The sequence below is a fragment of the Ensifer sp. 22521 genome (genome assembly GCF_052044795.1).
In the GTDB taxonomy this organism is placed as follows: Bacteria; Pseudomonadota; Alphaproteobacteria; order Rhizobiales; family Rhizobiaceae; genus Ensifer.
In genome coordinates, this window is record NZ_JBQENM010000006.1 from 225378 (window position 1) to 337139 (window position 111762).

The following is a 111762-nucleotide window of genomic DNA, read 5'->3' on the forward strand; positions in this document are numbered from 1 at the left end:
CTTCCCGAGCTCGGGCACAATCCGCAACAGGACTTGCTGGACGCCTTGGGCCTCAAGCATCACCTCGTCTCCCACGCGGCCCTCGCCGCGGACCGGGCGAGAGCCGCAGCCCAGGAAGCCCTCGCCGACATGGCCAGCACGCTCAAGCTTGCGCTGGCGCAGAAGCAGTCATTCAAGACCGAACTCGATCATTTCGCCGGTCGGTTGGCAGCTGACCCTGTCGTCGGCCTGTCGGAGTTCGCGGACGACGCCGCGCGGCTGCGCGAAGCGGCAGGCCGTTTGATGAACGAAGAGAATGCTCTGCAGCACGCCTTGGAAACCAGTGCGCAGCGCATGGCCGAACTCGAGGGAGATCTCGCCGAAAGCCGCCGGTCGCTCACCCGCGACCCCGCTACCGGCTTGCCGAACCGTCTGGCGCTGACCGCGAAGCTCGACTCCATTCTCGAAACGGAGCGAACCGACCAGCCGGTTGCCATGCTTCTCGTCTCTGTCGAAGGGCTTCGCGAGATGGCCGAGCACCACGGCGGCACGGTTGCGAGCAAGGCGCTTACCAAGCTGTCGGCGCTGTTTCGCAAGTCGATCAAGAAGAACGACTTCGTCGCCCGCGTGGGTCAGCAGGACTTTGCCTTCGTCTGCCGGGACGTCAGCGTCGAAAACGCCGAAGCCATTGTTCGGCGCCTGTGCCAATCCGTGGAGGAACTGAAGGTCACCCTTCCCGGGCGCGCGCACACCGCCGAGACGCTCTCGCTTGCGGCCGGCATCACCATAGCGCAGCCGGCATCGACGAGCGCCGATCTCCTGACCCAGGCCGAGCTGGCACTGGCCGGCGTGCGCGATGGCGCCGGCATCCTCTCTTATTCGGCGGCACTCGGCCGCGACCGCGGCAGGACCTACGGTCAGAACGCCGCCTGAGTGTCGCGCGTCAGGCGGCGACCGGCTGGCGGTTTTCGTCGATCTCCGTCGCCTTCTCCCGGAGACAGCCAAGCAGGCGAAAGAGTTCGGTGCGCTCGCAATCATCGAGCGCCGAGAACAATTCGTCGATCGTGCGATGACGTGGCTGTAGCGCCGCTTCCAGTGCCAACCGGCCGCGATCGGTGATCGAAATGATCTTCGCGCGGCGATCCTCCGGGTCCGCTTCGCGGACGACCATGCCGTCCCGCTCCAACCCGTCGATCGCTTCGGTGACGGTTCTCGCCGCAAAGCCGAGCGCTGAAGCGATATCCGCGCAGCGACAGGGCCCCAGCGTGCTGAGATAGAACAGGAATTTGCTGCGCGCGAGCGAAACGCCTTCCTCCGACATCGATGTGTTCACCAGGCGATGAACGCACTGATAGAGATCGAAGAGCCGCTCGGCGACTTCGATTTTTTCTGTCATGGCAATGTACCTCATTTGGCAACGCCAAAACGAAACAACCCGGCCCCGCGTGGCGGGACCGGGTTGTTCGGTCAACCGTTTGGCGTGACTTACTGCTTGTTTTCGTCGGCCTGGCCGAGAGCCTTGGCGCCGCTGTCGGCGATCGCGCCGGTTGCCGTCGCATCGACGGATCTGTCTTCGACGCCCGCATAATAGTCGCCGCGGCTGGTCGTGCTCGCGGAGGCACCGGTGCCGGCGGACGCTTCGGCGCGGCCGGTGAAGAGCGGCGTGGAGCTCACACCCTCATAGTAGCTGCCGCCGGCCACAGCGGCCGACGCGCCGCCAAGCATGGCGGCCGCAACGAGGATCGCGGCAATGGACTTCTTCATAGATCGGTTCCTTGGTGGAGATAGACGGTGGGGCTATGCCCCTCCTGGGCGCTTGGGAGGTCGCCTCATAGGATCATGGCAATGATCAATCAAATCCCTTGAAAGAGGGTGCGGGGAGAAACCCGCACCCCTTCTTCGTCGCGGTTAGCGCGAAATACCCTGATAGTATTCACCTTCGCCGCCGATCACGCTCTTCGGCGCAACGCCGTAGTTGACGACCGAGCCGGTCCGGGTGCTGTCAACATAGCCAGCTTCCGAATTGCCGATGGTGAATGAGGTCTTGCCCGTCACCGCAGGCGTGCGCTCGGTGTAGAGCGGCGTCGGGCTGACGCCTTCGTAGTAGCTGCCGCCGGCGAAGGCAGCGGAGGCGCCACCGAGGATAGCGGTTGCAACGAGAGCGGCGGAAAGAGCGGTCTGGATTGCAGTTTTCATGGTCTTCACTCCTGGGAGGCTCGTTCACATGAACGAGGTTTCAGCTAAATTGTCCGTGGCCGGATCGGTCGTCTCTCTAAACGCGGGGCCCTTGCCGATGGCGTTCAGTCGATCGAGGCGGTCAGGAAGAGCGTTCCCCGCCCTTCCGTTATTGAGATGGTCCCTCACGATGAGGATGTGTAGTATCGATTGTCGGAACGCCTTGTTCAAAAATCGATAACAATGACCCCTTGAAATCGCGAACGGTCACAAGAGGGTAGCCAAGGCGGATGCGGTCGAGGCCGCGCCTCTTGCCTTCCCGGCCAAGTCCGGGCAAAAGGCCGCAATGATCCAGATTTCCGGCCTTTCCGCCCGCATCGCGGGCCGTCTCCTCATCGAAAACGCATCCGTGACGCTTCCGGCGGGCACGAAGGCCGGGCTCGTGGGCCGCAACGGTGCCGGCAAGTCGACGCTGTTTCGCATCATCACCGGTGAATTTGCCTCCGAGGCCGGCAGCGTCTCCTTGCCGAAGAACGCCCGCATCGGTCAGGTGGCCCAGGAAGCGCCCGGCACCGAGGAACCGCTGATCGAGATCGTGCTGAAGGCCGACAAGGAACGCTCGGCCCTGATCGCCGAAGCCGAGACCGCAACCGATCCGCACCGCATCGCCGAGATCCAGACCCGGCTTGCCGATATCGGCGCCCACTCGGCCGAAGCGCGGGCCGCGAGCATTCTCGCCGGCCTCGGCTTCGATCACGAAGCGCAATTGCGCCCGGCCTCCTCCTTCTCCGGCGGCTGGCGCATGCGCGTCGCGCTCGCCGGCGTGCTCTTCTCCGAGCCGGACCTGTTGCTGCTCGACGAGCCGACCAACTATCTCGACCTCGAAGGCACGCTCTGGCTTGAGGACTACATTCGCCGCTATCCGCACACGGTCATCATCATCAGCCACGACCGCGATCTGCTGAACACTGCGGTCAACGCCATCGTGCATCTCGACCAGAAGAAGCTTACCTTCTATCGCGGACCCTATGACCAGTTCGAGCGGCAGAAGGCCGAGGCCGACGAGCTGCAGATGAAGGCGAAAGCCAAGAACGATGCGGCGCGCAAGCACCTGCAGAGCTTCATCGACCGCTTCAAGGCCAAGGCCACCAAGGCCCGCCAGGCGCAAAGCCGCGTGAAGGCACTTGAGCGCATGGGCACGATTGCGGCGGTGATCGAGGATCACGTCCAGGGCTTCTCCTTCCCGGACCCGGAGAAGGAAGCCGCCTCGCCGATCATTGCCGTCACCGGCGGTACCGTTGGCTACGAGCCCAGCAAGCCGATCCTCAAGCGGCTGAACCTCAGGATCGATACCGACGACCGCATCGCGCTGCTCGGTTCGAACGGCAACGGCAAGTCGACCTTCGCCAAATTCATCTCCGGCCGACTGGCGCCGGAGGCGGGCGAACTGAAGATCGCGCCGAACCTCAAGGTCGGTTTCTTCGCCCAGCACCAGCTCGACGACCTCATCCCCACGCAGAGCGCCGTCGAGCATGTGCGCCGGCGCATGCCGGACGCCCCCGAAGCCAAGGTGCGTTCGCGCGTAGCGCAGATGGGGCTGGCGACGGAAAAAATGGAAACGCCTGCCAAGGATCTCTCGGGTGGCGAGAAAGCACGGCTGCTGATGGGCCTTGCCGCCTTCGACGCACCGAACCTCCTGATCCTCGACGAGCCGACCAACCACCTCGACATCGACAGCCGCAACGCGCTGATCACCGCCCTCAACGACTATTCCGGCGCTGTCATCCTGATCTCGCACGATCGCCATCTGATCGAGGCAACGGCCGACCGGCTGTGGCTGGTGCGCGACGGAACGGTGACGAGCTACGACGGCGACCTCGAGGATTATCGCAGCCTGATCGTCGGCGGACCCAAGCCCAAGGACGACAAGGCCAAGCCGAACGGAGCCGATGACAGCCTCTCGAAGGCGGACCAGCGCAAGGTCAATGCCGACAAGCGCGCTTCGCTGGCGCCGCTCCGCAAGAAGATCAATGAAATCGAATCCTTGACCGGAAAACTGGAGAAACTGATTCAGGCACTTGATGTGGAACTGGCCAATCCGGTGCTCTACGAAAAGTCGCCTGCGAAAGCCGCCCAGAAGGCCAAGGAACGCTCCGACGCGGCAGTGAAACTCGCTCACGCCGAAGAGCAATGGCTTGAGCTTTCCGCCGAGTATGAAGAGGCAATGGCCGGCTGACAGAAGCCTGCCCGACCGGTCAGCCCAGTTCGAACGTGGTGATGCCGTAGATCCGTGCCAACGGCAGCCCGGGGTCGGGCCCGCGATACATGCGCGCCGTCTCGAACACCGGCCGCAGATTGTAGCGATCGCAAAGCGCCTTGGCCGAGGCGTTCGGTTCGGGGATGTCGAGGTAAATTTCGCTGCCATTGACACCGGCGGCGAGCTTGCGAAAGACCAGATCGGCGCCGGTCTCGGTGTCGGAGAAGAGCGGTCCAATCTTGAACCCGTTTCGGCAAGCCCGGATCGTTCCATAGGCCGCCACCGCGCCGTCGCGCAGCAGCAGGATACTGCGCCGTCCATCGCTCGACTTCAGCCATTCGCGAAGGAACGCCTCGCGACGCGCCGGGACGAAGCGGCGGTCATACTCGGTGAGGAGCGACATATGGATCGGCGCGACCTCCAGGAGATCGGCGCCGGGCGGCTCGATGACATCGATGACTCCGCCGTAGCGGATGTTCGCATGGGCATAGGTGAAGCCGGACCGCCGATAATTCTCTTGCTGCGCGACCACGCCGTCGAGGCCGACGATGCGGTTCCCGGCGACGGCCATCGCCTGTTGCCACAGTTGCCGACCGATCCCCTTGCCGCGGTGTTCCGGTCGCGTGATGTAGAAGCCGAGAAAGGCGTAGCTTTCGTTGTATCGCACCAGCGAGATGGCGCCGACCGGCCCGTCCTCTCCATCGGCTATCCAGTAGCCGTCCGGATCGGCCGCCCAGAAGGGGCCGACATCACCGAGCCCGGGATTCCACCCCTCCTCGGCCGCCCACTCGATCATGACGTCGAGTTCAGCGCGGCTGGCCCGACGGATTTGCTGCTGCATGGTTCACTCCTCTTGGGCGGTCAGATCGCCCTATCGTCAGCCCGTTGACGGGACGAAACGGCACGTCCGGTGGTAGAGCTAGCGCGGTGGCGTTCAGAGGGAATGATAATCTGTCGATTTCCCCGACATTGATGGCATATGCTGGCGACGGACCGGCGGCGCTTGTCCGCCCTGCGCAATCTGCTACAAGAGCCGACAATAAGTCATACAAATCGAGCGGAACACCATGGCCCCCATCAAAATTGCCGTTGTCGGCGTCGGCAAAATCGTTCGCGACCAGCACCTGCCGGCGATCGCCAAGAACAGCGACTATCACCTGATCGCCGCCGCAAGCCGGCATGGCACGGTCGACGGGATAGACAACTTCAAATCGATCGAGGCGATGCTCGAAGCCGTGCCTGCGATCGAGGCCGTATCGCTCTGCATGCCGCCGCAGTATCGCTACGAGGCCGCCCGCGCAGCACTCGACGCCGGCAAGCATGTGTTCCTGGAAAAGCCTCCGGGCGCCACCCTCAGCGAGGTCGCAGACCTCGAGGCGCTGGCGGCATCGAAGAGGCTGTCGCTGTTTGCGAGCTGGCACTCCCGCTACGCGCCGGCCGTGGAAGCGGCAAAATCCTTCCTGGCGGCAACGACGATCAATGATGTCCAGGTCATCTGGAAGGAAGACGTGCGCCACTGGCACCCGAACCAGGAATGGATCTGGGCGGCGGGTGGCCTCGGCGTCTTCGATCCCGGCATCAACGCGCTTTCCATCGTCACCCACATTCTGCCGCGCCCGCTGTTCGTGACCTCGGCCGTGCTCGAATTCCCCGAGAATCGCGACGCGCCGATTGCTGCCACCATCACCTTCACGGATGGGAAGAAACTGCCGGTTTCCGCCGAATTCGACTGGCGCCAGACCGGCAAGCAAAGCTGGGATATCGTCGCCCGGACGGCGGCGGGCGAGATGGTGCTGTCCGAAGGCGGCGCCAAGCTCGCCGTCGACGGCAAGCTCGTGCATCAGGAGCCGGAACAGGAATACCCAATGCTCTATCGGCGTTTCGCCGAGATCGTCAAAGCCGGACGGTCGGACGTCGATCTCGCGCCGCTGCGTCACGTCGCCGACGCCTTCATGCTCGGCAAGCGCAAGTTCGTCGAAGCGTTCCACGACTGATTTTCCAGACAGGCAGAAACGCAAAGCCCGCGGTATCGGCCGCGGGCTTTGTTCGTCGCAATGCGCTGTAAACTCAGGCCTTCTTTTCCCACCGGCCGTCGCGGTTCTGCTGCCAGTAGGTGAGGTTATGCCCCTCCCCCTTCAGCCGCTTCCAATGGGCGCGCGCGCCTTCAAGCTGATTCTGATCGTAGCCGTCGAACATGAACACGATGCGCTCATAGGTCGAAACATCGGGCGGGCTGGCGCCATCGATGACGAAACGCACCGTCGCCGCATTCGCATTGCCTTCGTCGGCCACCAGCAACACCGGCTGGTCGGCAGCGAAATCGCCGACATCCGTGCCATGCGGCAGGAAGCTCTCGTCGCGATAGACCCAGAGATGCGTGTCCAGCGCGTCGCGCCGCTCGGCGTCGATCGTCTGCACGGCCACCCGCCAGCCGCGCTCGACACTCTTGTCGAGCAACGGCGGCAGCGCGTCTTCGAGCTTCGATTCCGTCAGGTGATAGAACAGGATTTCGGTCATGCCGATTGCTTCCCGCCTTTCGTCACGTCCAGCACGGCGGGTCAGGACTCGTAGCTCGCCCGCACCAGCTCGTCGAGCAGCCGTACGCCGAAGCCAGAGCCCCAGGACTGGTTAACCTCATCCGTCGGCGCGCCCATGGCGGTGCCGGCGATATCGAGATGCGCCCAGGGCGTGTCCTTGACGAAACGCTTCAGGAATTGCGCCGCCGTCACCGCACCGCCGTGACGGCCGCCGGTGTTCTTCATGTCGGCGAACTTGCTGTCGATCATCTTGTCGTATTCCTTGCCGAGCGGCATGCGCCACAGGCGTTCCTGCGTCGCCATGCCGGCGGCAAGGAGCTGCCCGGCCAGACGGTCGTCGTTGGAGAACAGGCCGGCGTGATGGGTCGCAAGCGCAACCATGATGGCGCCGGTCAGCGTCGCAAGGTCGATGATTGCCTGCGGCTTGAAGCGGTCGTTGCAATACCAGAGCGCATCGCAGAGCACGAGACGGCCTTCGGCGTCCGTGTTGATCACTTCGATCGTCTGGCCGGACATCGAGGTTACGATGTCGCCGGGGCGCTGGGCGCTGCCGTCGGGCATGTTTTCCACAAGGCCGATGATGCCGATGGCGTTGACCTTCGCTTCACGCGCGGCCAGCACATGCATGAGGCCGGTGACGGCGGCCGCACCGCCCATGTCGCCCTTCATTTCCTCCATGCCGGCGGCCGGCTTGATCGAGATGCCGCCGCTGTCGAAGACGACGCCCTTGCCGACAAACGCGAGCGGCCGTTCCTTGGCCTTGCCGCCCTTCCACTGCATGATCACGAGGCGCGGCGGTCGGGTAGACCCCTGGGCGACGCCGAGCAGCGCGCCCATGCCGAGCTTTTTCATTTCCTTTTCCGTGAGGATCTCGACCTCGACGCCGAGCTTCTCCAGTTCCTTCGCCTTGGCGGCAAACTCGACCGGCCCCAGTACGTTCGCCGGCTCGTTCACCAGGTCGCGCGCCAGGAACACGCCTTCGGCCACTGCCTCTGCTGTGCCGAAAGCCTTCTTCGCGGCAACGACGGTACCGGTGACGATCGTGACCTTGGTCGGCTTGCCGGAGGACTTGGCGTCGTCATCGGCCTTCTTGGTCTTGTAGCCGTCGAAGCTATAGGCGTTCATCTCCATGCCGAGCGCGAAATCTGCGGCCGCCCTGCCGGTCACGTCGACCCCAGGCGCATCGACGAATACGGTCACCTTGTCGACTGAGCCGAGTTTCGCCGCAACGGCGCCGCCGGCCTTCAGCCAATCGTGATCCGAAAGCGCATCCGCCTCTCCGAGCCCAAACACAATGATTCGGTCAGCCGGCGAGCCATGCGGCGCAACGATATCGAGGCTGGAGAACACCTTGCCGGTGAACTTCTTCACCTTGGCTGCCTTTGTCACGACGTCTTCCGGATCGGCGACATCCGCGCCGGCCGCGGCTCCGCCACCCGACGTCTTGAGGAGCACGGCAACGCCGCCGCTCGGCCGGTGGGACTTGGCAAAGGTGAACTCGAACTTCATCGGCATTGAAAAACTCCGGGATATTTCCTGTTTCGGTGCGCAGCCGGAGAATCGAAAGTAGCTTCCGAGAGCCGGGCGCCAGGGCAAGGTGATCTGGCCGCGACGCATCTGGATGACACGGCGAGGCTTATGGCGATCCGCCCTGTTACCGGGCGGTTACAGTGGAAAATATTCGCAACATTCGCCACCGTCAAAGCTGTGGCCGGCACCCTTCTCGCTTTTCAACCGCTTGGCAAGATGCCCCTGGATGTTTACATGCGGTTAACCGAGGTTCTTCGCCTTAAATTATCCCTGTTGCTTCACAGTTTGAGCGACACGAAATAGCGGGTAAGAACCGGGCTTCGGTTTGGACCCGGGCAATGCCCGGTCCGACGCCGCCGCCGGACAGAAACATGAGCAGGATTTTGGACCGGACACGGGCATGAAGCTGATCGAACGCTACATCTTCCGGCGTGCCTTGGTCATGTTCCTCGCGACACTCCTGCCATTGCTCGGCATTGTGTGGACAACGCAGGCGCTTGCCAACGTCAACCTGGTCACCGACAGCGGCCAGTCGGTTCTGGCCTTCGCCAAACTGGCAACCCTCATCCTGCCTTCGGTCATCCCGATCATCCTGCCCTTCGCACTGGTCATCGGCGTCACCCAGACCCTGACCACGATGAACACCGATTCGGAACTGACCGTGCTCAACGCCGCTGGCAGTTCGCGCATGGCCATCATCCGGCCGGTCATCTATCTGGCGGCGGCCCTGAGCGTCCTGTCCTTCGCGGTCGACAACTTCGTCGAGCCCTATTCGCGCGTTTCGGTACGCAAGATGCTGGCGACGGCCAACGCCGACCTTCTGTCGTCGGTCGTTCAGGAGAATTCGTTCCGCAAGGTTGCCGACGGGCTCTACGTTCAGGTCGGAGCGCGGCGCAGCGGCGGCGTGTTGCAGGGCATCTTCGTTGCCGATTCGCGCAATCCCGCCTTCGAGCTCGTCTATTACGCCCGCGAAGGCGCGGTGGATGAAAAGAGCTCCGCGCTGGTGATGAAGGACGGCGAGGTGCAACGCAAACTGCCCGACGGCAGCGTCTCGATCATCAAGTTCGATTCCTATGCCTTCGACCTCGCCGACATGACCAAGACCACGCGCGAGGCGACGATCCGGGCGAAGGACCGCGACCTGGCCGGGCTTCTCAATCCCGATCCGGACGATCAGGTCTACAAGAACAATCCGCTTGCCTTCACAGCCGAGATCAACCGCCGCCTGACGGAGTGGACCTTTCCGCTGCTCTTCGGCCTGATCGCACTGGTATTCAGCAGCGATGCGCGCTCTCATCGGGAAGCACGCGTCCATCCAATGGTGAGCGCGCTCGGAACGGCGCTGCTCATCCGCTGGATGACCTTCTATGCCGGCAACAGCGCCGAGGATTCCATCTGGTTCGTGCCGCTGATGTATATCGTGCCGCTCGCAGCCGGCGGGCTCTGCATTCACCAGCTGGTGAGCAACAAACGTCTGGATATCCCGATGACCGGGCAGGAAAAGCTGCAGGATCTCCTGGTTCGCCTGCGCCTGGTGCGGCGTGACGCCGAGGGAGGGCAGCCGTCATGATGGGCACGCTCGGACGCTATTTCTTCATCCGCTATGTGATCACCACTTTCTGGTTCCTCGTCGGTATCTTCTCGCTGATCTTCATCATCGACTTCAGCGAGCAGGCGAGCCGCCTGGCGAACCTGCCGCACTATTCGATCACCGGCGCTCTGCTGATGACCGCCCTCCGCATCCCGCTGATCCTGCAGCAGACGATTCCGTTTGTGGCACTGTTTTCGGCAATGGCCGCGCTGATCTCCCTCAACCGGCGCTACGAACTGGTCGTGACCCGCGCCGCCGGTATTTCCGTCTGGCAGTTCCTGCGCCCCTTCGTCCTTGGCGCCTTCCTCTTCGGCGTGCTCGCTGTCGTTGCGCTCAACCCACTGGCGGCCTGGGGAACGAAGCGTGGGGAGGCATTGCTGGCGGAATGGGGCGCCTCGCGATCCTCGGATTCCGGATCGATTCCGTGGCTGCGACAGATCTACAACGGTACCGATACAATCATCGGCGCGCGCTCGGTCCAGGACAATGGCACGACGCTCCTCAACGTCACCGTTATCCACTTCGATCCACAGGGAACGATCATTCTGAGACAGGATGCGACGTCCGCGAAACTCGAAGATGGTTACTGGCTTCTTAACGAAGTAACTGAAACGCGCAACGGGCAGCTGCCGCGGCGTTTGAAAACAGCACAACTCAGCACCAATCTGAAAGCCGAGTTTGTTCAGGAACGTCTTGCAAAGGCTGATTCCATTCAGTTTTTTGACCTTCCGGCAAAGATCGAGGTGGCTCGCTCCTTCGGTTTTTCAACCAATGGCATGGAAACCCAATTTCACTCGATGCTCTCGCTGCCGCTCCTTCTCGTCGCCATGACGCTGATAGCCGCCTGCGTGTCGCTCAAGTTTAGCCGGTTCAACCAATCTAGCTCCGTAATTCTCGGTGGCATCCTTTCAGGCTTCGTGCTTTATGTCGTCACCGTGCTTGTCAAAGCATTCGGGAGCAGCGGCATTGTGCCTCCTTTCGTTGCAGCCTGGTTGCCAGTTGTTGTAGCGATGGCGCTGGGCTCGACGATTCTTTTAAATCAGGAGGATGGCTAGTGGCGGTAGTGAACCGCAAACGCATGACGCTGATCAACGCTACCCTGCTTGCAGGCGTGGCGCTGCAGACACTTGCCATGGGAATGAGTGCGCCTGCGATGGCGCAGCAGACTTCGGACCGCCTCGATTCGCTGCGGCCGAACATGCCAGAAGACGTCAAGCTGCTTCTGTCCGCCAATGAGCTCGTCTACAACAAGGACGCCGAGAAGGTGATCGTGCGCGGCAACGTGCAGATCGACTACGGCGGCTATAAGATGGTGGCCCGTCAGGTCGAATACGACCAGAAGAATGGCCGCATCTATGCATCCGGGGAAGTCCAGTTCGTCGAGCCGGGCGGCAATGTCGTCTACGCCGACAAGATGGACGTCACCGACGATTTCGGCGACGGTTTCCTTGAGCAGATGCGAATCGAAACCACCGATCTGACCCGTCTTGCCGCAACGAGCGGCGAGCGCCGGAACGGTGAAGAGTTCATCCTGAATGAGGCCGTCTACACGGCCTGCACGCCCTGCTCGACCAAGCCGGAGCATCGCTCGCTGTGGCATATCAAGGCGCAACGCGTCGTTCAGAACGGTCGCACGCGGACGATTCGCCTCGAGAATGCCCGCTTCGAACTCTTCGGCAAGCCGATCGCCTATATTCCGGTCATGGAGCTGCCCGACCATACGGTCAAGCGTAAGAGCGGCTTCCTGTTCCCGACGTTCCGCTCGGCCCAGAAGCTCGGCGTCGGCGTCGGCGTCCCCTACTATTGGGCGATCTCGCCCTATATGGATGCAACGGCAACCGTGACGGGCCTGACCCGGCAAGGCTTCCTGCTGGAGGGCGAGTTCCGTCAGCGGTTCCACAACGGCTTCCATACGCTGAACGTTGCCGGCATCAGCCAGCTCGACAAGAGCAAGTTCACGCCGGGCACGGTCGACGCGATGAAGACCAATCGCGGCATGATCGCGTCGAGGGCTGAATTCGAGATCAACCCGCGCTGGACGTTCGGCTGGAACGTCCTCGTCCAGTCGGATGCCAACTTCGCCAAGACCTACGAACTGTCGAACTTCGATAACACGACCTATGTCAACCAGGCCTATCTGACTGGCCTCGGCAAGCGAAACTTCTTCGATCTGCGCGCCTTCTACTTCGACATTCAGGACGCGGACCCGAATAGCATCAATGAAAACCAGCAACCCGTTACGCAGGTCCTTGACTACTCCTACAAGGCGCCAAAGCCCGTGCTGGGCGGCGAGCTTTCGGCAACCGTCAACTTCACGAACGTCAAACGAAACCGGCTGGACCTCGAAACCGTCCCCGGTGTCGTCAATCGTTTCCGAGGCCTTGAGGGCACGACCCACCGCCTGACCGGCGAGCTTGAATGGAAGCGCATGTTCATCGCTCCCGGCGGTCTCGTCGTCACGCCGCTCCTTGCGGCGCGCGGCGATGCCCTCGGCCTCAACATGGACGCGCCGGGACCGCTCTACACCGGCGACTACGACACCAGCGACGCGGCGACGCGGCACATGTTGACCGCCGGTCTCGAAGCCCGTTACCCGATCCTGTTCGTCGGCGAAAACAGCAGCCATGTGCTTGAGCCGATCGCTCAGCTCTACGCACGCCCTGACGAACAGGACGCCGGTGGCCTGCCGAACGAAGACGCCCAGAGCTTTGTGTTCGATGCGACCAACCTTTTCGACCGCGACAAGTTCTCTGGCTTCGACCGGGTCGAAGGTGGTACGCGCGCCAACGTCGGCTTCCGCTATACCGGTACCTTCGACAGTGGCTACGGCCTGCGCAGCATCGTCGGCCAATCCTTCCATCTCGGAGGCCTGAACTCCTTCGCAACCGACGACCTGGTGAAGGCCGGCGCGAATTCCGGTCTGGAAACCAAGCGCTCGGACTATGTCGCGATGTTCGGCATCGACGCACCGTCCGGCCTGATGGCGAGCCTCTCGGGCCGCCTCGACGAAAAGGATCTGGCACTGCGCCGTGCCGATGCGACCGTCGGGTATCTCGGCACGACGTGGCAGGCGGCGATGACCTATACACGCATCGAAGCGCAGCCGCTTTATGGCTCGCAGGTGAACCAGGACGAAATCCAGACGGCGGCCGCCTACAAGTTCCATGACTACTGGTCGGTCTTTGGTGCCATCACTTACGACATCAACCAGGACGTCATCACGCGCAACGGCTTCGGCATCACCTACGACGATCAGGACACCCTGTTCTCGCTTGTCTACAAGCAGGAACGCGATACCGGCAGCACGCTGGCGAACGATTGGTCGATCGGCGCCAGAATCAGCTTCCGTACGCTCGGTGACGTGAATGTCGGCGACACCAAGTTCGAAGAGCTGGATTACTATTAAGATCATTGAAACGAGGGGGCGGAACGCGAAGTTCGCCCCCTCGCGCAATTTTGGGCTGCTCAAACGGTCTTGTCATCGTTTGGCCGCATGTATTATGCATTTCCTCCGACAAGATAAGGCAACGGCGCAAAGCCGGTAGGCGGACAAGGCCCGACGGCGGTGATCGTCCGGCAAACAGGAAAAGGTAATGGGCGGGAAAATGTCGATCTTGAGGACGCTTTCGGTATTGGCTGTGGCCGGAGCCCTGAGCATCGCGGCATGTGCCGGTGCGCAGGCTGCAAGCCAGGTCAAGGTAACGGTCAACAACACCGTGATCACCTCGGGCGATATTGCCAAGCGGGTTGCATTCCTGCGTCTTCAGCGCCAGAAGGGCGGCCCCGAGGAAGCGAAGAAGCAACTGGTGGACGAGGTCCTGAAGCGCGCCGAAATCGTTCGCATCGGACAATCCGTCAGCACGCAGGACGTCGATGCCGCCTATGCCCGTTTTGCTGCGGGCAACAAGCTTTCGGCGGAACAGCTCGGCAAGATCCTCGACCAGGCCGGTGTCGGCGCCGATCACTTCAAGCAATTCATCGCCGTACAGATGAGCTGGCCCCGCGCGGTCAACTTCCGCTATGGCAATTCGAGCCGCCTCCAGGGCGCCGATCTCGTCAAACGGATGATGGAAGGCGGCGGCAACAAGCCGGTGACCACCGAATACTTCCTGCAGCAGGTGATCTTCGTCATTCCCGAGAAGAAGCGCGGCGCCATCACGGCAAAGCGGCAGGCCGAGGCGAACGCCTCCCGTTCACAGTTCCCGGGCTGCGAGACGTCGAAGACCTTTGCCGCCAACTATCGCGACGTTTCGATCCGCAGTCTCGGCCGGATGCTTGCCCAGCAGCTGCCGGACGAGTGGAAGCCGTTGGTCGAGAAGGCCGGGGAGAACGGCACGACCGGAACCCGCGTGACCGAAAAGGGCGTCGAGTACCTGGCAATCTGCAAGAAGCGTGAAGTCAACGACGACACGGCCGCAGAAATCGTCTTCCGTGCCGAGGACATCGGCAAGAAGAAGGCCGGCGGGGAAGATCCGAACAGCGAAAAATACCTCGAGGAACTGCGCAAGAAAGCGCAGATCGTCAACAAGTAAGCACAACGGCAACATGCGCGAACCAACCGGCGGACCACTCGCCCTGACCATGGGCGACCCGGCCGGTATCGGGCCGGACATCAGCCTTTCGGCTTGGCTTGGCCGCCGCGAACACGCGACGGCACCCTTCCTGTTCATCGGGGATCCTTCGGTGCTTGCCGCGCGTGCGGCGACGCTTGGCTATTTGGTTCCCCTTCGGGAGACGGATTGTGCGGGCGCCATGTCCGCGTTCGATGCGGCGCTGCCGGTGCTGCCGCTTGCCTGCCCTCACCCGGTCACTGCAGGCGATCCCGACACTGCCAATGCCAGCGCCGTCATCGGCGCGATCGACACGGCAGTACGGCTCGTGACCGCCGGCGAAGCCTCCGCGGTCGTGACCAACCCGATCGCCAAGGCAGTCCTTTACGATGCCGGCTTCCGCTTTCCGGGCCATACCGAGTACCTGGCGGATCTCGCCGAGAAAGCAACGGGGCAACCTGTTCTGCCTGTCATGATGCTTGCCGGGCCGAAGCTGCGCGCCGTCCCCGTCACGATCCACATCCCGCTGAAGGATGTGCCGCACCAGCTGACGCCGGATCTCATCTATCGCACCTGCGTGATAACGGCGGCGGATCTGCGCAACCGCTTCGGGCTTGAGCGCCCGCGCCTCGCGATCGCCGGACTGAATCCACACGCCGGCGAAAACGGCGCGCTCGGCCTTGAGGATGACGCGATCATCCGCCCCGTCATCGACCGGCTGCGCGCTGAAGGCATCGATGCCGTGGGGCCGCTGCCCGCGGATACCATGTTCCACGATCGGGCGCGCGCGACCTACGACGTTGCGATCTGCATGTACCACGATCAGGCGCTGATCCCGGCAAAGGCGCTCGGCTTCGACGACAGCGTCAACGTCACGCTCGGCCTTCCCTTCATCCGCACATCGCCCGACCACGGTACTGCCTTCAGTCTGGCCGGCAAGGGCGTTGCCCGCGACGACAGCTTGAGAGCTGCGCTCGACCTTGCCGCAACGCTCGCGGCCAATATGCCAGGAGATACCCGCTGATGGCCGCGCTCGACGGTCTCCCCCCCTTGCGCGACGTGATCCAGCGCCACGGCCTCGACGCCAAGAAGGCGCTCGGCCAGAATTTCCTGCTCGACCTCAACCTGACACAGAAGATCGCGCGGACTGCCGGTTCGCTCGAAGGCGTGACGGTCATCGAGGTCGGCCCTGGTCCCGGTGGCCTGACGCGCGCCATCCTGGCTCTCGGCGCCAAGAAGGTCATCGCGATCGAACGCGACTCCCGCTGCCTGCCGGCGCTTGCCGAAATCGGCGCGCATTATCCCGGCCGGTTGCAGGTGATCGAAGGCGACGCCCTGAAGACGCGGTTCGAGACGCTTGCCGACGGCGGGCCGGTCAAGATCATCGCCAACCTGCCTTACAATGTCGGCACGCAATTGCTGGTCAACTGGCTGCTGCCCGAACGCTGGCCGCCTTTCTGGCAATCGCTGACGCTGATGTTCCAGCGTGAAGTGGGCCTCAGGATCGTCGCCGAGGCGGATGACGATCACTACGGGCGCCTCGGTGTGCTCTGCGGCTGGCGTACAGAGGCACGGATGGCCTTCGACGTGCCGCCGCAAGCTTTCACGCCGCCACCCAAGGTGACGTCATCGGTGGTCCATCTGGAGCCCGTGGAAAATCCGATCCCCTGCTCCGTTTCATCTCTGGAGAAGGTAACGCACGCTGCCTTCGGCCAACGCCGCAAAATGTTGCGGCAAAGCCTGAAGCCGCTTGGCGGCGAGGCCCTGTTGGCAAAGGTCGATATCGACCCGCAGCGACGGGCCGAGACGCTTTCGGTGGAAGAGTTCTGCCGGTTGGCAAACTGCCTCTAAGCGAGAGACCAATCGCGACCGGTCAGCCGCCAGTCGGGCGAGATATGGCGCGATTCGAAAATGGCTCCCGAAGGAGCCATACTTTTGCAGTTGTCAGAACGGGTTCTCCGTCAGGAGCCCGTTGACGAAGTCAAACAGACCCGGGCGCCGGTCGCGGCGCAGACGCTCCGCCTCGACAATCGCCCGCACCGCAGAAAACGCGCGGTCGAGGTCGTCGTTGAGGACGATGTAGTCGTATTCCCGCCAGTGCTCGATCTCGGCGCGCGAATTGGCAAGCCGCGTGGCAATCACCTCTTCGCTGTCCTCCGCCCGGCGATGCAGGCGTGACTGCAGCTCGGCCATCGACGGCGGCAGAATGAAGATCGACACGACGTCGCCGGCCATCTTTTCCTGAAGCTGCTGAGCGCCCTGCCAATCGATGTCGAAGAGCATGTCGCGGCCGGCGGCCATCGCCGCTTCGACGGCGTCGCGCGGCGTTCCGTAGAAGTTGCCGTGCACCTCGGCCCATTCGAGCAGCGAGTCGGTTGCCCTGAGCGCCTCGAATTCACGGATCGTCTTGAAATGATAATGCCGTCCGTCGATTTCGCTCGGGCGGCGCTGGCGCGTCGTCACGCTGACGGAAATGCTCATCTCCGGATCAGCTTCCAGGAGGTTGCGCGCGATCGTCGATTTTCCAGCACCGGACGGCGAGGAAATGACGAGCATCAGCCCACGACGGGCAATCTTGATGGGCGAAGGGGTCGCCGGGGTCATGCTTTACTCCAGATTCTGGACCTGTTCGCGGAACTGGTCGATGACGACCTTGAGTTCGATGCCGGCGGCCGATACGGCGGCCGCATTCGACTTGGAACAGATCGTATTCGATTCTCGGTTAAATTCCTGTGCCAGGAAGTCGAGCTTGCGGCCAACGGGACCGCCCTTCGACAACAGATCGCGCGCCGCAACGATGTGCGAGCCGAGCCGGTCGATTTCTTCCCGAAGATCCGCCTTGGTGGCAAGCAGCGCCACTTCGGCGTAGAGGCGTTCCCGGTCGAGCGAGGAGCCATTGTCCATGACCAGGGCCACCTGCTGCGCGAGCCGATCGGCGATCGCCGCGGCGCTGCGCGATGGATCCGCCTCTACCGTCGCCGTGAGTGTCTCGATGCCTTCAACCTGCGCCAGCAGGATCTGACAGAGCGTGGCCCCCTCGTCTTCGCGCATGACACGGAGGTCGGAAAGCGCCAGCCTCAGTCCTTCGAGGATGTCCGTATCAAGCGCGGCGCGCTCCTCTTCGCTTTCTTCCGGTTCGCGAAAATCGACAATGCCGCGGATGGAAAGCAACGTGTCGAACTTCAGCGGCGCCGGGTCGACGAGATCGCCGAGCTGTTCGCGCAAGTTCAAGACCGCCGTCAGCGCACCCTGATTGACCACCGCCTCGACGGTCGCTTCCGCGCCGCTGACGGAAAGTCCGATCTGGAGATTGCCGCGCGAAAAATAATCGGCCGCGAGCCTGCGCACTTCGGGCTCGAAGCGCTCGAGCCCCTGCGGCAGGCGTAACCTGAGATCAAGACCCTTGCCGTTGACGGAGCGCAGTTCCCAGGCCCAACGGCGGCGGCCACTGCTGCCTTCCCTCCGGGCAAAGCCGGTCATCGATTGGAGCGGCATCGTCACCTCCGTTGTGTTTCAGCAGAAGCAATAAGTCGACGGCGCGGCATCCCGCAAGGGATATCCGCGCCGTGATCTATCCGTCCACAATGCAGGCGTTTATTGCGGCTGCGCTGCTGTCGCTGCCGGTGCGGCCGTTCCAGCGTCGGCGGCCGCCTTTGCGGCTTCCGCAGCCTTCTCGGCTTCCACCTTGCGCCAACGCCTTACATTCGCGTTGTGTTCGTCCAGGGTCTCGGCAAAGACATGGCCGCCCGTACCGTCGGCCACGAAGTAGAGCTCCGGCGTGCGCGAAGGATTGGCGACCGCCTCCAGCGCTGCACGGCCCGGATTGGCGATCGGCGTCGGCGGCAGCCCCTTGATGATATAGGTGTTGTAGGGCGTCTGCTTGTCGATGTCGGACTTCAGGATCGGTCGGTCCGCCGGCTTTCCGTCACCGCCGAAAATGCCATAGATGATCGTCGGGTCGGACTGCAGCCGCATGCCCTTGTCGAGCCGGTTGATGAAGACGGAGGCGACCCGTGGCCGTTCGTCGGCGCGGCCGGTTTCCTTCTCCACGATCGAAGCCAGCGTGACGAGTTCCTCGACCGTCGAGACCGGCAGGTTCGGATCACGCTTCTCCCAGATCTGATCGACCAGAACCTTCTGGGCGGCAACCATCTGCTGAACGATCTCGCCGCGCTTGGTACCGCGTGTGAACTTGTAGGTATCGGGCATCAGCGAACCTTCCGGCGGAAGCTCGGTCGGCAGATTGCCAACCAGGACCGGATCGTCGGAAAGCTTGTGGAACATTTGCTTGACGGTCAGGCCTTCGGGCAGAGAAACCGAATAGAGGATCGACTTGCCCGACTTCAGAAGCTGCATCACGTCCTGCATCGACGAGCCGGCTTTGATCTCGTATTCGCCGGCCTTCAGCGTCTCGTTGTCGAGATAGGCCTCCGAGACGAAACGGAAGACGCGCGCATCGGTGATGATGTTGCTGCGCTCGAGACCGCTGGCGATCTCGCTCATGCCGGCGCCGCCCCTGACGATGAAGTTCTGGTTTGCCTGCAGCGGACCCGGCTTCTCGTACTGATGCATGGCATAGTAGACCGTGCCGGCCGCAGCGAGTGCCGCAAAGACGATGATGGTCATCACGAAATTCAGGAAAATCACCACCTGGCTGCGCGCCTTGCGCGACCGCTTCGGGGGCTGTGGCACTTTTTCCGGGCGCAGTGCCTCGTTTGCCGATTTCGGAATGATCGGCCCGTTGCTCGCGTTTTCATTGCGGCCGAATTGCGCCGCGCCGTTATCGTTTGAGTCGCTCACGATTATCCCGAACCCGAAATTCGCAGCCTCATTCTCTATCCTGCCCCCGGTGCGAATTTCGGACTGGACCATGGCAGGCTTAAGTCAATTTCATAAACGGCGCCGACCTGGCGGGCGGCATTCCGCAGTCTTCAACACAATAGACCTGCGGCGCGGTGCATTGGCACCCAAGAACCACAGAAATGTGTCGGTTCACCGTCCATTCAAGAGAACGCGACGGGGACCTGACACTTTACAGAACCGCACGTCTTATAGGACGCGTTAAGGTCGCTGTAACACTCTAAATGGCTGCCTGCTTCATCCTTAAACCAGACAGGAGACATGCAGTCGTTCGGAACGCGCCGCCTTCGGTTATCCCTGGGGCGAACGACATGTTCCCGGCAATAGCTAAATGGCAAACTGACAGATATGCCTTGCGCGAACATAGCGGTCGGCAACGCCGCCGCGATGGCGGCGCATCCTCCCAAAACATGCTTGTAGCGAGCAATGCGGCAAAAGCAGGATCATCGGACCGACTTGTTGGATCGATCCGATGATTGCCAGGGCCCCGATCAGGCGCCCGTGTAACGGCGCAGGACCAGAGAGGCGTTCGTGCCGCCGAAGCCGAAGGAGTTCGACAGCGCCACGTTGATCTCGCGCTTGCGCGCGACGTGCGGCACGAGGTCGATCTTGGTTTCCACGGACGGATTGTCGAGGTTGAGCGTCGGCGGCGCAATGTTGTCGCGAATCGCGAGCACCGAAAAGATCGCTTCGACAGCACCGGCAGCGCCAAGCAGGTGACCGATCGCCGACTTGGTCGAGGACATGGAGATCTTCGACGCATGCTCGCCGACCAGGCGCTCGACCGCGCCGAGCTCGATCGTGTCCGCCATGGTCGAGGTGCCGTGGGCGTTGATGTAGTCGATATCGGCCGCCGTCAGGCCGGCACGCTTCAGCGCCATCTGCATGCAGCGATAGGCGCCGTCGCCATCTTCCGACGGCGCGGTGATGTGGAAGGCATCGCCGGAAAGGCCGTAACCGACCACTTCCGCATAGATCTTCGCGCCGCGCGCCTTGGCGTGCTCGAGCTCTTCGAGGATGACGACGCCGGCGCCCTCGCCCATGACGAAGCCGTCACGATCGACATCGTAGGGGCGCGATGCCTTCTGCGGGTCGTCATTGTGCTGGGTGGACAGCGCCTTACAGGCGGCAAAGCCCGCGAGCGAGATCCGGCAGATCGGCGATTCAGCACCGCCGGCGACCATGACGTCGGCATCGCCGAGCGCGATCAGACGGCTCGCGTCACCGATCGCGTGCGCGCCGGTCGAGCAGGCGGTCACGACCGAGTGGTTCGGGCCGCGCAGCTTGTGGCGGATCGACACCTGGCCCGAGGCGAGGTTGATCAGACGGCCGGGAATGAAGAACGGCGAAATGCGGCGGGGGCCCTTGTCGCGCAGCGTATAGCCGCCTTCGACGATGCCTTCGAGACCGCCAATGCCCGATCCGATCAGCACGCCGGTCGCGATCTGGTCCTCGTCGGTCTCCGGCTTCCAGCCGGCGTCGGCAAGCGCCATGTCGGCGGCCGCCATCGCGTAGACGATGAACGGATCGACCTTGCGCTGCTCCTTCGGCTCCATCCAGTCGTCGGCGTTGAAGGTTGCGTCGGTGCCGTCACCGAAGGGAATGCGGCAGGCGATCTTGGCAGGAAGGTCCTCGACCTCGAATTCGGTTACCTTGCGTGCAGCATTCTGCCCGGCAAGAAGGCGCGCCCACGTCGCCTCAGTTCCGCAACCCAAGGGAGATACCATGCCGGTACCGGTGATAACGACACGTCTCATAGTCCGCAACCCACCCTGACTTTTCAATTTCAGAGCCGGATCGGACCACGTGTAACGAACCCGATCCGGGCATCCATTTTAAGGTTCTCATTCACGATCAGAGGGAAAAGCGGAGAACGCTTGCTGATCGGCACCCGCGCTTGCGGGACAGCCCACTTCCCTGGGCTGAAACGGGCCGCTTTCGGCGGCCCGTCTGCGGCCGTAGCCGCTCAGATATTAGGCCTGAGCCTTTTCGATGAACTTGACGGCGTCGCCGACAGTCAGGATCGAGTCAGCAGCGTCGTCCGGGATTTCAACGCCGAATTCTTCTTCGAAAGCCATGACCAGTTCGACGGTGTCGAGCGAGTCCGCGCCGAGGTCATCGATGAAGCTTGCGCCTTCGCTGACCTTTTCGGCGTCGACGCCAAGATGATCAATAACAATTTTCTTTACGCGTTCTGCGATATCGCTCATGTCGGAGTTCCTCGACCTTCGTTTCTGTAGGCGCCTATTCCGGCACCGGTACTCTTATGTAAGCCTGATAGACCAAGACGGCCTACCCGGCAATCCATCCAACCGGAACTGCGGCAAACCCAGGGCAGCCAAGGCTGCCGGACACCTGGCGGGACCGGTCGACTGCTAACAGTCATGGCCCGATTAACACGGTTTAAGTCTGCCGCAAAGTCCGAAAATGCCTGACATTCGCTTGCTCAACATTGAATTTCAGGCATTTGGCAGGCGGTGTCCCGAGACGTTGAATATCACCCGTCGCACAATCTCGACGGGCGGCACATCCCGGAAACCGGATCAGATCATGGCCATGCCGCCATTGACGTGAATCGTCTGGCCGGTGACGTAGCCAGCCTCGTTCGACGCGAGATAGACGACGGCCGACGCAATCTCCGCGCCGGTGCCCATGCGCTTCATCGGGATCGCGCCCATGATCGCGTCCTTCTGCTTGTCGTTGAGCTTGCCGGTCATCGCACTTTCGATGAAGCCCGGAGCAACGCAATTGACGGTGACGTTGCGCGTCGCGATCTCCTGAGCCAGCGACTTGGAGAAGCCAATCATGCCGGCCTTGGAGGCACAGTAGTTGGCCTGACCGGGATTGCCGGTGACACCGACGATCGAGGTGATGTTGACGATGCGGCCGAAACGGCGGCGCATCATCGGGTGGGTCAGCTCGCGCGTCAGGCGGAAGACGGCGGTCAGGTTCACCTCGAGAACGGCATCCCAGTCCTCGTCGCTCATGCGCACGAAGAGGCCATCCTTGGTGATGCCGGCGTTGTTGACGAGAATATCGACGCCGCCAAGCTCGGCCTCAGCCTTTTCGCCGAGCGCCTTGACTTCGGCGCGGTCGGAAAGGTTCGCCGGGAAGAGCTGCACGCGATCACCGAGTTCATTGGCGAGCGCTTCCAGCTTTTCGACGCGCGTGCCGTGCAGGCCGACGATCGCGCCCTGCGCGTGCAGCATGCGGGCGATTTCTTCGCCGATACCACCGGATGCACCGGAGACGAGAGCCTTGCGGCCGGAAAGATCGAACATCTGATTGATTCCTTGTAACTGGTGCGCTTGTTCGACGGCTTACGCGAGCAGTGCTGCAAGAGCCGTGTCGATATCGGCAGGCGTATTGACGGCGATACCGTTGACAGTCTTGTCGATCCGGCGGGCAAGCCCGGTCAGGACCTTGCCGGAACCGAGTTCATAAAGCGTCGTGACATTGTTGGCGGCAAACCATTCGACCGTCTCGCGCCAGCGGACCTGGCCGGTGACCTGCTCGACGAGCAATCGGGCGATTTCGTCGGCATCGCTGACCGGTGCGGCGAGCACGTTGGCGACCACGGGTACGACGGGATTGTGCTTCTCGACCTTGGCGAGAGCCTCGCGCATGGCGTCGGCGGCCGGCGCCATCAGGCTCGAATGGAAGGGTGCGGAGACCGGCAGCATCAATGCGCGCTTCGCTCCCTTTTCGGATGCCAATGCGGCAGCCTTCTCGACGGCAGACTTCTCTCCGGAAATGACCAGCTGGCCGCCGCCATTGTCGTTGGCGATCTGGCAGGAGCCGAGTGCCGAAGCCTCGCGGCAGACGGCTTCGACATCGGCATGCTCCAACCCGATGATCGCGGCCATCGCACCCTTGCCGACCGGTACGGCCGCCTGCATCGCGTTGCCGCGAATGCGCAAGAGACGCGCCGTGTCGGCGATCGAGAAGGTGCCGGCAGCACAGAGCGCCGAATATTCGCCCAGCGAATGGCCGGCGACAAAGGAGACCTTCGACTTGATGTCGAGTCCCTTGGCTTCGAGCACCCGGATGACGGCCATCGATACGGCCATCAGCGCCGGCTGCGCGTTCGCGGTCAGCGTCAGCGTTTCCTCGGGGCCGTTCCACATGATCTCGGACAGCTTCTCTCCGAGCGCCTCGTCAACCTCGGCGAAGACGGCAGCGGCTTCCGGAAAAGCGTCCGCCAGATCCTTGCCCATGCCGACAGCCTGGCTGCCCTGGCCTGGAAACGTGAATGCAATGCTCATGGGATAGTCCCTTCCCTAGATCACTATGATTTTGGGTCGAATCGACACAAAATCATAGTGATCGGTTCTTATGAGTTAGAGCGGGACGCGGGCGGATAACCGCACACGCTTTTTCTTGCCCCGCTCTGGTTTCCTCTCCATTCACATTCCTGAACGGCGAGTCAAGCGCGCAAGGCCCGCCGAACCGAGCCGCAGCCGCCTTTTGCCCTTGATCTTCACCAATCAAGGCGTAAGTTTGCCGCCCGAAGTCGACCTGCCTTCAACACTCCCAAGGGCGAAGGCTATCACTCCATTTCCGGCGCGCGCACCCCTTCCCACGGGGCCGATGCACGTCTTTCACAAGGATCTCCATTCAATGCGTTACAACACGCTTGGCCGCACCGACATCAGGGTCTCGGAAATCTGCCTGGGCACCATGACTTGGGGCTCGCAGAATTCCGTCGCCGAAGCGCATGAACAACTGGACCACGCCTTCGACAAGGGCGTGAATTTCATCGATACGGCAGAACTCTACCCGACGACGCCGCTCTCGTCCGAGACCTACGGCGATACCGAGCGCTTCATCGGCGAGTGGCTGGCAAAGCGCGGCCGCCGCGACGACGTCGTGCTCGCGACCAAGGTCGCCGGCCCCGGCCGGCCCTATATTCGCAATGGCGGTCCTACCACGCCGGAAGGCATCGAACAGGCAATCGACGCCAGCCTTCGACGTTTGAAGACCGACTACGTCGATCTCTACCAGATCCATTGGCCGAACCGCGGTCACTACCATTTCCGCAATGCCTGGTCCTACGACCCGGCCAAGCAGGACAAGGCGCATGTCGCCGGCGATCTCAGGGCGATCCTCGACAAGCTCGGCGATCTCGTGAAGGCCGGCAAGGTCCGCGCCATCGGTCTCTCCAACGAAACGGCCTGGGGAACGATGAAGTTCATCGACATGGCCGAACGTCACGGCCTGCCGCGGGTCGCCTCGGTCCAGAACGAATACAATCTGCTTTACCGCGCCTATGATCTCGACCTCTCCGAGCTATCGCATCACGAGGACGTGGGGCTGCTTGCCTATTCGCCGCTCGCAGCCGGACTGCTCAGCGGTAAGTATTTGGACGGCGCCAAGCCGACGGGCTCCCGCCTCTCGATCAACGGCGACCTCGGCGGCCGGTTCACCCCGCACCAGGAGCCGGCGGTTGCCGGTTATGTGCAGCTTGCACGCGAGCACGGCCTCGATCCCGCTCAGATGGCAATCGCCTTCTGCCTGACGCGGCCGTTCATGGCGTCCGTCATCATCGGCGCGACATCGATGGAACAGCTGAAGACCAATCTTGGCGCCGTCGACCTCACCCTGTCGCAGGACGTCGTGAATGGCATTCGGCGGCTGCACCGTCTCTACCCCATGCCGATCTAAAGGCGAGAATCGATCGCCGATGGCCGTGCCTCAGACAAAAGCGGAGTTGCTCAAGGCGATCGACGTCCAGTTCGCCAAGCTGATGCGCGAACTGGAACAGGTCTCCGACGACCAATTTCGCGAGCCTTCGCTCGAAGGGCACGCCAAGGGCACCACGATGAGCGTCGGCGATCTCGTCGCCTACCTCATCGGCTGGGGCGAACTCGTCACCAAGTGGATCGACCGCGATCAGCGCGGCGAACCGGTCGACTTCCCCGAGACCGGATATAAATGGAACGAGCTCGGCAGGCTCGCACAGAAGTTCTATGCCGATTTCCGGGCTCTTTCGCCGACGGAGCTCATCGCCCGCCTGAGACGCAGCAAGGAAACGCTGGAAGCGCTGATCAAGGAGCGGGACGACCAGGCGCTCTACGGGAAACCGTGGTACGGCAAATGGACGCTTGGTCGCATGATTCAGTTCAACACATCCTCTCCCTACGCCAATGCCTCAGGGCGTTTGCGCAAGTGGAAGAAGGTCAAAGCGCTGGCCTAGATATCTAAAAGATGCGCCAAGCCTTGCCTTCCGTGGAAAAATGCGTATAAGCGCGCTGTTCGAAATGCCCGGTCTTCTGGCTGGTGGCTGAACGGAGGGCCGGCTTCCTCGAGGGGAGCCGTTAGGATTGCAAGTCTTTCCGGCCTCCCGTGTCTCCGCTCTCGACCGTCTCGATACAACACTTTCTTGCCGGCTGCCTGTCAGCCACTAAGAACAGTCGTTGAGGCTTAGCCGCCGAGGTCCGGGCTGATTAACGCAAGAAAGGCAAGCCACAATGGCTCTTTATGAACACGTATTCCTGGCCCGCCAGGACATCACGCCGCAGCAGGTCGACGGTCTCGTCGAGCAGTACAAGGGCGTGCTCGAAGCAAACGGCGGCAAGGTCGGTCGCGTCGAGAACTGGGGCCTGAAGTCCCTCACCTACCGCATCAAGAAGAACCGCAAGGCTCACTACGTTCTCATGGACATCGACGCTCCGGCAGCGGCTGTTCACGAAATCGAGCGTCAGATGCGCATCAACGAAGACGTTCTGCGCTACATGACGATCGCCGTTGAGAAGCACGAAGAAGGCCCGTCTGCCATGATGCAGAAGCGCGACCGCGACGATCGTCCGCGCCGCGATGGCGACCGTCCGGAGCGCAGCTTCGGCGACCGTGGTCCGCGTCCGGACCGTGGCGACCGCGAAGACCGCCCGCGTCGTCCGCGCGAAGACCGCGCGTAATCAAGAAGCTTTAGGAGATAAAGACAATGGCTGAAGTTTCTTCCGCTCCGGTTCGTCGCCCGTTCCACCGTCGCCGCAAGACCTGCCCCTTCTCGGGCGCAAACGCTCCGCGGATCGACTACAAGGACATCCGTCTGCTGCAGCGCTACATTTCCGAGCGCGGCAAGATCGTTCCTTCCCGCATCACGGCCGTTTCCCAGAAGAAGCAGCGCGAGCTCGCCCAGGCGATCAAGCGTGCACGCTTCCTCGGCCTGCTGCCCTACGTCGTTTCCTAAGAACGGCTGACTCTCCGTTGGTCATCTGACTCGACGGAAATTGACTCCAGGGAGAGGCGCTCCCCTTAGGTGAGCGCCTCTTTCTCTCCCTTCCGCGGTGGGCGCGGATCGGAACAGGTGCGACAGCACCAAAATCCCATGCTGGGGCCGGGCTTTGCCATCCCCTAACTGCACGAAGCAGGACAGCGAACGTGACGAATGTGAACAGGACATCGCTGCTGACCGGCGTTCTCGCCGGCTTTACCGCCGCCCTCTTGTCGATGGGCGCGAACACGCAGTCGTCTCTTGCGATCGTCCTCTATGCCGCCTCCGCACTCCCGATCCTGATTGCCGGCCTTGGCTGGGGCAATGCAGCGGCGATCACCGCGATCGTCAGCGCAGGCGCCACCGCTGCCGCGCTCATCTCGCCCTATTTCGCGCTGCTGATCCTCGTCGTCACGCTGATCCCGGCCGGTTGGCTCAGCCACCTCGCCAATCTTGCCCGTCCGGCCTCGGAACTCGGCGGTCCGGATGAAGCGCTCGCCTGGTATCCGCTCTCCGATATTCTCAGCCACCTCGCCGGCCTCGTGACCGTCGGCATGATCATCGTCGGCCTCATCGTCGGCTATGGCGCCGACATCTCCGACCGCATGGTCGATATCGTCATCCAGGCGGTGAAGGCGCAGGACCCGGGCTATAATCCGGACGTCACTGCCGTTGCCCAGATCAAGTCGCTCTTCACACTCGCTTTGCCGCTCGTCCAGGGTGCGATCTGGGTGCTGATGCTCTTTACCGCCTATTATGTCGCGACCCGCATCGTGCAGATGTCGGGCCGGTCGCTGCGCCCGCGCGAGGATATCCCCTCGACGCTGCGCATGCACCGCAACGCGATCTTCATCTTCCTCGGCGGCCTGGTCCTCACCTTCCTCGGCGGCGCGCCCGCAACGATCGGTGCGTTGATCTGCGGAACCTTCGGCGCAGGCTTTCTGCTCGCCGGCTTCGCCTCCTTCCATTTCCGCACGCGCGGCAAGTCCTGGCGGCTTCCCGTGCTGTGGATCGCATACCTGTCGGTGCTCGTGTTCACGATCCCGGCATTCTTCTTCCTCCTGTCCGGCCTGATCGATACGCGACGCACCATCGCGGTCACGCCGGTTGGAAAAAACTGACCAACGAATTGGAACACTGAAAGGAAAACCAACATGCAAGTCATTCTTCTCGAACGTATCGCCAAGCTCGGCCAGATGGGCGAAACCGTAAAGGTCCGCGACGGCTTTGCTCGCAACTACCTGCTGCCGCTCGGCAAGGCGCTGCGCGCCAACGCCGCCAACAAGGCCCGTTTCGAAGCTGAGCGTTCGACGCTCGAAGCCCGCAACCTCGAGCGCAAGTCGGAAGCCCAGTCGGTTGCCGAAAAGCTCGACGGCAAGACCTTCGTCATCGTCCGCTCCGCTGGCGAAACCGGCCAGCTCTACGGTTCGGTTGCTGCTCGCGACATCATCGAAGTGCTCGCTGCCGAAGGCTTCAACGTCGGCCGCAACCAGGTCGACCTCAACCACCCGATCAAGTCGATCGGCCTGCACAAGGTCACGCTGCACCTGCACTCGGAAGTCGAGATCTCGGTTGAAGTCAACGTTGCCCGTTCGGCTGAAGAAGCCGAGCGCCAGTCCAAGGGCGAAAGCCTGACCTCGGCCGACGCCATCTACGGCGTTGACGAAGACGCCCTGAAGCCGGAAGACTTCTTCAACCCGGAAGCCGAATTCGAAGGCGAAGAAGAATAAGCCTTAGCGGCCATCCCATATACGAAAGCCCGGATCATCGATCCGGGCTTTTTTATTGGCCCCAGGGGGTAGAACTAAAATCGCAAGACGCGAGGCGGCAGATTACCCATGCGCAGCGACGGGCACGGCGTCGCTGGTCACCTGATCCGCCGCAGTCCGCGCCGGCGCGTCCTTGTCGACGCGCACGACGACCGAGAGACCGGGCGAGAGCATCTCAGCCAGCGGCTGACCGGGATCGACCACGATCCGCACGCCGACGCGCTGAGCCACCTTGGTGAAGTTGCCGGTGGCGTTGTCCGCGCGGATCACGCTGAATTCCGAACCGGCTGCCGGCGAGAAGCGCTCGATGTGTCCCGTAAGTTCGCTCTTCTGCAGGGCGTCGACCGCAATGGCGACGGGCTGGCCAGCCTTCATGCCGTCGAGTTGCGTCTCCTTGAAATTGGCGACGACCCACACTTCGTTCGGCACCAGCGCGAGCAGTTGCGATCCCGCCGTCACATATTGACCGATCCGAGCGCCGATCTCGCCCAGCCTGCCGTCACGCGGCGCAACGATGCGGGTGTTTTCGAGATCGATACGCGCCAGTTCGACGGCCGCCTCGGCACCGGTCACGGCAGCTTCCAATCCGGCGCGCGCGCCAAGCGTGGTCGCCAATGCCTGCTTCGACACTTCCAGCCCGGCCTCGGCCTGGCTCACAGCCGCGTCCGCCTGTTCGAAGCCGGCACGCGCCTGATCGGCATCGCTGCGCGTCGACACGCCCTTTTCGGCAAGCGGGCGAATGCGATCCCAGGTGGCGCGGGCCCGATTGAAGGCCGCCTTGGCGCTATCGAGCTGCGCTTCGCTGGCGGCGATGCCAGCCTTGGCCGACAGTTCCTGCTGATGGGAGTTGGCGAGCGCCGCCTTCTGCCCGGCAAGCGTCGCTTCGGCCTGCGCCAACTTCTGCGCATAGATGCGATCGTCGATCTTCACCAGCAATTGTCCGGCCTTCACCGTCTCGTAGTCGTGCACCGGAACATCGGCGACATAGCCCGAAAGCTGCGGGCTCATGATCGTGACGTAGCCGCGCACATAGGCATTCTCCGTCATCTCCACGGAGCTGTGGAACGGTGGCAGCCGCCAAGCATAGAGCACGAGGGTTACGCCGGCGATGCCGGCGAGAAGCACAATGATGGTGGTCGGGGAACGTAGGAACTTCAGCATGGTCATCAACTCGATTAATCAGGCGGCCGGCGCCGGCGCGGGGTCCGTCAGCCGCTGCGTGAGCCAATTGTAGGACATGTGCAGGAGCAGGCCGGCGAGCGCGAAAAGCGCGATCACGGCGGCAAGCAGGAATGCGTCGTTGTAGGCAAGGATATAGGCTTCGCGGGTGACCTGCTGCGACAGGAGCACGGTGCCCTCGCCGCCCAGCAAGGTCTTGTCGCCCATCACTTTGCTATAGGCGGCGGAGAGCTGGTTGACGCGCTGGGCAACCAGCGGGTTCGACAAGACGATCTGTTCGGCGAGAATGTTGGAATGGAATTTTTCACGGATCGTTACGAAGGTGCCGAAGGCTGCGGAGCCGATCAGGCTGCCGATGCTCTGGGTGAAGAGGAAGATCACGATGAAGCTCAGGATGTAGCTCGGCCCCTTCGCAAGCGCAGCCTTGAAGCCGCGCGCCATGGCCGGCGGCAGGAAGAGCGCAGTTCCCGAGGCAATCATTGCCTGGCTCAGATACATCTGCTCGGGCCGTGTCAGGCTCGTCGCCTGGCTGTCCATGTAGGCGCCGGTCGCCAGCAGGCAGAGCGCCAGGACGTGCACACGCTCTGCATGCTGCGGGTTCATCAGCACGGCACAGAGCAGGCCGCCGGCTATCGCCGCGGCAAGGATGATCCAATAGAGCGTCGCGACCTGTTCGAATTGGAGGCCGAGCTGTTGATAAAAATTCGTCGCGATCGTGGACTGCTCGGAGGCAACCAGGCGGAAGATGAGCAGAACGGCAGCAAAGTGCACGATCTCCTTCGAGGTGATCCAGCGTATGTCGATCAACGGCACCTTGCGATGGAGCTCGATCAGCACCACGGTCGTCAGTGTTGCGATTGAAACGACCAGGAGGACGCCGAGCCAGGATGCCTCGAACCACCAGTAGAGACGCCCCATGGTCAACACGATGGCTAGGCAGCCGAAGGCAAGGGCGACGAACAGATAGCTCAGGATATCCATGCGCTGGATGACCTTGGCATGCGGCACCGGCGTCAGCGGCAGCAGATAGATGATCGGCAGCGCGATCAGTGCCAACGCCATTTCGAGCGTGTAGAGCGCATGCCACTGGCCGTATTCGATCAGGGTCGGCGAGATCAGCCGGGTGATCGGCGCGGAGATCGTCGTGCAGGTGAGCGCCAGTGCCAGACCGACTGTCAGCTTGCGCGCCGGCGGAAAGGCTTCGAGCATGTAGAGGAAGCCGAGCGTCGACATCGGTGCAGCAGCAATGCCGCTGATGAAGCGGACGACGATGGCGGAATGCAGGTCGGAAACGAAGACGTTCATCAGCGATACGATGACGAAGCCGACGATGCTGATTTCGGCAAAGCGGCGCAGCCCGTATTGAGCGCGAATCTTCACCAGCGCGATCGACAGGCTGACATTGGGCGCCATGTAGGCCGCAGACAGCCAGCCGGCCTCGACGGAGGTCGCCGAGAGCGAACCCTGGATCTGCGTCAGATTGGCAAGCGCCAGGTTCATGCCCAGGCCCTGCGTCAGGAACAGGAGAACCGACCCGACGACATAGACCGCCGATAGTGCCAGGCTTTTGTCGACCGGGGCGGGCGCCGGCACCGGGGCCGGGATCGGTGCAGCGGGAGAAACCGCCTCCTCGTCATAGCTAGCCACGCCCGTCTCCAGCGGAGCGGCGTTACGATTGTCGTTTGCAGCAGCAGTGGCGACTGCGCTCATCGCTGTCACTCCCGCGCCAGCGACTGGACGTTATCGGCGATCGCCCGCACCACCCGCTGCGTCACGGCAAGTTCGGCGGCATCGATACCTTGCAGCACTTCCGCCCGGATCTCGTCGGCAAGCCGCAGGATTTCGTCAGCGACGGAACGGCCGAACTCAGTCATATGGATCTGCTTGGCGCGCCGGTCGGAGGCCTCGACCCGCCGCTCGATGAAACCTTGCTTCTCCATGCCATCGAGCAGACGCACCAGTGTCGGCGTTTCAATATCGAGCTCATCGGCCAGCTCGCGCTGGTTCAAACCATCCTTCCGGGTCAAGCAGAAGAGCGCTCGGGCCCGCGACAGCGTGAGGCCCTTCTCCTTCACCCGAGCGTCGAACACGGCCCGCAGCTTGCGATTGACCAGCGACAGGGCATCGAACAATTCGCGGTTCACGGTGGGCTGATACATTGGTATCTTTTCCATATTACTAGCATGCTAATTATTTTGACTCTATCTAATCCAAATGCGGGGGATTTTCAAGATCAGGATTTTGAGGCGGGGGAGGACGGCGCTAGACTTCCCCCATGCCCCGGAAGGCTCGGGCGATTCGTCGCGTCAACGGCCAATTTTGTGGCAAGGCGAGATTCTACGCTTTTGTGAACCTGGCCTGTGGATCAGTCGAACAACGGGAAAAGCGCGAGGCTGCGATGAGACGCTTTGCGAGTGTGTCCCCCCTGCACTTGACCCGGCTCGCGGTAGATCGCAAACCGGTGCCACACCAGACAAAGGCAGAGATAAAACGACATGAATGACGCGGCGCGAAAGCTATCCCCTATCAGCAAGGATCAGGTGGACCAGCACTATCGCGAGGCGCCGAACAACCTTGAAGCCGAGCAGGCTTTGCTCGGCGCGATCCTCGTCAACAACGACGCCTTCTATCGCGTCTCGGACTTCCTGAAGCCCGTGCATCTGCATGAGCCGCTGCACCGCAAGATCTATGAGGTTGCTGGCGACATCATCCGTATGGGCAAGACCGCCAACCCGGTCACCATCAAGACCTTCCTCAAGGCTGACGAAAAGGTCGGCGACCTGACCGTCGCGCAGTATCTCGCGCGCCTCGCGGCCGAAGCGGTTTCGATCATCAACGCCGAAGACTATGGCCGTGCGATCTACGATCTGGCGCTGCGCCGCTCGCTGATCACGATCGGCGAGGACATGGTCAACATCGCCTACGACGCGCCGCTCGATATGCCGCCCCAGGGCCAGATCGAGGATGCCGAACGCCGCCTGTTCGAACTCGCCGAAACCGGCCGCTACGACGGTGGCTTCCAGTCGTTCAACGATGCCGTCGCGCTTGCGATCGACATGGCAGGTGCGGCCTTCGAGCGCGACGGCAGCCTCTCCGGCATTTCCACCGGCATCCTATCCCTCGACGCCCGCATGGGCGGCCTGCAGCGCTCGGACTTGATCGTGCTTGCAGGGCGTCCCGGCATGGGCAAGACCTCGCTTGCCACCAACATCGCCTACAACATCGCTGCCGCCTACGAGCCTGAAGTCCAGGCGGACGGTTCGTTCAAGGCCAGGAACGGCGGCGTCGTCGGCTTCTACTCGCTCGAAATGTCGTCCGAACAGCTCGCCACCCGTATCATCTCCGAACAGACCGAGGTCTCTTCGTCGAAGATCCGCCGCGGTGACATTTCCGAGGCCGACTTCGAAAAGCTCGTCGCCTGCTCGCAGATGATGCAGAAGGTGCCGCTCTACATCGACCAGACCGGTGGTATCTCGATCGCCCAGCTTTCCGCCCGCGCCCGGCGCCTGAAGCGCCAGCGTGGCCTCGATTGCCTGGTGGTGGACTATATCCAGCTCATGACCGGCTCGGGCAAATCGAGCGACAACCGCGTGCAGGAAATCACCCAGATCACGACCGGCCTCAAGGCGCTCGGCAAGGAACTGAACGTTCCGATCATCGCGTTGTCGCAGCTCTCCCGTCAGGTGGAGAGCCGCGAAGACAAGCGCCCGCAGCTCTCCGACCTTCGTGAATCGGGCTCGATCGAGCAGGACGCCGACGTCGTGCTCTTCGTGTTCCGCGAGGAATACTACGTGAAGAACCTGGAGCCGCGCGACGAGTTCGACCCGAAGTACGAAGAGTGGAAGATGAAGATGGAGCAGGTGAAGGGCACGGCTGACGTGATCATCGCCAAGCAGCGTCACGGACCGACCGGCACCGTGAAGCTCGCCTTCCAGTCGGAATTCACGCGCTTCACCGATCTCGCCGATCCCTCCTTCACCCAGTACGAAGAACACTAGAGTTCCGTGGGGGCGGCCGGAGCGGGCTGGGAAAAATGTTTGCGGTTTCCCAGCCCGCTCTACTTCACAACGAGCCGCCCAAGCGTGATGGGCTCAACCGGCACCGCCTTTTACCAGGCACCGCCTAGAACCTGACGCAACAACGCCACCGAAACCACGCCGACGGCAACGGATGCCAAGAGCGGCAGCCTGGTTGCAGCAACGGCCGTCGCCGCAGCGGCAATCGTTTCGGCCGGGCCGGTGACCAGTGCCGTCGGAGCGATGACCGCCATCAGAACCGCCGGCGGGATGGCCTCGAGGGCGCGCTTCTGGTTTTCTCCGATCGTGACATAGCGGATCAGCACGAGACCGCCGATGCGGGTCGCGACCGTCGCGACGGCCATGGCCAGGATCGCAAGCAAAGTGTTGAGATCGACGCTCATGCGTGGGCCTCCTTGTGTCCGCCTGAAAGCATAGCCACGACGACGCCGGCTGCAGCACCCGCCGCAATGTACCAGACGCCCGGCAGCAATTGATGCGTGACCACGGCCGCACAAGCGCTTGCGGCCAGAACGGCGCCCGTTTCGCGCCCCTTCCAGAAACCCATGACCAGGATGATGAAAACGGCAGGGAATGCGAAGTCGAGGCCGATGACCTTGGGATCGCCCAGCAGGGCGCCAACCATCGCGCCCGTCAGGCTCGTCAGGACCCAGGCGCAGTAGAAGGGCACGGCGAGGCCGGCATACCAGGCGGGCGTGAGTTTGCCATTGCTCGCGCGCATCTCGGCCATGGCCCAGATTTCATCGGCGAGAAGCAGCATCGAGGCATAGCGGGCCGGCCCGGAGAAACCGTCAAGCTTGCTGCCGATCGAAGCGCTCATCAGCACATGGCGGACGTTGACGAGCAGTGCCGAGAAGCCGAGTGCGGCCCAGTTCGCCGGATGTGTCCAGATATCCATGGCGACGAATTGCGACCCGCCGGCAAAGACCAGTGCGCTCATCAGCGTCACCTCGGCCGGCGTCAGCCCCTTGGCCGCCGCCACCGCACCGAACACCAGGCCGATCGGCATGACGGCGACGATCAGCGGCGTCATCGCGATCGCCGCGGCCCGAAATTCCTGCAACGCATTTCTTACCTGCAACGTCCCTGTCTCCATTCACACGAAACGCAGAACGTCTATAGGCGGAAGCAGGTCCCGTATTGAACGAAAGTGATCAGCCGGCACGGAAGGCGCCGGGTGTCACGCCGGTGCGCGCCTTGAAGTGGCGGCTGAAATGCGCCTGATCGGCGAAGCCGCACTGGTAGGCCGCATCCACCGCCGACCAGCCATGCCTGAGCAAGGTCTTGGCGGTGCGCACGCGCTTGTCGGTCAGAAAGGCATGTGGAGTGATATGGAATTCCTTGCGGAAGGCGCGGATCAGGTGCGCGCGGCTGAGCCCTGCGACCTTGGCGAGTTCCTCGAGCCCGACGTCTTCAGCATAATTCTCGATCAGATAGTCCCGCGCCCGATGCACGGGGGACTGCTCGCGCGTCTCGATCGGGGTGATGATCGTACTGCCGTGCCTCTCGAACATCGCCGCAAGCACGCCGAACATTCTTTCTTCGGCCTCGAGCGTGCCGCCTGCCACCTCAAGCGTTCGGTGCGCTTGATGAAAGGACAAGGCGAGGTCCGGATCCTGCAGCACCCGCCTCGAGAAGGACGGCGTTCCCTTGAAAGCGCGACCGGTCACGTCCTCGATGATGTTCACCAGCAGATCGGCGCTCGGATAGACCATGCGATAACGATAGCCGCTGCCGCCGGGGTGGCCGTCGTGGATTTCGTCGGGGTTGATCAGGTAGAAGAACCCAGGGCCGGCTTCAGAGCGCTCGCCCTTGATCTTGCTAATCTGCGAGCCCGCCTCGATCGCGCCGATGCTGAACGTCTCATGTGCGTGCGGCGCGAATTCATGGGTAATGAAGGTCGCCGTCAGACATTCCATGCCCATAAAACGAGGATCGCGCCAAAAGCGCGTGCGCTCACCGCCTTCAATCGGCATGACCTCTATGGCTTCTTCCTGCGAAATCGTCTGCATTGAGCAACCATAGTGACCCGAGGCGGTCCCGTCTTGCACAAAAGTGCTCATCCTTCCTTCGTGGCCCGCGTGACGGCGATGCGACAGGCGAGCATTTGCGACCATGGGCCGTTGGCTGTATTGCTCTTCGTATCGTCCACGAAGAGTGTCCGGCATGCTCCCCCCAGAATTTCTTTCCGCCTCCAACCGCCTCACGATCGATCTCGGTGCGCTTGCCGACAATTGGCGGACGATGAATGCCCGCTCCGGCAAGGCGCGGGCGGCAGCGGTCCTGAAAGCGGACGCCTATGGCCTGGGCATCGATGATGCAGCCCCTGCCCTCTATGCCGCCGGTGCGCGCGACTTCTTCGTCGCCAATGCCGAGGAAGGTGCGGAACTGCGCCCCCTCGTTCCGGAGGGCCGCATCTACATTCTCGCGGGCATGTGGCCGGGCAACGAAGAGCTCTTCTTCGACAATGACCTGGTGCCGATCATCAATTCCGACGAGCAGCTTGCGGTGTTCATGGCGGCTCTTTCCGAGCGCGGCGATCACCCCTGCGTGCTGCATATCGATACCGGCATGAACCGGTTGGGCCTCTCGGTCGAGGCCGCCGTGGCGCTTGCCAATGACCCGGCGCGACCCGCAAGCTTCTCGCCAGTCCTGATCATGAGCCACCTCGCCTGTGCCGACGAACCGCAGCACCCGTTGAACGCCTACCAGCTCGGGCGCTTCCGCGAAGCGACAGCTGCCTATGAGGGTGTCGATGCAAGCCTTGCCAATTCCGGCGGTGTCTTCCTGGGCGCCGACTATCATTTCGAGCTCACCCGGCCGGGCATCGCCGTCTATGGCGGCGAGGCGGTCAACGATGCCATCAACCCGATGACCCCAGTGGTAACCGCCGAAGCCAGGATCATCCAGATCCGCGAGGTCGCGGCCGGAGGCACGGCGAGCTACGGCGCGTCGGCCCGCTTCGACAGAGACAGTCGCATCGCCACCGTCGCGGTCGGCTACGCCGACGGCTACCATCGTTCGGTCTCCGGCGGCGGCGTGACTCTACGGCAGGCAACGCCGTCAGGGGCATTCGGCTTCCTGCACGGCAAGCGCGTGCCGCATGTGGGGCGCGTCACCATGGACCTCAGCCTGTTCGACGTCACCGACCTGCCGGCCGGTGCAGCGCGGCCGGGCGATTACATCGAGCTTTTCGGCCGAAACATCGCCATTGACGACGTGGCGCGCGCCGGCGGAACCATCGGCTATGAGCTGCTGACCAGCCTCGGGCATCGTTACATCAGGAACTATGTCGGTGCCGTCTGACGTGGCTTTCCTGCATTTTCCTTGCGGCCTTCGCTAAAATTCACCTTTTGTTCCGCGTTCCGCGGCATTATGTGACGACGAAGGTGATTCTTCTGTCGTCGGCGGCATCGCCTCGCATGTGTGCCGGCGGCTCCCAGATTTCGAAAGTCCGATCCTGATGGCGAAAGCCCGTACCCAATTCATCTGCCAGAACTGCGGCACCGTCCACACCCGCTGGGCGGGCAAATGCGAAGGCTGCGGCGAATGGAACACGATCATCGAAGACGATCCGACAGCGGGCATCGGCGGCGGTCCGACGCGCGCTCCGAAGAAGGGCCGCCCGGTGGCGCTCACCACGCTTTCCGGCGAGATCGAGGACGCGCCGCGTATCCAGACCGGCATTTCGGAATTGGATCGGGTGACTGGCGGCGGCTTCGTGCGCGGCTCCGCGCTGCTCGTCGGCGGCGATCCCGGCATCGGCAAATCGACGGTGCTGATGCAGGCGGCCGCCGCACTTTCGCGCCGCAAGCACCGCGTCATCTATGTCTCCGGTGAAGAGGCCGTGGCGCAGGTGCGTCTGCGTGCGCAGCGCCTGGGTGCTGCCGATAGCGACGTGCTGCTGGCCGCAGAGACCAATGTCGAGGACATCCTGGCAACGCTTTCGGAAGGCAAGCGCCCCGATCTGGTGATCATCGATTCGATCCAGACACTCTGGAGCGACATCGTCGATTCGGCGCCCGGCACGGTCACCCAGGTGCGCACCGGCGTGCAGGCGATGATCCGCTTTGCCAAACAGACGGGCACCGCCGTCGTGCTCGTCGGCCACGTCACCAAGGAGGGCCAGATCGCCGGCCCGCGCGTCGTCGAACACATGGTCGATGCGGTACTCTATTTCGAAGGCGACCGCGGCCACCACTACCGCATCCTGCGCACCGTCAAGAACCGCTTCGGCCCGACCGACGAGATCGGCGTTTTCGAAATGTCGGACAAGGGTCTGCGCGAAGTCGCCAACCCGTCGGAACTGTTCCTCGGAGAACGCAACGAAAAATCGCCGGGCGCCGCCGTCTTTGCCGGCATGGAAGGCACCCGCCCCATTCTTGTCGAAGTGCAGGCGCTCGTCGCGCCGACCTCACTCGGTACGCCGCGGCGCGCTATCGTCGGCTGGGACTCGGCCCGCCTATCGATGATCCTCGCTGTGCTCGAAGCCCATTGCGGCGTACGCCTCGGCCAGCACGACGTTTATCTCAATATCGCCGGCGGTTACCGCATTTCCGAGCCGGCCGCCGATCTAGCTGTGGCTTCCGCACTGGTTTCATCGCTTGCCGGGCTTGCCCTTCCGGCGGATTGCGTCTATTTCGGCGAAGTCAGCTTGTCGGGCGCCATCCGGCCGGTTGCGCATACCGCACAACGCCTTAAGGAAGCCGAGAAACTCGGGTTCTCGCAGGCGGTCCTGCCGTCCGCGTCCACCGAATTGCCGAAAAACGGCAATGGCCGATGGAGCGAAATGGAAAGCCTGCCGGATCTGGTGGCGCGCATCGCGGGATCGCGAAACGCGCTGAGACCGGTGGAGGACGAAGATTGAAGATGCGGGTGTCGCAGACCGTCCACTACTGCATAGTTCCTTAGATCGGGATCGATTTAAGGACAAAATTATGCAGCAGGTCTGAGCGCTACAGCGACCTTTGCGCGCCCGAAAGGACGCGCAGCGCTGTAGGGGCCGCGAAGAGGCTGAAAATGCCCTGAACGTCAAGCAGGGCCGATGGCGGATAGGCTTGAGGAGACCCGGACGAACCGGGTCCGGAGTAAGGACAAAATGCCCATTACAATTCTCGACGGTATCGTTCTCGGCGTCGCCCTGTTTTCCGCAATCCTGGCCATGGTTCGAGGCTTCTCGCGCGAGGTGCTCTCGGTCGCGAGCTGGGTCGGTGCGGCCGCGGCCGCCTATTTCCTCTACCCGCAGCTTCTGCCCTACGCCAAGCAGTACACCAACAGCGATACTGTCGCGCTGATCGGATCGGCGGCGGTGATCTTCCTGGTCGCGCTGATCATCATTTCCTTCATTACCATGCGGATTGCCGATTTCATCATCGACAGCCGCATCGGCGCGCTCGACCGCACCCTCGGCTTCCTGTTCGGTGCCGCCCGCGGCATCCTGCTGGTCGTCGTCGCCATGCTGTTCTTCAACTGGCTCGTCGCGCCGCAGCAGCAGCCGACCTGGGTAACCCAGGCGAAATCGAAGCCGCTGCTCGACAATCTCGGCAACAAGCTGATCGCGCTTCTGCCTGAAGAAGCCGACGCCACCATTCTCGACCGCCTGCGCGGCAAGGACACCACCGGCGAAGGTGAAGGCGAAGCACCGGCGGCGACCCCCGGCCAGACACCGTCGACGACGCCGGAGCAGGCGCCCGCCGACGACGCACCGGCCACCAACGGCTGAGACAGGAACGATTTGCCGACAAAGCCCGCCCCGCGGGCTTTGTCCTTTTGGGGAATAACGCTTGCAGCCGTTTTCAGCTAAGATCGCTTGAAGATGGCGGGCCTGATCACGATATGCGCACCGGTACGGAGCAAAGGCGACAGTGATGACCGATCTGAGATCCATGGAAATCCACGATGAACTCGAAGGCGATGAACTGCACGAAGAGTGCGGCGTCTTCGGCATATTGGGGCACTCGGACGCGGCGGCGCTGACGGCGCTCGGCCTGCATGCGCTCCAGCATCGCGGCCAGGAAGCCGCCGGCATCGTCACCTTCGACGGCAAGCAGTTCTGCACCGAAAAGCGCATGGGCCTCGTCGGCGACCACTACACCGACCCGGCGACGCTGGCAAAGCTCCCCGGCTTCATGTCCATCGGCCACACCCGCTACTCGACGACGGGCGAAGTGGCGCTGCGCAACGTCCAGCCGCTCTTTGCCGAACTTGAAGTCGGCGGCATCGCGATCGCTCACAACGGCAACTTCACCAACGGCCTCACCCTTCGCCGTCAGTTGATCGCCGATGGCGCCATCTGTCAGTCGACCTCCGACACCGAAGTCGTCCTGCACCTGATCGCCCGTTCCAAGCAGGCCTCCTCGTCCGACCGCTTCATCGACGCCATCCGACAGATGGAAGGCGGCTACTCGATGCTGGCGATGACGCGCACCAAGCTGATCGCCGCGCGTGACCCGATCGGCATCCGACCGCTCGTCATGGGCGAACTCGACGGCAAGCCGATCTTCTGCTCCGAGACCTGCGCGCTTGACATCATCGGCGCAACTTACGTCCGCGATGTCGAGAACGGCGAGGTGATCATCTGCGAGATCCAGCCCGACGGATCGATCTCGATCGATTCTCGCAAGCCGGAGGTATCGCAGCCGGAACGCCTCTGCCTGTTCGAATATGTCTATTTCGCCCGCCCGGATTCGGTCGTCGGCGGCCGCAGCATTTACGTGTCGCGCAAGAACATGGGCATCAATCTCGCCAAGGAGGCGCCCGTCGAAGCCGATGTGGTGGTTCCGGTACCGGACGGCGGAACGCCGGCCGCCCTTGGCTATGCCCAGCAGAGCGGCATTCCCTTCGAATACGGCATCATCCGCAACCACTATGTCGGCCGCACCTTCATCGAGCCGACGCAGCAGATCCGCGCCTTCGGCGTCAAGCTCAAGCACTCAGCCAACCGCGCGATGATCGAAGGCAAGCGCGTCATTCTGGTCGATGATTCGATCGTGCGTGGCACGACGTCGGTGAAGATCGTGCAGATGATGCGGGAGGCCGGTGCACGCGAAGTGCATGTGCGGGTCGCGAGCCCGATGATCTTCCACCCGGATTTCTACGGCATCGACACGCCGGATCGCGACAAGCTGCTCGCCAACCAGCATGTCGACCTCGCCTCCATGTGCCGCTACATCGGGGCAGACTCGCTCGAATTCCTGTCGATCGACGGCCTCTATGAGGCGGTCGGCGGCGAGAAGCGCGATCCGAAGGCGCCGCAGTTCACCGACCACTATTTCACCGGGGACTATCCGACCCGCCTTCTCGACCAGGAAGGCGCCAGCAATGTCCGCAAACTCTCGGTTCTCGCCAGCAACGGATAATCAGACAATAAAATGACGATCGATCTCAAAGGCCGGGTGGCCGTGGTCACCGGCGCATCGCGCGGTATCGGCTATTTCACCGCTCTCGAACTGGCCAAGGCCGGTGCCCATGTCGTCGCCTGCGCGCGCACCGTCGGCGGGCTTGAAGAACTCGACGACGCGATCAAGGCGGCGGGCGGTTCGGCGACGCTGGTGCCGTTCGATCTCGCCGACATGGCAGCGATCGACAAGCTCGGTGGCGCCATCAACGAGCGCTGGGGCAAGCTCGACATCATGGTCGCCAATGCCGGCGTGCTCGGCACGATCTCGCCGATCGGCCATGTCGAGGCGAAGGTGTTCGAAAAGGTAATGAACATCAACGTCAACGCCACCTGGCGGCTGATCCGCTCGCTGGAGCCGCTGCTGATCAAATCGGACGCCGGCCGTGCGCTGATCCTGTCGTCGAGCGCTGCGCACAAGTGCAAGCCCTTCTGGGGCCCCTACTCCGCATCGAAGGCCGCCGTCGAGGCGCTGGCTCGCACCTGGGCCGGCGAAACGCAGCGCCTGCCGCTGCGCATCCTCTCTGTCGATCCCGGCGCCACCCGCACGGCGATGCGCGCCCAGGCGATGCCCGGCGAGGATCCGGAGACCGTGCCGCATCCCTCCGAAGTTGCCGCCAAGCTTCTGCCGCTCGTCGGCCCTGACCAGACTGAGACCGGCAAGCTCTACATCGTCCGCGAAGACAAGATCGTCGATTACCGGATGCCGGAGTAAGCTTCGGCGCGCTTTCCAAACAAAAAGGCCACCGTGTCACCACGGTGGCCTTTTTGTACCTTAGCTGAAACTCAGTCAGTCCTTGTCACCCGGCAGGCCGTCGCCGCCTGTCGATGGATGGGCCGGCCAGTCGCCGCCGTATTTGCGCTGCCAGGAGCGCGCGCCGAAAGGCAGCGTGATCAGGTAGCCAAGGGCCGTCACCGCCATCGTCTCCCAGGTATAGGTCATCAGCGTCGCGACATAGAAGACGACGCCGAGAATGGCCGGCAGGACGAGATCGCGGCGCACACGGCTGTTTTCCGACTTGCCGGACCAGACCGGCAGACGGCTGACCAGCAGGAAGGCGATCAGCACGGTGTAGCCCGATGCAATCAGCGCGAAGGTGCGCTCGGGCGCCAATCCCAAGAGGCCGAGATAGACCGGAAGCAGGACCAGCATGGCGCCTGCCGGTGCCGGCACGCCAACGAAATATTCCGACTGCCACGGCGCCTTGGACTGGCGCTCGGCCATGACGTTGAAGCGCGCAAGCCGCAGGCCACAGGCGATCGCGTAGATCAGCGCCGCGATCCAGCCGATCGAGCGGGCCTGATCCAGGATGAAGACGTAAAGCACGAGCGCCGGCGCAACGCCGAAATTGATAATATCGGCGAGGGAGTCCATCTGGCCGCCAAAATTCGACGTCGCCTTCAGCAGGCGTGCAACGCGGCCGTCGATGCCGTCGAGGAAGGCCGCGAGCAAGACCATGGCAACGGCAAGCTCGATGCGGTTTTCGAAGGCGAGCCGAATGCCCGAGAGACCGGCACAGATCGCCAGCACCGTGATCAGGTTCGGGATCATCAGCCGCAGCGGTATCTCGCGCAGCCGAGGACCACGACCGGTGTCGTTTGAACCGCTCGCGTCGCCGGTAGCTTTCGGCGGTTCGGCTGGGTTTTCCTGTTCAGAGCCTTCCATGTACACTCCTTATGCGCGACGGCTGAGGACCGGGCCCTTGGCCGAGCCGAACTCGGCAAGCACGGTTTCGCCGGCAACGGCAGTCTGGCCGACGCTGACGCGCGGCTCGGCTCCTGCGGGCAGGAAGACGTCGAGCCGCGAACCGAAGCGGATCAGGCCGAAGCGCTCGCCTGCGTCCAGCGAGCCGTTCTCATATTTCCAGCAGAGAATGCGACGGGCAACGAGGCCGGCGATCTGGACGACGCCGATCGCACCGTGCTTGGTCTCGATCACCAGGCCGTTGCGCTCGTTCTCGTGGCTGGCCTTGTCGAGCTCGGCATTGACGAACTTGCCGGCGCGGTAGGCGACGCGGGTGATGGTGCCGGCCATCGGCGCACGGTTCACATGGCAGTTGAACACGTTCATGAAAACCGAGATGCGGAGCATCGGTTCCGAGCCGAGGTTCAGCTCTTCCGGCGGCAGCACCGTTGCGATCGACGAAACGCGGCCATCGGCTGGGCTGATCACCAGATCGTCGTCGATCGGCGTCATGCGTTCAGGGTCGCGGAAGAAATAGGCGCACCAGGCGGTCAGCACGAAGCCGATCCACATCAACGGCTCCCACAGGAAGCCAAGCACCAGCGACACGACAAAGAAGATCGCGACGAAGCGATAGCCTTCCTTGTGCACCGGTACGAGCGTGTTGCGGATCGTATTGACCAGGCTCATAAACTCTACTCCAGATTTTCCGTGGAACGTGAACTAGCGCGAAATCCCCTGGCNCCCGCCAGACAGCGACAAAACGCGTCGCGCTCAGCAAAGAAAGAAACGCCATCAGATCGCCGGCTCGCCGCGGGTAACGATGCCGAGATCGTCACTTTCGCGCACGCGCTTCAACTGCTCCTCGGCCTGCGTTGCTTCGCGCTGGCGGCTCCACATCGACGCATAGAGGCCGTCGCGGTCAATCAGCTCGCCATGGGTGCCGCGCTCGGCGATGACGCCATCCTTCAGCACGATGATCTCGTCGGCGTTGATTACGGTCGAAAGCCGGTGGGCGATCACGAGCGTCGTGCGGTTGCGCGAGACCACGTCGAGCGCTGACTGGATTTCCTGTTCCGTGCGCGTGTCGAGTGCCGATGTCGCCTCGTCGAGGATCAGGATCGGCGGCGCCTTGAGGATGGTGCGGGCGATTGCGACGCGCTGCTTCTCGCCGCCTGAGAGCTTCAGGCCACGCTCGCCGACCATGGCCTGGAAGCCTTCGGGCAGCGTGTGGATGAAGCCGGCGATCTGTGCCGCCTCAGCGGCCGCTTCGACCTCGGCCTCGCTGGCAGAGACCCGGCCGTAGCGGATGTTATAGGCAATGGTGTCGTTGAAGAGCACGGTATCCTGCGGCACCATGCCGATGACCGAGCGCAGGCTCTTTTGCGTCACGGTCCGCACGTCCTGGCCATCGACGGTGATGGCCCCTTCCTGCACGTCGTAGAAGCGATAGAGCAGCCGGGAGAGCGTCGACTTGCCGGCGCCCGACGGGCCGACGACCGCGACCGTCTTGCCGGCGGGCACTTCGAAGGTAATGCCCTTGAGGATCGGTCGCGCCGGATCATAGGCGAAATGCACGTCCTTGAAGGCGATGGCGCCCTTGCCGATGACGAGTTCGCTCGCATCCGGGCGATCCACCACTTCGGCGCGTACGTCGAGCAGATCGAACATGTGCTCGATATCGGTCAGGCCCTGGCGAATTTCGCGGTAGACGAAGCCGATGAAATTGAGCGGAATTGCAAGCTGGATCAGCATTGCGTTGATGAAGACGAAATCACCGAGCGTCTGTTCACCGCGCTGAACGGCGAGCGCCGACATGATCATCATGACAGCCGTGCCGGCGCCGAAGATCAGCGCCTGGCCGAAGTTGAGCCAACCGAGCGACGTCCAGACCTGGGTCGCCGCGGCCTCATAGCGCTCCATCGACTTGTCGAAGCGACGGGCTTCCATCTCTTCGTTGCCGAAATATTTGACCGTCTCGAAGTTCAGGAGCGAGTCGATCGCCTTGGTGTTGGCGTCGGTGTCGCTGTCGTTCATCGAGCGGCGAATGGCGATGCGCCAGTCGCTCGCCTTGACCGTGAACCAGATGTACAGCCAGACGGTGACGGCCGTCACAAACAGATAGCTGAAACCGTAGCCCCACCAGAAGATCACCGCCGTCAGCAGAAATTCGATCAGGGTCGGCACGCTGTTCAGGATCGTGAATCGGACGATCGTCTCGATGCCCTTGGTGCCGCGCTCGATGACGCGCGAAAGCCCACCGGTGCGCCGCTCCAGATGGAAGCGCAGCGAGAGCTGGTGCATGTGGACAAAGGTCTTGTAGGCAAGTTGGCGAACCGCGTGTTGGCCAACGCTTGCAAACAGCGCATCGCGAAGCTGGTTCAAGCCGGCCTGCAGCAAGCGCGCGAGATTGTAGGCGAGCACTAGCATCACCGCGCCGGTGAGGAACTGAGGCAGGAAACCCAAGGCATCCGGCTTGCCGTTCAGCGCATCGGTTGCCCACTTGAAGGAATAGGGAACGAGGATCAGAACGACCTTGGCGATGATCAGAATGACCGTTGCCCAGATGACCCGGAGCTTGAGATCGGCCCTGTCCGTCGGCCACATATAGGGCCAGAGATTGGCGATCGTCTGCAACGGATTGCTCGTATCGGCCGAAACAGTTTTCTTCTGGGGTGCCACGTTCTGATCCGCTCTTACGTTTCGCGCTGCTTGACGGCTTAGGGAGCCCCACGAGCCTTGCCGCACCGTGCTTTCCCTCTACAGCGCCGTCATCACCGTTCAATGAAAAGCGGCGCCTCGTTGAAGGCGCCGCCCTTGATCGAGAGATAGGCATCCATCGCCGCCGCCGCAATGTTGTTGGCGGGCGATCGACTGCCTATTGCTCGTGTTTCATGTGCTTTCTGTGAATCTCGCGCGATTCATCGTCCGGCAGCGCCTTATCCGGCACACCGAAAACCTGTCCCGGGCGAATGCGGTCCGGGTCTTCGATCTGGTCCTGGTTGGCCAGGTAGATCGTGGTGTAGCGCAAGCCGGCACCGTAGACGCGACGCGAAATCTGCCACAGCGTGTCGCCGCGACGGATGATCACGGAGGATTTGCTCTCCTTGAGCGGCTCCTGCTGGACCGTCTGAGGCTCTTCCTGCGTGGGGGCCGCGGCTGCGGTTTCAGTGCTTGGCGCCGGCGTCGTCGTGGCGTCGCTCGCCACTGCGCTGCCTGCACCCATCGCCTTTGCCAGTTCACCCTGCGCCGGGGCATTGCCCTTCGGCTGGGCCTGCGCGTCCGACGCCGGCGTCGCGCTGCCGCGCTCGGCCAGAACCGGACCGACGCTCGCGTCGACCTTGGCAAGCGCCGAAGCAACGCTCGGCGCATCCTGCGGCGCGGCCTTCAAGGCTGCCAGCGCATCGGCTGCCGCCTTCGACGCCCGTGCCGAGGCCGCGGCCAGCGCCTGATCGGAGCTGTCGGCGAGCCGGAAGTCGGCCAGCGACTTCAGAGCGATCTCTGTTGCGGAACGCGCTGCGGCGAGTTGCTCGCCTGTCGGGACCTTGCCATTGGCATAGAGCCCCTTCAACAGAGCCAGCGCCTTGCCTGCCTCGGCGCGTACGCCATCAAGACCGGCTGTCGCCGAGGGCGTGCCCGACGGCGCCACGGCGGCGACCTGCGAGCCTGCGGGGCGGTCGAAGGGAACCGAAGCGCGCATAGCGACCTTGGTGCCATCCTCGTTCAGCATATCGGCGCGGATGATGTGGCTGCCAACGGTCAACTCGATCTCGCCATCGACGACGAAATTGCCCTTGTCGTCGGCCTTCATTTCTCCGAGCAGCTTGTCATCCGCATAGACGCGCACCAGCGCACGCGGCCTGGCGCTGCCCGCGACGAACATCTTGCTTCCCTCGATCTCGACGGCACTCACCTGCAAGCCGGGAACACCGAGCGCCTTTGCCGGAGCCGAGGATGCGTCGCCGGTCGCGAGCGGCGTCTGCGTCGCAGTCGATGCGACCTCGGCCGGCTTGTTGTCGGTCCCTTGCTCGCTTTCGGCCTTGGCAGCTTCCGGCGTCGCGATCAGTCGGCTTGCCTCACCTGGCTTCGACACCATGGCGAGCAGTTGACCGGAGGGGTCCTTGGGAACCGAAACGGTCGCAACTTCCTCGGAACTCTTCACCGTGCCGTCTTCACCGGTGCTGCGCAGCGTCAACTGATAGTCGCCAGCCGGCAGAGGCTTGTCGAAGACGGCCGCAAAGTCACCCGTCGCGCCGACATCGGCGGTACCGACAACGGTGTCGCCGCTCAGAATCTCGAGCTTCGAACCGGGCTCGGCGTGCCCAGCGATCACGGTCGATCCATCGGGCTCCACGCGCAGCACATCGAAACCGGGCACGTCCGGATTTTCGGCGGGTGCGTTCGTCGGCGCAGCATTGGCTGTCTGTTCGGCCTCACCGGCCTTGGCGTCCAGCGGCTTCGCGGTTCCTTCGGTCGCCTGCGGGCCGCCGGTGCCAGCAGCAGTCTCGTTCGATTGGCTCGCGTTGCCTGCGGCCGGTTCGTCCGCCGGCTTCTTGCCGTCACCACGCAGGTTCGGTTGCACCACGAATACCATCAACGCTGTCGCTGCCACGAGGACAGTAATGGCCACCCAGCCGGCCTTATTTTTGATCATGCCACTCTCCACACGGAGCGGAGCAACGCTCCGCGCATGCCCTCTCATCGGCCTGCGGTGCGGGCTTGCGCCATTCATTATAGCGCAACAGCAAGCGAACCGTCCGATTTCTTCAATCAATCCCTGAAATTGCTAGCGATTCGCGATTCGGCACACAAGCAGTCAAGGGCGCCGCAACCGCCGGAAACCCAGCTTTCCCCTCATTTTTCTTGACCCATGCTGCGCTGCAATGTTTTTTGGGGGCATGAGCACTGAGAACAGCACGATTCGATCCATCTGCGTCTATTGCGGTTCACAGCCGGGACGCGACAACGCTTACATGGAAGCCGGCCGCGCACTTGGCCGCTCGATTGCCGATCACGGTCTTCGCCTGGTCTATGGCGGCGGCACGCGCGGCATCATGGGAGCCGTGGCCAGCGGCGTCCTTTCCAACGGCGGCGAAGTCACCGGGATCATCCCGGAATTCCTGATGGACAAGGAAGCCACCCGCCATTCGCTCGGCCAGCTGAACGAGCTGATCGTCACCGCCGACATGCACGAGCGCAAGCACACGATGTTCGAACGGGCCGACGCTTTCGTGGCGTTGCCGGGCGGCATCGGCACTCTGGAAGAGATCGTCGAGATCATGACCTGGGCGCAGCTTGGCCGTCACCGCAAGCCGATGGTCTTCGGTAACATCAACAACTTCTGGCGGCCGATGCTGGATCTGCTGCAGCACATGCGCGAGGAGGGTTTCGTACACACGGCGCACCTCGTGCAGCCGCTCGTCGTCAATGATGCGGTCGACATCGTTCCGACCATTCTTGCTGCTGCCAGTGGTGGCAACGGGCGCGAGGGCGAGGCTGAGATCATTTCCAGGCTTTGATCTTTTAATTCCCGGACAACAAAAAGGCGCGCTCACCGGCGCGCCTTTTTCGTTTTTGTCCCATTCGCTTGCGTTACTCGGCCGGACTCGCCTGCAATGCTGCGCGACGCGCACGGCTTTCGGCCAACATCGCGCCCGAATAGATCACCAGCGCCGCCCAGATCAGGCCGAAGGCGATCAGCTTCGCGGTGCCGAAGGGCTCGTGGAAGACGAAAACGGCGATGAGGAAGATCATCGTCGGAGCGATGTACTGCATGATGCCGATGGTCGACAGCCGCAGCAGCTTGGCGCCGTTGGCATAGATCATCAATGGAATGGCGGTGACGACGCCGCAGGACATCAGCCAGAGAACATCGGCCGTGCCGGTATCGCCGAAATGCCCCTGCCCGGTCGCCTCGAGCCAGATGATGTAGCCGATCGCCGGAATGCTGAGCAGCAGGACCTCCAGGAAGAAGCCCTGGTTCGGACCGACCGGCAGCGTCTTGCGGAAGAAAGCATAGAAGCCCCAGGACAGGCAAAGGCCGATCGACACCCACGGCAGGCCGCCGGCATCGAAGGCGAGCACGGCGACGGCCGATGCCGCAAGCGCGATCGCAACCATCTGCGCCGGGTTCGGCTTTTCCTTCAGCAGCACCGCGCCGAGGAAGATCGAAAACAGCGGGTTGATATAGTAGCCGAGCGCCGTCTCGATCGCGCGGCCGGCGCCGATCGCCCAGACATAGATGCCCCAGTTGATGGTGATCAGCACGGCGGTCAGCGCCGCCATGCGCAGCATGCGCGGAGAGCGCAGCGCGACCTTGATGTCATCGGTACGACCGAGCCAAAGCAGAACCAGACCCGCGAGCGGCACCGACCACACGATCCGGTGCGCCACCACTTCCGGCGCCGGAATGTGAGCGACGGCCTTCATGAAAAAGGGCAGAAAGCCCCACAGCAGATAGGCGGTCAGCGCGAAGGCAAAGCCTCTCGCGGAATCGGTATTTTCGGCGGGTGCTTTTGGCTCAGCCATAACATCTTTTCCTGGTGTGTTTGCCGGAGAACCATAGTGGCGAAGCGACGCTCTCCAGTCGTAAGGGAAGGCACGGCCTACCAGCCGGCGCAAACTCCCACAGGTGCGTCCTACTCTAACGCCCGGGAATGCACCAATTCATTTCCGTGAAGGGATGGTGAGTTTCGCTCATCATCCCACCGCGGCTGCGTCGGAATTACCTGGCCCTCACGGTCATCATTCAGCGGCAATCAGGCCGACATGGTCGCGGTTCTTCAGCAGCTTGAAGATGATGCTGTCCATCAGTGCCTGGAAGGATGCGTCGATGATGTTGTCGGAGACGCCCACCGTCCACCAGCGCGCGCCGGTTCCGTCGGTCGACTCGATCAGCACGCGCGTGATCGCCTCGGTGCCGCCATTGAGGATACGGACCTTATAGTCCGCCAGTTCGAGATCTTCGATTTCCGATTGGTACTTGCCGAGGTCCTTGCGCAGCGCCAGGTCGAGCGCATTGACCGGGCCATGGCCTTCGGCAACCGACATCATCGTCTCGCCGTCGACCACCACCTTCACCACCGCTTCCGATACGGTCTTCAGATGGCCGTTGGCGTCGAAGCGGCGCTCGACCATCACCCGGAAGCTTTCGACGTGGAAGAAATCCGGCACCGTGCCGAGGATGCGGCTTGCTAGCAGCGCGAAGCTCGCATCCGCCCCCTCATAGGCATAGCCGGTCGCTTCCCGTTCCTTGACGATGGCGATCAGCTTGTCGAGCTTCGGGTCGTCCTTGCTGACGACGATGCCGCGGCGCTTCAGCGCGTTGATGAAATTGGCCTTGCCGCCCTGATCGGAGACCATGACCTTGCGCAGGTTGCCGATGCTTTCCGGCGCGACGTGCTCATAGGTGCGCGGGTCCTTGAGCAGTGCCGAAGCATGGATGCCGGCTTTGGTGGCAAAGGCCGATGCGCCGACATAGGGCGCCTGCTGATCCGGCGAGCGGTTCAACAGCTCGTCGAAAGAATGGGCGAGCTTCGTCAATTCCTGCAGGCGATCGGCATCGATCGCCGTTTCGAAGCGATTGGAATAGGTCTCCTTGAGCGCGAGCGTCGGGATCAGCGTGACGAGATTGGCGTTGCCGCAACGCTCGCCGATGCCGTTCAGCGTTCCCTGGATCTGGCGCACGCCGGCCTCCACCGCCGCCAGCGAGTTGGCGACCGCCTGGCCGGTGTCGTTGTGGGCATGGATGCCGAGATTGGCGCCGGGCACGCCGGCAGCGATCGCAGCAGTGACGATCTCGCGCACCTCCGGCGGCTGCGTGCCGCCATTGGTGTCGCAGAGCACAACCCAGCGGGCGCCGGCTTCAAAAGCAGTCTTCGCGCAGGCGAGCGCGTAAGCCGGATTGGCCTTGTAGCCATCGAAGAAATGCTCGCAGTCGACCATCGCCTCACGACCGGAGGCGACCACCGCCTCGACAGAAGCGCGGATATTGTCGAGGTTTTCCTCGTTCGTGCAGCCGAGAGCGACCTCGACATGATAGTCCCAGCTCTTGGCGACCAGACAGATGGCGTCGCTCTTTGCGGCAAGCAGGGCCGCGAGGCCCGGATCATTCGACGCCGAAACCCCGGCGCGCTTGGTCATGCCAAAGGCGACGAAAGATGCCTTCTGCGTGCGCTTGCGCGTGAAAAACTCGGTGTCGGTCGGGTTCGCGCCGGGATAGCCGCCCTCGATGTAGTCCATGCCGAACGCGTCGAGCAGACCCGCAATCGCAATCTTGTCCTCGACCGAAAAGTCGATGCCGGGCGTCTGCTGCCCGTCCCGTAGCGTCGTGTCGAAGAGGTAGATGCGTTCCCTGGTCATGGCTAATCGTCCAAATGCTCGGTTCTTGCTGGTCTTACTCGGTCTTGCCTGCGTATTGGTCCGTCGCCCGGATCAGCCGGTCGAGAATGCCGGGCTCGGAATAGGCGTGCCCTGCCCCTTCGATCAGATGGAGCTCGGACCCCGGCCAGGCCTTGTGCAACTGCCAGGCATATTTCGCCGGGCACGGCATGTCGTAACGCCCGTGGATGACGACGCCGGGAATGCCGTGAAGCCGGTGAACATCCCGCAACAATTGGCCGTCGTCCATCCAGCCGGCATTGACGAAGAAGTGGTTTTCGATGCGCGCGAAGGCATCGGCATATTCGTCGTCGGCGAAAGGTGCGCTCGTCGACAGTTCCGGCAGCAGCGTAATCGTCTCGCCTTCCCAGATGCTCCAGGCCTTGGCGGCGGCAAGACGCGTCGCCTTGTCGTCGCTCATCAGGCGGCGGTGGTAGGCGTGCATCATCTCGTGCCGTTCGTCTTCCGGGATCGGCGCGATGAACCGCTCCCATTTGTCCGGGAACATCTCCGAGACGCCGAACTGATAGTACCAGTCGAGCTCGGCCTTCGTCAGCGTGTAGATGCCGCGCAGCACGAGTTCCGAAACCCGCTCCGGGTGCTTCTCGGCATAGGCGAGCGCCAGCGTCGATCCCCAGGAGCCGCCGAAGACCAACCACTTGGCGACCCCAGCCTGTGCGCGCAGCCGCTCGATATCGGCGACGAGATGCCATGTGGTGTTGGCCTCGATCTTCGCGTGCGGAGTCGACTTGCCGCAGCCGCGCTGGTCGAACAAAGTCACATCATAGAGCGCCGGATCGAACAGGCGACGATGGTTGGCAGAAATCGTGCCGCCCGGTCCGCCATGCAGGAAGACGGCAGGCTTGGCGCCTGGCGTGCCGACCTTTTCCCAATAGATCACGTGACCGTCGCCGACATCGAGGTGGCCCGATGCATAGGGTTCGATTTCCGGGTAGAGCGTACGCAGTACAGTCGTCATTTTCAGTCTTTCGTCAGCGGCCAGTGCACGGTGTCGTAGTCCGGGTGCTGGCGGTTCGTTTCGAGTATGATCAGATGGCGGGTGGCGGACACCTCGCTGCCGTCATCCGTCTCTTTTTCGGGCAGTCTGGCGAGCCGCGAAAACCACAGCACACGAGACTCGACGCCGGCCTGATAGACGGGCAACACGTCATCCGGATCGTCGAGCGAACCGAGCGTGATATTGATGAAATCCGCATCCGGCATGTCATAGAACAGCGGCGTGCCGCAGTCGCGGCAGAAGCCGCGTCGAACCAGATGCGACGAGCGGAACCAGGACGGCTGGCCGCGGGTAATATCGAAACTGTCGCGCGCGACATTCGCCAGCGGCATGAAATAGTTGCCGGCCGCCTTCTGGCACATGCGGCAATGACAGATATGCGGATCCGCGAGCGTGCCTTCGGCACGGTAGCGGACGGCGCCGCATTGGCATCCACCGGTATAGATGCGGGCGATGGTCACCGGAATGCCCCCGAAGGGTGCCATTGCTCGGTCTCGTGATCCGGGTGCTGGAAGGAGATGATGCTCTCCTGCCGCGCATAGAAGTCCTGATCCTCCAGCACCGGCTGTTCGAAGATGGTATCGACCCAGGGCAGCCGCGACGCGTGATTGACCTGGATTTTCGGCGCGAGATCGGTGCGATCGTCAAACGTGCCGATCGCGATCTCGAGGCCGCCGGGGTGCCGGTAGGTCATCGGCGTGCCGCATTTCGGGCAGAAGCCGCGATCGATGTTGACCGAGGACTGAAAGTAGCTCGGCTCGTCCCGTACCCATTCGACGCCATCCTTCGGCGCCGTCACCAGCGCCGAGAAGAACGAGCCGAACTGCTTCTGGCACATGCGGCAATGGCAGATCGACGGACGGCCAAGCTGCCCCCGGATACGGAAACGGACTGCGCCGCATTGGCATCCGCCTGTTCGAACGTTTTCGCTCATCGACTTTCCTCCGGGGGCCAAGTTTCGGTGTCGTGGTCGGGATGCTGGTAGGAAACGAGATTGGTCAGAAATTCGATCGCGTCCGGATCTTCCATCGTATGAACGCCCGGCAGATCGGCCACGTGATCGACATAGGGCAGCTTGCCCTCGATGCCCCACTGGATGGTGGGCACGATGCCCTGCGGCTCGTCGAAGGTGGCGATGGCGAGCGCCATGCCATCCGGTGCCTCGTAGGTCAGCGGCGTGCCGCAATCGGCGCAGAAGCCGCGTCGCGCGGCGTTTGACGACTGAAAGCGCTTCGGCTCGCCGCGCGTCCAGGTGACATGTGCGCCGCGAACGGAAACCAAGGGCATATAGAAGTTGCCGCTCGCCTTCTGGCACATGCGGCAATGACAGACGGATGCGTCACCAAGTTTGCCCTCGACGCGGAAGCGGACCGCGCCGCACTGACAGCCTCCGGTATAATAGGGCCTGTTGTCGAGACTCATCGCAACCCCTCCTCAAGCCGGCGCGTGGCAGACGGCTTCGATGTTGTTGCCGTCGGGATCGAGTACGAAGGCGCCGTAGTAATCGGGGTGATAGTGCGGCCGAAGCCCGGGCTTGCCGTTGTCGCGCCCGCCGGCCGCCATCGCCGCCTCGTAGAAGGCATCGACTTCGGCGCGGCTTCTTGCCGAAAACGCATAGTGCCGTCCCGGACCGGTCGTCGCCTCGTGCAACCAGAAGACCGGCCGTTCGCGGCCATAGCCGCCAACCTTGACGCCGCCGGTATGTTCCACCGGCACCATCATCAGCAGCGAGGCGCCGAGCGGAGCGAAGGCCTTGTCGTAGAACGACCGCGCCCGGTCGAAATCCGAGACGGGAATGCCCGTATGGTCGATCATCGCACGAACTCCTCTTTCATGCCTGCTCTCCGCGTTTCCGCCGTTCCTGGAGGCATTGTCCGATCCCGCTCAGAGGGATCGGACAAAACTCGCTGCCGGGCTCGCGATCACCGTTTGATGTCCCAGGTCGTCACACGCTCGCCGGTTGCCGCATCCTTGCCATCCTTGAGCTGGATGCCCTGGGCGAGAAGATCGTCGCGGATCTTGTCGGCCTCGGCGAAATTCTTCGCCTTCAGCAGTTCCAGGCGGGCGCGGACACGGCCGTCGATGTCGCGTACCACGCCCTCGTCGAGTTCGACCGCCTCAGGCACAACGCCGATCAGCGCAGCACTTGCCGCGAAGGCGCCGAGCAGCTTCGGATCGGCCGCCGCCTTTTGGGCGAGCGCATGGAGCGCCTGAACCGCCGCGACGGTGTTGAGGTCGTCGGCGAGCGCCGCCACGACGGCCGGATCGGCCTCACCCTTCGCCTCGCCCGGCACCGGCCATTTCGAAAGCAGGTGTTCGGCTTCCTCCAGCCGCTTCACCGAAAAATCGATCGGTTCGCGGTAATGCGTCATCAGCATGGCAAGCCTCAGCACGTCGCCCGGCCACTGGCGGCCGGCAAACTTCTCCGTGTGCAGCAATTCGTAGATCGTGACGAAGTTGCCCTCGGACTTCGACATCTTGCGGCCTTCGACCTGCAGGAAGCCGTTGTGCATCCAGACATTCGCCATCACTTGCGTGCCGTGGGCGCAACGGGACTGGGCGATCTCGTTTTCATGATGCGGGAAGATGAGGTCGAGCCCGCCGCCATGAATGTCGAAGACCTCTCCGAGATAACGGCTGCTCATCGCCGAGCACTCAATATGCCAGCCCGGACGGCCCCTGCCCCACGGACTGTCCCAGCCCGGCTCGTTGTCGGCCGAAAGCTTCCACAGCACGAAATCGCCGGGATTTTTCTTGTGCACTTCCACGGCAATGCGGGCGCCGGCCTGCTGTTCGTCGAGGTTGCGCTTTGAAAGCTGACCGTAGTCGGCCATCGACTTGGTATCGAACAGCACCTCGCCGCCCGCCTGATAGGCATGCGCCTTGGCAAGCAGCTTTTCGATGATTTCGATCATCTGCGCGATGTTGTCGGTCGCCCTCGGCTGCACGTCGGGATCGAGGCAGCCGAGCGATTTGGCGTCCGCCAGAAACTGCGTTTCGGTCTTCTCTGTCACCCGCCGGATCGCTTCATTGAGCGGCAGGGTCGGATAGTCGCGCAGCGCCCGCGCATTGATCTTGTCGTCGACGTCGGTGATGTTGCGGGCATAGGTCACGTGCTCCGCGCCATAGACGTGGCGCAGCAGCCGGAAAAGCACATCGAAGACAATCACCGGCCGGGCATTGCCGATATGGGCATAATCATAGACCGTCGGGCCGCAGACATACATGCGGACGTTGTCGGGATCGATCGGCCGGAACTCGACCTTCTCCCGCGTCAGCGTGTTGTACAGCTTTAGTGTCGGCGCTCCGCCCATTCCCAATCTCCATATGCATACGACCGTCGAAACACGGCGCCCGGGCGGCCCGCGCGTTTGTCATCTTGGATTTTAGGAGACGAAAACGGCCAGGCCAGCGGGACGCTAGCGAATAATCTTCCGGCAGATAATGCAGATAACCGTTTTCATAGGCTCACTTATCGCGCGTCGCCTGTGCTCGGTCAAGAGGTCAGCCGCATGCAAGCACAGTAAGCTATCGAAAGGGAAACGGCGGCCATGGATTTGTCATGATTGGGCTTATCTGAGAGCGCCACGCGGAAAACAGATTCGCGGTGTAGTTGGTTCTGCACCACGGTTCCTGTCTCCGGAGAACAGGGAGGAGCGTCGTTTTCGCGCTGAATGACGAGAACGGCATGTATCCGGTTCAGGTAAGCATCAAGGAGTGAGTGCAAGTGAAAGCCGCAAAGACCAAAGACGTCGCCAAATCCGCAAATCTCATCGAACAGTATCGCCCGCTCGGCCTGAAGGCCGTACTCGCCGCCGCGCTGCAGGCAAAGGTGAAGCCTGCGACCAAGCTGACCAAGCGGCCCGCCTGACCCTCAGAACAGGGACATCTGTGCGTTAGCCGGTTCGGCCGGTTTGCTCTCGGGTCGAGCGTCCGGCGCGACCTTGGGCGTCACCGCCTCCTGAATGTCAGGGCCGGCATTGGCAACCTTGTTGACTTTGTCGGAAACGGGGATCGCCTCGAAGTAATCCTCCGCCACGGGGCCGAAGAGATCGACAATCTCGCGCGGCTCCTGCGTCTTGCAGTCCAGCCAGCGGGCGAAATCCTCGGGCTTAATGACGACGGGCATACGGTCGTGGATCTGCCGGATCGAGGCATTGGCCGCCGTCGTCAGGATGGCGGCGGTGTCGACTTCCGAGCCATCGGCCGACGACCAGGTCTCCATCAGACCGGCGAAGGCAACGATCCCGCCCTTGCGCGGGCGCACCCAATAGGCTTGCGACGGCTCGCGGCTGCCTTTCGGCGGCCGGCGCCACTCGTAGAAGCCGGAGGCCGGCACCAGCACGCGCCGGTGTCGCATGGCCGCCCGGAACGATGCCTTTTCAATCGCCGATTCGGCGCGGGCATTGATCAGCAGCGGAAAGTCACGCGGGTCCTTGACCCACCCGGGCATGAACCCCCAGCGCACGAGGACCGCCTTGCGTTCCGGAAGATTGCTGCCGGGCTGAGCCCGTTCGCCGGAAACGACGACCATGATCGGCTGGGTGGGCGCTATGTTGAAGCGCGCCGGAAAGTCTTCGCTTTCCAGCAGCGCAAATAATTCCAACAATTCTTCCGGCGTCGCCGTCAACGCAAAACGTCCGCACATGACACGGATGTGGCACTTCACGTAGGATGGGTCAACGTTACTGAGGCAATTTGATTCCCGATGTCGACCAAGCCTGAACTCGCCTCCTCGGTCATTCTCGAACGCGACGGCCGCTACCTGCTCGTGAGGCGGGCCAACCCGCCGTCGGCCGACATGTACGCCTTTCCCGGTGGACGGGCGGAGCCCGGAGAGACGCCGGCTGAAACTGCGCTTCGCGAATTGTTGGAAGAGACCGGCATAGAGGCCCGCAATCCCGTGCTGTTCGAAACCTACGACCTGCCCGGCAAGGAATCGGAAGGACGGCATTTCCTGCTTTCTGTCTTCCGAGCCGACGCGGGTGGCGACGCGGTAGCCGTTGCCAGCGACGACGCCGCCGGTCTTGGCTGGTTCACGCCGGCCGAAATCTTTGCCTTGCCGATCCCGGACAGCGTGCGCGAATGCGTGGAAAGGCTCGCGGAGATCGACACGGAATCCGGCCGCGGCCTTGAAACCGCCGTCAATTCCGGCTTGGTGGAGCCATGATCACTGCCCCGATCCTTGCGCGGCTTGCCCTGGCCGGCCTCGCGCTGACAGCCGCCACCGGTGCGGCGGCGCAAAAAACGCCGACGAAAGAGACGGCAACCACCGAGGCTGCAGCCCCTGCCGTCGTGGAGGAGAAACCCACACCCTACGACCAGAGGTTGATCCGGCTTTCCGAAATCATCGGCTCCGTTCACTATCTCAGGAACCTTTGCGTCAAGGAGCCGGAGGATGTCTGGCGTCGTTCGATGCAGGAATTGATCGACAAGGAAACGGCCGACGAGATCAAACGACGCGAAAGGATGACCGCCGCCTTCAACCGTGGGTATCGCACCTTTGCCTCTGTTTATACGACCTGCACGGGACCGGCGATCGTCGCCGAGCAGCGATACCGTGCCGAAGGCGCAACACTTGCGTCAGAAATCGTCGCCCGCTTTGGAAATTAGCAATAAATTAACCTCTTTTCTCACGACCCCGTGTCGTTTCGGGAAAAGGCTGCTAAGTTCGTTAAGAGAGTGGTAAGAAGTGGCGAGTCCGTCACAGCCGTTCAGTTGGAGTTCAGCCGGACGGCCAAAGAATGAACCGCTTGCACAATGGAAGTCGCATGGAACGAATGATGGAACCAAGCCTGACCGACATCGATGACATGATCGTCCACGAGAAAATGCAGGCTGCGCTGGAACACCAGAGCGAGGCCTGGGCGGATGGCATGGCTGATGGTATCGAGCCGGAAATCATCGCCGATGCGGCCATCGCGCTCGCCATGCGGGAAACCGTTCGGCTTCATGGCGAAGACGGTGCAGAAGCGATGCTCAATTCGCTTCGCGAACGCGTCCTCGCCGGCGAATTTTCGCCCCAGCGCACGCTTCAGTAATATCAGGACTGCCCGATGATTCGGAATCTTGCAAACCGGACCCTTCCGGTTCGCCTCGCCACGCTGCTTTTGGCCGGTGTCGCCGTGAGCACCCCGGCAGCGTTTTCCCCCGCCTTTGCTCTCAGCGAATTGCAGGGCGCGCCGCAACCCGTTCCCACCGAACAGCCCGCTAACGGCGACCAGAAGGCGGCGCCGCCTGTGGCCGAACCTGTCGCGGAGGAGCCGGACGAAGAAGAGAAGCTTCCGCTCGAAATCCCGATGCCCGATCCGCTGATCAACAAGTCAGCGACGGCCACCAAGGACGAGGCCCCCGCGGCCGAAGAGCCTGAGACGGCCGGGCCTGTCGAGGTTCTGACAGACGTTTCCAAGATTCCGGCGCCGGTTGCCCGGATGCGTGAACTGATCGTCGAAGCGGCTGCTTCCGGCGATATCGAGCGCCTGCGCCCGTTGCTCGGCAAGGGCCCGACCCAAACCCAGGTCACCGGCGTCACCGGCGACGAGGACCCGGTCGCGATTCTGAAGGGACTTTCGGGCGATCAAGAGGGTGTCGAAATCCTGGCGATCCTGCTCGACGTGCTGTCGACCGGTTTCGTGCTGGTGGACAAGGGCACGCCGCAGGAGGCCTATGTCTGGCCCTACTTCGCGGAAAAGAAGCTCTCGACGCTCACGGCACCGGAAAAGGTCGATCTGTTCCGCCTGGTCACCGCAGGGGACTTTGCAGACATGGAAGAGTTCGGCAGCTACAACTTCTACCGCGTCGGCATCATGCCGGACGGAAAGTGGAAATTCTTCATCGCCGGCGACTGACCGCCGGCGACCGAGCTTGCCGATCCTCTCCGAACATCCTACCTCTTCGCCAAGAGATCACGATGGTACCAGGTCGAGTCGACCCGGATCGCGACGTGATCGGTGTTTGTTGTACGCATTTCCGGACGCAAAACCGCTACGTACTTTTGCTGGAAATGCTCTAGGTTAGAGCGGGTTCCCACCCGCCGAGCAGGATTCGAACGATGCCCAGAGTTCGCCTCGACGACCGCGCGATTGTCGCCGTCTCCGGCAAGGACGCCGAAGATCTCCTCCAGGGATTGATCACCACCGACCTCGATGCGCTGGCGCCCGATGAATCGCGTCCCGGCGCCTTGCTGACGCCGCAGGGCAAGATTCTGTTCGACTTCATGATCTCCCGTGATGGCGACTGCCTTAGGCTGGAGACCGCGCGCGACCAGGCGGAAGCACTGCTGAAGCGGCTGACGATGTACAAGCTTCGCTCGGCGGTCGACCTTTCGATCGATGCGTCCGCCGCCGTCACCGTGATATTTGACGAGGCCCCGCCTGAGGGGGCTTATCGGGATCACCGCTTCGAGAAAGCCGGCGTCGCACTCTTCCGCGCCTATGGCGAAGCAGCCGGCGACACGGCCGGCGTCGAAGAACTCGAGCGGATTCGCATCGCAGCGGGCGTCGCGAGTGCTGGCACTGATTATGCGGTGCAAGATGCTTTTCCGCATGATGTTCTCCTCGACAAGAACGGCGGCCTTTCCTTCAAGAAGGGATGCTACGTCGGCCAGGAAGTGGTGTCGCGGATGCAGCACCGCGGCATGCCGCGCCGCCGGGTCGTGATCGTCTCTGCGCAGACCGCGCTTCCCCCGACGGGAACGACGATTACTGCGAACGATAAGTCCATCGGCACGCTGGGTACGGTTCAAGGCAAGTCGGCACTCGCGATCGTGCGCATCGACAAGGCGGGAGAAGCCATGGCGAACGATGTTCAGTTGCTTGCCGGTGACGTACCGGTGACCATGGTCCTGCCCGAATGGACCGGGCTCACCTTCCCGACGAGCGCCGACGAGGCAAGCGCGTGACGTCGACCCGCGCCTGGCAACGCATGCTCTCCGGCCGCCGGCTGGACCTGCTCGATCCGTCGCCGCTCGACGTGGAGATCGGCGACATCGCCCATGGGCTCGCGCGCGTTGCCCGCTGGAACGGCCAGACGGCCGGCGACCACGCCTTCTCGGTGGCGCAGCACAGCCTGATGGTCGAGGACATCTTTCGCCGCAGCAACAAATGCAGCACCGACGACTGCCTGCTGGCACTGCTGCATGACGCGCCGGAATATGTGATCGGTGACATGATCTCGCCGTTCAAGGCGGTGGTCGGCGGCGGCTACAAGTCGGTGGAAAAGCGGCTGGAAAGCGCCATTCACCTTCGCTTCGGCCTGCCGGCGCAATGCTCCAAGGAATTGAAGGATCGGATCAAGAAGGCCGACCACGTCGCCGCCTATTTCGAAGCGACCGTGCTTGCCGGCTTCTCGGTCGAAGAGGCGCGCAAGTTCTTCGGCCAGCCACGCGGCATTACCCGCGAAACGCTGCTGATCGATCCCTTGCCGGCCGTCGAAGCGCAGCGGCTGTTCACGGAACGGTTCCAGGTTCTGGAAGCAGAGCGCCTGCCCGCACGCGCGGAAATCTGACATGCCGGAGATCGTCGTATCGCCGCTCGCCCGCATCGCCGAAATGGCCGTTCGCCATGGCTGCACCGAGATGATCAGCCTTGTCGCCAAGGGCCAGGACTTTCATCGCCCCGGGGTCATCGCCAAGGCGCGGCACCTGACGCTCGGCATGAACGACATCACCTTTGCCGGCACCGGTGACCTCATCGCGCCGCAGGAAGAGCATGTCCGGCAGATCGTCGCCTTTGCGCGCGAATGGGATCGCGCGCGGCCGCTGCTCGTCCATTGCTGGATGGGCGTTTCGCGTTCGCCGGCAGCGGCGCTTATCGCGGCTCTTGCCGCCGAGCCGGACCAGGACGACGCAGAATTGGTTCAGCGCCTGCGGCGCGCCTCGCCCTTCGCAACGCCAAACAGCCGGCTTATCGAGATCGGTGATACGGTGCTCCAGCGTAACGGGCGGCTCATGGCCGCCGTGCGCGGGATCGGCCGAGGTGCGGACACCGATGGTAACGCACCCTTTGTCCTGCCGCTCCTTGCCGAGGGGGCAGCCGTTGCCGACTGAAACGCAGCCGACGACGGTCGAAATCGGCCTCAATGCGGCGATCGTCGCCGTCGTCCAGCGCAGTCCTCGGATCCTTGCCGTCAGCGAAACCGACGGCGACGCGCGAGACAGCCTGCCCTTCGGCCCCTTTGATCCGGCGCTGCATCGGACCTTTGAGACGAGCCTGCGCGATCGCGTCGAAAAGCGCACGGCGCTGAAACTCGGCTATATCGAACAGCTCTACACCTTCGGTGATCGCGGCCGGCAGCGGCTTCCGGGCGAAGAAGGCAAACACATGGTCTCGGTCGGTTATCTGGCACTGACCAGGACCGATGCCGAAAACACCGAGCGGCTCGCCGAAGCCGGCGCGCACTGGCGCGACTGGTACGGCTATCTGCCTTGGGAAGACTGGCGGCAGGGCCGCCCACCGGTCCTCGATCAGGCGATCCTGCCGGGGCTTGCCCGCTGGGAGACTGGCGCCACCGGCGAAGAACAGGCCGCCCGGATCGCCCGCCGCCGGGCGCGCATTCGCCTGGCATTTGGTCTCGACGATTTTCCCTGGGACGAGGAGCGTGTGCTGGAGCGTTACGAGCTGCTCTACGAGGCCGGGCTCGTGCCCGAAGCTGTGCTCGACGGCCACGGCAACGGCCACGACGTTCTGACCGTCGGGCAGGCGATGCGCCATGACCATCGCCGCATCGTCGCGACAGCGATCGCGAGGTTGCGCGGCAAGCTCAAATATCGCCCTGTCGTCTTCGAACTGATGCCGCCGGAGTTCACGCTGACCGACCTGCAGGCGACCGTCGAAGCAATCTCCGGCCGCCACCTGCACAAGCAGAATTTCCGCCGCCTCGTCGAGGGCGCGGAGCTGGTGGAACCGACAGGCATGACACTGTCTTCGACCGGTGGGCGCCCGGCCGCCCTCTTCCGCTTCCGCCGCCAGATCCTCGATGAGCGCCCTGCCCCGGGCCTCAAGGTCGGCGGGCGATGATCGCAGTCAATAATCCCTGAAAAGCGGACCTGCGTCTAAAAACATCCCGAGACGCCACCTACATTGCTGGATCATGATATGATTGGTGCAGCGGGTGGAGACGGAACTCTCCTATGCCCGCCACCTGACGTTTAAGACCGAGGTAAGCCCATGCTGCTCGCACTGACCCTGCTGACGTCGCTGCTCGGAACCTCGCCCCAGTCGGGTATCGACGAGAAGCCGAAGATGCCCGACTACTTCAAGAACCAGCAGGGCGGCGGCATGCAGCCTCAGACCACGATCTGCAATCTCAACAGCCAGGATTCGAACGGGCAGTTCAAGACCTGCCGCTACGATTGCGGCACGCAGATCACCGTCGGCGAGCGCTTCGCCTGCCCGTTCATCATGCAGCGATAACGCTGGTTGAACTGCTCGTTACCGGTTGATCACCACATCGAGGCCAATGTCGAGCGTTGGAGCGGCCATGGTGATCTTTGAAGTCGAGATGTAGTCGATGCCGCTTTCGGCAATCGCGCGCACAGTATCGATCTTGACGTTGCCGGAGGCCTCGAGCCGGGTGCGGCGGGCGTCGAGCGCGTAGGCGTCGGTGGAGAGCTGCCAGAATGCCTGGTTGACGGCGACGGCTTCGCGCAGCAGCTCCGGCCCCATATTGTCGAGCAGGATGACGTCGGGCTGGGCGGTCAGCGCCTCGCGCATCTGATCGAGACCATCGACCTCGACCTCGATCTTGACGAGATGGCCGCAATAGGCCCGCGCCGCGTGGATGGCGCTGGCGACACCGCCGGAAACGGCAATGTGGTTATCCTTGATCAACACCGCGTCGTCGAGCCCGTAGCGGTGGTTGGAGCCACCGCCGAGACGCACGGCAAATTTCTCGAGTGCGCGCAGCCCCGGGATGGTCTTGCGGGTACAGCAAACCTTCGCACGCGTATGGGCGATCTCGTCGGCGAATTTCGCCGTATAGGTGGCAATACCCGAGAGATGCATAAGGAAATTCAGGCCCACCCGCTCGGCGGACAGCAACCCGCGGGCACGGCCGGAGATGCGGGCGATCGCCGTGCCCGGCGCCACCCGGTCCCCATCCGCCACCAACGCCTCGAAACCGATCGACGGGTCGACCAGACGGAAGGCGGCGCGGGCCAGATCAAGCCCGGCAACGACGCCCGCGTCGCGGACGTTCATGCCGGCCGTTGCCGTCAGCTCCGGTCCGATCGTCGACAGCGTGGTAATGTCGCCGGCGCGGCCGAGATCCTCAAGCAGTGCGGCGCGCACCTGGTCCTCGATCATCAGTGCGGGCAGTTCGGGGCGGAGGGCTGCGATCATTTGCTGGCGGTCCTTGAGCTTCAGTCACATGCGAGTGGCGGAGTGCCGGATCACGCCGGTTCCGTTTCAGCCAATTCCTTTGAAAGGCGATTGGCTTCGGCGAGCGTCAGGTAGGTGCGTCGGCGCCATTCCGGACGCTCCGCCGGGCAATCGGCGCGGAAGTGGCCGCCGCGGCTTTCCGTGCGGCGTAGCGCACCGACGGTTATCAGCTTGGCTGTCGTGATGATGTTGGTGAAGCGCATGCGCGAATTTTCGCGCTCGAGCCGCTCGATCTCTCGGATTGCCTTCAGCAGGCTCTCGCGGGTGCGGATCACACCGACGCAATCGCTCATCACCTGGCGCAGAACCTTGAGCTGCGGGCTGTCCTCGACGGTCACCGGATCGTCATTCTCGCCGGCATTGTCGCCCCACTCGGTGAGCTGCGGCGTCGGCAGCGTGCCCTTGATGTTTTCGGCAATGCGGGCCGCAAAGACGACCGCTTCGAGCAGCGAATTGGAGGCAAGGCGGTTGGCGCCATGCACGCCGGTCGATGTGACTTCGCCGGCGGCCCAGAGGCCATCGATCGACGTGCGGCCTTCCGCGTCCGTCAGCACGCCGCCCATATGGTAGTGGACTGCGGGCACGACAGGGATCGGCTGGGTCACCGGATCGATGCCGGCCGCGGTGCACGAGGCATAGACCGTCGGGAACATGTCGGGGAAGTGCTTGCCCACCGCCTTGGTGCAATCGAGGAAGGCACCGCGCCCCGCCTGGACTTCGGCAAACACCCCGCGCGAAACGATGTCGCGCGGCGCAAGCTCGCCGTCCGGATGAATGTCGAGCATGAAGCGATGGCCGGCCGCATTCAGGAGATGGGCACCGTCGCCGCGCAGCGCCTCGGTCGCCAGCGGCGCCGGATCCTTGCCGATATTGATCGCGGTCGGATGGAACTGCACGAACTCCGGATCGGCGATGATCGCGCCGGCGCGCGCTGCCATGCCGACTCCCTGCCCGCAGGCTTCCCAAGGGTTGGTGGTGACCGCATAGAGATGACCGACGCCGCCGGAGCAGAGTACGACGGCACGCGCCGGAAACGAGACGCGCTTCTTCGATTGGCCGGCATCCGGCCGCGCGATGACGCCGGAGATGAACCGGCCCTCGCGAACCAGTTCCTCCACGACGTAACCCTCGATCACGCGGATCGACGGCGTCTTGCGCACCGCGGCAATCAACGCTTCCATGATCGCCTTGCCGGCCATGTCACCCTTGACCCGGACAATGCGCCGCTCGGAATGCGCCGCCTCGCGCGACAACAGCAGCTTGCCTTCGAGGTCGCGATCGAAGGGCACGCCATATTCCAGAAGATCGTGAATGCGCGCCGGGCCTTCGGCGACCATCATGCGCGTCATCTTCTCGTCGACGATGCCGGCGCCGGCGGCGAGCGTGTCGGCAACGTGTTTCTCGAAGGTATCGCCCGGGCTCATGGCCGCGGCGATGCCCCCTTGAGCCCAGGCCGACGAGGCGCCGTGGCCGATGGGCGCGGCAGCCAGGATCGTCACCGGCCTCGGGCTCAGCTTCAGCGCGCAGAAAAGGCCGGCCAGGCCGCCGCCGACGATGACGATGTCGTCAATCCCGTTGAAGGATTGCGGGCGGAAGTGGTCGGTCAGCATGTTTCATTCTCCTCCAATGCGCATGCAGAGTTTCTATATTCTACAGCGACCTTTGCGCGCCTGATAAGGCGCGCGGCGCTGTAGGCCGGGCGAACCGCCAGGCGGAATTGCTACTGCTTGAGGTTCACCATGCGTTCGACCGCAAGGCGGGCGCGGGCGGCGATCGCCGGATCGACGAGAACCTCCTCCGTCATGTTGAGCAGGCTGTCGAGGATCTTCGGCAGCGTGATGCGCTTCATGTGCGGACAGAGGTTGCAGGGCTTGACGAACTCGACGCCCTCGATCTCGGCCTGGATGTTCGATGCCATCGAGCATTCGGTGACGAGCAGCACCTTCGACGGGCGGTTGTCCTTGACATAGTTGATCATGCCCGACGTCGAACCGGCGAAATCGCAAACGGCGATCACATCCGGGTGGCATTCCGGATGGCCGATGATCTCGATGCCCGGATTGGCTTCCTTGTAAGCGAGCAGCTCGGCAGCGGTGAAGCGCTCATGCACTTCGCAGTGGCCCTTCCAGGTCACGATCTTCTTGTTGGTCTGGCGCGCGACATTCATCGCCAGATATTCGTCGGGGATGCAGAGCACCGTGTCGGATTCCAGGCTCTCGACGACGTCAAGCACGTTGGACGAGGTGCAGCAGATATCGGTCTCGGCCTTCACGTCGGCGGAGGTGTTGACGTAGGTGACGACAGGAACGCCGGGGTAACGCTGCTTCAGAAGGCGCACATCGGCGCCGGTGATCGATTCCGACAAGGAGCAGCCGGCTTTACCGTCCGGGATCAGAACCGTCTTTTCCGGGCTCAACAGCTTCGACGTTTCGGCCATGAAGTGCACGCCGCACTGGATGATGATCTCGGCATCGACTTTGCTGGCGTCACGGGCAAGCTGCAGCGAGTCGCCGACGATATCGGCGACGCAGTGGAAGATGTCGGGCGTCTGATAGTTATGCGCGAGGATGACGGCATTGCGCTCCTTCTTCAGCCGGTTGATGGCGTGCACATAGGGCGCATAGACCGGCCACTCGATCGCCGGGATAAAGTCCTTCACCTTCTCGTAGAGATGTTCCGTCTCGCGTGCGACCGCTGGCGTGAAGGCAAGTTCGGGTCTTTCGATGACACCAAAGCGCTGGGCAGCGCTGACAAGAACCGGGTTCGCCACCGCCTCTTTGCGGGAAACAACGCGCGTCATCGAGATCTCCTCTCCGCCCTCTTCCCGGGCAGCTTTTTCAATTATGCTCAATCTGAGCATAATTGAACCAAAACAAAAGCGGCAAAGCCGCATGGGTTGATTTAGAAAGTTTTGTGACAGAATTCAAGAATGGAGCGCTGTTTTTCGCAGCGCCCCAGTTTGCACATGCGGTCAGGCCATCGCCGGCCGCACCACGCTCTTCTCCTCGATCGGCCAATGGACGATCGCCGCGAAGATACCGAGCACCACTCCGAGCCACCACACCGGATCGTAGGAACCGAAGTGGTCGTAGAGGTAACCGCCCATCCATACACCCAGGAACGAACCCACCTGGTGCGAGAGGAAAACGATGCCGCCGAGCAGACCCAGATGCCGCGTGCCGAACATGATCGCGACCAGCGCGTTGGTCGGCGGCACGGTCGAAAGCCAGAGCAGGCCCATGACGATCGCGAAGATGACGACGGAGACCGGCGTCTGCGGCAGCAGCAGGAAGGCGGTCACCGCCACCGAGCGGGCGATATAGATCAGCGCCAGAAAGTAGGGCTTCGAGTAGTGCTGGGCGATGAAACCCGCAGACAGCGAGCCGATGATGTTGAAGAAGCCGATCAGCGCCAGCGCGATCACCGCATAGCGCGCGTCGATGCCGATATCGCCGATATAGGCCGGAAAATGCGCAGTGATGAAGGCGACCTGATAGCCACAGACGAAGAAACCGGAGACGAGAAGCAAGTAGCTCTTGTGGCCAAGCGCCTCCTTCAGCGCCTCGCCGATCGACTGCTTGTATTGCGCCTCGCTCTGGCGACCGGAGGAGGCATTGCCACGCAGTGGAATCGCGAAGAACGGCACCAGCAGCATGAGGACGCCGAGATAGACGAGGCTGTCCGACCAGCCATAGGCGGAGATCAGCCCCTGGCTCAACGGCGCGAACAGGAACATACCGGCAGAGCCCGCCGCCGTGCAGATGCCGAAGGCGAGCGACCGCTGATGCGGCGTGACGTTGCGGGCAAAGGCCGACAGGAGAATGCCGAAGGAGCCGGAGCCGACCGCCATGCCGACGAGCACGCCGCCACCGATATGCAGCCAGATCGGCGCATTGGCAAAGGCCATGATGATGAGGCCCGCAGCATAGAGAAGGCCAGACATGGCAAGCACCCGCCAAGTGCCGAACCGGTCGGCGATCGCGCCGAAGAACGGCTGGCTCAAGCCCCAGCAGAGGTTTTGCAAGGCCATGGCGAGGCCGAAAGTCGTCCGATCCCAGCCGGTATCGGCGAGCATCGGCAACTGGAAGAAGCCCATCGCCGAGCGTGGGCCGAAGGTGAGCATCGCAACGATCGAGCCGGCCGCAATGATCAGCCAGGGCATCTCCTGACGAGCATGGGACGGTGCGGATGCTCCGGACACAGCGGACATGAAATATCTCCGATTGATGGAGCGGCATCCTAGGCGGCGGCTAAAACAGATAAAAGCCAATTATATTGACGCCGCGATCACCGAAATTGATGCCGCCAAGACTCCTCTTTCAAGCGGCGCTGCGGAACCGGTTGCGAAACTCCCTGGGCGTCATGGCCTTCGCCGCCTTGAACTGCCGATTGAAGTTGGCGATCGAGCGATAGCCCACTGCTTCGGCGATATGGGCGATCGATCGTCCAGAGCCGCTGAGCAGCGCGCAGGCTTCGCCAATCCTCAACCGCATCAGATACTCCGAGACCGGCATGTTGAGGTGGCGCAGGAACAGGCGATGCAAACCGGAAAGGCTGAGGGCGGCAAGGTCAGCGAGTTCCTCCATCGATGGGTTCTCGGCGTAGTGCAGATGGATATGGTCGAGCACACGGTCGAGGCGTCCACGATCGACCGATCGGCCCGATGGCGTGACGACACGGCTCGACAGCGGTGCCACCTGTTGCTCGCGCGCCAGGATCGTCAGCAGCGACAGGACATCCGGCAGCCGTTCCTCCGGCGCCAGCCGGCGCAACCCTTCGAATAGCGGACGCACGCGGGCGGCAACTTCCGGAGTGAACTGCAAGCCTGGGGCGGATCGCTCGAACATCGCCTTGACGCCGGTGAGCTCGACGAAGCCCTCTTCCAGACGCTCCACCCATTCCGGATGAAACCAGAGCACCAGCGCCACGTGCGGTTCGGCATCGTCAATCTTGCCGGAGGAATGCCAGGTGTGCGGCAGGTTGGAACCGACGAGCACGAGATCGCCGTCGTCATAGGCGCCGATATGGTCGCCGATGAAGCGCTGGCCGCGCGAGTTGAGCGTCAGCGTCAGTTCGAACTCCGGATGATGGTGCCATTGGAACGGAATGGCGACGTCGAGGCGGCGGTCGAGCAGGATCGACGAAGCATTGGTCGCCCGCGGTATTTTCTGCAAAACAGCCTTCATGTTGCATGCCTTCGGCTCACGATGCCAGAATAGTATCAATCTTGGCATGCTTCGTGCAACATGGCCTCGACCGGAAGGCTAGGCTTTCTCCATCGACCAATCGAACATTCAAGGCGAGGAGACATTCATGCAGGCGCTCAGAGACAGCCACCCCACGGCTGCCAACCTCGAGGTACAACTGAAGGACATCAAGAAGCGGCTGCCGCTGCGCGTGCTTTCGGAAACGGACTGGCAGCATTGGGTCAGCAAGGGCTACGTCATCGTGAGACAGGCGGTGCCGCCGGCCAATGTCGAGCGCCTCGTCGATCTGCTCTGGCGCTTCGACGAGAAGGATCCGAGCGATCCTTCGACCTGGTATGCGCCGCAGCGGCGCGAGCACAAGATGAAGGAACTCAACAACACCGGCATGCTGGAGATCTACAATCACCAGTATCTCTGGGACAACCGGCAGGAGCCGCGCATCTACGGCGCCTTCGTCGACATCTGGGATCGAGAGGATCTGTGGGTGACGATCGACCGCGCCAACCTCAATCCGCCGAAGAAGGTGAAGGGCAATCCTGACGGATTCATCCATTGGGATGTCGACACCTCGGTCCGGCCGCTGCCGATCGGCGTTCAGGGCGTGCTGAGCCTGAAGAAGCAGGATGGCGACGTCGGCGGCTTCCAATGCGTGCCGGCACTCTTCGAAAATTTCGAAAGCTGGGAGAGGACCCAGCCGGCCGACCGCGACCCGATGCACCCCGACATGACAGGCCTCTCGACCGTCAACATCGAGATGGCGGCGGGTGACCTGATGATTTTCAACAGCCTGCTCGCCCATGGTGTGCGCCCCAACCACTCCGACGACCGTGTGCGGATGGCGCAATATATCTCGATGCATCCGGCCGAATGGGACAATGTCGCCGAGCGCGAGGAGCGGGTGCGGCTGTGGCGGGAACTCGACCACCCCAAGCGTGACGCCTTTCCCGGCGACCCGCGCCAATGGGAAAAGCACAATGCCTCCCCCGCCAGCCTCTCGGATCTCGGCGCCAAGCTTCTCGGCATCACGCCCTGGACGTGATACCGCCCGGAGCAATTCCGAGAAGAATGTGAAACGACTTTCCGTCCGGAGTTGCGTCCGACTTAAGCCGAAGCACGCACCTTCATCGGCCAGCGTTCACCGCGCCGGCTGGTGACCTTGACCTCATCGCCAAGCTTCAGGGTGCCTTCGCTGCGCGGCACCGCGTTCCAGCCGAAGAGCACGCCGGGCACGCGCCGATCAGACGACATACGTTTCTCGGCCAGCCCCTGGATCGGATTGCCGCCGATGCGCTCGCCGGTGATCTGATCCTGCGTCGTCATGATGCAGCGGGCGCAGGGCTTGACGAGATCGAACCGGATGCCGCCGATTTCGACGCTTTCCCAGAAGTCCTCATCCCAGGCGTCGTCGCAATCGACGAGGATGTTGGTGCGGAAGCGGTCCATGCCGACGGGTTCCTGGCCCTTTTCGGCGAGGCTCCGGTTGAGATCGGCGAGCGAGCCGGTCGTCGTGATCAGGATCGGGAACCCATCGGCAAAGCCGACAGGCGCTGCGGTGCCGGCCCAATCGGCACCGACCAAGCGCTCGGCCGAGGCGTCCATGTGGGCAAGCTTGACCGGGCGGCCGAACCATGCCGACAGCGTCTCATCCGCCGCATCGTCGGAAACGGCGGCATCGACTTCGCTGCCCCAGACCTGGACGTTCAGTCGGCGATCCGGATCAAAGCGTACCGAAGTTTCCCTGTCGCCCATCCTAAGATGCACGCCGCCATCGATGTGGCTGGCTTCGACCTTCGCCAGCGCCTGCAATTCGCGCTGGGTGATGAAGCGTCCGTCGGGCTCGATCAGCATGAAGCGCCGGTCGCCCTCGACGCCATCGAGATTGATGGTGACCGTCTCACGGGCGATGGCGCGGCCGCTTTTCAGCGGATGAATGTTGAGGCCGGTCACCTTCATGGACAATTCCTTCATGTTCAAAAATAGATTCAAGCGCCTGACGATCCGATTCACGGGATAGCGGCAATATCTTGAAAGAATTAGATTTCATCGAGCATCATGGCAAGCACGTCGCGCAGGCGCTCCTCGCGCTCCGCCGCCAATCGGCGGCCAGCTTCGGTCTTGAAGCCATCGGCCAACCGGAACAGCTTGGTCTCGAAATGATCGATGGCGAACGCCTTGTCATCGAGTTCCCTTGCCTCCGCCAGCGGATCGAGCGGGTCATAGAGACCGCTGCCCATGCGCCCGGCGATATAGAAGCAGCGGGCGGCGCCGACCATACCGATCGCATCCAGCCGGTCGGCATCCTGAAGAATCCTCGCCTCCAGCGTCTCCGGTGCAATGTTGGCGGAGAAGCTGTGGGTCAGGATGGCGTGCGCCACGGCGCCGGTCTCTCCCGTACCCCAGCCGAGTTCCTGCAGAATGCCGGTCGCCTTCTCCGCCGCCAGACGTGATGCCTGGGTGCGCAAGGGCGAGTTCTTCTCGACCGAGACGCAATCATGGAGCAGGACGGCGGCGGCGAGCGAACGCGTATCGCCGCCCTCCTCCGCGTGGATGCGCGCAGCATTCTTCCAGACGCGGATCAGATGCGCGGCATCATGCGAGCCGTCATCGGCGGCAAAGGCATGCGGCAGCAGCACCGCGGCGAGATCCTCATGCGGCGCGAAGGCTGCCGCCAGTTTCGAAATATGTGTCATGACGTCCTATTGCTGTTCGGCAGGATCTGTCGGCGCCGTCGATGCGACGCCGACACCGGACAGGATCTTCTGATAGAAGAGCCCTATCCCGATCAATACCCCGCCAAGGCCGATGAAGGACAGGGCCCGCAGGAAACCTTCGAGGTTGGACATGTCGATCAGGAACACCTTCAGGACAGCGACGAAGACGAGAACGGCCGAAGCGATGCGAATGCTCTTGGCATGGAAACGCGAACCGAGCACGAGCAGCAACACGCCCAGCAGCAGCCAGACAACCGAATAGGTGTAGGTCTCCCCCTGCAGGAAACCCTTCCAATCCGCGATGTTTTCCCCCTGCCATGCACGGCGGACCGTGAGGCTCGCCCAGGCGAAGGCCAGCACAGCGCCGCTGACCGCAAGCGCCATGACATAGGGCAACGGCCGCTTGTCACGCGCATACCAGGCCAGCCCCGCATAGCCGAGCCCCGGTAGCAGATAGCCGATCAGCAGGAGATCGAAGAACGGGATATGACCGAGAAGCTCGCCGCTGAAGTAAGGGTTGAGGCCGAGGAGATGCGCCGAAAGCACCGACAACATCGAAAGTACGCCGAGGCCCATGCCGCCATAGCGGAAGACCGGGCTCGGCGACTTCATGTCGAGGCTCATGAAGATCGCCGAGGCGCCGATCGCCAGCAGCGTGTAGATCGACTGCTCGCCGAGCGTCGGCACAGCGCTGTCGAGCACGCCGCCGTTCATCGCGTGACGCACGAGGATCGCGAGCGTCAAGAGCACGAAGAGACTGGCGAGCGCCTGCAGGAGGTTGCGTACCCGTGTGTTCGACCAGGATCTCAGGAAATAGGCGGAGCCGGCGAGGAGCGCGGCGGGAATGCCGTAGCCCGGCAGGAGCGCGTTGAAGACAGGCGTGGTGCCGAGATTGCCAGCACCGACGATCGTCGGCTCCCAGGCGATGCGCCCGAGAACGACCACAGCCGCAGCACCGGTCATCCAGGGCAGGATCGGCCAGGTGCGGATGCGTGTCGCGAGCGCATAGGCTGTTCCGAGCACGGCAATCGCAAGTGTGGTGACGAGCCCATCGGTCCAGGCATGAAGGGCAAGGACAAAGAACGCGAACGAACCGGCGACCAGTAATCCAGCCGTGATATCGCGCGCCTCCGCCTCGCCGCCGCGGCGGTAAAGCCAGTCCACTAACGCGAGCAGCGCGGCTCCGGCGAAGAGCGAGAACAGGCCGTGCGGCAGATCGAAGGCATAGTTGCCGGTCATCAGGAACGACATCGCCGTCAGGGCGATCGGGACAACCGCGGCGATGCCGGCCCAAAGGGTCGAATAATGCGGATGGGTGACGAGGCGGCGCGATAGCACGAAGCCGCCGAGCAACACGAACAGCGCCGCAAGCAGCATTGCCGTGATCATGGCGGTGCGGCCAGGCAGCACGATCGTCGGCAGAGCGTCGGCAAGCGAGGGATCGAGATAGGCGAGCACGCCACTCAGCGCCGTCAGGCTCCAGACGCCGGCGACTGCGCCGACGGCGGAAAGTACGGCGGGATAGACCGCCGTCGCTCGCCAGGCTCCCAAGGCAGCGAGGACAGCAATGACAACGGCAAACTCCGTCACCGGATACGTCGCCGCGGAAACCGCCGGGCTGATCAGAAGGAGCGCAAGCACCGTGGCGGCGATGGCCGCGGAAATGGAGATTGCCGCATGCGGCGGGATAAACAGCCTTTCCCATGGTCCGGCAATGGCACCGCGTCGCTGCGCACCCTCAGGGACTTCGGGCGCGGGTGCAGCTTCCGTAGCACCTGGCCAGACGAGGCCGATGCCGACGATCATCACCAACAGCGCAAAGGCGACCGGCAGCGGTTCGAATGGCGAGGCCGCAGTGATATAGGCAAGCCCCCAAAGCCCGATGCCGACGTTGGCAAGGGTCGGCACTACCGTCCAAGTCCGCAGCCGCGACGCGAGCAAAGTCGCAAGCCAGACTACCGAGAGGAAACCGAAGAGGACCCAGGGGCGCGGTTCGTCGCTCGAGACGAGTGCCGGGGTTGCGAGCGAGGCAAGCAGGCCGAGGCCGGCGAGCGCCTGCCCATGCAGCAGCGACAGACCAACGGTCGCCAGCGAGATCGCGGCCAGCAGAACGAATGCCGCGCCCGTGCCGATATAGCCGTAGATGCCATAGGCGGCATAGGCGACACCGAACAGGGTGACGGCGCCGGCCGCCGTCAGGATGCCGGGGATCATCGCATTTTGGAACTCATTGGCGATGACAGGCACCGCGCGCCTGCGAATGACCTCCCCTGCTGCCATCAGCAAGAGACCGAACAGGGCGGCAAGCGTCAGGCGAACCGCCGGGCTCAGGAGGCCGGCATCAATCGAATACTTGACCATGAAGACGCCGCCGAGCGCGAGCGCAATGCCACCGACCCAGACCGCCCAACGCGCGCCGAGGCGGCTTTCCAGGCTTTCGGTCTGACGGGCCGCAGCCGGAACCGGCTGTGGCGTTTCGGTGCTGGCGGCAATGGTCTCGCCACCCTCGATGTCTTCCGCCGCGTTCTCCGCGTCGCCGAAGATCCGGGCACCCTCGCGCGCGCCGGCGGTCAAGCCGATCGCAGCCTCCTCGACCGTGTCCGGTTCCACCGGCAATTCGGGCGCGGCGGCGAGGTCTTCGGTCGTCGCTTCGGCCTGAACGCCTTCGCCCGACGAGGTCTTCAGCCTCGCGACCTCCGCCTTCAGCGCGGCGATTTCGGCCCCCAGCCGCTCGGCCGTCTTGCGACCGCCGGCAAAGGCGGAAAGAGCGAGGATAAAGGCAAGAAAAGCAAAGAGTTCGAACATGTATTCCCCTGACGGTCGCACCGGCGTGCTCGGCGCAACCATACAAACTTTTGTACGCTCGCCAAATCTCTACAGCGCCGCGCGTCTTATCAGACGCACAAAGGTCGCTGTAGCACTCAGCATTGCGGCATGTTTCCTTAAATCGGTGACGATTCAAGGAAACATGCAATAGACGGCCGAGCACTGTAATCTCTTCACGGAATTGTCGCAGAACTGTCACCGAGCAACTGATACAGGCGGATGAACACCGCTGTCTCGGCGCGGTGGTTTCCATCGTTCAACCAGGAGACCCGATCATGGACAAGCATCTCGGCCAGACGGAAGAGACCGAATTCAAGACGCTGACGGAACGCAGGGAAGAGCTGGAAGACATTGGCCACAACTGTTCCACCAACCCGACGATGGGCGACATCATCCATCGCCGTTTCTCGCGCCGCTCGTTCATCGGCGGCTCGCTCGCCGTTGCCGCGATTTCGACGACGGTCAGCCCACTGGCTCTCCTGACTGCAGAAGAAGCACGCGCCGAGGAAGGTTCGCGCTTCGACTTCACCGAGATCGAAGCCGGCGTCGACGAGAAGCACCATGTCGCCGAAGGTTATGATGCCGACATCCTGCTGCGCTGGGGCGACAAGATCTTCGCGGATAGCCCGGAGTTCGACCCGAAGAACCAGACGGCCGCCGCCCAGGAAAAGCTGTTCGGCTACAACAACGACTATGTCGGCTTCATTCCGCTTGAGGGCAGCGCCGACCATGGCCTCCTGGTCGTCAACCACGAATATACCAATGCCGAGCTGATGTTCCCGGCCTTCGCCAGCGTCGTGAAGGAAAAGGTGACGAAGGACGGCAAGGAAGTCGAGGAAGAGAAGGTCGTTCTCGGTGAGTACACCAAGAAACTGGTCGACATCGAAATGGCCGCCCATGGCGGCACGATCATCGAGATCCGCAAGGTCGACGGCAAGTGGCAGCCGGTTCTCGACGGCAAGAACAATCGCCGCATCACGGTCAACACCGAGATGCAGATCACCGGGCCGGCCGCCGGTCATGACCGCCTGAAGACGCCGTCCGACCCGACGGGAAAGAAGGTGTTCGGCACGATCAACAATTGCGCCGGCGGGGTCACCGCCTGGGGCACCTACATGATGGCCGAAGAAAACTTCAACGGCTATTTCGGCGGCGAGCTCGCCGAAGACCACCCGGAGTACAAGCAGCTCAAGCGCCTGGGCGCACCGGGCGGCCAGTACGAATGGGCCTCCTTCTACGACCGTTTCGACGTCTCCAAGGAACCGAACGAAGCCAATCGCTTCGGCTGGATCGTCGAGGTCGACGCGCTGGATCCGACCTCGGTACCGAAGAAGCGCACCGCACTCGGCCGCTACAAGCACGAAGGCTGTGAATCGATTGTCAACAAGGACGGGCGCGTCGTGCTCTATTCCGGCGACGACGAACGTTACGACTACGTCTACAAGTTCGTGACCAAGGGCACCTTCAACCCTGATGATCGCGCCGCCAACATGGACCTCTTCGACGAAGGCACGCTCTATGTCGCCAAGTTCGACGAGGACGGCACCGTCACCTGGATGCCGCTTACCCACGGCGAAGGCCCGCTGACCGAAGCCAACGGCTTCGCCTCGCAGGCGGACGTGCTGATCAACACCCGCTTCGCCGCCGACGCGCTCGGTGCCACCAAGATGGATCGCCCGGAGGACGTTCAGCCGAACCCTAGGACGGGCAAGGTCTACGTGATGCTGACCAACAACACCAAGCGCAAGGCAGAAGAAGTCGACGCCGCCAACCCGCGCGCCAAGAACGCTTTTGGCCACATCGTCGAGATCACCGAAACCGACGGCGACTTCGCGTCGCTCAAGAGCCGCTGGGACGTGCTGCTGAAGTGCGGCGATCCTGCTGTTGCCGAGGTCGGCGCTTCGTTCTCGACGGCGACCACCAAGAACGGCTGGTTTGGCATGCCCGACAACTGCGCCATCGACACCGACGGCCGCCTCTGGGTTTCGACCGACGGCAACAACCAGAAGGAAACCGGCCGGACCGACGGCATCTGGGCGATCGACACGGACGGCAGTGCCCGCGGCACGTCGAAGCTCTTCTTCCGCGTGCCGGTTGGCGCGGAAATGTGCGGCCCGTGCTTCAACCCGACGTCGGACACCTTCTTCCTGGCCGTCCAGCATCCGGGCGACGCCGGTCTTGCCACCTACGAGACGCCGGCGACCCGCTGGCCTGATTTCAAGGACGATATGCCGGTGCGCCCGGCCGTCGTTGCGGTGACCAAGCAGGGCGGCGGCCGTATCGGCTGACAAGAGCTGCGATCGCAAAGAAGAACGCCGCGCACTGTCGCGCGGCGTTTGTTTCTGGAGTTGTTTTCACGCCGCAATTCCGGACGGAAACCGCTTCGCACTTTTCCTGGAATTGTATTTGAAGCGACGCAATTCCGGACGGAAAACCGCTTCGCACTTTTCCTGAAATTGCTTTTAACGCCGCAGATTGTCGATCGGGAAGATCGCGCAGGTTTCGGTGCCGTGGGCCAGCAGCTTGCCGTTTCCATCGCGAAGCCAGGCTTCCGAAGTCGCAATCGTTCGGCCGCGATGCACGATGCGCCCCTCGCAGAAAACCTCGCCCATGCCCGGCAGCAACGGCCGGACGAGGTTGACCTTGAATTCGACAGTCGTATAGGCCTCGCCGGGTTTCACCGTGGTGAAAACCGCGCAGCCGAGCGCCGAGTCCATGATCGTCGCCGTCCATCCGCCATGCACCGTGCCGAGCGGATTGAGATGTTCCTCGGTCGGAAATCCCTTGAAGACCACCCGGCCGTCTTCGACTTCGCTCAGTCCGAACTTCAGTGTCTTCGACATCGGCGGCGCCGGCAGCTCGCCGCTCAGCAAGTCCTGCATCGCCTTGAGACCGCCGTCGCGGGCGACGCGGTCGAGCGACAGCACGCCGATACCGGATACGGACATGCCGGGATAAAGTTCTTGATACATTGATAACTCCTGGGGATCAGGCGACTGAGGATTGCGCTTTCAGCGCTTTGAGTGCCGCATGGACGAAGCCGTCGCGCGCGGAAGAAACGTCGAGGCCGCGCGGCTCATAGACATGGCGGTGGAGGAAGAAGGCGGTCAGGCGGAAAGCGGCGGCAAGGCTGTCGTGATCGGCAGCTCGGCGCGCTTCGGCGGAAAGGAAATCCGGCAGCGCCAGCATGCGGTCCGCATAACGCTCCCCGGCCGAGCGGCAAACCGCCCTGCCCGATTTCGGCGACACATAGACAAGCTCGGTGCGGGCGCCGGTTGCCACACATTCCGTCAGATCGAGCCCGAAGCCGAGATCGTTGAGAACCGCGAGCTCGAAGCGCACGAACAATTCTCCGGCATCGGCCGGATCGGCGAGATGATCGACGATGACGGTGAGCGCCTCGTAGAGATGCGGATGCGGGTCACGCTCAGGCAGCAGCCGCAGGAGTGCTCCGAGCGCCTGAATGCCATAGACCGAGGTTGCCGTTTCCATCAGCCGCGCGGCCCGCAGCTCCACCGGCTCGATGCGGAATTCGCCCATATGCTCGTCAAGCCGCGCGCGCCAGGTGACTTCCACCGAATTGCCCGGCTGCAACACCGGCTGCATGATGCGCGAGCGGCCCGAGCGCACCATGCCGAGATGCCGGCCGTGGGTGGCGCTCATGACCTCCACGATGGCAGAGCTTTCGCCGTGCCGTCGTATGCCGAGAATAATGGCCTGATCGCTCCATTGCATGGATATGGCATACACCCGCGGTCGAAAGCGGATCAAGCGAAGTTGCGATAGCCAGCGTGACACGGCCGATTGTCGCCTTTCGGCCACACTCACTGGTTGCCTCATTTGCGACATGCTGTCGCCGCCCCGACGCCGTCTTTGACATTAGAACGGAAGAGCGGCAAAAGCCGTGCCTCCCGCCCAAAATGACAATCAGCAGGATAATAAATTTCATTATGTGTGTGTCCCGGAACAGCGCCGGTCGCCTGGCGCAGCTCTTCGCCCTTCTTCTCGCCACCTCGACGCTCGCCAGTTGCGTCACCACGTCGGGGCCGGCCAAACCGAAGGGACCGGATCCATACTATGTGGCGATGTACGGGCCGCTGCCCAACGAAAAGTTCCCGCTGGATGCGATCGACATCAGCAAGGTCGACAAGCGTTATCTCCGCCAGCAGGTCGCCTACCAGACGCACGAGCCGCCGGGCACGATCGTGATCGATACCCAGAACCGCTTCCTCTACCTCGTCCAGGATGGCGGCATGGCGATGCGCTACGGCATCGGCGTCGGCAAGGCCGGCCTGGAATTCGAGGGTGAGGCCCGCATTGCGCGCAAAGCCGAATGGCCGCGCTGGACGCCGACACAAAGCATGGTCGAACGTGAGCCGGAGCGCTACGGCCCGCTTGCCGGCGGCATGGAGCCGGGCGTGCGCAACCCGCTCGGGCCGCGCGCGCTCTATCTCTTCCAGGGCAGCCGCGACACGCTGTTCCGCATCCACGGCACGACCGAGGCCTGGTCGGTCGGCAAAGCCGTCTCGAGCGGCTGCATCCGTCTCTTCAACCCAGATATCATCGATCTCTACAGCCGTGTGCCGCTCGATTCGCGCGTCGTCGTGCTGCAGGCGGAACCGCCGATGACCGAGCCGGCTGCGGGCGTGCCAATGGCATCGGTCGCCAATGGCGGCCTTCCCCCGGCCTATTGACGTTACCCGGGCTGCCGGCCGCCTACCAGGCGTCCGGTGTCCGCACCATGTGCACGATATTGGCCGGGTTCATGATCCAGCCGCCGCGAAATCCTTCCCCGAGATCTTCCACCGCATCACAGCGCACAACGCCCCTGGCAGCGAGATGATCAAGCGCGCCCACATGGTCATCGGTAAAGAGTTCGAGCCAGACCTCGGCCTGGCTGTAGTTCGGCGCCTCGTCGATCCAGAGTTGGTTGGGCCCAAGCTTGAAGCCGATGGCCGGCAGCTTTTCTTCGATGGGTTCGAGGCCGACCGTGTCGCGATAGAAGGCGACGACTGCCTCGTATTGATGCGAGGGAACCTTCACCGCGATATTGATGCCGCCTGTAATTTTCGTCATGACGCAATCTCCTATTGCCGCCCGGCGCCTGCCGACGCGGCTCATTGTTTGTGTTTCGATTGCCGATAATTTCGCGCCCGCATTCGGAGCGGGATGCCGGGCGCCGGCTGGCTCAGGCTTGCGGCTCGAGTGCCGGCTTGCCTGAGAGTTCGCTGAGGTAATAGCCCTGGCGCAGGTTGATGCCGTATTCGAGCCAGGCCTTCATGCAGGCAAGCATCTGCGACCAGCCTTCGCAGTTGACATAAGACCCCTTCTGCCCCTGCTCGTTCTCGCGCCATCCCTTTTCGGCGATCGTCACCATAGTGGCGCCGTCATCCAGCGACTGGAAACGCATCTCCACGCGGGTCTGGTAGGGCTCCTCGCCCTTGGCGACCATGGCGTCCCAGCGAAAAACGATCCTCTCGTTCTGCTCAACCGCCTCGACCTGGACCGGCACTTCCCCCCACCATTTGACCGTAGCGCCGGTGACCAACGGCCCGCTGATGCCGCCAAGGGTGACGAAATAGCGACTGAGCTGATCCGGATTGACGACGGCATCGAAGACCTGGGCGACCGGGCGATCGATCCGTCCATTCACACGGAATTCGAAGGGCATCTGATGTTCCTCCTATTGAGCTCAAACAGAATATGTTATAAAAACATAACATGTCAACCGTATCGAAAGACGACATCGTTTTCAAAGCTTTGGCCAACGGCCTGCGCCGCCAGATGCTCGACGCCATGAAACACGCGCCGCAGACGACGGGCATGCTCTGCGAACAATTCGACAATCTCGATCGCTGCACCGTCATGCAGCATCTGAAGGTGCTGGAAGAGGCCGAACTCGTGCTCGTTCGCCGCGAGGGCCGCGAGCGCTGGAACCACCTGAACGCTTTGCCGATCCAAGCCATTCACGACCGCTGGATCAGCCAATATGCGGGGCACGCGATGTCGGTCCTCTCCGCCCTGCAGCAGGGGCTGGACCAACCGTCGGAGTGATGGTTTCGACTTTCCATTGCCCGGCTTTCTTCGTAAGAACGCCCTGACAACACAATCTGGGGACATGGTCGTGCGCTACCTCATCACCGGCACCGCGGGCTTCATCGGCTTTCATCTCGCCAAGCGATTGATCGACGAAGGACATTTCGTGGTCGGCTTCGACGGCCTGACGCCCTATTACGACGTGACGCTGAAGCAGCGCCGGCATGAGATCCTGGCGCGTTCGAACGGCTTCAAGGCTGTCGTCGGCATGCTTGAGGATCGGGCGGCGCTCAACCATGCGGCGGAAATTGCCGAGCCCGAGGTCATCATCCACCTCGCGGCCCAGGCCGGCGTCCGATACAGCCTTGAAAATCCCAAGGCCTATGTCGATTCCAACCTCATCGGCTCGTGGAACATCCTGGAGCTGGCGCGGGAACTCGGCCCCAAGCATCTGATGCTCGCTTCGACGTCCTCGATCTACGGCGCCAACGAGAAGATCCCGTTTGCGGAGACCGATCGCGCCGATGAGCCGATGACGCTCTATGCCGCCACCAAGAAATCGATGGAACTGATGGCGCATAGCTATGCCCATCTCTACAAGGTTCCAACCACCGCCTTCCGCTTCTTCACGGTCTATGGCCCCTGGGGGCGGCCCGATATGGCGCTGTTCAAGTTCGTCGACGCCATCCACAAGGGACAGCCGATCGACATCTATGGCGAAGGCCGCATGAGCCGCGACTTCACCTATATCGACGACCTCGTCGAAGGCATCCTCAGGCTCTCGCACGTGGCACCGGCAGAAGAGAACCGCGTGCCATCCGAGAAGGCCGAGGACACGCTTTCGCGCCAAGGACCGTTCCGTGTCGTCAACGTCGGCGGCGGCCAGCCGGTCGAACTGATGACGTTCGTCGAAACGGTCGAGAAGGCCGTCGGCAAGCCGGCACTGCGCAACATGCTGCCGATGCAGCAGGGCGACGTGCCGCGCACCTATGCCTCCCCTGATCTTCTGGAGGCATTGACAGATTTCAGACCCTCAATCCCGGTGGAAGAAGGCGTGGCGCGCTTTGCCGCCTGGTATGAGGAATACTACAATGTTGGCGGGAAAGCCGGATCCTCGGCCTCGCAGGCATAGATACGTGCAAACCAGCATGGTTTCCGCGTTCGCGGACAAGAGCTCGCCAGACAACAAAGGAAAGAGCCTATGAAAATCACAATGATCGGCGCCGGTTATGTAGGCCTCGTTTCCGGTGTGTGTTTTGCGGATTTCGGTCACGACGTCGTCTGTCTCGACAAGGATGAGAGCAAGATCGACGCGCTGATGCAGGGCCGTATTCCGATCTTCGAACCCGGCCTCGACCATCTGGTGGCCAGCAACGTCGCCTCGGGTCGACTGTCGTTCACGACCGATCTCGTTTCCGCCGTCGCCGACAGCGACGTCATTTTCATCGCGGTCGGCACCCCTTCCCGCCGCGGCGATGGTCATGCCGACCTCTCCTACGTGTATGCAGCGGCCCGCGAGATCGCCGAGAACCTCAGGGGGTTCACCGTCATCGTTACCAAATCCACCGTTCCGGTCGGCACGGGCGATGAGGTCGAGCGCATCATTCGCGAAACCAATCCTGACGCCGATTTCGCCGTCGTCTCCAATCCGGAATTCCTGCGCGAGGGTGCGGCGATCGAGGACTTCAAGCGGCCGGACCGGATCGTCATCGGTGTTGTCGACGATGATGCGCGGGCGCGTGACGTCATGACCGAGGTTTACCGGCCGCTCTATCTCAACCAATCGCCGCTCGTGTTCACGTCACGCCGCACCTCCGAACTGATCAAGTATGCCGGCAATGCCTTCCTGGCGATGAAGATCACCTTCATCAACGAGATGGCCGACCTCTGCGAAAAGGTCGGCGCCAATGTCCAGGACGTCGCCCGCGGCATCGGCCTCGATGGCCGCATCGGCTCGAAGTTCCTGCATGCGGGCCCCGGCTATGGCGGCTCGTGCTTCCCGAAGGACACGCTGGCACTGGTCAAGACCGCGCAGGACCATGACGCGCCCGTCCGGCTCGTCGAGACCACGGTTGCGATCAACGACAACCGCAAGCGGGCAATGGGCCGCAAGGTGATTGCGGCTGCCGGCGGCGACGTGCGCGGGCACAAGATCGCGATCCTCGGCCTCACCTTCAAGCCGAACACCGACGACATGCGCGACAGTCCGGCGATCGCCATCGTGCAGACGCTGCGGGATGCCGGCGCCCACATTATCGGCTACGACCCGGAAGGCATGGAGAACGCCAAGAAGATCATCGACGGCATCGACTATGCCAGCGATCCCTATGAGGCGGCCAACGAAGCGGATGCGCTAGTGATCGTAACGGAATGGAACGAGTTCCGCGCGCTTGACTTCCGCCGCCTGAAATCCGCGATGAAGACGCCTATTCTCGTCGACCTCAGGAACATCTACCGCCAGGACGAGGTTGCCAAGCACGGCTTTGCCTATTCCAGCATCGGCCGGCCCCTCTGAGGGCTTCGGCTGGCGGGAGGGCCGACTATGCTTTTGGAACTGGCAGCGGCGGCAGAGCTTCCCAACTCTTGCCGGCAAGGATGACGCAGCTACGGCCGTTGACGTCCGTGACGATCAATGTCCAGCTGCCGTTGTCGGCCGCATAGACTTCCAGGATCGCCTGAGGATTGATGAGCGCCGTCGCGGCTGGCTTTTCCCGATACTGCCGCGCCAGAAACTCGATCACCTCGGATCGGTTCGCGCAATTTATCGGGGCCTGCGAAACTGCGGGGACCGGGCGCGCCGTCACCCCGGCTGCCAGAAGGGCGGCCAGCGCCAAGCCGCGGATCGCCTTGCGTACCATCACGCAACTCCTTTCACCGGATGCCCGGCGGAGGAGGAGTTTCCGCTAACCTTTTCCGCCGTAGATCCGGCTGCTCCATTGGCACACTGCTTACACAACAGCACAGGTGCCACGATGAAGAGAGTATGGCGGAAAGCCGCGATTATTACAATTATCTAATTTATAGACCATCCACCGGAGGCGNGACGCTGCAGAGCCGATGCCGAAGCGGCTATTTGCGCTTCATCGCCTCCATCAGGGCCGCACCAAAGGCGCCCTGCGACGGCGCTTGCGGCTTCTGCTGGCGCGTGGGCGCGCCGCGGTTGCCGCCGTTCGGTGCGCTGCCACGGGCCTCGCGACCTGACTCAGCGCCACCATCCTTCCGCATCGTCAGGCCGATGCGCTTGCGGGCGACATCCACCTCGGTGACGCGAACGGTCACGACATCCCCGGCCTTCACCACTTCATGCGGGTCCTTGATGAAACGGTCCGCGAGTTGGGACAGGTGGACGAGGCCATCCTGGTGGACGCCGACGTCGACGAAGGCACCAAAAGCCGCGACGTTGGTGACGGTGCCCTCCAGCTGCATGCCGACCTTCAGGTCCTTGATGTCGTCGATGCCCTCGGCAAAGGTCGCGGTCTTGAAGCTCGGGCGCGGGTCACGGCCCGGCTTTTCGAGTTCGGCGAGAATGTCCTTGACGGTTGGCAAGCCAAACCGTTCGTCCACGAAGGTCCGTGGGTCGAGTTGCTTCAGGGCGGCACTATCGCCCATCAGAGCGCGCACGTCGCGGCCGCAGGCGGCGACGATCTTCTTGGCGACGCCATAGGCTTCCGGATGGACGGAGGAGGCATCGAGCGGCTCCTTGCCGTTCGGGATGCGCAGGAAGCCTGCGCACTGTTCGAACGTGCGCGCGCCGAGGCGCGGCACTTTCAACAGTTCCTTGCGGCTTCCAAACGGCCCGGTCGCGTCACGATGCGCGACGATCGCCTCGGCCGAGGATTTGCCGAGGCCGGACACCCGGGCAAGCAGCGGTGCCGACGCCGTGTTGACGTCGACGCCGACGGCGTTCACCGCGTCTTCCACCACCGCATCGAGCGAGCGGCTGAGCTTCGACTGATCGACGTCGTGCTGGTACTGGCCAACGCCGATCGACTTCGGCTCGATCTTCACAAGCTCGGCCAGCGGGTCCTGCAAGCGGCGGGCGATCGAGACCGCACCGCGCAGCGAAACGTCGAGGCCGGGGAACTCCAGGGCGGCCGTTTCAGATGCCGAGTAAACCGAGGCGCCGGCTTCGGAAACGATGACCTTGGTCGGCTTCGGCGCCGGCAGTTGCTGGAGCATGTCGGCAACGAGCTTTTCGGTCTCACGGCTGCCGGTTCCGTTGCCGATCGCGATCAGTTCCACCTTGTGCTTGCGGACGAGCGAAGCGAGTTCGGCCTGCGTGCCGCGGATGTCGTTCTTCGGCGGGAACGGATAGACGGTCGTGGTTTCGAGCAGCTTGCCCGTGCCGTCGACCACTGCCACCTTGACGCCGGTGCGGATGCCCGGATCGAGCCCCATCGTAGCGCGCGATCCCGCGGGTGCTGCAAGCAGCAGGTCCTTGAGGTTGCGGGCAAAGACGTGGATCGCCTCCTCTTCCGCGCGCTCGCGCAGTTCGCGCATCAGGTCGAGCGACAGCGACATGGAGAGTTTCACGCGCCAGGTCCAGCCGATCATCTCGGCCAGCCATTTGTCACCCGGCAGATGGGCGCCGACATTGTAGGCGGCGGCGATCATGCGCTCGACCGGCTTTACCGGTGAGGTATCGTCCTGGTCGACGACGATATCGACGGAGAGCACCTCTTCGTTCCAGCCGCGCAGCATCGCCAGCGCCCGGTGACCCGGCGTCGTCGCCCAACGCTCGGAATGGTCGAAATAGTCGGAGAACTTGGCGCCCGCCTCCTGCTTGCCGTCGACGACCTTGGCACGCAAGAACGCGGCACCTTTCATGTGGTTGCGAAGGCGGCCAAGCAGATCGGCGTTTTCGGTCATGCCTTCGGCGATGATGTCGCGCGCGCCGTCAAGCGCCGCCTTCACATCAATCACTTCGGCGGTCAGGAAGGCCGTTGCGCGATCGGCCGGCGCGATGGAGCGATCGGCAAGGATCGCTTCGGCCAGCGGCCCGAGGCCACGCTCGCGGGCGATCTCAGCCTTGGTGCGGCGCTTCGGCTTGTAGGGCAGATAGATGTCTTCGAGTTCCGCCTTGGTTTCGACGGCGGCGATCTTGGCTTCCAGTTCGTCGGTCAGCTTGTCCTGCCCGCGGATCGACTCGAGGATCGATGCCCGACGCGCCTCGAGTTCGCGCAAGTAAGTCAGCCGCTCCGACAGCATACGCAATTGCGTATCGTCTAGGCCGCCGGTCACTTCCTTGCGGTAGCGCGCGATGAACGGCACCGTTGCCCCCTCGTCCAACAGCTCGACAGCGGCTTTAACCTGCGAAGGTGCTGCCTTGATTTCGCTGGCAATAATGGCGGCGATGGATTTAGCGGGGTTGGCCATGGGAATTCCGTCTTTCCTGCAGCGCTTGGAAGCACTGCACGTTTTGTCCTTGGATCGGAGATGATCCGCGGAAACAGGCAGTCGTTTGGTCGGCGACCATAAAGGCGCAGGGCTTCGAGGCCAAGTGAAGGCCTTCGGAGGAAATTCCGAACTCCACAGAAGATGGGGGATGGCCATCCCGTGTCGACCTATAGCGACAGGGATGGCCCTTGCATCAGACCGCCATTGCAGCCGGTTCGATGTGTTCTTCCGCCGGCGCCTCGTCCCAATTGTTGACCGGTTCGAGCGGCGGCCGACGCTTCTCGAACTCGATCAATTGCCGCTCCCGCTCCTCGATGTAGCCGCGCGAGACCGGCACGGCATCGAGAGAAGGCGAGAGCTGAAGCTGGAAGATGAAGTGTTTGTCGTAGAGGAAGGCCGTTTCGGAAGCCGCCAGGTAGAACTCCCACATGCGGAAGAAGCGTTCGTCGTAGAGCCTTACCGCCTCTTCGCGGCGCGCGACGAAACGCTCCCGCCAGGCCCGCAAGGTCCAGGCATAGTGCATCGGCAGGATCTCGACATCCTTCACCAGCAGCCGCATACGCTCGACCGACGGCAGAACCTCGGAGAGAGCGGGAATATAACCGCCGGGGAAGATGTACTTTTCGATCCACGGGTTGGTCGCCCAGGGCTTGTAGACCTGGCCGATCGAATGCAGCAGCATGACGCCTTCCGGCGGCAGCAACTCCTTCATCTTGTTGAAGAAATTTCCGTAATTGCCGATGCCGACATGCTCGAACATGCCGACGGAGACGATGCGGTCGAACTGCCGGCCCTCAAGGGTGCGGTAGTCCTGCAGTTCGAAGCGGACACGATCGGAAAGCCCGCGCCTGGCGGCACGATCACGGGAAACCTTCAGCTGCTCCTCGCTGAGCGTGATGCCCGTGACTTCGACTCCGGAGGATTCGGCCAGATACATAGCCATCCCGCCCCAGCCGGAACCGACCTCCAGCACCTTCTGCCCCGGCTCCAGCAGAAGCTTCGCGGCGATGTGCCGCTTCTTGGCGAGCTGTGCTGCGTCGAGCGATATTCCCCGCGGCTGGAAATAGGCGCAGGAATATTGCCAGTCCTCGTCGAGGAACAGGTTGAAGAGATTGCGATCGAGATCGTAGTGATGGGCGACGTTGTTCCGGTTGCGATTGACCGGCATGCGGCTCACCAACTGCTGGCGCAGCACATGCCACAGGCCTGTGATCGTGTTGGTGGCATTTGCCGCATTCTCGATGCCGTTCGCCTTCACGATCGAAAGCACGTCGAAAATGTCACCTCTTTCGATGACGACCCGCCCATCCATGTACATTTCACCAAAGCGAAGGCCCGGGTCCCGGACGATCGCATTCTCCGCCTCCGCGTCGACGATGCGGATTGATGCCGGTTTTCCGGTGCCGTCACCCAGAACGACCTGTTCGCCGGAAGAAAAAGTCACCGTCAGATTGCCGTTGCGCACCAGACGGCGAAGTAAAGTCAACAATGCTGCATTCATATCTCACCCCTACCAGACCTACCCACGGTGTCCTGGTGCATGAGAGATGCGAAGGGTCGGCTCGTTCGGGGCTTCCGGAGGGTTTGCGCGAGCGCGCCTTGGGAGCAAACGCGAGCGAGTCCGGAAGCGGCGAGAACCGGCTCGGGCGTGGCGTCACGGGCATCCAGCGGGCGCGTCAGGCTCCTTGTGCTTGCCCCGCCGGAAATTCGTCAGGCCAGCCGCCATCGGGCTCCTATCCATCAGAACTTCCATTAATTTAGGAAGCTTCCATCGATTGGCAATGGGTTCTCTATGGCCCCTCATAGATTTGTTTCCTTAGCAAATGAGGAACGCGGCTATGCGCCAACGACTCCGCGCCCTCGCAAGCGAGCACGATCATGCGGGCGATCGAAATCCAGCATCGGGCCGGCAGGAACGATGCGGGTCGGATTGATGTGGGCAATGCCGTAGTAGCCGCGTTTGATATGATCGATGCGCACGCTCTCGCGGATACCCGGCCATTGATAGATTTCGCGCAGATAGTTCGACAACGCCGGGTAGTCCTCGATCCGGCGGATGTTGCATTTGAAGGCGCCGTGATAGGCCGCATCGAAGCGAATCAGGGTGACGAACAAGCGGATGTCCGCCTCGGTCATGTACTCGCCTGCGAGGTAGCGGTTGACCGTGAGGTGTGCCTCGACTTCGTCGAGCATGCCGAACAGGCTCGACACCGCCTCATCATAGGCTTCCTGCGTCTTTGCAAAGCCGGATCGATAGACGCCGTTGTTGACCCGCTCGTAGATCGGGCCATTCCAGCGATCGATGTCTCCCCGCAGTGTCTCCGGATAGAAATCGAGCCGGTTGCCGGTCAAGTGATCAAAGGCCGAATTCAGGATGCGGATGATGTCGGCGGACTCGTTGTTGACGATCCGCCCTTCGCGCATGTCCCAGAGAACCGGTACCGAGACCTTGCCGGTATAGGTCGGGTCGCTCGCCACATAGAGTTCATGATGGAAGCGGATCTTGCCGACGCGCCCGCCGGCATCGACCGGCTCGTCATAGGTCCAGCCATCCTCACCGAGCTCCGAGTTGGCCACCGTAAGCCCGATGATCTCCTGCAATCCCTTGAGGTTGCGGAAGGCGATCGTGCGTGAGGCCCAGGGGCAGAGATAGGAAACGAACAGGCGATAACGCCCGGCCTCGGCCGGCAGAGCCGGCTGGCCGTCCGGGCCTGGGCTCCCGTCCGGCGTGATCCAGCGGTGAAAGCGCGTCGGCTCCCGGTGGAATGCACCGCCTTTCATCTCGCTGGCCGCAACGTCGCCCTTGACCCATTTTCCCTCGACAAGCTGCGGCATCTCTTTTCTCCGGATCGCAAAATCAGCGATAGCTACGTCTCATGAGGCGCGGCTGCGGGTCAATCGCGCGCGCGGGTGACACATCGTTCGCAATCCGCGACACGCACGTGAGGCGTGTATCAACATCCTGGCGCCACAATGTCGAGCAATCCGGATTCGAAGAGGAGAATCAGGATGAAGAAGTTCGTTGCTGCCATTGTTCTGTTTGCCGCCGTCGTCTGGCTGATGAACACGTCGCTGTTTGTCACGCCACCGGCAGGCTCGGCGAAACTGCTCGCGCACCGAGGCGTCCACCAGACCTATCCGAAGGCCAATGTCGGCAACGACACTTGCACTGCAACGATCATCGATCCGCCACAGCATCCCTATCTCGAAAATACGATCGCCTCGATGGGGGCTGCCTTTGATGCGGGCGCCGATGTCGTCGAACTCGACGTGCATCTCACGCCAGACAAACAGTTCGCCGTCTTTCACGACTGGACGCTCGACTGCCGGACCGAAGGCAAGGGCGTTACCGAAGAAACGCCGATGGCGACGCTGAAGTCTCTCGACATCGGCTATGGCTACACCGCCGATGGCGGCAAGACCTTCCCCTTCCGCGGAAAGGGCGTCGGCCAGATGCCGACGCTGGATGAGGTGCTGGCTGCCCTGCCCGACCGCAGGTTTCTCGTCAACTTCAAGAGCCGGCGCGCCGAGGAGGGCGCGGCACTCGCAACGCTGATCGAAGCGCGGCCGCAATGGCGGCAGGCTATGTTCGGGGTCTATGGCGGCGAGGAACCGACTCGCGAGACTCTGAAGCGCGTGGAAGGGATGCGCGGCTATGACCGGACGTCGACGATGGCGTGCCTAACGCGCTATCTCGGCTATGGCTGGACCGGTCTGATGCCGGAGGCTTGCCGGAACACTCTCGTCATCGTGCCCGGCAATTACGCGCATTTTCTCTGGGGTTGGCCCGACCGTTTCTCCGCCCGCATGAAAGCGGCCGGAAGCGATATCATCCTGCTCGGCCCTTATCACGGCGGCGACTTCACCACCGGGATCGATACGATGCAGGATCTGGAATTGGTCCCGCCGGGGTTTTCCGGCTACATCTGGACCAACCGTATCGAGATGATCGGCCCGGCCCTGGGAAAGCGGCAGATCGCTGAGGCCAGGGCAAACTGAGGCGGCATCCACCGCACGGCTTGCCCCTTGCCGGCATCCTATGTGCCCAAGCCTATCGCGGGAATTCGAGGCCCATTTCGCGGAAGCGCTCGGGGTCGTCGCCCCAATTTTCGCGCACCTTGACGAACAGGAAGAGATGCACCGGCTGCTCGAGGATCTCGGAGATCTCCTTGCGCGACGCCGTCGAAATCGCCTTGATCGCGTCGCCGTTCTTGCCGAGCGCGATCTTCTTCTGGCTTTCGCGCTCGACGTAGATCACCTGTTCGATGCGGACCGATCCGTCCTTGCGCTCTTCCCACTTCTCGGTTTCGACATGCGAGGCATAGGGAAGCTCTTGATGCAGGCGCAGAAACAACTTCTCGCGGGTGATTTCGGCCGCGAGCTGGCGCATCGGCAAATCGGAAATCTGATCCTCCGGATAGTACCAGGGACCTTCCGGCAACGTCTCGGCAAGATAGTCCATGAGGTCCTTGCAGCCCGAACCGTTCAGCGCCGAGATCATGAAGGTGCGTTCGAATTTGATCGTCTCGTTGGCCGCGGCCGCGAGCTTCAAAAGATCCTCCGGACGCACCTGGTCGATCTTGTTCAACACGAGGATCTTCGGCTGGTGCACTTCCTTCAGCCCCTCGAGGATCGCTTCCGCATCGCCCTTCAGGCCACGCTCGCTATCGATCAGGAGCATGATCACGTCCGCATCCTTAGCGCCGCCCCAGGCGGTCGTGACCATGGCACGGTCGAGCCGCCGCCGCGGCTTGAAGATGCCGGGCGTATCCATGAAGACGATCTGCGCGTTGTCGTGGATGGCGATGCCACGCACGATCGCGCGCGTCGTCTGCACCTTGTGGCTGACGATCGAAACCTTGGCGCCGACGAGGCGGTTGACCAAAGTCGACTTGCCTGCGTTTGTCGCGCCGATCAGCGCCACGAAACCCGAGTGGGTCGGCGCGCCTTCAGCGGCCGTATCTTTTTCCATGTCCGTCATTTTTTCCGTCAATTTCCGGCGGAGTTTTTCCGCCACACGCCTTCGCGTTCCAGCAATTTCATCGCGGCGACCTGCTCGGCGCCACGCTTGGACCTGTCGATCCCGGTCTCCGGCGCGACCCCCGCGATCTCCACGGTTACCGTGAAGCGGGGATCATGATCCGGGCCGGAACGATCGTCCGTTCTGTAAGTCGGCGCGATGCCAAACTTGGCATGCGCCCATTCCTGCAATTCGGTCTTCGCATCGCGGCGGGCACCGTCGGCGCGGACCGCCCGATCCTTCCAATGGCGCAGCACGAAGCCGCGGGCGGCCTCAAGGCCCCCATCGAGATAGATGGCGGCGATGAGCGACTCTACCACATCGGCGCGCACATTCATCATCGCCTTGCCGGTAATCTTCTTGACGTCGGAACCGGTGCGGATGAACTGGTGCAGTTCCAGATCGTCGGCGACCATGGCGCAGCTTTCGGCGCTGACGAGCTGGTTCAGCCGCACCGACAGCTCGCCTTCATTTGCATCGCGAAACGTCTGGAACAGAAGTTCGGCAACGCAGAGCCCCAGCACCCGGTCGCCCAGGAACTCCAGGCGCTGATAATTGGAGCCTTTGGCGCTACGGGCGCTGGAATGGGTGAGCGCCCGATCCAGGCGCTCCTTCTCAGCAAACTGATAGCCAATCACGGTCTCGAGTTTTGCCCGATCCTCCGCGCTCAGCGACCGCGACTTCATTATTCGACCGCCTTGAACAGACGATCGTAACGCAGGTTCGCCGGCCACTTCCAGACTTCGCGGAACGAGGTGTCGTTGCCGAGCGAGAAGAAGATCATGCTGGCGCGGCCAACCAGGTTCTCGGCCGGGACGAAGCCGACGTCGAAGCGGCTGTCGGCCGAGTTGTCGCGGTTGTCGCCCATCATGAAATAGTGGCCTTCGGGCACGATGAATTCGCGGGTGTTGTCGCCGCGCGAATCCGGGAACTGGTCGAGCGTGTCGTAGGACACGCCATTGTCCATCGTCTCACGATAGACCGGGACGTCTCCGCCGGTGTCGTACTGATCGTCGGCGCGGAACGCACCGTCCGGCACGCGGTCGACCGGCTTGTCGTTGATGTAGAGGATGCTGTTGCGCACCTGGACGCGATCCCCCGGCAGGCCGACGAGGCGCTTGATATAGTCGATATCGGGGTTCGGCGGGAAGCGGAAGACGACGATATCGCCACGTTTCGGCTCGCTGGCGAAAATGCGGCCGGAGAACAGATCGGGAGAAAGCGGCAGCGAATACTTGGAAAAACCGTAGGCGAACTTGTTGACGAAGATGTAGTCGCCGACGAGCAGCGTCGGCATCATCGAGCCCGAGGGAATGGTGAAGGGCTGAAAGAGAACGGTACGGATGACTACGGCCAGGAGGAGCGCCTGGATAACGACCTTCACGTTTTCCCAGAGACCGCTCTGCTTCGCTTCTGTCTTTTCTGCCACGCTAGTGTCTTCCTTTATCATGGCAACGCCCTCACCGGGGCTTGCTCTTAACTTTCTTCCGCAGTTCTGATCCCACCTTCAAACTGCGTACAATCCGGTCTCATATGCTGCAGACTGCCTGCCCTTCAATCGCCTCGGACCGGGTTTTCCAGCGGAATGCTCTAAACCGTTCCCTCAACCGGGGCAACGGGCAGCGCTTCGATAATCACGAAGGCCTGCGCCAGAGGAAAATCGTCGGTGATCGTTAGGTGAATAGCCGCCCGGTGATGGGGCGGCAGCATCTGCGCCAGACGCTCCGCCGCACCGCCGGTGAGGTTCATTGTCGGTTTGCCGCCGGGCAAATTGATAACGCCCATGTCCTTCCAGAAGACGCCCTGCGCAAGACCCGTCCCCAGCGCCTTCGAACAGGCTTCCTTGGCGGCGAAGCGCTTGGCGTAGGACGCAGCCCTATTCTTCCGGCCTTCGGACTTGGCGATCTCGATTTCCGTGAAACAGCGCTGCACGAAGCGCTCGCCGAAGCGAGAAAGCGAGTTTTCGATCCGCCTGATATCGATCAGGTCGCTGCCTATGCCAATGATCATGAGGAAGATCCGAAGTCTTTGGTGCGCGCCCGGCGTCGCTTTTGAAAGATGCGAGCAGCGTGGTAGGCCGCAAGATAGGAAATCAGCGCGCCGGCGGCGGCCAGCGGCAGGGAACCGATGAGCATCGGCTTGAAGACCGGTCCCCAAAGGGCAGAGAGGTCAAGGTGCTCGACCATGCGCATCACGTCGGCGCTGCTGGCGGCGTGCGCGCTTTCCACACCCAAGATGGCGATGCCCAACTCATAGGACGCGGTCAGGATCATCGGGATCGTCACCGGATTGGCAAGCGCGGTGGTGATCGCGGCGGCAACCAGATTGCCGGAGAACACGAAGGCCAGGGCGACGGCTATGACGATGTGCAAGCCGAAGAACGGCGTAAACGACGACGCTACGCCCGCAGCCACCCCGACAGCAATCGAGTGCGGCGTCGAGGAGAGGCGCAGGATCCGCAAGGTAATGTAGCGCGGACCACGCCGAAAGCCCTTGCGCGGCCAAAGGAGTGCGCGGAGCCTTTCGGAAATCGTGACCGGGTTTCTGCGTCTAAATAACATTCTGCCGTCATGACCGCATCTTGGAGCCGTCGACCGGCACAAGACGGCGCGTCCGCCTGTTTGCTGGCCGCAAGATAGGCGTCATGGCTGCGGCTTGCAACCCGCCGGCGCGCCGCGCATATGTCGCAGGCAAGCCATTCACGGAACGCATGGCTTCAGCATCCCGCCACCAGACGGGACGCGATCGACTTAGTAGTTGCGGAACAGGCCGCGATCGATCTGGCGCTGACGGTACTCGAGATCGATGCGATCGACCGAACTATTGAGATAGGCGAGCTCGCGCTCTTCCTGAGTGGGGACGCGCAGTGCGCGGGTGATCTTCTTCAACTGATTGAACATGGCAAACCTCTTTGTTTACCTCCCGATACTGAAGATAGTTTAGAAGTCCCTTTTCCACCAGTTCCAGGAAAAGGCGGCAGCCATGCAGTCACAGCATGCCTTGCCGCTTTGCCATGCACCTCGTGCCTGTTTTTGAGGCAGCGACATGTAGAACCAACGGCCACGGCGGCCCTGCAGGCGCCGCGCCGGTTGGCTCATTCAAAGAGGCGCTTCACCGTGGACACGCTCGGAAGCTCCTTGAGCTGCGTGATCAGATGGTTGAGCTGGCGCAGATCCCAGACTTCAAGATCGAACTGCAGCTCGCTGAAGTCCGCCGCCACGCGGCCCATCGAGAGTGAGCGGATATTGACGTCGCTGGTCGCGATCGCCTGAGCCACTTCGGCCAGCGTTCCCGGCTCATTCAGGGCGCTGATTGCAATCCGAGCCATGAAGCGGCTGCTGTTGGCTTCGTCCAGATCCCAGCGCACATCGATCCAGCGCTCCGGTTCGTCGTCGAATTTCTGCAGGATGGGCGACTGGATCGGATAGATGGTGATGCCCTTGTCCTTTTCCATGATGCCGACGATACGATCGCCGGGAATGGCACCGGCGGGGCTGAAATGCACCTCGGCATTGCCGGAGAGACCGCGGATTGGAAGCGCTTCCGGCCCTTCGACCTGTACTGCGCCGTTCGCATCCTTACCAAGCCCCGGCAGTTTGAACACCATGCCGGCGGCGCTGCGCATGTTGAACCAGCCATCGTCGGCGCTCGGCTTCACCGTCACGCGCTCATCCTGGTGATCCGGGAAGACCGCGCGCAGGACATCGAGCGAAGAGAGCTCGCCGCGACCGACCGCAGCGATCGCGTCTTCGACTTCCTTCTGACCGAGACGATGCAGCGCCGGCTTCAGCGCCTCGCGCGAAAACGTCTTGCTGGCGCGCTCGAAGGTGCGCTCCAGAATGCGATAGCCGAGGCCGGCATATTGCTTGCGAACCGCGGCGCGCGTCGCGCGGCGGATCGCCGAGCGCGCCTTGCCGGTGACGACGATCTCTTCCCAGGCCGGCGGCGGCACCTGAATGCCCGAGCGAATGATCTCCACCTCGTCACCATTGTTGAGGCGTGTGACCAGCGGCATGATGCGGCCGTTGATCTTGGCGCCGACGCAGGTGTCGCCGATGTTGGTGTGTACGGCGTAGGCGAAGTCGATCGGCGTCGCGCCACGCGGCAGCGCGATGAGCTGCCCCTTGGGCGTGAAGCAGAACACCTGATCCTGGAACAGCTCGAGCTTGGTGTGCTCGAGGAATTCTTCGGGGTTGTCGCCCTCCGCGAGGGATTCGATCGTGCGCCTGAGCCAGGAATAGGCGTTCGACGTCGGCGAAAGGGCCTGATCCGCCGAGTTCCCCTCCCCGTCCTTGTAGAGCGAGTGGGCCGCGATACCGTATTCGGCGATATCGTTCATGCGCCGCGTGCGGATCTGCAGCTCGATGCGCTGGCGCGAAGGGCCGACGATCGTGGTGTGGATCGACTGATAGTCGTTCTGCTTCGGCGTCGAGATGTAGTCCTTGAAGCGACCTGGAACAACGCGCCAGCGGGTGTGCACGATGCCGAGCGCCCGGTAGCAGGACGGGATGTCATCGACGATGATGCGGAAACCCCAGACGTCGGAAAGCTGTTCGAAGGACAGCGACTTCGACTGCATCTTGCGGAAGACCGAATAGGGCTTCTTCTGGCGGCCCTTGACCTGCGCAGCCTTCAGGCCTTCGGCCTGAAGCAGTTCGCGCAACTCGTCCTCGATCTTCTTGATCAGACCTTCGTTGCGCTGGGAAAGCTCTTCCAGTCGCCTAGTGACCGTCTCGAAAGCTTCCGGGTTGATGTGGCGGAACGAGAGATTTTCGAGCTCTTCGCGCATATCCTGCATACCCATGCGGCCGGCGAGCGGCGCATAGATATCCATCGTTTCTTCGGAGATGCGGGCCCGCTTTTCCGCCGACATGTGGTCGAGCGTGCGCATGTTGTGCAGCCGGTCGGCAAGCTTGACCAAAAGCACACGCACGTCGTCCGAGATCGCCAGCAGCAGTTTGCGCAGGTTCTCAGCCTGCTTGGCCTTCTTGGTGACGAGATCGAGCTTCTTGATCTTCGTCAGCCCCTCGACGAGCGCTCCGATGTCTTCGCCGAAGAGATCATCAATCTCCTGGCGGGTCGCGGTCGTGTCTTCGATCGTGTCGTGCAGCAGCGCGACCGCAATGGTCGACTCGTCGAGCCGCATTTCCGTCAGGATCGCAGCCACTTCCAGGGGATGAGAGATATAGGGATCGCCGCTTGCCCGCTTCTGCTGGCCATGCTTCTGCATCGCATAGACGTAGGCCTTGTTCAGCAAGGCTTCATTGACGTCGGGCTTGTATTTTTGCACGCGCTCAACGAGCTCGTATTGGCGCATCATTCGCTAGCGGTCCTCTGGATCAGGGTGATTTTAGGTCGAAACGACCTAAATCATAAACGTAATCGTTTCTCATAAGGTAGAGCGGGATGCGGGCGGACAACCGCATCCACTTTTCCTCATCCCGCTCCAGAAGAAATCAATAAAAAAGTGCGCCAATCATACGAGTGGCGCACTGCTTTGAAAACACGCAGGAACGGTCGTTCCGCGAAGGATCTCAGTAGTCGTCGCTCTTTTCCGGCGGCACAAGACCTTCGATGCCGGCCAACAGTTCTTCTTCCGACATGCGGTCGAACGTGATCGCTTCCGGCTGATCTTCGTCTTCGGCAACTTCGGTGAAGGTGGTTTCCGCTTCCGATTGAAGCAGCGAAGCCGGATCGGGCTCGGGCTCGTCCACTTCAACATGCTTCTGCAGCGAATGGATCAGATCTTCCTTGAGGTCGCCGGGAGAAAGCGTCTCATCGGCGATCTCGCGCAGCGCAACGACCGGGTTCTTGTCGTTGTCGCGGTCGATGGTGATGGCGGCACCCTGGGAAATCAGGCGCGCGCGGTGGCTGGCAAGCAGAACGAGTTCGAAACGGTTATCGACCTTGTCGATGCAATCTTCGACGGTGACGCGGGCCATTGCCTGTCCTTTTGGGCTCGAAGCGCGGCGGCATCGCCGCTGCACGGATTGACGACACGAAACCGGAACGGCCGTCTAGCGACGGCCTCGTCGGCTCCGATTTCTGGAATTAGCCGCCCGGATACAATCAAAACAAGACAAGTTCAAGTTTTTCCTGCAAGTGCCGCTCACGTAACGTCACACTTCGTGATAAAATGCGATCATAATGGGCTGGAAAACCTTAGCCGCAAACATCTGGTTGCATCATTGGCCTCGACGCCAAAACGCCTGGTAGAAAAGGCACTCCAGGGATGTGGACTATCTATAGCAACTGCTAAAACTAGCTATATTCGCGAGCGCCCTGCTGGAATAATGCAATGCCTAGCCTACATTATTTGCAATATCAGCAATTATTAATGTAACCGACTTATTTTTGCGTATCGGCCGGCAGCGGGCATTTGATGCGCCGGCATTGAAAAGGAAAGACGATGTTTGATCCCCGCGAAAAGATCGCACTTTTTATCGACGGCGCCAATCTCTACGCGGCATCGAAGAGCCTCGGCTTTGACATTGACTATCGCAAACTCCTGAAAGCCTTTCAAAAACGCGGTTACCTGCTGCGCGCCTACTACTACACCGCCCTCATTGAAGATCAGGAATATTCTTCGATCCGCCCGCTGATCGACTGGCTAGACTACAATGGTTACAAGGTCGTGACGAAGCCGGCCAAAGAATTCACCGACTCACTTGGCCGCCGCAAGATCAAGGGCAACATGGACATCGAACTGGCGATCGATGCGATGGAACAGTCCGAGACCGTCGATCACCTCGTCATCTTCTCCGGTGACGGCGACTTCACCACACTCGTCGAAGCGCTGCAGCGCAAGGGCCGCAAGGTCTCGGTCGTGTCGACAATGTCCACCCAGCCACCGATGATTGCCGACGACCTTCGTCGCCAGGCCGATCACTTCATCGACCTCGCAACGCTGCGGGCCGAAATCGGCCGCGAGCCTTCCGAACGCACGCCGCGGCATACGGCCGAACCGGTGGCGGACCCCGTCGAAATCTAAAGCGGCGATCTAGCGGACCAAGGATCGCTTAGATCATTTCATTGTCTCATCGAAACACTGAAGTGATCTAAGTCTTTGAAATTACGCAATTCCGGACGGAAAACCGTTTCGCACTTTTCCTGGAATTGCTCTAGCCACGATCCTTCAGCAGGCGGTTTTTCTGCCGGTTCCAATCGCGCTCTTTCGAGGTCTCGCGCTTGTCGTGGAGCTTCTTGCCTTTGCCGAGCGCCAGTTCGAGCTTGGCCCGACCGCGCTCGTTGAAGTAGATGCGCAGCGGGATCAGCGACATGCCTTCGCGATTGACCGCGCCCTGCAGACGATTGACCTCGCGCTTCGACAGAAGCAGTTTCCGCCGCCGCCGCGTTTCATGGTTGAAGCGGTTCGCCTGCAGATACTCCGGCAGATAGGAGTTGATCAGCCAGATCTCTCCACCTTCGTCCGTCGCATAGGATTCAGCAATGTTGGCCTTGCCTTCGCGCAACGACTTGACCTCGGTGCCGGTCAGAACCAGACCGGCCTCGTAGGTGTCGACGATCTCGTAGTTGAAGCGGGCCTTTCGGTTTTCCGCCACAACCTTGTTGACCGTGCGCTGGCTTCCTTTGGGTGCCATCAGTTCATCAATCCTGCATGCCTCAGCGCCGCGTCGATCGCCGCTTCGGTTGCCGGCTCCAGCGTCGACAGCAGCGGCGAACGCACGGTGCGGCTCATCCGGCCGAGGCGGTTCAGCGCATATTTCGCGCCGCAAAGGCCGGGCTCCATAAAGATCGCCTTGTGCAGCGGCATCAGCTTGTCCTGATAGGCAAGCGCCTTGGCGAATTCACCGGCAAGCGTCGCCTCCTGGAACTCGGCGCAGAGGCGCGGAGCCACGTTGGCCGTGACGGAAATGCAGCCGACGCCCCCATGGGCATTGAAGCCGAGTGCCGTCGCGTCCTCGCCGGAGAGCTGAACGAAATCCGGACCGCAGGCCATGCGCTGTTCGGAAACGCGCTCGATCTTGCCGGTCGCATCCTTGACGCCGATGATGTTCGCATAGGCCTTGCTAAGCGCCGCCATGGTCTCGACACTCATATCCACGACCGACCGGCCGGGGATGTTGTAGATGACGATCGGCAGCTTCACGCTTTCGGCGATCGCGGCATAATGCGCGAAGAGGCCCTTCTGCGTCGGCTTGTTGTAATAGGGCGTGACAACGAGGATCGCATCGGCACCAGCCTTTTCGGCATGCTGCGCGAGCTCGACTGCTTCCGTCGTGTTGTTGGAGCCGGCGCCGGCGATCACCGGCACCCGCTTGGCCGCCGCCTCGATGCAGAGCTCGACGACTTTCTTGTGCTCGTCATGGGAAAGGGTCGGAGACTCGCCGGTGGTGCCGACCGGCACGAGACCATGGCTGCCTTCTTTTATCTGCCATTCCACATGCGCGACGAAACCATCCGCATCCACCGCGCCGGTGGCGGTGAACGGTGTTACGAGAGCGGGAATGGAACCCTTGAACATGCACAACTCCTGACGGCGCAAAGACGCAAAATGCACTCATGCTTTGGCCGTAATCGACGGTTAAAAAACTGCCGCACCATAATCATGTGAGGGGGCTGCGGCAAGCGTCGTGACACGGCATTTCACGCCGGTTTTCATGCAAAAGCTTGACGTTCGGCCCGCATAATGGTCCCGCTCCGCCATAGGCCTGGGGCGGCATGGTGCGATTGCCATGATCAATATTGGCCGCTAGTCTTGCCTCAGACAATCCGGCGGCAGCTGAATGTGAGACACGGGGAACACGGCCTCTTGATGCGCGGATCAAATTTTCTGCCTGTCGCCGCCATCGTCGGCGCTGCGTTGCTCACATCGCCGGCCTTCAGTTCCGAAACGCCGGAACGGATACCGGTTCCGGCGCATAAACCCGACATATCGAACAAGGCCGCGCAGGTTGCCGTCGACGAAACCACCAATGCCATTCCGGCGATCGTCACCCCGGTCAACAGCGATCTGAAGACGGGCCTCGACGCCCTCTCCAACCGGCAGCCGGCGACCGCGATTTCCGTGCGCAATGCCATGAGCCGCGATGCACTCGACCGTCACATCCTGACCTGGGCGATTGCCGTTTCCGGCCAGCGCGGCATTCCTTCCTTTGAGATCGCCGATGCCCAGCGCGAACTTCAGGGATGGCCCGGCCTGAAATCCCTGCGCGCCAATTCGGAGCGGGCGCTCTATCGCGAAAACCCGCCGGCGCCGGACGTCCTTGACGCCTTTGGCAACACGCAGCCCGAGACAACCGAGGGAACCCTCATCCTGGCTCGTGCCCTTGTCGCCCAGGGACAAACGGAAGCAGCGGCGAAACGGTTGCTCGGAATTTGGCAACGGGACGCGCTCGACAAGGATATCGAGACCCGGATTCTCGCGGAGTTCTCCAGTCTACTAACACCCGCCGATCATCAGCGGCGCATGGCCATGCTCCTCTACCGCAATCGCGTCGAACAGGCCGAACGCTTTGGCGATCTCGGCAAGGCGCAGTCGCTCTATCGTGCCTGGGCAGCAGTCAGCCGCGGCAACGACAAGGCAGATGCGCTGATCGCGGCGGTCGATCCTTCCTGGCGCAAGGATCCCGCCTATCTCTTCATTCAGATCGAGTCCTTGCGCAAACAGAAGAAGTACGAGGAAGCGGCCAAGCTGCTTGCCCGTATGCCAAGGGACAGAGGGGTGCTCGTCAATCCTGGCGAATGGTGGATCGAGCAACGCGTTGTCAGCCGAGGCCTGCTCGACGCCGGCGACTTCAAGGGCGCCTACCGGATCGCGGCCGGTCATATGGCCACGGAGGCGACCGATATCGTCGATGCCGAATTCCACGCCGGCTGGTATGCACTACGCGGCATGGAAGATCCGGCGATCGCAGCTCGCCATTTCCGCCGCATCCTCGATGCGTCAAACCGCCCGCTTTCCGCCTCCCGCGCCTGGTACTGGCTGGGCCGGTCGGCCGAGGCCGGCGGACCGGGCAATGCCAGCGAGTATTTCGCCAATGCGGCGCGCTACCCCGGCACCTTCTATGGTCAACTCGCAGCCGCCCGGCTTGGCCGCAAGGCGCTGAACTTCGCCTACCCTGCCCCGTCGGCGGGCGATCGGACACAATTCGAAAATCGCGAGGCGGTGCGGGCGATCTCCCGCCTTGAAAGCGCCGGCCATGCCTGGCGCGCCGACAGTATCTACCGTGCGCTTGCCGAAGAACTGAACAGTCCCGGCGAACTCGCCCTGCTTTCGGCGCGCGCCGAGAAGGCCGGAAACCACCAGCTTTCGCTCCAGATCGGCAAGATTGCATTCGGACGCGGCATCGATGTCGCGGCGCTCGCCTTTCCCGTCGGCGTGATCCCTTCAAGCGCCAATATCGACGGTTCCGGCAAGGCGCTCGCCTATGCGATCGCGCGGCAGGAGAGTGCCTTCAATCCCGCAGCCATCTCCACCGCCAATGCCCGCGGCCTGCTGCAACTGATGCCGGGTACCGCCAAGGGCGTCGCCAGCCGCTATGGCCTTGCCTATTCGCAGGACCGGCTGACCAGCGATGCCGGCTACAACGCCACGCTTGGCGCGCACTATCTCGGCGAACAGATCAGTAGTTTTGGCGGGTCCTATATCCTGACCTTCATCGCCTACAACGCCGGACCGCGCCGTGTTCCGGAATGGCTTGGCCGCTATGGCGATCCGCGCGGCAAACCGATCGACGAAGTCGTCGACTGGATCGAGCGCATTCCATTCCAGGAGACCCGCAATTATGTGCAGCGGGTCATGGAAAACTATCAGGTTTACAAGTCGAGGCTCGGGCAGAACGCCGACATCGTCGAAGATCTGAGGGTGGGGCGGCAATAGCCGAACGCGCCACCCGCCGTTCAAGCAATCGTGATGATCGCCGGCGGCACAAAAGGCGGCTTAAGCCATTTCCCTTCTGAAGGTTCGATCTTTCCTGAAGGAAATGGTGAACACAATGAAGACCTTATCCATTATCGCCCTGTCTCTGGCGACGGCAATGAGCAGTGTTCCGCCTGCCAATGCATTCCCGATCGCTCCGCAGGTATCTCGAACGACTGACATTCAAAAGGCTCAGTTCCCATACGAGCGCGGCGAAGCCCGAAAGAACCGCCCCAGTTGTGTCGTTCCTTATTGCGAGCGCGGCGGCCGGCGCGGCTATTACCGGGATGGCGATAGACGCGGATACTATCGGGACGGCTATTACCGGGATGGCTACTATCGCGACCGTTATCGCCGCCACTACCACAACGACAATGATGTCGGCGCTTTCATTGGTGGGCTTGCGGCAGGCGCAATCGTCGGCGGTTTGCTGAGTCAGCCGCGATACTACAATGGGTCGCGTGCAGTCAGCGGCAATGCCCATACGCGCTGGTGCTACGCCCGCTATCGGTCCTATCGCGCCTGGGACAACTCGTATCAGCCCTATGGCGGTCCACGGCGACAATGCTCGCCCTACTGACAAGGCAGATGACCACGTTCGCAAGTAGCGCGCTGTTAGCGAGCCATTCGCAGCGAATGCGCGCTATGCACGCGCCTTGCCCTTTCACCTCGAGCCGCTACGATCCTGCCGTTAGCGGTTGGAGGCAGGCAGACGATGAATCAAGGCGGGTTTCGGGAGCATCGGTTCCTCGCGGCTGATGATTTGCAACTCTACGTGCGGAGCTACGGCCTTGTGCGTCCCACACCTGCAGTTCCGATCATCTGCCTGCCGGGCCTCACCCGCAACAGCCGCGATTTTCACGAACTCGCAATCTTTTTGTCGTCACCGTGCGGTGGCGGACACACCGTCTTCTCACTCGATTATCGCGGCCGAGGCAATTCGCAGCGTGACGACGACAAGAGCCACTACTCAATCGCAATCGAAACAACCGACGTCATTGCGGCCTGCACGCATCTGGGGATTGATCGTGCAGTTTTTATCGGCACTTCCCGCGGGGGGCTGATCCTGCACCACCTCATCGGGGTTGCACCCGGCCTCATTGCAGGCGCGGTGCTCAATGACATTGGGCCCGTCATCGAAATCGAGGGCCTGCTGGCCATCCGGGACTATCTCAACAAGGAGCCAGGCGAGCCGACAAGCTGGTCCATGGCGCCTGGCTATCTGAAAGAACTCCACGGAGCCGATTTCCCGATCCTTGGCGAACGCGATTGGCTACAGATGGCAAAGGCGATCTACCGCGACGAGGACGGCGTTCCGGTGCCCGATTTTGATGTAGCCATTGCGCGGCAGTTGCTTGGCCTGACCGCCGAGACAGCGTTGCCAGATCTCTGGCAGCAGTATGATGCCCTTTCCCGGATGCCGCTTTTGGTTATCAGAGGCGAGCACTCCCGGCTGCTCTCGGAAGGGACGGCAAGAGAGATGTGCAAGCGGCATTCCGGAGCGGTAGCATTCACCGCACGAGGTCAAGGCCATGCACCGTTACTGCACCTTGACGGCCCTCGCCAGGCAGTGAGCGCCTTTGTCACCGCCATCACAACCGCGGCGCCAAGTTAGCACCGATCGGCTGCACTCAGAGGGCCATCTCGACCATTGACCTCGACGGGCGCATGCACCCGGCTTAACCGGGTCGCGTCGCCGGCGCGTGGCTGAGCGTTGCACAATTCAGAAACGAAAAAACCCGGCTCGAAAGCCGGGTTTCTCTCTTCTGACCGAAGTCAGACGATATTAGAAGTCGCGCTGCAGACGGACGAAGCCGAATACCTGGTCGTCGCTGTTGTCAGCATCTTCATACTGAACCGAAACGCGGGTCGCGAGGCCTTCGGTGATCTTGTAGTCAACCGTTACACCAGCGCGCCATGCATCGTCGCCGCCGAAGTCAAGAAGCGATTCCTGCAGGCTGCCGAAGTACTGAACGCCGGGGGTGATGGCGAGCTTGTCGGTAGCGTTCCAGCGGTACGAAGCTGCAACGGACCACTCGGAAGCGTTCCAGTAGGTGTTCGGGTTCGAAGCCCAGATACCAGCAAGCTGGAAGACGCCCGGACCGAGGTCAGCCGAGAGCAAGCCGCGGATCGCGCCTTCTTCCCATTCGGTGTCGTAGCCGCCGAGCAAGTCGAAGGAAACGCCGCCGACCGAAGCCGAAACGATACCGGAGATGCCGATGCCGTTAGCCTTGGTGGACCAGCCTTCGAGCTCGTCAACCGAGATACCAGCCTGGAACGAACCACCGTCGTAGAGGTAGGCGATCGAGTTGAACTCGGTGACGTTGCCGAGCGTGTCGGTTTCGCCGTTGATACCCTTATCCCACCAGTTGTAGAAGAAACCAGCCTTGAGGCCACCGAGCTGGATGTAGGCTTCATCAACGTCGATGAAGTCGCTGTCGCCAGAGTCGGTGTCGTTGTCGGCGTTGAACTCAGCAGCGAAGAAGCCGGTGAGCGTGCCATACTCGGTGTCGCTCTTGGCGTCGAACGAGATGTAAGCGCGCGAGAAGGCATCCCAGTCAGACGTGGACTGATCGAGTACATCGTTGCCGTCGAAGTCGTGGTCACGCTGGTCATAACGGCTGGTCGAAGCGTCGTCACCAAACGAAGTCTGGAAACGGATGAAGCCGCCGATCTTGAGGCAGGTTTCGGTGCCCGGGATGTAGAAGTAGCCAGTGCCGAAAGCGTCGCAAACGCGAACGTATTCCATGGGCTCCGGCTCGGCTGCGACGATTGCGTCGGCTGCCTGTGCGCCGGATACTGCTGCGAGAGCAGCAGCGGAGCCGAGAAGAAGGCTCTTGATGTTCATTTCTGACCTCCAGTCAAAAGTTTCAAACGGGTCTGGGTATTTTGCTGAAGGACAGCTTTCCCTGCCCCATCCCCAACGTTCAAGAAGTCGGACGATCAACCGCCCTTGCTTCCGGAGTTGAAAATACAAGACCGGATCATCGGCGCAACGTCCAACTAGCGAGATCACGTGCTTTGCATCGCCCTTCGCCGAACCCTGTTGCTGAAACGACACAAAATCGCCGCAGACCCCGGAAGAAAATTAACAAAGCATTAAGAAAAGCCTTTGGTGGCAGGGGTTTAGCGTAAGGGAAACACACGCAGCCTGTTTCAGAAAGAGGCAGAAAGCTGCCCAAAATAGGGGAAAGGATGGCCACAAACACCGACTCCACCTCCGCAGGGAGCGGCTAAAACAGCATTCGCTCCAGGAAATGAGAACAGGACGGACCGTTCGCAATCCAAAGATTCATCAGAATCAATGCCGAGATTCGCAAACGAAACGCATCCTTGATTCTGGTTCTGCGAGAATCGTGGCCCTGCACCCGCAGGAAGAGAATATCAATCGACGGACACCGCCCGCAGAGATCTCGGACGACGGATGATGCCGGCCAAGCAGAGAGAGAGAGAGAGAGAGAGAGAGAGAGAGAGAGATGCTGAAGCTGAAGCTGAAAACAGAGGGTGAGACAGCAGCCGAGATAGTGAACGCGGTAGGAATAGGCCGTGCGAGCGTCCTTAGGATACTGAAAGAGGCTGCGTAGGGTGAAGATGCAGAACGAAACTGGAGGGCTCGCGGCGAGCCTCCATCGGTGAGATGTTGGGATAAGCCGCCGCTGGAGCAGTCAGTTCATCTCTGACTTCCTTCAAGGTCTTTAGGCCGAAGATCAGTCCATCGGGTTCCTCTGCACCAATCGGGCAATCGTCGTAGGGCCTATCGGAGGACCTTCCTGCCCCCGTAACTAATCGCCATTCACTCTCATACACCCACTCGGCCCGGTATTGATCTAAACCGGAGCAAGACTTCGAAAGGGCAAACGTGCCTGGGTGCGGATTGGTCAGGCTGGAGGAGTACAGCGAGGACCCACGTCAAAAGGTCGCCTCCCTAACCCGGAAGGGCAGACATCTGGCCGACAGCCTTTATCGTCTTCTGGAATCTTAGCCCAAGGTGTCCCAAAACATTTCTGGGTCACACGACTGGGTCACAGCAGCAACAAGCCCCATCATTAGGGCTGTCCGCAAATCACTGAAAACTTAGAAGAAATTGGGGCCGCCTGTGACCCAAAAGAACAGTGGCGGAGAAGAAGGGATTCGAACCCTCGATACCGTTTCCGGTATACTCCCTTAGCAGGGGAGCGCCTTCGACCACTCGGCCACCTCTCCGTTAGCGCCTGACTAGTGACACTCAGCGGCCAATGCAAGATTTTTTTGTCGGTTTCCGGCAATTCCCCCCATTTTCCGTGTGGGCCTGGCCGGCAGGAAGCAAACGTGTGGGCGTAGCGACAGGCCACTCGTGCAGCCAAGTAGGAGTAGCTGGAAAGTTTCGGCGCTTGCCGTCCCCCGATTCTCACAAGCAATAGAAATGGAAACCCGAGATCCGCGAGTCTTGCCTCTCATGCCCTACGATTTGCGTGCGAGACGCTCGATCGCCTGCTGAGTGGCGGCACCGAAGTCGCCGTCAATCGGTCCACCATAGTAGCCGCGGTCCTTAAGCAGCGCCTGCATTTCCTTGCGGAACGCCGGCGTGAAGTTGTTGGGCTGCGTTCGCAATTCTTCCAGCTTGGCCGGGTCGCCGCCCTCGATGCTGGCTGCGGCCCAGCGAACCGCCTCCTTTGCGTCTGCCTTGGTACCGAGGCCGTAATCATAGAGACGGCTCAGATTGCCCATGGCGTAGGCGCTGCCGGCATTCGCGGCCATCTCGTACCAGGTGCGCGCCTGCACATAGTCCTGCGAGACACCGTTGCCGATATCGTAGAACCAGCCGAGCAATGCCATGGAATAAGAATCGCCCATATTGGCCGCCTTCTCATACCAGACCTTGGCTTCGCCATAATTCTGCTCGGTCCCCAATCCGTTCTGATAGGCCCATCCGAGTGACGACATGGCATTGGTGTCGCCGCTTTCGGCTGCTTTCTTGTACCAGGACAGCGATTGCGCCAGGTCCTTGGGCAGGCCGAGCCCCTCCCGATAGAACCAACCCATCGTTGCCATGGCGTTGGCATAGCCCTGATTGGCCGCCTGCTCGTACCACCTGGCAGCCTCGGCATAGTCCTGCGCGATGCCGCCGTAACCCTCACGATAGAGCCAGCCGAGCGACGCCTGGCCGTAGGCGTTGCCGCCTCTCGCCGCCTCCTCGAACATGCGCTTGCCCTGGTCTACGTCCACCGGACCATCGGTCCCATAGACTGAGAACCAAGCCAGATTCGTCAGCGCATACATGTTGCCGCCGTCGGCCGCTTTCCGGTAGTTGCGTCGCGCGTCGACATAATTGCGGCCGGCATCTTGCGCCCGACCCAGCATGTTGACGAGCATCATATCGTCCGGGTTTTCGTTGACGGCCTGGGCGCAGGCGGTCAAAGCCCGCTCGGAATCGAGCTTCAGGAAATTGACCCCGAGGAAGCCCGGCATCGATTGCGGCTCGCCTGCCAGCAGATAGCAATCGCGCGAGGCCTGGGTGTCCTTGCCGGTCGGCGAGACGTTGAGACCCTTTTGCGGCTCGAGCGCCGCGATCTGCTGCTCGGCTTCGGCTTTATACTTGCTGTCAGGATAGCGCTCAATGAAGCGCGTCAGCGCCGCCGCATCGGTCGACTGTTTCAAGGCTTCCCAGGCAATCTCGTCAGGCGTCACGCTCGACGTCTGCTCGGCTTCGGTCAAAAGCTTCAGCTTCTTTTCGGCAAGCATCTTATAGACCGGGTCCGATCCATGCTTGGCCAGGAAGGCGGTTAGCAGATCCTTGTCGGCGAGATCGCGGATGTTCTGCCAGTCGGCAGCCGCCTCGGATTGGCTGTTCGGCGACAGTTGGCCGCCATTGTTGGTGATACTGATGTTCACCTCTTTGATATTGAGGAAGATCTGCGCACCACCGAGCGACCCGTAAACGAACGGCTCCTGGCCGCGATTGGTCACCGACACCACCTCATCGCGTACCTTACCGAGCGCAATGCGGACATCGACGCCGGGTTCGGTCAGGTATTTGGCGAGTGCGGTGGCGAAGGGGCTGTTCTTGCCCTCCCCATCGAGCGCGACCGTGCCGGCCTTGGAGGCAAATGCGACGAGCAGGTCGGCTGATTCCGGTTCGACACGCGCCAGCCCACGCGAAACCGCCCTGGTCGAGATCGAGCGTGTCATGCTCTGTTCAAAGGGATTGTTGCGGCAGGCGTCGAGAATAACGAGCTTGAGTTTGGTGGCGCCTTCGAGCGAACGCTGAACCCGGTCGAGCCCGATCGCCTCGTCCTCCACGTCCTTGTCGGTTTTCAATTGCACGTCGACGGGAAGCAGGAAATTCTCGCCGTTCATCTCCATTCCGTGGCCGGAATAATAGACGATCGCGACTTCGGCGCCGGTTGCGAGATCTTCGAACTCGCGCAACGCCTTCACCATGCCCTGGCGACTAACGTCGTGCACCGTCGTGACGGTATCGAAACCGGCCTCCTCGAAGGAGGCCTTCATCAGTTCCACGTCATTGGCAGGGTTGTTGAGCGGTGACGTCGCTTCATATTTCTCGTTGCCGATCAACAGTGCGACGCGCTTGGCAGCCCACGCATCGGACGCCGACACAAACAACGCCATACAAAGAATAGAGAGCGGCAGCCAATGCCGCAAATGCCCCATGAACATGCCCTTCCCTCCGGCACCGACCATCGTTCTTCGCCTTGCCCGGCTTAAACGACGAACGATGCCCTCACCCATCTGTCCCGCGGAATCACCACATCGGGCGTCCCGGTCATGCCTGACCAAAGTATTACGTATGAGGTGGGGGCTTTCAATGTACGCACGCATCATAATTTATTCCGTGACACGCGCGTTGGCCGGCGCAAGGTCGAAGCAAGTCGATGCACTTAGCTGAAACACGATAGCGGCACGGCCGTCGATTCCATCGACGACGACGTTGCCGAAGGTTGCGAAAGGCTATCGGTCTCGGAGCTTGCCATGTCCATGAAGATGCATGTCGCGGAAGGAAAGCCCGGCCAGCTTGCGACGACCCATCAGCACTACTTCATCGAACGGCCCTGCCGCATCCTCGTCATCGGCCAGCATCTGAAAGCGAAGACCAAATATCAATGCCTGCTGCGCCATATCTCGATCGCCGGCGCAATGCTCGACTTCAACGCGGCAATCTTGATACCCAAACATTTTTTCCTGGAAATCGAGGGATTCAAAGAGGAAATCGGCTGTTCGCAGGTCCATCGCGAAGGCGCAGAGCTTGGCGTGCGCTTCAATATGCTGCTTTCGCCGGACTTCCTGCGCCGGCTGATCCGCATGCAATTTTCAACTGGCGGGATCTGACCCTTCAAAGCAGGCCGTGCGACATTAGATTTTTAGTGATCGATTTCAGGGGATTGCAAGTTTCTTCTGCAAAAGTGATTCTAGCATCGGTGGAAATCGCCCACCGATACAATGTGGGACAAATGAATTGTCCGGGGTCAAGGAATGCGATCAGAAACTGATCGCACCGTCCGACCCGGCACTGGCGGAGAATGACGCATGCAGAACCAGACGATGTACTCCTGCGTCCCGTCGCCTTTCTACGAGCGGCGCTATGAGCGATTCTCCATCGGGCACGCTGGCACGCTGACCGCTGTGCAGCCGGGGCTCGGCAGCGTCTCCGTGCGATCCTGCCGGATGATCGACATTTCGCGTGGCGGCGCGAGCTTTGCCGTCGACACCAACATCGGCCTGCCCCAACACTATTATCTGCATATCGTCGGCACGCCGCTCAGGATCGGTTGCGCCGAGGTCTATCGCAACGGCGAGCGCATCGGTGTCCAGTTCATCAAGCCGATCGAGCAGACCCTACTGCGCGAGATCATCCGGCAAGAGTTCTTCACCGGGCAGGTCAAGAACGCAAAGCCGCGGCTGTAGTCCGACAATCGGCGCGAAACGAAGAGCACCGGAATTCCTGCAGCTTTTCTCGCGGGAATGATTCCGAATTGTCAAAGCATGCGATAAGTTCCCCGTGACGTTATTCGAACGGGGCCCATTATTCAGCATGTCCGCATTTTCTCGCTTCACGCCGCTCATCCAATCCCTGCCGTCAACAATTCCGTTTGTCGGGCCGGAGGCCATCGAACGCCAGAGGGGTCGCCCGATCGCCGCGCGAATCGGAGCCAACGAAAGCGGCTTCGGCCCCGCCGAAAGCGTGCTCTCGGCGATCCGGGAAGCAGCCGGCGGAACCTGGAAATACGCCGACCCGGAAAACCACGACCTGAAGCAGGCACTTGCGGCCCACCTCGGCACCACGCCGGCCAATATCGCGATCGGTGAAGGCATCGACGGGTTGCTCGGCCAGATCGTCCGCAGTGTGATCGAGCCGGGTATACCGGTCGTCACATCGCTTGGCGCCTACCCCACGTTCAACTACCACGTTGTCGGCCATGGCGGCCGGCTGGTCACGGTGCCGTATGCCGGCGACCGAGAGGACCTCGACGGCTTGCTTGCGGCCGTGAAGCGGGAAAATGCGCCGCTCGTCTATTTCGCCAATCCCGACAATCCGATGGGGAGCTGGTGGCCGGCAGACCGCATCGTCGAGTTTGCCAGGGCCCTTCCGGAAACAACGCTCTTTATTCTGGACGAAGCCTACTGCGAAACAGCGCCGGCCGAATCCCTGCCGGCCATCGATGCCTTGATCGATCGCCCGAACGTCGTGCGCACGCGCACTTTCTCGAAAGCCTACGGGCTCGCCGGTTCGCGTATCGGCTATGTGATCGCCACGCCGGGCACCGCCCAGGCATTCGACAAGATCCGCAACCACTTCGGCATGAACCGGATTGGTGTCGCTGCGGCAATCGCCGCGCTTGCGGACCAGGAGTATCTGAAAGAAGTGACGGCTAAGATTGCGGATTCTCGCCAGCGTATCGCTGCGATCGGCACAGAGAACGGCTTGTCGCCGCTCGCCTCGGCCACGAACTTCGTGGCGATCGACTGCGGCCGGGATGCGGTCTTTGCCCGCGCGATCGTCGATACCCTGATGAACGACCATGGCATCTTTATCCGGATGCCGGGAGTGGCGCCCCTTAATCGCTGCATCCGTGTCAGTACCGGACCGGAAGCTGAGATGGCCCTGTTTGAGGCCGCGCTGCCCGAGGTTCTGAAAAAGCTGGCCTGATCCAGCTTTCAGAGTCCGGCTGTTGGGCGGCGCCCCTCTGGGGGGCCGCTCATTTGGTTCAATGAACCGTCATCCATTCGCGAGCGGCGCGCAGAGCTGCGGCGAGATCTGCCTTGCTCATCGTCATCGCCAGATCGGCGCGCAGATCGACTGCACGGTCGCAGCCCTTGATCGCGGCAATGTTCAGCCACTTGTGGGCGGCGACGAGATCGACCGGGCGACCGTGGCCGGTCGCATAGGCCAGACCCATTTCACAGAAGATTTCCGCCTGGTTGTCACCACCCATCGCGGCATCCGAAGCAATCTGCATATCAAAGCGTGCCATTGTCTTGTCCCTGTCTTGCCTGGTTGGTTTTTCCGAAGCGGCCCGCCCGTTTGGGGCGGACCATGCTCCAGATCAGCACTTGTTTTGGTCCCTGTTCGACCTTGCCTCTTTGCGGGCCTTCCGGAGCGCGCCATCTTTTTGCGGCGTCGTCTTCGGTGGTTTTTCGGAGCGTTTTTGTCCGCTCGTCTTATGGCTTCAATATGCAGCAGGGCTTTCAATGCGCGCTTAAAATGCATGCTTAATTTGCGACAAACAAAGTTCAAACGCTTGGTAAACTTGAGCTTTTGTTAAACATCGGAAGTCCGGGAATCCGGCGCATTCGCTTCAAAATTTACGAAAAATTCAACTGCCGATTTCAACCAAACGCTAACCACGAAAAGATCGACGGTGGCAGAGCCGCCAGGATTTCCTAGATTTCGACCTGCTTGAAACGGCCAAGAAAAAGCAGCAAAAGCCGCCGTTTGGCTTGTTTACCTTTACGTGCGCGTAAGCTATCTTGCGCGCGGCAGTGAGGAGACTGCCTTTTTTGCATACGAGGACATCTAAAGCTGCCGGCGGAGCGGACCACGCCGGCAGCCTCGATCTGGAGGACTGGAATGTTACGTACCTTGCTCATGACCGCGACGCTCGCCCTTGGCATTGCCGGGACGGCGGCAGCGGCAGAACCGATCGTCGGCA

At 62.1% G+C, this 111762-nt stretch carries 108 protein-coding genes and 1 tRNA gene (2 of these 109 running past the window's edge); 47 read left to right on the top strand and 62 right to left on the bottom strand.

Annotated features, from left to right (window positions below):
- Positions 1 to 912, top strand: the 3' portion of a protein-coding gene (locus ACTJKE_RS10875; protein ID WP_440635483.1) for a GGDEF domain-containing protein. The gene continues 168 nt to the left of window position 1, outside the view; only the last 912 of its 1080 coding nucleotides appear in the window; the start codon falls outside the window, past its left edge; its stop codon occupies positions 910 to 912.
- A gap of 10 nt (positions 913 to 922) precedes the next feature.
- Here ACTJKE_RS10875 and ACTJKE_RS10880 read toward each other — a convergent pair whose 3' ends face one another.
- The 3 genes from ACTJKE_RS10880 to ACTJKE_RS10890 form a co-directional block, all read right to left on the bottom strand.
- Positions 923 to 1375, bottom strand: coding sequence for a MarR family transcriptional regulator (locus tag ACTJKE_RS10880; protein WP_112995446.1), 453 nt, complete (start codon positions 1373 to 1375; stop codon positions 923 to 925).
- Positions 1376 to 1464: 89 nt separating this feature from the next.
- A complete protein-coding gene (locus ACTJKE_RS10885; RefSeq protein ID WP_112995445.1) occupies positions 1465 to 1743 on the bottom strand; it encodes a hypothetical protein in 279 nt (92 codons plus the stop codon).
- Between the two features lie 144 nt (positions 1744 to 1887).
- Positions 1888 to 2175, bottom strand: coding sequence for a hypothetical protein (locus tag ACTJKE_RS10890; RefSeq protein ID WP_057252679.1), 288 nt, complete (start codon positions 2173 to 2175; stop codon positions 1888 to 1890).
- Between the two features lie 325 nt (positions 2176 to 2500).
- On the opposite strand from ACTJKE_RS10890, the gene ACTJKE_RS10895 reads away from it, so the two are divergent.
- A complete protein-coding gene (locus ACTJKE_RS10895) occupies positions 2501 to 4390 on the top strand; it encodes an ABC-F family ATP-binding cassette domain-containing protein (protein ID WP_057252683.1) in 1890 nt (629 codons plus the stop codon).
- Positions 4391 to 4409: 19 nt separating this feature from the next.
- Here the strand turns inward: ACTJKE_RS10895 and ACTJKE_RS10900 are convergent, their stop codons facing one another.
- Positions 4410 to 5252 (bottom strand): GNAT family N-acetyltransferase, encoded by an 843-nt coding sequence (locus tag ACTJKE_RS10900; RefSeq protein WP_058329415.1) that lies wholly within the window; start codon positions 5250 to 5252, stop codon positions 4410 to 4412.
- Positions 5253 to 5478: 226 nt separating this feature from the next.
- Here ACTJKE_RS10900 and ACTJKE_RS10905 point away from each other — a divergent pair, with 226 nt between their 5' ends.
- Complete coding sequence (locus tag ACTJKE_RS10905; RefSeq protein ID WP_113132283.1) at positions 5479 to 6405, top strand: Gfo/Idh/MocA family protein; 927 nt, start codon at positions 5479 to 5481, stop codon at positions 6403 to 6405.
- Positions 6406 to 6478: 73 nt separating this feature from the next.
- Here ACTJKE_RS10905 and ACTJKE_RS10910 read toward each other — a convergent pair whose 3' ends face one another.
- Positions 6479 to 6928, bottom strand: coding sequence for a DNA polymerase III subunit chi (locus tag ACTJKE_RS10910; RefSeq protein WP_110878166.1), 450 nt, complete (start codon positions 6926 to 6928; stop codon positions 6479 to 6481).
- Between the two features lie 41 nt (positions 6929 to 6969).
- Positions 6970 to 8463 carry a leucyl aminopeptidase gene (locus ACTJKE_RS10915; RefSeq protein WP_440635484.1) on the bottom strand — a complete coding sequence of 498 codons (1494 nt, stop codon included), beginning with the start codon at positions 8461 to 8463 and terminating at the stop codon, positions 6970 to 6972.
- Between the two features lie 415 nt (positions 8464 to 8878).
- Here ACTJKE_RS10915 and lptF point away from each other — a divergent pair, with 415 nt between their 5' ends.
- The 6 genes from lptF (at position 8879) to rsmA (ending at position 16470) form a co-directional block, all read left to right on the top strand.
- On the top strand, positions 8879 to 10048 hold the full coding sequence (gene lptF, locus ACTJKE_RS10920; RefSeq protein WP_057252901.1) for an LPS export ABC transporter permease LptF: 1170 nt from the start codon (positions 8879 to 8881) through the stop codon (positions 10046 to 10048).
- Positions 10045 to 11124: an LPS export ABC transporter permease LptG gene (gene lptG, locus ACTJKE_RS10925; protein ID WP_110878164.1), complete on the top strand. Its 1080-nt coding sequence runs from the start codon at positions 10045 to 10047 to the stop codon at positions 11122 to 11124. The genes lptF and lptG overlap by 4 nt, the downstream gene beginning before the upstream one ends.
- Entirely contained in the window at positions 11124 to 13475 is a 2352-nt protein-coding gene (locus tag ACTJKE_RS10930; RefSeq protein WP_112995442.1) for an LPS-assembly protein LptD, read from the top strand. The genes lptG and ACTJKE_RS10930 overlap by 1 nt, the downstream gene beginning before the upstream one ends.
- A 187-nt stretch (positions 13476 to 13662) precedes the next feature.
- Positions 13663 to 14601 carry a peptidylprolyl isomerase gene (locus ACTJKE_RS10935; RefSeq protein ID WP_057252696.1) on the top strand — a complete coding sequence of 313 codons (939 nt, stop codon included), beginning with the start codon at positions 13663 to 13665 and terminating at the stop codon, positions 14599 to 14601.
- A 13-nt stretch (positions 14602 to 14614) separates the two neighbouring features.
- Positions 14615 to 15643, top strand: coding sequence for a 4-hydroxythreonine-4-phosphate dehydrogenase PdxA (pdxA, locus tag ACTJKE_RS10940; protein WP_057252698.1), 1029 nt, complete (start codon positions 14615 to 14617; stop codon positions 15641 to 15643).
- Positions 15643 to 16470 carry a 16S rRNA (adenine(1518)-N(6)/adenine(1519)-N(6))-dimethyltransferase RsmA gene (gene rsmA, locus ACTJKE_RS10945; protein WP_057252700.1) on the top strand — a complete coding sequence of 276 codons (828 nt, stop codon included), beginning with the start codon at positions 15643 to 15645 and terminating at the stop codon, positions 16468 to 16470. Before pdxA ends, rsmA begins: the two co-directional genes overlap by 1 nt.
- Before the next feature lie 93 nt (positions 16471 to 16563).
- On the opposite strand, the gene gmk is transcribed toward rsmA, so the two are convergent.
- The 7 genes from gmk to fabD form a co-directional block, all read right to left on the bottom strand.
- Positions 16564 to 17223, bottom strand: coding sequence for a guanylate kinase (gene gmk, locus ACTJKE_RS10950; RefSeq protein WP_057252701.1), 660 nt, complete (start codon positions 17221 to 17223; stop codon positions 16564 to 16566).
- 3 nt (positions 17224 to 17226) lie between these two features.
- A complete protein-coding gene (locus ACTJKE_RS10955; protein ID WP_057252703.1) occupies positions 17227 to 18114 on the bottom strand; it encodes a YicC/YloC family endoribonuclease in 888 nt (295 codons plus the stop codon).
- Positions 18115 to 18213: 99 nt separating this feature from the next.
- A complete protein-coding gene (mltG, locus tag ACTJKE_RS10960) occupies positions 18214 to 19419 on the bottom strand; it encodes an endolytic transglycosylase MltG (protein ID WP_440691834.1) in 1206 nt (401 codons plus the stop codon).
- 551 nt (positions 19420 to 19970) lie between these two features.
- Positions 19971 to 21236, bottom strand: coding sequence for a beta-ketoacyl-ACP synthase II (gene fabF, locus ACTJKE_RS10965; RefSeq protein WP_112995440.1), 1266 nt, complete (start codon positions 21234 to 21236; stop codon positions 19971 to 19973).
- 216 nt (positions 21237 to 21452) lie between these two features.
- Positions 21453 to 21689, bottom strand: a complete 237-nt coding sequence (locus ACTJKE_RS10970) for an acyl carrier protein (protein ID WP_003531676.1) — start codon at positions 21687 to 21689, stop codon at positions 21453 to 21455.
- Positions 21690 to 22022: 333 nt separating this feature from the next.
- Complete coding sequence (gene fabG / locus ACTJKE_RS10975; protein WP_058329420.1) at positions 22023 to 22760, bottom strand: 3-oxoacyl-[acyl-carrier-protein] reductase; 738 nt, start codon at positions 22758 to 22760, stop codon at positions 22023 to 22025.
- A gap of 39 nt (positions 22761 to 22799) precedes the next feature.
- Positions 22800 to 23744, bottom strand: coding sequence for an ACP S-malonyltransferase (gene fabD, locus ACTJKE_RS10980; RefSeq protein ID WP_058329421.1), 945 nt, complete (start codon positions 23742 to 23744; stop codon positions 22800 to 22802).
- A 355-nt stretch (positions 23745 to 24099) separates the two neighbouring features.
- On the opposite strand from fabD, the gene ACTJKE_RS10985 reads away from it, so the two are divergent.
- From ACTJKE_RS10985 to rplI, 6 genes are all read left to right on the top strand, one after another.
- Positions 24100 to 25143 carry an aldo/keto reductase gene (locus ACTJKE_RS10985; protein WP_058329473.1) on the top strand — a complete coding sequence of 348 codons (1044 nt, stop codon included), beginning with the start codon at positions 24100 to 24102 and terminating at the stop codon, positions 25141 to 25143.
- 19 nt (positions 25144 to 25162) lie between these two features.
- Positions 25163 to 25675, top strand: a complete 513-nt coding sequence (locus ACTJKE_RS10990) for a ClbS/DfsB family four-helix bundle protein (RefSeq protein ID WP_440635486.1) — start codon at positions 25163 to 25165, stop codon at positions 25673 to 25675.
- A gap of 274 nt (positions 25676 to 25949) precedes the next feature.
- Positions 25950 to 26396 (top strand): 30S ribosomal protein S6, encoded by a 447-nt coding sequence (gene rpsF / locus ACTJKE_RS10995; protein WP_057252714.1) that lies wholly within the window; start codon positions 25950 to 25952, stop codon positions 26394 to 26396.
- Positions 26397 to 26422: 26 nt separating this feature from the next.
- Positions 26423 to 26671 carry a 30S ribosomal protein S18 gene (gene rpsR / locus ACTJKE_RS11000; protein WP_025426448.1) on the top strand — a complete coding sequence of 83 codons (249 nt, stop codon included), beginning with the start codon at positions 26423 to 26425 and terminating at the stop codon, positions 26669 to 26671.
- 191 nt (positions 26672 to 26862) lie between these two features.
- Positions 26863 to 27816 carry a hypothetical protein gene (locus ACTJKE_RS11005; RefSeq protein ID WP_058329423.1) on the top strand — a complete coding sequence of 318 codons (954 nt, stop codon included), beginning with the start codon at positions 26863 to 26865 and terminating at the stop codon, positions 27814 to 27816.
- 33 nt (positions 27817 to 27849) lie between these two features.
- On the top strand, positions 27850 to 28425 hold the full coding sequence (gene rplI, locus ACTJKE_RS11010; protein ID WP_057252717.1) for a 50S ribosomal protein L9: 576 nt from the start codon (positions 27850 to 27852) through the stop codon (positions 28423 to 28425).
- A 102-nt stretch (positions 28426 to 28527) separates the two neighbouring features.
- On the opposite strand, the gene ACTJKE_RS11015 is transcribed toward rplI, so the two are convergent.
- From ACTJKE_RS11015 to ACTJKE_RS11025, 3 genes are read right to left on the bottom strand one after another with little or no spacing between them, the layout of a single operon-like run.
- Positions 28528 to 29625: an HlyD family secretion protein gene (locus ACTJKE_RS11015; protein ID WP_112995475.1), complete on the bottom strand. Its 1098-nt coding sequence runs from the start codon at positions 29623 to 29625 to the stop codon at positions 28528 to 28530.
- An 18-nt stretch (positions 29626 to 29643) separates the two neighbouring features.
- Positions 29644 to 31353 carry an MFS transporter gene (locus ACTJKE_RS11020; protein WP_112995438.1) on the bottom strand — a complete coding sequence of 570 codons (1710 nt, stop codon included), beginning with the start codon at positions 31351 to 31353 and terminating at the stop codon, positions 29644 to 29646.
- Between the two features lie 5 nt (positions 31354 to 31358).
- On the bottom strand, positions 31359 to 31802 hold the full coding sequence (locus ACTJKE_RS11025) for a MarR family transcriptional regulator (RefSeq protein ID WP_112995437.1): 444 nt from the start codon (positions 31800 to 31802) through the stop codon (positions 31359 to 31361).
- A 336-nt stretch (positions 31803 to 32138) separates the two neighbouring features.
- Here ACTJKE_RS11025 and ACTJKE_RS11030 point away from each other — a divergent pair, with 336 nt between their 5' ends.
- Positions 32139 to 33641 (top strand): replicative DNA helicase, encoded by a 1503-nt coding sequence (locus ACTJKE_RS11030; RefSeq protein WP_112995436.1) that lies wholly within the window; start codon positions 32139 to 32141, stop codon positions 33639 to 33641.
- A 110-nt stretch (positions 33642 to 33751) separates the two neighbouring features.
- Here ACTJKE_RS11030 and ACTJKE_RS11035 read toward each other — a convergent pair whose 3' ends face one another.
- From ACTJKE_RS11035 to ACTJKE_RS11045, 3 genes are all read right to left on the bottom strand, one after another.
- Complete coding sequence (locus tag ACTJKE_RS11035) at positions 33752 to 34063, bottom strand: AzlD family protein (RefSeq protein WP_057252725.1); 312 nt, start codon at positions 34061 to 34063, stop codon at positions 33752 to 33754.
- Complete coding sequence (locus ACTJKE_RS11040; protein ID WP_058329475.1) at positions 34060 to 34713, bottom strand: AzlC family ABC transporter permease; 654 nt, start codon at positions 34711 to 34713, stop codon at positions 34060 to 34062. Before ACTJKE_RS11040 ends, ACTJKE_RS11035 begins: the two co-directional genes overlap by 4 nt.
- Before the next feature lie 121 nt (positions 34714 to 34834).
- The gene (locus ACTJKE_RS11045) at positions 34835 to 35692 is read right to left on the bottom strand and encodes an AraC family transcriptional regulator (RefSeq protein ID WP_093232167.1); all 858 of its coding nucleotides are present in this window, start codon (positions 35690 to 35692) and stop codon (positions 34835 to 34837) included.
- 154 nt (positions 35693 to 35846) lie between these two features.
- On the opposite strand from ACTJKE_RS11045, the gene alr reads away from it, so the two are divergent.
- The 5 genes from alr to ACTJKE_RS11070 all read left to right on the top strand — a co-directional run bounded on the left by alr (position 35847) and on the right by ACTJKE_RS11070 (position 41791).
- Positions 35847 to 36986: an alanine racemase gene (alr, locus tag ACTJKE_RS11050; protein WP_440635487.1), complete on the top strand. Its 1140-nt coding sequence runs from the start codon at positions 35847 to 35849 to the stop codon at positions 36984 to 36986.
- 157 nt (positions 36987 to 37143) lie between these two features.
- Positions 37144 to 38547 carry a DNA repair protein RadA gene (gene radA / locus ACTJKE_RS11055; RefSeq protein ID WP_057252727.1) on the top strand — a complete coding sequence of 468 codons (1404 nt, stop codon included), beginning with the start codon at positions 37144 to 37146 and terminating at the stop codon, positions 38545 to 38547.
- 231 nt (positions 38548 to 38778) lie between these two features.
- Entirely contained in the window at positions 38779 to 39402 is a 624-nt protein-coding gene (locus ACTJKE_RS11060) for a CvpA family protein (protein WP_057252728.1), read from the top strand.
- Positions 39403 to 39547: 145 nt separating this feature from the next.
- The gene (gene purF / locus ACTJKE_RS11065; RefSeq protein WP_057252730.1) at positions 39548 to 41038 is read left to right on the top strand and encodes an amidophosphoribosyltransferase; all 1491 of its coding nucleotides are present in this window, start codon (positions 39548 to 39550) and stop codon (positions 41036 to 41038) included.
- Positions 41039 to 41050: 12 nt separating this feature from the next.
- Positions 41051 to 41791: an SDR family NAD(P)-dependent oxidoreductase gene (locus tag ACTJKE_RS11070; RefSeq protein ID WP_057252731.1), complete on the top strand. Its 741-nt coding sequence runs from the start codon at positions 41051 to 41053 to the stop codon at positions 41789 to 41791.
- 75 nt (positions 41792 to 41866) lie between these two features.
- Here ACTJKE_RS11070 and pssA read toward each other — a convergent pair whose 3' ends face one another.
- The 4 genes from pssA to ACTJKE_RS11090 form a co-directional block, all read right to left on the bottom strand.
- Entirely contained in the window at positions 41867 to 42742 is an 876-nt protein-coding gene (pssA, locus tag ACTJKE_RS11075; RefSeq protein WP_057252733.1) for a CDP-diacylglycerol--serine O-phosphatidyltransferase, read from the bottom strand.
- A 9-nt stretch (positions 42743 to 42751) separates the two neighbouring features.
- The gene (locus ACTJKE_RS11080) at positions 42752 to 43450 is read right to left on the bottom strand and encodes a phosphatidylserine decarboxylase (RefSeq protein ID WP_058329429.1); all 699 of its coding nucleotides are present in this window, start codon (positions 43448 to 43450) and stop codon (positions 42752 to 42754) included.
- A 105-nt stretch (positions 43451 to 43555) separates the two neighbouring features.
- A complete protein-coding gene (locus ACTJKE_RS11085) occupies positions 43556 to 45442 on the bottom strand; it encodes an ABCB family ABC transporter ATP-binding protein/permease (RefSeq protein ID WP_057252736.1) in 1887 nt (628 codons plus the stop codon).
- Positions 45443 to 45638: 196 nt separating this feature from the next.
- Positions 45639 to 47414, bottom strand: coding sequence for an Ig-like domain-containing protein (locus ACTJKE_RS11090; RefSeq protein WP_058329430.1), 1776 nt, complete (start codon positions 47412 to 47414; stop codon positions 45639 to 45641).
- A gap of 244 nt (positions 47415 to 47658) precedes the next feature.
- Here ACTJKE_RS11090 and ACTJKE_RS11095 point away from each other — a divergent pair, with 244 nt between their 5' ends.
- Positions 47659 to 48279, top strand: a complete 621-nt coding sequence (locus ACTJKE_RS11095) for a TIGR00730 family Rossman fold protein (protein WP_058320243.1) — start codon at positions 47659 to 47661, stop codon at positions 48277 to 48279.
- A gap of 73 nt (positions 48280 to 48352) precedes the next feature.
- Here the strand turns inward: ACTJKE_RS11095 and rarD are convergent, their stop codons facing one another.
- The 8 genes from rarD to cysS all read right to left on the bottom strand — a co-directional run bounded on the left by rarD (position 48353) and on the right by cysS (position 55471).
- Positions 48353 to 49288: an EamA family transporter RarD gene (rarD, locus tag ACTJKE_RS11100; protein ID WP_112995425.1), complete on the bottom strand. Its 936-nt coding sequence runs from the start codon at positions 49286 to 49288 to the stop codon at positions 48353 to 48355.
- 216 nt (positions 49289 to 49504) lie between these two features.
- Positions 49505 to 51121 carry a citramalate synthase gene (gene cimA / locus ACTJKE_RS11105; protein ID WP_058329432.1) on the bottom strand — a complete coding sequence of 539 codons (1617 nt, stop codon included), beginning with the start codon at positions 51119 to 51121 and terminating at the stop codon, positions 49505 to 49507.
- A 34-nt stretch (positions 51122 to 51155) separates the two neighbouring features.
- The gene (gene pip, locus ACTJKE_RS11110) at positions 51156 to 52118 is read right to left on the bottom strand and encodes a prolyl aminopeptidase (protein WP_058329433.1); all 963 of its coding nucleotides are present in this window, start codon (positions 52116 to 52118) and stop codon (positions 51156 to 51158) included.
- Between the two features lie 2 nt (positions 52119 to 52120).
- Positions 52121 to 52642: a GFA family protein gene (locus ACTJKE_RS11115; protein ID WP_440635488.1), complete on the bottom strand. Its 522-nt coding sequence runs from the start codon at positions 52640 to 52642 to the stop codon at positions 52121 to 52123.
- A complete protein-coding gene (locus ACTJKE_RS11120) occupies positions 52615 to 53091 on the bottom strand; it encodes a GFA family protein (protein WP_058320245.1) in 477 nt (158 codons plus the stop codon). Before ACTJKE_RS11120 ends, ACTJKE_RS11115 begins: the two co-directional genes overlap by 28 nt.
- Positions 53088 to 53579 carry a GFA family protein gene (locus ACTJKE_RS11125; RefSeq protein WP_058320246.1) on the bottom strand — a complete coding sequence of 164 codons (492 nt, stop codon included), beginning with the start codon at positions 53577 to 53579 and terminating at the stop codon, positions 53088 to 53090. The genes ACTJKE_RS11120 and ACTJKE_RS11125 overlap by 4 nt, the downstream gene beginning before the upstream one ends.
- Before the next feature lie 12 nt (positions 53580 to 53591).
- Positions 53592 to 53972, bottom strand: a complete 381-nt coding sequence (locus ACTJKE_RS11130) for a VOC family protein (RefSeq protein ID WP_058320247.1) — start codon at positions 53970 to 53972, stop codon at positions 53592 to 53594.
- A gap of 107 nt (positions 53973 to 54079) precedes the next feature.
- Positions 54080 to 55471, bottom strand: a complete 1392-nt coding sequence (gene cysS / locus ACTJKE_RS11135) for a cysteine--tRNA ligase (RefSeq protein ID WP_058329434.1) — start codon at positions 55469 to 55471, stop codon at positions 54080 to 54082.
- A gap of 413 nt (positions 55472 to 55884) precedes the next feature.
- Between cysS and ACTJKE_RS11140 the strand changes: the two genes are divergently transcribed.
- Positions 55885 to 56028, top strand: a complete 144-nt coding sequence (locus ACTJKE_RS11140; RefSeq protein ID WP_176907119.1) for a hypothetical protein — start codon at positions 55885 to 55887, stop codon at positions 56026 to 56028.
- A 3-nt stretch (positions 56029 to 56031) separates the two neighbouring features.
- On the opposite strand, the gene ACTJKE_RS11145 is transcribed toward ACTJKE_RS11140, so the two are convergent.
- On the bottom strand, positions 56032 to 56805 hold the full coding sequence (locus tag ACTJKE_RS11145; protein ID WP_058320248.1) for an SOS response-associated peptidase: 774 nt from the start codon (positions 56803 to 56805) through the stop codon (positions 56032 to 56034).
- 60 nt (positions 56806 to 56865) lie between these two features.
- Between ACTJKE_RS11145 and ACTJKE_RS11150 the strand changes: the two genes are divergently transcribed.
- The 9 genes from ACTJKE_RS11150 (at position 56866) to ACTJKE_RS11190 (ending at position 62569) form a co-directional block, all read left to right on the top strand.
- The gene (locus ACTJKE_RS11150; protein ID WP_057252757.1) at positions 56866 to 57327 is read left to right on the top strand and encodes an NUDIX hydrolase; all 462 of its coding nucleotides are present in this window, start codon (positions 56866 to 56868) and stop codon (positions 57325 to 57327) included.
- Positions 57324 to 57770: a TIGR02301 family protein gene (locus ACTJKE_RS11155; RefSeq protein WP_057252758.1), complete on the top strand. Its 447-nt coding sequence runs from the start codon at positions 57324 to 57326 to the stop codon at positions 57768 to 57770. The genes ACTJKE_RS11150 and ACTJKE_RS11155 overlap by 4 nt, the downstream gene beginning before the upstream one ends.
- Before the next feature lie 158 nt (positions 57771 to 57928).
- Entirely contained in the window at positions 57929 to 58198 is a 270-nt protein-coding gene (locus tag ACTJKE_RS11160) for a hypothetical protein (RefSeq protein ID WP_093232155.1), read from the top strand.
- Between the two features lie 15 nt (positions 58199 to 58213).
- Complete coding sequence (locus ACTJKE_RS11165) at positions 58214 to 59005, top strand: hypothetical protein (protein WP_440635489.1); 792 nt, start codon at positions 58214 to 58216, stop codon at positions 59003 to 59005.
- A 203-nt stretch (positions 59006 to 59208) separates the two neighbouring features.
- Complete coding sequence (ygfZ, locus tag ACTJKE_RS11170; protein ID WP_110878154.1) at positions 59209 to 60057, top strand: CAF17-like 4Fe-4S cluster assembly/insertion protein YgfZ; 849 nt, start codon at positions 59209 to 59211, stop codon at positions 60055 to 60057.
- Positions 60054 to 60662, top strand: coding sequence for a YfbR-like 5'-deoxynucleotidase (locus ACTJKE_RS11175; RefSeq protein ID WP_057252762.1), 609 nt, complete (start codon positions 60054 to 60056; stop codon positions 60660 to 60662). Before ygfZ ends, ACTJKE_RS11175 begins: the two co-directional genes overlap by 4 nt.
- A 1-nt stretch (position 60663) precedes the next feature.
- Positions 60664 to 61203 (top strand): tyrosine phosphatase family protein, encoded by a 540-nt coding sequence (locus tag ACTJKE_RS11180; protein ID WP_057252763.1) that lies wholly within the window; start codon positions 60664 to 60666, stop codon positions 61201 to 61203.
- Positions 61145 to 62173 (top strand): NUDIX hydrolase, encoded by a 1029-nt coding sequence (locus ACTJKE_RS11185; protein WP_057252765.1) that lies wholly within the window; start codon positions 61145 to 61147, stop codon positions 62171 to 62173. The genes ACTJKE_RS11180 and ACTJKE_RS11185 overlap by 59 nt, the downstream gene beginning before the upstream one ends.
- 150 nt (positions 62174 to 62323) lie before the next feature.
- Positions 62324 to 62569, top strand: a complete 246-nt coding sequence (locus tag ACTJKE_RS11190; protein ID WP_058320251.1) for a hypothetical protein — start codon at positions 62324 to 62326, stop codon at positions 62567 to 62569.
- Positions 62570 to 62587: 18 nt separating this feature from the next.
- Here ACTJKE_RS11190 and nadC read toward each other — a convergent pair whose 3' ends face one another.
- The 5 genes from nadC to ACTJKE_RS11215 form a co-directional block, all read right to left on the bottom strand.
- Positions 62588 to 63493 (bottom strand): carboxylating nicotinate-nucleotide diphosphorylase, encoded by a 906-nt coding sequence (gene nadC, locus ACTJKE_RS11195; RefSeq protein WP_058329476.1) that lies wholly within the window; start codon positions 63491 to 63493, stop codon positions 62588 to 62590.
- A 53-nt stretch (positions 63494 to 63546) separates the two neighbouring features.
- Positions 63547 to 65145: an L-aspartate oxidase gene (locus ACTJKE_RS11200; protein ID WP_058329440.1), complete on the bottom strand. Its 1599-nt coding sequence runs from the start codon at positions 65143 to 65145 to the stop codon at positions 63547 to 63549.
- A 110-nt stretch (positions 65146 to 65255) separates the two neighbouring features.
- Positions 65256 to 66335, bottom strand: coding sequence for a quinolinate synthase NadA (gene nadA / locus ACTJKE_RS11205; RefSeq protein WP_058329441.1), 1080 nt, complete (start codon positions 66333 to 66335; stop codon positions 65256 to 65258).
- Between the two features lie 171 nt (positions 66336 to 66506).
- Positions 66507 to 67745, bottom strand: a complete 1239-nt coding sequence (locus ACTJKE_RS11210; RefSeq protein WP_058329442.1) for an MFS transporter — start codon at positions 67743 to 67745, stop codon at positions 66507 to 66509.
- A 109-nt stretch (positions 67746 to 67854) separates the two neighbouring features.
- Positions 67855 to 68721, bottom strand: coding sequence for a helix-turn-helix domain-containing protein (locus tag ACTJKE_RS11215; protein WP_440635490.1), 867 nt, complete (start codon positions 68719 to 68721; stop codon positions 67855 to 67857).
- A gap of 127 nt (positions 68722 to 68848) precedes the next feature.
- Between ACTJKE_RS11215 and ACTJKE_RS11220 the strand changes: the two genes are divergently transcribed.
- The gene (locus ACTJKE_RS11220; protein WP_058329444.1) at positions 68849 to 69781 is read left to right on the top strand and encodes a phytanoyl-CoA dioxygenase family protein; all 933 of its coding nucleotides are present in this window, start codon (positions 68849 to 68851) and stop codon (positions 69779 to 69781) included.
- Between the two features lie 62 nt (positions 69782 to 69843).
- Here ACTJKE_RS11220 and ACTJKE_RS11225 read toward each other — a convergent pair whose 3' ends face one another.
- The 3 genes from ACTJKE_RS11225 to ACTJKE_RS11235 form a co-directional block, all read right to left on the bottom strand.
- Positions 69844 to 70695 (bottom strand): MOSC domain-containing protein, encoded by an 852-nt coding sequence (locus ACTJKE_RS11225; protein WP_058329445.1) that lies wholly within the window; start codon positions 70693 to 70695, stop codon positions 69844 to 69846.
- An 80-nt stretch (positions 70696 to 70775) separates the two neighbouring features.
- The gene (locus ACTJKE_RS11230; RefSeq protein WP_057252781.1) at positions 70776 to 71432 is read right to left on the bottom strand and encodes an HD domain-containing protein; all 657 of its coding nucleotides are present in this window, start codon (positions 71430 to 71432) and stop codon (positions 70776 to 70778) included.
- Positions 71433 to 71438: 6 nt separating this feature from the next.
- The gene (locus ACTJKE_RS11235; RefSeq protein ID WP_058329446.1) at positions 71439 to 74258 is read right to left on the bottom strand and encodes a DUF2339 domain-containing protein; all 2820 of its coding nucleotides are present in this window, start codon (positions 74256 to 74258) and stop codon (positions 71439 to 71441) included.
- A 296-nt stretch (positions 74259 to 74554) separates the two neighbouring features.
- On the opposite strand from ACTJKE_RS11235, the gene ACTJKE_RS11240 reads away from it, so the two are divergent.
- The gene (locus tag ACTJKE_RS11240) at positions 74555 to 76567 is read left to right on the top strand and encodes a PhoX family protein (RefSeq protein WP_058329447.1); all 2013 of its coding nucleotides are present in this window, start codon (positions 74555 to 74557) and stop codon (positions 76565 to 76567) included.
- Positions 76568 to 76741: 174 nt separating this feature from the next.
- Here ACTJKE_RS11240 and ACTJKE_RS11245 read toward each other — a convergent pair whose 3' ends face one another.
- Together ACTJKE_RS11245 and recO are read right to left on the bottom strand one after the other, a co-directional pair.
- On the bottom strand, positions 76742 to 77251 hold the full coding sequence (locus ACTJKE_RS11245; protein ID WP_058320258.1) for a PaaI family thioesterase: 510 nt from the start codon (positions 77249 to 77251) through the stop codon (positions 76742 to 76744).
- Between the two features lie 16 nt (positions 77252 to 77267).
- A complete protein-coding gene (gene recO / locus ACTJKE_RS11250) occupies positions 77268 to 78014 on the bottom strand; it encodes a DNA repair protein RecO (protein WP_058329448.1) in 747 nt (248 codons plus the stop codon).
- 215 nt (positions 78015 to 78229) lie between these two features.
- Here recO and ACTJKE_RS11255 point away from each other — a divergent pair, with 215 nt between their 5' ends.
- Positions 78230 to 78973, top strand: a complete 744-nt coding sequence (locus ACTJKE_RS11255) for a L,D-transpeptidase (RefSeq protein ID WP_058329449.1) — start codon at positions 78230 to 78232, stop codon at positions 78971 to 78973.
- Between the two features lie 22 nt (positions 78974 to 78995).
- Here the strand turns inward: ACTJKE_RS11255 and ACTJKE_RS11260 are convergent, their stop codons facing one another.
- Together ACTJKE_RS11260 and ACTJKE_RS11265 are read right to left on the bottom strand one after the other, a co-directional pair.
- A complete protein-coding gene (locus ACTJKE_RS11260) occupies positions 78996 to 79355 on the bottom strand; it encodes a hypothetical protein (protein ID WP_057252792.1) in 360 nt (119 codons plus the stop codon).
- A gap of 112 nt (positions 79356 to 79467) precedes the next feature.
- Positions 79468 to 79950: an SRPBCC domain-containing protein gene (locus ACTJKE_RS11265; RefSeq protein WP_058329450.1), complete on the bottom strand. Its 483-nt coding sequence runs from the start codon at positions 79948 to 79950 to the stop codon at positions 79468 to 79470.
- A gap of 50 nt (positions 79951 to 80000) precedes the next feature.
- Here ACTJKE_RS11265 and ACTJKE_RS11270 point away from each other — a divergent pair, with 50 nt between their 5' ends.
- From ACTJKE_RS11270 to rkpK, 3 genes are all read left to right on the top strand, one after another.
- On the top strand, positions 80001 to 80333 hold the full coding sequence (locus ACTJKE_RS11270; protein ID WP_058329451.1) for an ArsR/SmtB family transcription factor: 333 nt from the start codon (positions 80001 to 80003) through the stop codon (positions 80331 to 80333).
- Positions 80334 to 80403: 70 nt separating this feature from the next.
- On the top strand, positions 80404 to 81447 hold the full coding sequence (locus tag ACTJKE_RS11275) for an NAD-dependent epimerase (RefSeq protein WP_058329477.1): 1044 nt from the start codon (positions 80404 to 80406) through the stop codon (positions 81445 to 81447).
- 69 nt (positions 81448 to 81516) lie between these two features.
- The gene (rkpK, locus tag ACTJKE_RS11280; protein ID WP_058329452.1) at positions 81517 to 82830 is read left to right on the top strand and encodes a UDP-glucose 6-dehydrogenase; all 1314 of its coding nucleotides are present in this window, start codon (positions 81517 to 81519) and stop codon (positions 82828 to 82830) included.
- A 25-nt stretch (positions 82831 to 82855) separates the two neighbouring features.
- Here rkpK and ACTJKE_RS11285 read toward each other — a convergent pair whose 3' ends face one another.
- The 4 genes from ACTJKE_RS11285 to ACTJKE_RS11300 all read right to left on the bottom strand — a co-directional run bounded on the left by ACTJKE_RS11285 (position 82856) and on the right by ACTJKE_RS11300 (position 88547).
- Complete coding sequence (locus ACTJKE_RS11285; RefSeq protein ID WP_058329453.1) at positions 82856 to 83173, bottom strand: hypothetical protein; 318 nt, start codon at positions 83171 to 83173, stop codon at positions 82856 to 82858.
- A 211-nt stretch (positions 83174 to 83384) separates the two neighbouring features.
- Positions 83385 to 85691 carry a Tex family protein gene (locus ACTJKE_RS11290; protein WP_440660091.1) on the bottom strand — a complete coding sequence of 769 codons (2307 nt, stop codon included), beginning with the start codon at positions 85689 to 85691 and terminating at the stop codon, positions 83385 to 83387.
- Between the two features lie 214 nt (positions 85692 to 85905).
- Positions 85906 to 87213, bottom strand: a complete 1308-nt coding sequence (locus tag ACTJKE_RS11295; RefSeq protein WP_440691835.1) for a class I SAM-dependent methyltransferase — start codon at positions 87211 to 87213, stop codon at positions 85906 to 85908.
- A 335-nt stretch (positions 87214 to 87548) separates the two neighbouring features.
- On the bottom strand, positions 87549 to 88547 hold the full coding sequence (locus tag ACTJKE_RS11300; RefSeq protein ID WP_440635493.1) for a glutathione S-transferase family protein: 999 nt from the start codon (positions 88545 to 88547) through the stop codon (positions 87549 to 87551).
- Positions 88548 to 88721: 174 nt separating this feature from the next.
- Between ACTJKE_RS11300 and ACTJKE_RS11305 the strand changes: the two genes are divergently transcribed.
- Positions 88722 to 89711 carry a glycerophosphodiester phosphodiesterase family protein gene (locus tag ACTJKE_RS11305; protein ID WP_058329456.1) on the top strand — a complete coding sequence of 330 codons (990 nt, stop codon included), beginning with the start codon at positions 88722 to 88724 and terminating at the stop codon, positions 89709 to 89711.
- Between the two features lie 52 nt (positions 89712 to 89763).
- Here ACTJKE_RS11305 and era read toward each other — a convergent pair whose 3' ends face one another.
- The 8 genes from era to rpoZ all read right to left on the bottom strand — a co-directional run bounded on the left by era (position 89764) and on the right by rpoZ (position 96674).
- Positions 89764 to 90693 carry a GTPase Era gene (gene era / locus ACTJKE_RS11310; RefSeq protein ID WP_057252807.1) on the bottom strand — a complete coding sequence of 310 codons (930 nt, stop codon included), beginning with the start codon at positions 90691 to 90693 and terminating at the stop codon, positions 89764 to 89766.
- Positions 90694 to 90701: 8 nt separating this feature from the next.
- A complete protein-coding gene (gene rnc, locus ACTJKE_RS11315) occupies positions 90702 to 91418 on the bottom strand; it encodes a ribonuclease III (protein WP_141679572.1) in 717 nt (238 codons plus the stop codon).
- Positions 91418 to 92161: a signal peptidase I gene (gene lepB, locus ACTJKE_RS11320; protein WP_058320269.1), complete on the bottom strand. Its 744-nt coding sequence runs from the start codon at positions 92159 to 92161 to the stop codon at positions 91418 to 91420. Before lepB ends, rnc begins: the two co-directional genes overlap by 1 nt.
- A gap of 161 nt (positions 92162 to 92322) precedes the next feature.
- Entirely contained in the window at positions 92323 to 92742 is a 420-nt protein-coding gene (gene acpS / locus ACTJKE_RS11325; protein ID WP_058320270.1) for a holo-ACP synthase, read from the bottom strand.
- On the bottom strand, positions 92739 to 93194 hold the full coding sequence (locus ACTJKE_RS11330) for a DUF2062 domain-containing protein (protein ID WP_245296263.1): 456 nt from the start codon (positions 93192 to 93194) through the stop codon (positions 92739 to 92741). The genes acpS and ACTJKE_RS11330 overlap by 4 nt, the downstream gene beginning before the upstream one ends.
- Before the next feature lie 288 nt (positions 93195 to 93482).
- Complete coding sequence (locus tag ACTJKE_RS11335) at positions 93483 to 93632, bottom strand: DUF3563 family protein (RefSeq protein WP_065377015.1); 150 nt, start codon at positions 93630 to 93632, stop codon at positions 93483 to 93485.
- Between the two features lie 194 nt (positions 93633 to 93826).
- Entirely contained in the window at positions 93827 to 96052 is a 2226-nt protein-coding gene (locus ACTJKE_RS11340) for a RelA/SpoT family protein (protein WP_057252812.1), read from the bottom strand.
- 214 nt (positions 96053 to 96266) lie between these two features.
- Positions 96267 to 96674, bottom strand: coding sequence for a DNA-directed RNA polymerase subunit omega (gene rpoZ, locus ACTJKE_RS11345; RefSeq protein WP_057252814.1), 408 nt, complete (start codon positions 96672 to 96674; stop codon positions 96267 to 96269).
- Between the two features lie 467 nt (positions 96675 to 97141).
- Between rpoZ and ACTJKE_RS11350 the strand changes: the two genes are divergently transcribed.
- Entirely contained in the window at positions 97142 to 97723 is a 582-nt protein-coding gene (locus ACTJKE_RS11350) for a LabA-like NYN domain-containing protein (RefSeq protein WP_057252816.1), read from the top strand.
- Positions 97724 to 97853: 130 nt separating this feature from the next.
- Here ACTJKE_RS11350 and smpB read toward each other — a convergent pair whose 3' ends face one another.
- Positions 97854 to 98333: an SsrA-binding protein SmpB gene (gene smpB, locus ACTJKE_RS11355; RefSeq protein WP_057252818.1), complete on the bottom strand. Its 480-nt coding sequence runs from the start codon at positions 98331 to 98333 to the stop codon at positions 97854 to 97856.
- The gene (gene dapA, locus ACTJKE_RS11360) at positions 98333 to 99217 is read right to left on the bottom strand and encodes a 4-hydroxy-tetrahydrodipicolinate synthase (RefSeq protein WP_057252820.1); all 885 of its coding nucleotides are present in this window, start codon (positions 99215 to 99217) and stop codon (positions 98333 to 98335) included. The genes smpB and dapA overlap by 1 nt, the downstream gene beginning before the upstream one ends.
- 291 nt (positions 99218 to 99508) lie before the next feature.
- On the opposite strand from dapA, the gene ACTJKE_RS11365 reads away from it, so the two are divergent.
- The 3 genes from ACTJKE_RS11365 (at position 99509) to ACTJKE_RS11375 (ending at position 103229) form a co-directional block, all read left to right on the top strand.
- On the top strand, positions 99509 to 101575 hold the full coding sequence (locus ACTJKE_RS11365) for a transglycosylase SLT domain-containing protein (RefSeq protein WP_058329458.1): 2067 nt from the start codon (positions 99509 to 99511) through the stop codon (positions 101573 to 101575).
- A gap of 115 nt (positions 101576 to 101690) precedes the next feature.
- Entirely contained in the window at positions 101691 to 102194 is a 504-nt protein-coding gene (locus ACTJKE_RS11370; protein WP_082615971.1) for a BA14K family protein, read from the top strand.
- Positions 102195 to 102329: 135 nt separating this feature from the next.
- Positions 102330 to 103229 (top strand): alpha/beta fold hydrolase, encoded by a 900-nt coding sequence (locus ACTJKE_RS11375; RefSeq protein ID WP_058329459.1) that lies wholly within the window; start codon positions 102330 to 102332, stop codon positions 103227 to 103229.
- 171 nt (positions 103230 to 103400) lie between these two features.
- On the opposite strand, the gene ACTJKE_RS11380 is transcribed toward ACTJKE_RS11375, so the two are convergent.
- The 3 genes from ACTJKE_RS11380 to ACTJKE_RS11390 all read right to left on the bottom strand — a co-directional run bounded on the left by ACTJKE_RS11380 (position 103401) and on the right by ACTJKE_RS11390 (position 108271).
- Positions 103401 to 104462, bottom strand: a complete 1062-nt coding sequence (locus tag ACTJKE_RS11380) for a porin (RefSeq protein ID WP_440635494.1) — start codon at positions 104460 to 104462, stop codon at positions 103401 to 103403.
- A 1265-nt stretch (positions 104463 to 105727) separates the two neighbouring features.
- Positions 105728 to 105817: transfer RNA gene (locus ACTJKE_RS11385), tRNA-Ser, on the bottom strand.
- 237 nt (positions 105818 to 106054) lie between these two features.
- Positions 106055 to 108271 carry a caspase family protein gene (locus ACTJKE_RS11390; protein WP_440691836.1) on the bottom strand — a complete coding sequence of 739 codons (2217 nt, stop codon included), beginning with the start codon at positions 108269 to 108271 and terminating at the stop codon, positions 106055 to 106057.
- Between the two features lie 312 nt (positions 108272 to 108583).
- On the opposite strand from ACTJKE_RS11390, the gene ACTJKE_RS11395 reads away from it, so the two are divergent.
- From ACTJKE_RS11395 to ACTJKE_RS11405, 3 genes are all read left to right on the top strand, one after another.
- Positions 108584 to 108940 (top strand): hypothetical protein, encoded by a 357-nt coding sequence (locus ACTJKE_RS11395; protein WP_057252830.1) that lies wholly within the window; start codon positions 108584 to 108586, stop codon positions 108938 to 108940.
- A gap of 198 nt (positions 108941 to 109138) precedes the next feature.
- Positions 109139 to 109516, top strand: a complete 378-nt coding sequence (locus ACTJKE_RS11400) for a PilZ domain-containing protein (RefSeq protein ID WP_058320279.1) — start codon at positions 109139 to 109141, stop codon at positions 109514 to 109516.
- 127 nt (positions 109517 to 109643) lie between these two features.
- Entirely contained in the window at positions 109644 to 110759 is a 1116-nt protein-coding gene (locus tag ACTJKE_RS11405) for a pyridoxal phosphate-dependent aminotransferase (protein WP_440691837.1), read from the top strand.
- A gap of 58 nt (positions 110760 to 110817) precedes the next feature.
- Here the strand turns inward: ACTJKE_RS11405 and ACTJKE_RS11410 are convergent, their stop codons facing one another.
- On the bottom strand, positions 110818 to 111084 hold the full coding sequence (locus tag ACTJKE_RS11410) for a sel1 repeat family protein (RefSeq protein ID WP_057252835.1): 267 nt from the start codon (positions 111082 to 111084) through the stop codon (positions 110818 to 110820).
- A 596-nt stretch (positions 111085 to 111680) separates the two neighbouring features.
- Here ACTJKE_RS11410 and ACTJKE_RS11415 point away from each other — a divergent pair.
- Positions 111681 to 111762 carry the 5' end (the start) of a DUF2147 domain-containing protein gene (locus ACTJKE_RS11415; RefSeq protein WP_057252837.1) on the top strand. It continues 260 nt past the right edge of the window, so 82 of the gene's 342 nt are visible here — the first part of the coding sequence; its start codon is at positions 111681 to 111683; its stop codon lies off the right edge, out of view.

Bases quoted from the DNA above. Each gene is read 5' to 3' on its own strand.
- ACTJKE_RS10880 (WP_112995446.1), bottom strand. From the start codon at position 1,375: ATGACAGAAAAAATCGAAGTCGCCGAGCGGCTCTTCGATCTCTATCAG.
- ACTJKE_RS10885 (WP_112995445.1), bottom strand. From the start codon at position 1,743: ATGAAGAAGTCCATTGCCGCGATCCTCGTTGCGGCCGCCATGCTTGGC.
- ACTJKE_RS10890 (WP_057252679.1), bottom strand. From the start codon at position 2,175: ATGAAAACTGCAATCCAGACCGCTCTTTCCGCCGCTCTCGTTGCAACC.
- ACTJKE_RS10895 (WP_057252683.1), top strand. From the start codon at position 2,501: ATGATCCAGATTTCCGGCCTTTCCGCCCGCATCGCGGGCCGTCTCCTC.
- ACTJKE_RS10900 (WP_058329415.1), bottom strand. From the start codon at position 5,252: ATGCAGCAGCAAATCCGTCGGGCCAGCCGCGCTGAACTCGACGTCATG.
- ACTJKE_RS10905 (WP_113132283.1), top strand. From the start codon at position 5,479: ATGGCCCCCATCAAAATTGCCGTTGTCGGCGTCGGCAAAATCGTTCGC.
- ACTJKE_RS10910 (WP_110878166.1), bottom strand. From the start codon at position 6,928: ATGACCGAAATCCTGTTCTATCACCTGACGGAATCGAAGCTCGAAGAC.
- ACTJKE_RS10915 (WP_440635484.1), bottom strand. From the start codon at position 8,463: ATGCCGATGAAGTTCGAGTTCACCTTTGCCAAGTCCCACCGGCCGAGC.
- lptF (WP_057252901.1), top strand. From the start codon at position 8,879: ATGAAGCTGATCGAACGCTACATCTTCCGGCGTGCCTTGGTCATGTTC.
- lptG (WP_110878164.1), top strand. From the start codon at position 10,045: ATGATGGGCACGCTCGGACGCTATTTCTTCATCCGCTATGTGATCACC.
- ACTJKE_RS10935 (WP_057252696.1), top strand. From the start codon at position 13,663: ATGGGCGGGAAAATGTCGATCTTGAGGACGCTTTCGGTATTGGCTGTG.
- pdxA (WP_057252698.1), top strand. From the start codon at position 14,615: ATGCGCGAACCAACCGGCGGACCACTCGCCCTGACCATGGGCGACCCG.
- rsmA (WP_057252700.1), top strand. From the start codon at position 15,643: ATGGCCGCGCTCGACGGTCTCCCCCCCTTGCGCGACGTGATCCAGCGC.
- gmk (WP_057252701.1), bottom strand. From the start codon at position 17,223: ATGACCCCGGCGACCCCTTCGCCCATCAAGATTGCCCGTCGTGGGCTG.
- ACTJKE_RS10955 (WP_057252703.1), bottom strand. From the start codon at position 18,114: ATGCCGCTCCAATCGATGACCGGCTTTGCCCGGAGGGAAGGCAGCAGT.
- fabF (WP_112995440.1), bottom strand. From the start codon at position 21,236: ATGAGACGTGTCGTTATCACCGGTACCGGCATGGTATCTCCCTTGGGT.
- ACTJKE_RS10970 (WP_003531676.1), bottom strand. From the start codon at position 21,689: ATGAGCGATATCGCAGAACGCGTAAAGAAAATTGTTATTGATCATCTT.
- fabG (WP_058329420.1), bottom strand. From the start codon at position 22,760: ATGTTCGATCTTTCCGGCCGCAAGGCTCTCGTCTCCGGTGCATCCGGT.
- fabD (WP_058329421.1), bottom strand. From the start codon at position 23,744: ATGAGCATTGCATTCACGTTTCCAGGCCAGGGCAGCCAGGCTGTCGGC.
- ACTJKE_RS10985 (WP_058329473.1), top strand. From the start codon at position 24,100: ATGCGTTACAACACGCTTGGCCGCACCGACATCAGGGTCTCGGAAATC.
- ACTJKE_RS10990 (WP_440635486.1), top strand. From the start codon at position 25,163: ATGGCCGTGCCTCAGACAAAAGCGGAGTTGCTCAAGGCGATCGACGTC.
- rpsF (WP_057252714.1), top strand. From the start codon at position 25,950: ATGGCTCTTTATGAACACGTATTCCTGGCCCGCCAGGACATCACGCCG.
- rpsR (WP_025426448.1), top strand. From the start codon at position 26,423: ATGGCTGAAGTTTCTTCCGCTCCGGTTCGTCGCCCGTTCCACCGTCGC.
- rplI (WP_057252717.1), top strand. From the start codon at position 27,850: ATGCAAGTCATTCTTCTCGAACGTATCGCCAAGCTCGGCCAGATGGGC.
- ACTJKE_RS11015 (WP_112995475.1), bottom strand. From the start codon at position 29,625: ATGCTGAAGTTCCTACGTTCCCCGACCACCATCATTGTGCTTCTCGCC.
- ACTJKE_RS11020 (WP_112995438.1), bottom strand. From the start codon at position 31,353: ATGAGCGCAGTCGCCACTGCTGCTGCAAACGACAATCGTAACGCCGCT.
- ACTJKE_RS11025 (WP_112995437.1), bottom strand. From the start codon at position 31,802: ATGTATCAGCCCACCGTGAACCGCGAATTGTTCGATGCCCTGTCGCTG.
- ACTJKE_RS11030 (WP_112995436.1), top strand. From the start codon at position 32,139: ATGAATGACGCGGCGCGAAAGCTATCCCCTATCAGCAAGGATCAGGTG.
- ACTJKE_RS11035 (WP_057252725.1), bottom strand. From the start codon at position 34,063: ATGAGCGTCGATCTCAACACTTTGCTTGCGATCCTGGCCATGGCCGTC.
- ACTJKE_RS11040 (WP_058329475.1), bottom strand. From the start codon at position 34,713: ATGACGCCGCTGATCGTCGCCGTCATGCCGATCGGCCTGGTGTTCGGT.
- ACTJKE_RS11045 (WP_093232167.1), bottom strand. From the start codon at position 35,692: ATGCAGACGATTTCGCAGGAAGAAGCCATAGAGGTCATGCCGATTGAA.
- alr (WP_440635487.1), top strand. From the start codon at position 35,847: ATGCTCCCCCCAGAATTTCTTTCCGCCTCCAACCGCCTCACGATCGAT.
- radA (WP_057252727.1), top strand. From the start codon at position 37,144: ATGGCGAAAGCCCGTACCCAATTCATCTGCCAGAACTGCGGCACCGTC.
- ACTJKE_RS11060 (WP_057252728.1), top strand. From the start codon at position 38,779: ATGCCCATTACAATTCTCGACGGTATCGTTCTCGGCGTCGCCCTGTTT.
- purF (WP_057252730.1), top strand. From the start codon at position 39,548: ATGACCGATCTGAGATCCATGGAAATCCACGATGAACTCGAAGGCGAT.
- ACTJKE_RS11070 (WP_057252731.1), top strand. From the start codon at position 41,051: ATGACGATCGATCTCAAAGGCCGGGTGGCCGTGGTCACCGGCGCATCG.
- pssA (WP_057252733.1), bottom strand. From the start codon at position 42,742: ATGGAAGGCTCTGAACAGGAAAACCCAGCCGAACCGCCGAAAGCTACC.
- ACTJKE_RS11080 (WP_058329429.1), bottom strand. From the start codon at position 43,450: ATGAGCCTGGTCAATACGATCCGCAACACGCTCGTACCGGTGCACAAG.
- ACTJKE_RS11090 (WP_058329430.1), bottom strand. From the start codon at position 47,414: ATGATCAAAAATAAGGCCGGCTGGGTGGCCATTACTGTCCTCGTGGCA.
- ACTJKE_RS11095 (WP_058320243.1), top strand. From the start codon at position 47,659: ATGAGCACTGAGAACAGCACGATTCGATCCATCTGCGTCTATTGCGGT.
- rarD (WP_112995425.1), bottom strand. From the start codon at position 49,288: ATGGCTGAGCCAAAAGCACCCGCCGAAAATACCGATTCCGCGAGAGGC.
- cimA (WP_058329432.1), bottom strand. From the start codon at position 51,121: ATGACCAGGGAACGCATCTACCTCTTCGACACGACGCTACGGGACGGG.
- pip (WP_058329433.1), bottom strand. From the start codon at position 52,118: ATGACGACTGTACTGCGTACGCTCTACCCGGAAATCGAACCCTATGCA.
- ACTJKE_RS11115 (WP_440635488.1), bottom strand. From the start codon at position 52,642: ATGGCACCCTTCGGGGGCATTCCGGTGACCATCGCCCGCATCTATACC.
- ACTJKE_RS11120 (WP_058320245.1), bottom strand. From the start codon at position 53,091: ATGAGCGAAAACGTTCGAACAGGCGGATGCCAATGCGGCGCAGTCCGT.
- ACTJKE_RS11125 (WP_058320246.1), bottom strand. From the start codon at position 53,579: ATGAGTCTCGACAACAGGCCCTATTATACCGGAGGCTGTCAGTGCGGC.
- ACTJKE_RS11130 (WP_058320247.1), bottom strand. From the start codon at position 53,972: ATGATCGACCATACGGGCATTCCCGTCTCGGATTTCGACCGGGCGCGG.
- cysS (WP_058329434.1), bottom strand. From the start codon at position 55,471: ATGGGCGGAGCGCCGACACTAAAGCTGTACAACACGCTGACGCGGGAG.
- ACTJKE_RS11145 (WP_058320248.1), bottom strand. From the start codon at position 56,805: ATGTGCGGACGTTTTGCGTTGACGGCGACGCCGGAAGAATTGTTGGAA.
- ACTJKE_RS11150 (WP_057252757.1), top strand. From the start codon at position 56,866: ATGTCGACCAAGCCTGAACTCGCCTCCTCGGTCATTCTCGAACGCGAC.
- ACTJKE_RS11155 (WP_057252758.1), top strand. From the start codon at position 57,324: ATGATCACTGCCCCGATCCTTGCGCGGCTTGCCCTGGCCGGCCTCGCG.
- ACTJKE_RS11160 (WP_093232155.1), top strand. From the start codon at position 57,929: ATGGAACGAATGATGGAACCAAGCCTGACCGACATCGATGACATGATC.
- ACTJKE_RS11165 (WP_440635489.1), top strand. From the start codon at position 58,214: ATGATTCGGAATCTTGCAAACCGGACCCTTCCGGTTCGCCTCGCCACG.
- ygfZ (WP_110878154.1), top strand. From the start codon at position 59,209: ATGCCCAGAGTTCGCCTCGACGACCGCGCGATTGTCGCCGTCTCCGGC.
- ACTJKE_RS11180 (WP_057252763.1), top strand. From the start codon at position 60,664: ATGCCGGAGATCGTCGTATCGCCGCTCGCCCGCATCGCCGAAATGGCC.
- ACTJKE_RS11185 (WP_057252765.1), top strand. From the start codon at position 61,145: ATGGTAACGCACCCTTTGTCCTGCCGCTCCTTGCCGAGGGGGCAGCCG.
- ACTJKE_RS11190 (WP_058320251.1), top strand. From the start codon at position 62,324: ATGCTGCTCGCACTGACCCTGCTGACGTCGCTGCTCGGAACCTCGCCC.
- ACTJKE_RS11200 (WP_058329440.1), bottom strand. From the start codon at position 65,145: ATGCTGACCGACCACTTCCGCCCGCAATCCTTCAACGGGATTGACGAC.
- nadA (WP_058329441.1), bottom strand. From the start codon at position 66,335: ATGACGCGCGTTGTTTCCCGCAAAGAGGCGGTGGCGAACCCGGTTCTT.
- ACTJKE_RS11210 (WP_058329442.1), bottom strand. From the start codon at position 67,745: ATGTCCGCTGTGTCCGGAGCATCCGCACCGTCCCATGCTCGTCAGGAG.
- ACTJKE_RS11215 (WP_440635490.1), bottom strand. From the start codon at position 68,721: ATGAAGGCTGTTTTGCAGAAAATACCGCGGGCGACCAATGCTTCGTCG.
- ACTJKE_RS11220 (WP_058329444.1), top strand. From the start codon at position 68,849: ATGCAGGCGCTCAGAGACAGCCACCCCACGGCTGCCAACCTCGAGGTA.
- ACTJKE_RS11225 (WP_058329445.1), bottom strand. From the start codon at position 70,695: ATGAAGGTGACCGGCCTCAACATTCATCCGCTGAAAAGCGGCCGCGCC.
- ACTJKE_RS11230 (WP_057252781.1), bottom strand. From the start codon at position 71,432: ATGACACATATTTCGAAACTGGCGGCAGCCTTCGCGCCGCATGAGGAT.
- ACTJKE_RS11235 (WP_058329446.1), bottom strand. From the start codon at position 74,258: ATGTTCGAACTCTTTGCTTTTCTTGCCTTTATCCTCGCTCTTTCCGCC.
- ACTJKE_RS11240 (WP_058329447.1), top strand. From the start codon at position 74,555: ATGGACAAGCATCTCGGCCAGACGGAAGAGACCGAATTCAAGACGCTG.
- ACTJKE_RS11245 (WP_058320258.1), bottom strand. From the start codon at position 77,251: ATGTATCAAGAACTTTATCCCGGCATGTCCGTATCCGGTATCGGCGTG.
- recO (WP_058329448.1), bottom strand. From the start codon at position 78,014: ATGCAATGGAGCGATCAGGCCATTATTCTCGGCATACGACGGCACGGC.
- ACTJKE_RS11255 (WP_058329449.1), top strand. From the start codon at position 78,230: ATGTGTGTGTCCCGGAACAGCGCCGGTCGCCTGGCGCAGCTCTTCGCC.
- ACTJKE_RS11260 (WP_057252792.1), bottom strand. From the start codon at position 79,355: ATGACGAAAATTACAGGCGGCATCAATATCGCGGTGAAGGTTCCCTCG.
- ACTJKE_RS11265 (WP_058329450.1), bottom strand. From the start codon at position 79,950: ATGCCCTTCGAATTCCGTGTGAATGGACGGATCGATCGCCCGGTCGCC.
- ACTJKE_RS11270 (WP_058329451.1), top strand. From the start codon at position 80,001: ATGTCAACCGTATCGAAAGACGACATCGTTTTCAAAGCTTTGGCCAAC.
- rkpK (WP_058329452.1), top strand. From the start codon at position 81,517: ATGAAAATCACAATGATCGGCGCCGGTTATGTAGGCCTCGTTTCCGGT.
- ACTJKE_RS11285 (WP_058329453.1), bottom strand. From the start codon at position 83,173: ATGGTACGCAAGGCGATCCGCGGCTTGGCGCTGGCCGCCCTTCTGGCA.
- ACTJKE_RS11290 (WP_440660091.1), bottom strand. From the start codon at position 85,691: ATGGCCAACCCCGCTAAATCCATCGCCGCCATTATTGCCAGCGAAATC.
- ACTJKE_RS11295 (WP_440691835.1), bottom strand. From the start codon at position 87,213: ATGAATGCAGCATTGTTGACTTTACTTCGCCGTCTGGTGCGCAACGGC.
- ACTJKE_RS11300 (WP_440635493.1), bottom strand. From the start codon at position 88,547: ATGCCGCAGCTTGTCGAGGGAAAATGGGTCAAGGGCGACGTTGCGGCC.
- ACTJKE_RS11305 (WP_058329456.1), top strand. From the start codon at position 88,722: ATGAAGAAGTTCGTTGCTGCCATTGTTCTGTTTGCCGCCGTCGTCTGG.
- era (WP_057252807.1), bottom strand. From the start codon at position 90,693: ATGACGGACATGGAAAAAGATACGGCCGCTGAAGGCGCGCCGACCCAC.
- rnc (WP_141679572.1), bottom strand. From the start codon at position 91,418: ATGAAGTCGCGGTCGCTGAGCGCGGAGGATCGGGCAAAACTCGAGACC.
- acpS (WP_058320270.1), bottom strand. From the start codon at position 92,742: ATGATCATTGGCATAGGCAGCGACCTGATCGATATCAGGCGGATCGAA.
- ACTJKE_RS11335 (WP_065377015.1), bottom strand. From the start codon at position 93,632: ATGTTCAATCAGTTGAAGAAGATCACCCGCGCACTGCGCGTCCCCACT.
- ACTJKE_RS11340 (WP_057252812.1), bottom strand. From the start codon at position 96,052: ATGATGCGCCAATACGAGCTCGTTGAGCGCGTGCAAAAATACAAGCCC.
- rpoZ (WP_057252814.1), bottom strand. From the start codon at position 96,674: ATGGCCCGCGTCACCGTCGAAGATTGCATCGACAAGGTCGATAACCGT.
- ACTJKE_RS11350 (WP_057252816.1), top strand. From the start codon at position 97,142: ATGTTTGATCCCCGCGAAAAGATCGCACTTTTTATCGACGGCGCCAAT.
- smpB (WP_057252818.1), bottom strand. From the start codon at position 98,333: ATGGCACCCAAAGGAAGCCAGCGCACGGTCAACAAGGTTGTGGCGGAA.
- dapA (WP_057252820.1), bottom strand. From the start codon at position 99,217: ATGTTCAAGGGTTCCATTCCCGCTCTCGTAACACCGTTCACCGCCACC.
- ACTJKE_RS11365 (WP_058329458.1), top strand. From the start codon at position 99,509: ATGCGCGGATCAAATTTTCTGCCTGTCGCCGCCATCGTCGGCGCTGCG.
- ACTJKE_RS11370 (WP_082615971.1), top strand. From the start codon at position 101,691: ATGAAGACCTTATCCATTATCGCCCTGTCTCTGGCGACGGCAATGAGC.
- ACTJKE_RS11375 (WP_058329459.1), top strand. From the start codon at position 102,330: ATGAATCAAGGCGGGTTTCGGGAGCATCGGTTCCTCGCGGCTGATGAT.
- ACTJKE_RS11380 (WP_440635494.1), bottom strand. From the start codon at position 104,462: ATGAACATCAAGAGCCTTCTTCTCGGCTCCGCTGCTGCTCTCGCAGCA.
- ACTJKE_RS11390 (WP_440691836.1), bottom strand. From the start codon at position 108,271: ATGTTCATGGGGCATTTGCGGCATTGGCTGCCGCTCTCTATTCTTTGT.
- ACTJKE_RS11395 (WP_057252830.1), top strand. From the start codon at position 108,584: ATGTCCATGAAGATGCATGTCGCGGAAGGAAAGCCCGGCCAGCTTGCG.
- ACTJKE_RS11400 (WP_058320279.1), top strand. From the start codon at position 109,139: ATGCAGAACCAGACGATGTACTCCTGCGTCCCGTCGCCTTTCTACGAG.
- ACTJKE_RS11405 (WP_440691837.1), top strand. From the start codon at position 109,644: ATGTCCGCATTTTCTCGCTTCACGCCGCTCATCCAATCCCTGCCGTCA.
- ACTJKE_RS11410 (WP_057252835.1), bottom strand. From the start codon at position 111,084: ATGGCACGCTTTGATATGCAGATTGCTTCGGATGCCGCGATGGGTGGT.